Raw genomic sequence first — 91,253 nt, forward strand, 5'->3', positions numbered from 1 at the left:
GGCCAGCGGGGGAACAAAGCGCATGACGGTCCCGGCCAGCCCGCAGTCGATGTCGACCTGTCCCATGTCGGCACCCAGGTCCATGGGGGTGATGCGCAGCTCCAGGGTGCCGTCCGCCGCCTGGCGGGTTTCGATGCCGGTGCCCAGGGCGCGCAGGGCGCCGATCATCAGGTCCGAGTCGCGGGAGGCCAGCGCGTTGGAGATGCGCGAGGGGCCGTCGGCCAGGGCTGCAAGCAGAAGATACCGGTTGGTCAACGACTTGGACGCCGGAACGATGACGGTTCCGTCAACGGGGAGTTCGGGGTGCGGGGCGTCCCACGCGGTGTCCAGGGTGTCTTGGGTGCTCAACGGCTGCCTCCGGGTCTCGGGTGTGCCGCGGGAGTTGGCCCGCGGCGGGGGATGTTGGTCGGGAATGGGGGTCATGGGCGGTGGCGGCGCCGTTGCCGCCGGCGGTGGATTCGCGCCGGCTGCGCAAAACCACCTGCGAAGGGGCAACACCTGGCACCGTTGCCGCTGGGGCCGTGGGCCGGCGATCGGTGTGCCCTCGTGGCCCCAATTCTAGCCGCAGGCGGGGCCCGGGCGTGGAATAGAGTCGCGGGCTTGCGTGTTACCCCCTGTAAGGCGTGAACCGCGCAACGGGCAAGAACCGCTGGCGTGGTCGGTTGCGCCTGCATCGTACAAGAATTCCTAGGCAAGAGGCGGAGGACATATGGGAGTACTGCAGCTCGAAGCTCCGGCCCCGAGTGCATCGCGGCTACGCGTAGACTTGGCCGTGATGACCGAGAATATACAGGGCACCGACACTGTACCGGTAGCCGATGAGACCGAAGCRCAACGCCGCGAGCGCTTCGAGCGCGACGCACTGCAATATGTCGACCAGCTCTATTCCGCGGCCATGCGCATGGCGCGCARCCCCGCGGATGCCGAGGACCTGGTCCAGGAGGCCTACACCAAGGCGTATTCGGCCTTCCACCAGTACAAGCCCGGGACCAACCTGAAGGCCTGGCTGTACCGGATCCTGACCAACACCTACATCAACCTCTACCGCAAGCGCCAGCGCGAGCCGCTGCGCACCGGGACGGACACCGTAGAGGATTGGCAGATGGCCAAGGCCGCCGAGCACACGCCCGCGGGGCTGCGTTCGGCCGAGGTCGAGGCCCTGGACCACCTTCCGGACTCGGACGTGAAAAACGCGCTGCAGTCCATTGCCGAGGAATTTCGGTTGGCGGTGTACTTCGTGGACGTCGAGGGTTTCCCCTACAAGGATGCCGCGGAGATCCTCGGGGTGCCGATCGGCACGGTGATGTCGAGGTTGCACCGGGGACGAAAACAATTGCGAGAATTGCTCGCCGACTATGCGCATGAGCGCGGGATCGGTGCGGCAAAAAGGACTCAAGGGGCACCCACGCCCGGAGCGGAGAAGAAATAATGGGGGACTGCCAGTCATTGGGAGACTGCGACGACAAGCGCATCGTGCGTCTGTACGAGTACCTTGACGGAGCGTTGTCGCTGCAGGACCTCTCGGAGGTCAAGGCCCACCTGGAGCACTGTGCCGAATGCACCGAGGAATACGACCTGGAGTGCATCATCCGCTCCGTCGTGCGACGCAGCTGCCAGGAGATCGCGCCGGACACGCTGAAGTCGAAGATCATCACGCGGATTTCCGAGATCCGGGTCGAATCGGGCCACGCCTAGAAACGCCGGGGCCACGCAGGAACGCCCGCCACCAGGCGCGGGGCACGCAAGAGGGCCGGAGTCCGTTTCACCGTCAACTGACGATCAACGGGCTCCGGCCCTCTGGTCTTTCCGGGTGCGGCGTTCCTGCGGTCTGTGCCCGCTGCAACGCCTCCGCGTCCGGCCTAGGTGTTGGGGCGCTTGCCGTGGTTGGCTCCGCCGCGCTTGCGATCCTTACGCTTACGTGCACGTTTGCTCATGTGAGGACTCCTTTGCAATTCCTGGTCCCAAGTTGGACTTTCCCCAGTCTGTCATAGACACCCGGCCGGACCCAAGAATACAAGTACGCCGCGAGAAAAATGTGTCAGCCGGCCCCTGGCTCGGGCAACCCCAGCCAGGAGTACCAGCCGCGGTGCAGCACCAGCCAGGCCATCAGCCCGTAGCCGGCCTGCCCGGGCAGCCCGCCGTTGACCGAGAGGTCGTTGCGCCACTGCGCGTGGTTCTGCAGCGGGGTGAAGGTGTCCACGTAGTGGTGCTTGCGGCGCGTGGCCACGTCGGCATAGACGTGGGAGAGCTCGGCCAGGCGCGCGTTGCGTTCCGGGTCGAGCCCGGGGGCCGGGCCCACGACCAGGGCCTTGATGCTCATTTGCGAGGCGGAGTCCAGGATGTTGGCCAGGTTCAGCCGGGAACGGGCCGTGGACAGCCCCAGGTCCAGGTCGCGGTCCGAGAGCGCGATGACCAGGCGGTTGTCGACGTTCTCGCCGAAGCGGCGGGAAGCCTCGTCGAACCAGCGGGTGCTCAGGGCCTCGGTGCCCTCCCCGGGCGCGGCCAGCGTGTAGCTCTCGATGCGGACCTCGGTGTTGGAGGTGCGTGCCAGCACCCGTCCATACCAGCCCAGTGCCCGCGGATCCCCGTGACCGGCCAGGAGCTCGTCGCCGATGGCGGTAAGTCGAATAGTGCGGTATTCCACGAAAGACCTTTCTCAGGGCGCGTACGCACCAACATTAGCAGTCGGTTAAGCGACCTCGGGGCGGGACACCGTCGATGTCCCGCCCCGAGGGCAATTTCCGCGGTCACATCACCCTTTTGGATGCGGACCGCCCGGCGCCGACCCTAGCGGGTGAACGCCTCGGTGATCAGGCGCGCCTGCTGGACCTCGTGGCGCTTGTGCGTGCCGGTGGAGGTCGCCGCCGAGGCCTTGCGCGAGACCAGGCGCACGGCCTTGCCCAGCTCGGCCGGCAGGTTCAGGCCGACAAACGGCCACGGACCCTGGTTGGCGGGCTCGTCCTGCGCCCAGACGACCTCGGCGTTCGGGTACTTGGCCACCTCGGCCGCGATCGCCTCGGCGGGCAGCGGGTAGAGCTGCTCGACGCGCACGATTGCGGTCTTGGTGTCGTTGGCCTTGGTGCGGGCCGCATCCAGGTCGTAGTACAGGCGCCCGGAAACCAGGAGCACGCGGTCCACGTCGGCCGGGTTCAGGCTTGCGGTGTCCGGAATCACTTCCTGGAAGGTGCCGGTGGTGAAGTCCTCCACCGCGGAAGCGGCGGCCTTCAGGCGCAGCAGCTGCTTCGGGGTGAAGATGACCAGCGGCTTGCGCGGACGGGCGTAGGCCTGGCGGCGCAACAGGTGGAAGTGGTTGGCACCGGTGGAGGGCTGGGCCACGACCATGTTGTTTTCCGCGCACATCTGCAAGAAGCGCTCGATGCGGGCCGAGGAGTGGTCCGGGCCCTGTCCCTCGTAGCCGTGCGGAAGCATCATGACCAAGCTGGAGCGCTGGCCCCACTTCTGCTCGGCGGAGGAGATGAACTCGTCGATGACGGTCTGGGCGCCGTTGACGAAGTCGCCGAACTGGGCCTCCCAGAGCACCAGGGCGTCCGGGCGCTCGACCGAGTATCCGTATTCGAAGCCCAGGGCCGCGTATTCGGAAAGCAGCGAGTCGTAGATCCACAGCTTTGCCTGGTCTTCGGCCAGGTTCAGCAGCGGGTACCACTCATCGCCATTGAGGCGGTCGTGGAAGACCGCGTGGCGCTGCACGAAGGTGCCGCGTCGCGAGTCCTGGCCCGCCAGGCGGACCGGCACGCCTTCCATGGACAGGGTGCCGAAGGCGGCGATTTCCGCCATGCCCCAGTCGATCCCGCCCTCGCGGCTCATCTTCTCGCGGCGCTCCAGGAGCACCTTGAGCTTCGGGTGGACGGTGAAGTCCTCCGGGATGGCCAGGTGCGCGGCGCCGATGTGCGCCAGGGTCTCGGCGGTGATGGCCGTGTCCTTGGCGTCGATCGAGGCCGCCTCGTCCTCGCGCTGGGCCGTGGGCAGCTCCAGGTCGTGGATGGCCGAGGTGCCCGGGGTGATGACCGGGATCGGGGAGGTCTGCGCCGCGTGGGTCTCGGCGAAGACGCGCTCCAGGCGCTGCTGGTAGTCGCGCAGGGCCTGGTCGGCCTCGTCCTGCGTGATGTCGCCGCGGCCGACGAGGGCCTCGGTGTACAGCTTGCGGGTCGAGCGCTTGGCCTCGATGAGGTTGTACATCATCGGCTGGGTCATCGACGGGTCGTCGCCCTCGTTGTGGCCACGGCGGCGGTAGCACACCATGTCGATGACGACGTCCTTGTTGAAGCGCTGGCGGTAGGCGAAGGCCAGCTGCGCCACGTGGACCACGGACTCCGGCTCGTCGCCGTTGACGTGGAACACCGGTGCCTGGACCTGCTTGGCCACGTCGGTGGCGTACACCGAGGAGCGCGAGTCGGTCGGTGCGGTGGTGAATCCGACCTGGTTGTTCACGATCACGTGGATCGTGCCGCCGGTCTTGTAGCCCTCGAGCTGGGAGAGCGTGAGGGTCTCGCCGACCACGCCCTGGCCCGCGAAGGCCGCGTCGCCGTGCACCAGGATCGGCAGGACGTTGAAGTCCTTGGATCCGGCGCGGTCCTGCTTGGCGCGCACGATGCCCTCGAGCACCGGGTTGACGGCTTCGAGGTGCGAGGGGTTGGCGGCCAGGTAGACCTTGGTCTGGTTGCCCTGGTCCGAGGTGAAGGAACCCTCGGTGCCCAAGTGGTACTTCACGTCGCCCGAGCCCTGGACCGAGCCGGGGGTCGCGGTGCCCTCGAATTCGCGGAAGACCTGTGCGTAGGTCTTGCCGGCGATGTTGGTAAGCACGTTGAGGCGGCCGCGGTGCGCCATGCCGATGGCGACCTCGTCCATGCCGGCGTCCGCGGCGTCGGACAGGATCCCGTCGAGCAGCGGAATCAGGGATTCGCCGCCCTCCAGGGAGAAACGCTTCTGGCCGACGAACTTGGTCTGCAGGAAGGTCTCGAAGGCCTCCGCGGAGTTCAGCTTGGCCAGGATGCGCAGCTGCTCTTCGCGGGTCGGCTTGGTGTACGGGTGCTCCAGCTCGTCCTGGAACCACTTGCGTTCCACCGGATCCTGGATGTGCATGTACTCGATGCCGATGGTGCGGCAGTAGGCGTCGCGCAGCACCCCGAGGATGTCGCGCAGCAGCAGGCGGTCTGCCCCGCCGAAGCCGCCGGTGACCCATTCGCGGTCCAGGTCCCACAGCGTCAGGCCGTAGGTCTGGATGTCCAGGTCCGGGTGGCGGCGCTGCACGTATTCGAGCGGGTTGGTGTCGGCCATCAGGTGGCCGCGCACGCGGTAGGAGTGGATCAGCTGCTGGATGCGGGCGATCTTGTTGACCTGAAGCTCGACGTCGACCTGGTTGTCGACGGCCCAGCGGACCGGCTCGTAGGGGATGCGCAGCGCTTCAAAGATCTCGTCGTAGAAGCCCTGCTCGCCCAGCAGCAGCGACTCGACGAGCTTGAGGAACTCGCCGGAGCCGGCGCCCTGGATGACGCGGTGGTCGTACGTGGAGGTCAGCGTGATGACCTTGCCCACGCCCTGCAAGGCAACGGTGGACTCGGCGGCGCCGCGGAAGGCGGCCGGGTACTCGAGGGCGCCGACGCCCACGATGGTGGCCTGGCCCTTGGAGAGGCGCGGGACCGAGTGCACGGTGCCGATGCCGCCGGGGTTGGTCAGCGAGACGGTGGTGCCGGCGTAGTCGTCGGCGGTGAGCTTGTTGGCGCGTGCGCGCTTGATCAGGCCCTCGTAGGTGTCCCAGAATTCGGAGAAGGACAGGGTTTCGGCGGCCTTGATGTTGGGAACCGCGAGCATGCGCGAGCCATCGGGCTTGGGCATGTCGATGGCGATGCCGAAGTTCACGTGGGCCGGCTGGATCGCCATCGGCTTGCCGTCGATCTCGGCGTAGGTGACGTTCTGCGAGGGGAAGAGCTTCAGGGCACGGATCACGGCGAAGCCGATGATGTGCGTGAAGGAGATCTTGCCGCCACGGGCGCGCTTGAGGTGGTTGTTGATGACCACGCGGTTGTCGATCAGGGCCTTGGCCGGGACTGCACGGACCGTGGTGGCCGTCGGAACGGTCAGCGACTGTTCCATGTTGGTGGCGATGGCCTTGGCCGGGCCGCGCAGCTGGGTGCGCTTCTCTTCGCCCAAAGCCGAGCTTGAGGCGGCCTTGGGCAGCTGCGCCGGGATCGGCTGCGCCTTGGTGGCCGGGGTCGGGTCGGCCGGGACACGCGGGATCGAAGCGGTTGCGGGAGTGGCCGTCGAGGACTCGGACGAGGACGCCGGGGTGTTGCCCGAGACGTCAACGACGCGGGCCTGCGTTGCGGCGCGCGGTGCGGCCGGAGGGGCAGCCGGTGCCGGGGTCGCCGCGACCGGTGCCTCCGCTGCCGGGGGTGCGGCGGCCTGATCCGAATTGAGGGACGCGAAGATGTCCCACCATTTCTTGTCTACCGAGTTCTTGTCCTTGAGGAACTGTTGGTACAGCTCATCGACTAGCCATTCGTTCCCGCCGAACTCTTCGGTGAGTCGGTGGTGCGATTGATCTGGCACGGTATTACGCCTCTTCTCCCTGTATTTCCGTTTGTCCAAGCGCCTTCGAGCGGAAACCCATCCCGAGGGCATAGTTCTAGACCTGCTAAGTAGTCTAGTGACTAATCCGCGCCGGGTGGAAACCAATGAGCCGGTTATCACATGCGTGGCGCGCCGAACGGCGATTCACGCGACCGGGCTCACACCCGACGCCCGCGGTGCCCGATTCGGAGCGCCGGGGGACTGCGCGCGGGGGGTGCCCGACCCGGGGCACCTCGCATGTGCTCAAGTCGCGGTTCGGATACACTGACATTGTTATGGACAGCCACTCTCTGTGCCGGCCAGTCGTGAAATCACGCGGTGCCGGCCACACATGTCATTGCTCGCCCAGTTCGGTCTCCCCATCGGAGCCTTCTTGTTGCCGACGCACACACCCTAGATTTCCGGGCCGCGGCGTTTCCGCCCCCCGATTCCCCTCCGCCCGCGGGGCGGTGAAACACTAGATGGAATGGTTGCTGCTGGCCCTTGGCCTGCTGCTGATCCTGGGCACTGGCTTCTTCGTCGCCGTCGAATTTTCCCTCGTCGCCCTCGACCAGGCCAACGTGCAGGAAGCGGTGGATGCGGGGGACACCAAGGCCATTGCCTTGCTGCACTGCCTCAAGTCGCTCTCCACCCAGCTTTCCTCCTGCCAGCTGGGCATCACCCTGACGACGCTGCTGACCGGCTATGTCATCGAACCCTCGGTGGGCAAGCTGCTCCAGGGCCCGCTGCTGGCCCTCGGGCTCGGGGACTCCGCGGTGCCGGTGTCCCTGGTCGTGGCGATGCTGCTGGCCACGCTGCTGTCGATGGTCATCGGCGAACTGGTCCCGAAGAACCTGGCCATCGCCAAGGCCTTCGACATCGGCCGCGCGCTCGCCCGGCCGCAGTTGATCTTCACCGCCGTCTTCAAGCCGGCCATCGTGCTGCTCAACGGCTTCTCCAACAAGGTCCTGCACCTGTTCGGGCTCGAGGTCAAGGAGGAGATCTCCGGTGCGCGCTCCCCGGCCGAGCTGGTCTCGCTGGTGCGCCGCAGCGCGGAAATGGGCACCCTGGACAAGGATGCGGCGCTCTTCGTTGACCGCACCGTGCGCTTCTCCGAACGCTCGGCCGCCGACGTGATGACCCCGCGCACCCGGATGCAGACCATCGAGCACACCGCCCACGTCCAGGAGGTCATCGAGCTGGCGAAGCAGACCGGGTACTCCCGCTTCCCGGTCACCGACGGCTCCTCGGACGAGATCAAGGGCGTGTGCCACGTCAAGACCATCATTGCCATCCCGCGAGACAAGCGCGCCGGCAAGGAGGTCGGCGAAAACAAGACCCCGGTGATCTTCGTCCCGGAAACCGTGCACCTGGACACGCTGCTGGTGCAGCTGCGCGGCGCAAACCTGCAAATGGCGATCGTGCTTGACGAATATGGCGGAACCGCCGGAATGGTCACCTTGGAAGACCTTATAGAGGAAATCGTCGGCGAAGTCGCCGACGAGCACGACTCCGCGGGCCCCGAACTGCGCCACCTGCCCGACGGCTCCTGGATGATCCCGGGCATGTTCCGCCCGGACCAGCTCAACGAGCTCATCGGCGAGGTCGAGATCCCCGACGACGCCGCCTACGAAACCGTGGGCGGGTTCGTCATGGCCGAACTGGGCCGGATCCCGTTCCTCGGCGACGAGGTCGACACCGAGGGCGGCGCCTTCACCGTCACCGCGCTGGACAAGCGCCGCGTCGCGGAACTGCACTTCGTGCCGCGCCCGCCGCGGCCTTCCAAGGATTCCAGGTCGGCCAGCGCCTCGAGCGCTGCCTCGGCCCCCAGCCCCGACGAAGCAGTGGGGGGACGGGCATGAGCGACTTTTCCGGCTTGCTCTGGCTGGTCCTGCTGTTGCTGGGCAACGCGTTCTTCGTCGCGGCGGAATTCGCCGTGATGTCCGCCCGCCGCTCCCAGATCGAACCGCTGGCCGACGCCGGGGACAAGCGTGCGATCCGTGCCCTGAAGGCCATGGAGCAGGTCTCCATCATGCTCGCGGTGTGCCAGCTGGGCATCACCGTGTGCTCGCTGCTGATCCTGAACGTCGCCGAGCCGGCCATCCACCACCTCTTCGTGGTGCCGCTGCAGTTCCTGGGCCTGACCGAGGCGCTGGCCGGGTCCATCGCCTTCCTGCTGGCCCTGTTGATCGTCACCTTCCTGCACGTGACCTTCGGCGAGATGGTGCCGAAGAACATCTCGGTGTCGATGGCCGACAAGGCGGTGCTGCTGCTGGCCGGGCCGCTGTTGTGGCTTTCGGTGGGCGTGCACCCGATCGTGGTCTCGCTGAACTGGATCGCCAACCGCTTCCTGCACCTGATGGGCATCGAACCCAAGAACGAGGTGAACTCCGCGTTCACCGCCGCCGAGGTGGCCTCGATCATCGCCTCCTCGGCGCGCTACGGCACGCTGGAGGCCGACGACGCGATCATGCTGCGCAAGGCGCTGGAGTTCTCCGACCTCACTGCCGCCGGCACCATGGTCGGCCGCGACCAGGTCGTCGCCCTGGAGCAGGGGACCACGGTGCAGGAGTTCGAGCGCACCGTGGGCCGGACCGGCTTCTCGCGCATCGTCATCTCCCGGGACGGGGAATTCGTGGGCTACTGGCACATGAAGGACGTCATGGCGCTGCCCGACGAGCGGTACCGCGAACCGGTCACCGACATCGAGCTGCGCCCCATGGGCGTGGTGGCCGGCGACGCGGAGATCGAGGATGCGATGGAGCAGATGCGTGCCGACGGCAAGCACCTGGCCCGCGTCGTCGACGGAACCGGCGCCACACTGGGGATCCTGTTCCTCGAGGACGTGCTGGAGCAACTGGTCGGGGAAATCGACGACCAGAACCAGAAGCGCGGCATCCGCCGGGAAAACCGCAGCGCCCAATAATGCGAATGACTCGCAATTGAGATAGTCTGGGGTCTGCTGGTTTTCCCCGAAAGGTCCCGTACCCACCGCATGAACACACCACTTCGCGCCCTTGCCGCCGCCGCCTGCCTCCTGCTGCTTTCCGCCTGCGCCTCCGCGCCGGCGGGCCAAGGCGCGCAACCCGGCGGCGAGTCGGTGCTTGAGGTGGTCGCCTCGACCTCGGTGTATGCCGACGTGGCCCGCGCGGTCGGCGGGTCCGACGTGCATGTGGGCGCCCTGGTGGAGCAGACCTCCCAGGACCCGCACTCCTACGAGGCCACCGCCCGCGACAAGCTCGCGGTGTCCAAGGCAGACATCGTCATCGCCAACGGCGGGGGGTACGACCCGTTCATGGACGCGCTGGCCCAGGGCCTGTCGCTTCCCGGCGGCGCGATGATCCACGCGGTGGACTTCCAGGCCGGGCACGGGGAGGCCGCCGGCGCGGCCGCGCCCGCCGCGCAGGACCATGCCGGGCACGACCACGCGGAGGGCAACGAGCATGTCTGGTACGACGTGCACACCGTCGGCGCGCTGGCCCGCGGCCTGGCCGCCGAGTACTCCAAGCTCCTTCCCGCCAAGTCCGCGGAGTTCACCGCCGCGGCCGACGCCTTCGAGAAGCGCATCGACGCGCTGGCCGGGCGCATCGACGCATTGCGGGCCACCGCCGAGGGGAAGAAGTTCGCCATGACCGAACCGCTGGGCTTCTACCTGCTCAGCGAGGCCGGGATGGTGGACGGAACCCCCGCCGGCGTCAGCGCAGCGATGGAGGCCGGCGAGGACGTGCCCCCGCTGCTGCTCAAGCAGCTGGCCGAGGGGCTCGAATCGAACGAGTTCGCCGTGCTGGCCCTGAACACCCAGACCTCCGGGCCGCAGACTCAGAAGGTGGCCGCGCTGGCCAAGGCCGCCGGGGTCCCGGTGCTGGATTTGACCGAAACCCTGCCCGATGGGCTCAACTACATCACCTGGATGGAATCGAACGTGCAGCAACTCGAGGTGGCCCTTGGCCGCTAGCCCCAGCCCCGCGCCGGGCGCCCCGGCGAAACCCGCACCCGAACCGGTGGTGCGCCTGCGCGGCGCCTCGCTGCGCTTCGGGAACCGCCCGCTCTGGGACGGACTGGACCTGGACATCGCCCCGGGCGAGTTCCTGGCCGTGCTGGGCCCCAACGGGTCGGGCAAGACCACCATGCTGCGCACCCTGATGGGCCTGCAGGAACTGTCTTCCGGCACCGTCGAGGTCGCCGGCAGGCCCGCGACCCGCGGGTCGCGGCAGGTCGGCACCATTCCGCAGCAGCGATCCTTCGACGACAACACCCCGCTGCGCGCCCGCGACCTGGTCGCCCTGGGCATCGACGGGCACAAGTGGGGGATCCGGCTGGGCCGGGCGAAGATGCGCAAGCGCGTGGACGAGCTGCTGGAGCTGGTCGGTGCCACGTCCTACGCCGAGCGCCCCGTCGGAGTGCTCTCCGGGGGCGAGCAGCAGCGGCTGCGCGCCGCCCAGGCACTGGCCGACGACCCACGGCTGCTGCTCTGCGACGAGCCGCTGCTCTCGCTGGACTTGCACCACCAGCAGGCCATCTCCTCACTGATCCATCGGCAGGCGTGCGACCACGGCGCCGCGGTGGTCTTCGTGACCCACGAAATCAACCCGATCCTGCAGTACGTGGACCGGGTGCTGTACCTGGCCGGCGGGCGCTTCCACGTCGGGACCCCCGAGGAGGTCATGCGCTCCGAGGTGCTCTCCGAGCTCTACGGCAGTCCCATCGAGGTCTTCGAGTCCAACGGCCGCATCGTGGTCGTCGGCATGCCCGAGACCGTCACCCACGCCGACCCGCAGCATCGCGCGCACCCGCTTCAAGGAGCCTAGGAACCATGGACCTATCCGAGATCTGGAGCACCGTCTTCAGCTTCGAAGACTACGCCGAGATCCTGCCGCTGGTCTCCAACTCGCTGATCGCCGGGGCCCTGCTGGGCCTGGTGGGCGGGATGATCGGCATCTTCGTGATGCTGCGCGACATGGCGTTCGCGGTGCACGGCATCGCCGAGCTTTCCTTCGCCGGGGCCGCGTTCGCGCTGCTGATCGGTGCCAACGTGGTCGTCGGATCCCTGGTCGGATCGGTGCTGGCCTCGCTGGTGCTGGGCCTGATGGGCGCCGCGGCCAAGGACCGCAACTCCATCATCGGGGTGCTGATGCCCTTCGGGCTCGGCCTGGGAATCCTCTTCCTGGCGCTCTACCAGGGCCGCAGCGCCAACAAGTTCGGGCTGCTCACCGGGCAGATCGTCGCGGTGGACACCGTCCAGCTGGGCGTGCTGGCGGTGTGTTCCCTCATTGTGATGGTGGCTCTGGTGGCCATGTGGCGCCCGCTGACCTTCATTTCCGTGGACCCTGCCGTGGCGGCGGCCCGCGGCGTCCCCGCCGGCCGGCTCTCGGTCGCGTTCATGGTGGTCCTGGGCCTGGCCGTAGCGCTGTCGATCCAGGTGGTCGGCGCGCTGCTGGTCCTGGCCCTGCTGATCACCCCGGCCGCGGCGGCCATCCGGGTGACCTCCAACCCCGTCCTCACCGTCAGCCTCTCGGTGGCCTTCGCCATGACGTCGGTGGTGGGCGGCATCCTGCTGGCATTGGCCGGGTCGCTGCCGATCAGCCCCTACGTCACCACAATCTCGTTCCTGATCTACGTGGTGTGCCGGCTCATCGCCTGGCGCCGGGAGAAGGTGCGGCACTCCGAGAAGATGGCGGCCATGGCCGCCTGAGGCCCGCGCCGGGCCGCGGGCCCGATGAACCTCCAGGCGAAGGCGTGTGCCCGGTTCCCCCGTTGCGGGGATACGGGCACACGCCTTCGCCGTATCCGGCGCCCGGGGCAGCGGGACCGCGGCCAGGGGGCGGCAAAAGGTGTTGACTCCGCGGCCGCGGCACCCCAGTCTTGTCGTGGGATTCGGGCCCCGAATCCGGTGCCACATCAGTGAACTGGGCGAGTCCCGTGGACACGAACAAGGAACTGCAAGCCATCATCCGCCAACCCGGGGAGGGGGAGCGCCGTTGGTTCTCCGGCGGCGGGGTGCACATCTGGAAGGCCACCGAGGCGCAGACCGCGGGCGCCTTCCTGCTCTTTGAGGACCAGTTGGAAAAGGGCAAGGACACGCCCCTGCACACGCATCCGGAGTCGGACGAAACGATGATCGTGCTCAGCGGCGAGATCGTGATGCACCTGGACGGCCGGGAATCGAGGATCGGTGCCGGCGGCTTGGTGATGGCGCCGCGGGGGATGCCGCATGCGTTCAAGGTGACCGAGGAGGGAACGCGGGTGCTGTGCCTGCACACCCCCGGGGTCTGCCAGGCGTTCTACCTGGAGGCCAGCGTGCCGCTGCAAGACGGCGATCCGGGCACCGGCGAGGTCGATTTCGGCAGGGTCATGGAATCCGCGCGGCGCAACGGGGGCATCGAGATCCTCGGTCCCTCGCCGTTCGCCGCCCCGGAGGCCTGAGCGGGATCCGGGTCTCCCGGCTTGCGGGAACCGCCACGGCAACGCGGGACGTCCCCGGCGGCGCCGGACCGGCGGGTTGCGGACCTAGCTGGTACCGGCGGCCTTGCTTGCCGAGCAGGCCGGGCACAGCCCGTAGATCTCCACGGTGTGGGTGGGTTCGGTGAAGCCGTTTTCCTCGGCCACCCGGGCCGCCCACTTCTCCACCGCGGGAGCCTCGACCTCGACGGCCTTGCCGCAGGTCCGGCACACCAGGTGGTGGTGGTGGTGCTCGATGACGCACTGGCGGTACATCGCCTCGCCCTCGTTGTTGCGCAGCACGTCGACCAGGCCGTCCTCCGCCATGGAGAGCAGCAGCCGGTAGACGGTGGCCAGGGAGACCTTGTCGCCCTCGTCGACGAGCCATCGGTGAAGTTCCTGTGCCGTCACGAAGTCATCGACCTGGCCCAGCGCGGCATTCACTGCCAGGCGCTGCTTGGTCACCCGCTGTTCGGTTCCTCGCCGCGTGGTCGCAGGATTCGTCATGTGTTGGAGCACTCCTTGAAAGATGGGCACTGCGTCCGTACGCTGCGCGCCTCAGGCCGGCTGAAGAACAGCACCCGGGGCACGCCCCGATCGGACACCTTGAGTTTACCAGCGGGCCCGCGCGCCGGGTGGTTCCGCGCCCGGCACCGCGGGGCGGTCGGCCATCCACGGGTCCCGCGGCGCGCAGCGCGGGCCCCTATGCATCACCCGCGCCACCTGCCTAGGCTGGGGCCATGGAGATTACCAAGTTCAACCATTCATGCATCCGCGTCAGCTCCGGGGGCAGGTCGCTTCTCATCGACCCGGGAACCTTCTCGCCGCTGGAGCGGGCGCTCGAGGGGGCCGAGGCCATCCTGGCCACCCACGTGCACGCCGACCACCTGGATGTGGAAGCCGTGGTGGCGGCCATGGGGCGCGATGCGAAGCTGTCTTTCCGCGGACCGGCGGCACTGGCCGCCAGCGTGCTGGACGCCGCCACCCAGGCATCGGTTCCCGATGCCGCGGCGCGGATCCACGGGCTCGGGCCGGGCGAGGTCTTCGAGGCCGCGGGGATGGAGATCTCCACGCACGGCGGGATGCACGCGGTGATCCACCATTCGCTGCCGGTCGTGGCCAACATCGGCTACTTCATCGACCGGACGCTCTACCACCCGGGCGACAGCTACCAGGTGCCCGAGGGGATCGCCGTCGAAACGCTGCTGGTCCCGGCCCATGCCCCGTGGGCGAAGATCGGGGAGACCATCGAGTTCCTGGCCATGGTCAACGCGGCGGACAACATCCCGATCCACGACGGCCTGCTCAACGAGCGCGGCCTGTCCCTGGTGGACGGGCACCTGGGCCGGGTCGCCGCGGAGCACGGGTTGGGCTACCGCAGGATCCCCAACGAGACCCCGGTGGTGCTGGGGCAGCGCTGAAGGCGGCGGGCCGGGGCCCCGGGCGGCTACTCCCAGCGCCCGGTTTCCAGCAGGCGTTCGATCCGGCCCGCGTAGGGTTCCGGGTCCAGTCCCGCGGCCTTGAGCCAGCCGGCGTCGTAGTAGGAGGTCGCGTAGCGCTCCCCGTTGTCGCACAGCAGCGAGACGACCGACCCCGTTTCGCCCGCGGCGAGCATGTTCGCCACGACCTGCCAGGCCAGCCAGAGGTTGGTCCCGGTGGAGGGCCCGGCGCACAGGTGCGCGAAGTCCTGCAGGTGGCGCATCGCGGCGACCGAGGCGGCATCGGGCACCGTGGCCATGAAGTCGATGACCCCCGGCACGAAGCTGGGTTCCGGGCGGGCCCGGCCGATGCCCTCGATGCGGCTGGCGGTGCCGGTGGCGGCACCCGCATCGCCGCCGGAAACCGCCGCCTGCCAGGCCGGCAGGAACGCAGAGCCCTCGGGGTCCGCGACCGCCAGCCGGGTGGCGTGGCGGTGGTAGCGGGCGTAGCGGCCGATGGTCGCCGAGGTGCCGCCGGTTCCGGCGCCCACCACGATCCAGGAGGGCACCGGGTGTTCCTCCATGGCCAGCTGCTGAAAAATCGACTCGGCGATGTTGTTGTTCCCGCGCCAGTCCGTGGCCCGCTCGGCGTAGGTGAACTGGTCCATGTAGTGCCCATTGGTGGCCGCGGCCAGCCGCTCGGATTCCGCATACACGGCCGAGGGGTCCTGCACCAGGTGGCAGGTGCCCCCGGTGGCCTCGATCAACGCGATCTTCTCCGGGGAGGTTCCCGCGGCCATCACCGCGATGAACGGCAGGCCCAGGAGCTTGGCGTAGTACGCCTCGGAGACCGCGGTGGACCCGGAAGAGGCCTCCACGATCGTGGTGCCCTCGGTGATCCACCCGTTGACCAGTCCGTAGAGGAACAGGGAGCGGGCCAGCCGGTGCTTGAGGCTGCCGGTGCGGTGCGTCGACTCGTCCTTCAGGTACATCTCGATGCCCCACTCGCGGGGCAGCTCGAGCTTGTGCAGGTGGGTGTCGGCCGAGCGCATCGACTCGGCCTCGATGGTGCGTACCGCCGCATCGACCCAGTCACGGGTTCCGGAGGGGCGGGGCAGCGAAATCAAAGGCGTTGTATCCACCCGAGCAAGCCTACCGAACCGCCGTGTGGCGCGGTGCCCGACGCGCGGCCGGTGGCGGGAGGCGTGGGCAGGCGGGGAACCGGGTGGGAAACTAGGCTGGACCACACGAGGGGCCCGCGGGCCGAAGCCGCAAGCGAAGGGACACCGCCGCACATGGGCGAGGAACGAAAGACATTGATCCAAGCCGGGGAACTGGCCGCACTGCTGGCCTCCGGGGCCGACACCGTGCTGCTGGATGTGCGCTGGGCCCTGGGCGACGCGCATGGCCGGGAACACTACGAGGCCGGGCACATCCCCGGTGCGCTCTTCGTCGACCTGGAAACCGAGCTCTCGGCGCCTCCCGCCCCGGAAGCCGGCCGCCACCCGCTTCCCGAGGTGCACGACTTTGCCGCCACCGCCCGCCGCTGGGGCATCAACGAGGATTCGACCGTGGTGCTCTACGACGGAACCGGCGGATTGGCCGCGGCCCGCGGCTGGTGGCTGCTGCGCCACGCCGGTGCCGCCGACGTCCGGGTGCTGGACGGGGGAGTCCAGGGGTGGGAGGCCGCCGGGCACGGGCTGGAAACCGGAACCAACACCGCGGCCCCGGGCAACGTCCGCCTGGGCTGGGGGCACATGCCGGTGATCGACATCGATGCGGCCGCCGCGTTCCCCGGCCACGGGGTCCTGCTCGATTCCCGCGCCGCGGAGCGCTACCGGGGAGAGCTCGAGCCGATCGACCCGCGCGCCGGGCACATCCCGGGGGCACTCAACCGCCCCACCACCGAGAACCTGGAGGCCGACGGGCACCTGCTGGCACCGGGCCCGCTGGCCGCGGCGCTGGAGGCGCTTGGCGTGCAGCCCGGTGCCGGGGCGCAGGATATTGCGGCATATTGCGGTTCGGGCGTCACCGCCGCGCACCAGGTCCTCGCGTTGGAAACCATCGGCGTGCGCGCGGCGCTCTACCCCGGGTCGTGGTCGCAATACAGTTCCGATGCCGCCCGGCCCGCCGCCACCGGACCCACCCCGTGAGCTGCCGGATCCCGGCGTGAAGCGCGGCCGCTGGCTCCGGGCCCGGGGCAGAGGTAGGTTCGAAGCATGATCGGTCGACCGAAACCCCCGCCCCTTGACACCGCCGCCAGGCTGCACGCGCGTGAACGCACGAAAGTGCCCGCCGCGGCCATGGCCCCGGAGGCGGTGCCGGCGCTGGGCATCGCACAGCCCGGCGGGCCGGTGGTGCCCATGCTGATCCACCGCCGCGAACCCGGTCCGCGCGACGTGGTCATCGAGATCGAATTCTGCGGGCTGTGCCACTCGGACGTGCACACCGGGCGCGGGGAATGGGGCGCCAAGCGCCTGCCGCTGGTCCTCGGGCACGAGATGGTCGGCACCGTCTCGCAGGTCGGCGACGCGGTCGCCGACCTGCCCGTCGGCTCCCGGGTGGGGGTCGGCTGCCTGGTGGACTCCTGCCGCGAATGCGAGGAATGCCGCGCGGGCCTGGAACAGTTCTGCACCAAATCGGTGGCGACCTACGGCGGGCACGACGCCCGCACCGGCGAATACACCCAGGGCGGGTACTCCACGCGCATCGTGGTGGACGCCGGCTACGTGCTGCGGATCCCCGCGGCGCTGGATCCGGCCGCGGCCGCCCCGCTGCTCTGCGCCGGGATCACCACCTACTCGCCGCTGCGCCACCACAACGTGGGGCCCGGCAGCCGCGTGGGGGTCCTGGGCCTGGGCGGGCTGGGGCACATGGCCGTGAAGCTGGCCGTCGCGATGGGCGCCGAGGTCACCGTGCTGACCCGCGGCGACGCCAAGCACGACTCGGCGCTGGCCCTGGGCGCGCACACGGTCATCGACACGCTGGATGCGGCCGCGCTGCGGGGGATCCGCGACACCCTGGACCTGGTCATCGACACGGTCTCTGCCCCGCACGAGGTGGGCCCCTACCTCAAGGCGCTGCGCCGCGACGGCGCGTTGGTCCAGCTGTCGCTGCCCGAGKGCCCGATGCCGGGGTTCGACACCCGGGAGCTGGTCCACAAGCGGCTGAGCTACACCGGGTCGTTGATAGGCTCGATCGCGCAGACCCAGGAAATGCTCGACTTCTGCGCCGAACACCAGGTGGCGTGCGAGATCGAGCTGACCGGGGCGCAGCACATCAACGAGGCGTGGGACCGGATGGTCGCCGCCGACGTGAAATACAGGTTTGTCCTGGACGCCGCCACCTTGCGCGGCAACGACCACATGGAGGGTGCATGAGCACGCTGTTTACCAAGATCATCGACGGCCAGATCCCCGGGCGCTTCATCTGGAAGGACGAGCACTGCGTGGCGTTCCTGACCATCGGGCCGATCACGCACGGGCACACCCTGGTGGTTCCGCGCGAGGAACTCGACAAGTGGACCGAGGCACCGGCCGAACTGATGACGCACCTGGTCGAGGTGGCGGGCAAGATCGGCCGCGCCCAGGTCCGCGCATTCGGGTCCGAGCGCGCAGGGCTGATGATTGCCGGGTTCGAGGTCCCGCACCTGCATGTGCACGTGTGGCCGACCAACTCGCTGGCCGACTTCGACCTGGCACGGGCCGACACCGACCCGGATCCCGCCACGATGGACGCCAACGCCCAGAAGCTGCGGGCGGCGCTGCGCGAAGACGGCCACGGGGACCTGGTTCCCGAGGCCTGAGGCCGCGGCCCGATGTCCGGGGGACCGGCGCCCTGGGCTGGTTCCTGCGGCCGGCACCCGCAACGCAGAAGAGGCTGCCCGGTTCGACCACATGGCCGAACCGGGCAGCCTTTGTCGTGCACCGTTTTGCCTTCCGGCGGCTACTTGGCCGCGGCCAGCCCCTCGCGCATGGCCGTGCGGATCCGCTTGGCGGAGACCGAGTAGGCGGTGCCCAGCTCCTGGGCGAAGAGCGAGACCCGGTACTCCTCGAGCATCCACTTCACCGCGGCCAGTTGCGCCGGGGTGCGGGAACCGGGAACCAGCTGACCCAGGGCCGCATCGTACTCGTCCTCCAGCGACTGGATGTCCAGGGTTGCGGCGTTGTCCCGCGCCAGGTGCCCGGTGCCGAGCTTTTCCAGGCGCTTCTCGATGGCGGAGATGTAGCGCGGCAGCTGGGCCAACTGCGCGTAGCCGGTCTTGGCCACGAACCCCGGGTAGACGAGCTGCTCGAGCTGGGACTTCACGTCGTTCAACGCATTGACCAGCGCCAGCGAGGAGGCGGACTTGATGTCCTTGTTGATCCGCCGGGTCCCGGAAAGCACCTTCTCCACGATCGCGGTCACGGTGAAGACCGTGTCGATCAGCTCCGCGCGCACCTTCTCGTACAGGGCGTCGAACGCCGCCTTGGTGAAGGGCAGGGCGGCCGGGACCAGCTTGTCCACCGCGGCCATGGTGCAGTCGCGGATCAAGGCCTCGACGCTGCCGTGCGGGTTCTGCGTGAAGACCAGCTTTTCGGTGTTGTTCAGGTGGTCAAGGACGTACCGGGAGGGCGAGGGGACCTTGAGCAGCAGCAGCCGGATGACTCCGGTGCGGTGGGCGGCCAGTTGCTCGGCCGGGTTGCGGAAGACCGTCAGGCGCACGTCGGTGCCCGTGTCCAGCAGTGCCGGGTAGGCGGTGACCTGTTGCCCGGCGACCTCGGTGACGACCTTTTCGGTGATGGTCCCGGCCAGGCCGAGCCCGGTGTCCCAGTCGGTCAGCCCGGTGCGTTCCCACACCGTGGTGGCCACGGCCGTGGCTCCGCCGGGACGCGAGGCGGACTTCTGCCCGCGGTTCTTCGCGTTGCCGACCGTGCCCCTTGCCTGGCTTGATGCAGCAGCCGGGGCCCGGCCCGTGGAGTTGCCGGAGGCGGCCGCGGAGGGCAGCGCGGCGCCGGGCTTGATGCCCAGCGAGCGGGCCAGGGCCGAGCGGTTGGCCGCGGCCAGGGTCTGCTGCAGCACCGCCAGCTCCTGGGATTCGTCCAGGATCTTCGCCTCGGCGTCGATGACGGTGAAGGTGAAGCGCAGGTGCGGCGGCAGCGCCTCCCAGTTCCAGGAACCGGGGGGGATCACCACGCCCTTGAGCCGGCGCAGCACCAGCTCCAGGGATTCGGCCAGGTCGTCGGTCTCCGGGTTGAAGTCGGCCTCCAGCGCGGCCACGGCGGTGCGGGCCACGTCGGGGGCCGGGACGAAGTTCTTCCGGATGGCCTTGGGCAGCGACTTGATCAGCGCGGTGACCAGCTCCACGCGCAGCCCCGGGATGAGCCAGCGGAAGCGCACCGGGTCCAGTTGGTTCAGGAAGAGCACCGGTACGCGCACCGAGACGCCGTCGGATTCCCCGGCGCGGGCGGCCGGGTTGTACTCGTAGACCAAATCCAGGTCCAGGGTGCCGTGGCGCCAGGTGCGCGGGTAGGCGGCCTCGTCCAATTCCGTGGCATCGGCGGCCAGCATGTCTTCCGGGTTGAAGTCCAGCAGCGTGGGGTCCTCGTGCCGGGCGGCCTTCCACCAGCGGTCGAAGTGCCGCTCGGAGAGCACCTCGGGACCCAGGCGGGCATCGTAGAACTCGAAGAGGTCCTCGTCGGACACGCGCAGGTCGCGGCGGCGCATCCGGGTCTCGAGTTCCTCGATGTCCTCGAGCACCCGGCGGTTGCGGGCGAAGAACTTGTGGTGGGTCTTCCAGTCGCCCTCCACCAGCGCATGGCGGATGAACAGCTCGCGGCAGAGCTCCGGGTCGACCTTCGAGTACTGGATGCGGCGGCGCGGCACGATGGTCAGCCCGAAGAGCGTGAGCTTCTCGTAGCCCATGACCGCGCCGGAGTTCCGCGACCAGTGCGGCTCGGAMTAGCTGCGCTTGAGCAGTTCCCCGGCGACCTCCTCGACCCACTTGGGGTCCAGGCGCGCCACGGTGCGGGCCCAGAGCCGGGAGGTTTCCACCAGCTCGGCGGCCATGACCCACTCGGTGTTCTTGCGCGACAGCGCCGAGCCCGGGAACACGGAGAACCGGGTGCCGCGGGCGCCTACGTATTCGCGCTTGCGTTCGTCCCAGGAGCCCACGTGGCCCAGCAGCCCGGACAGCAGCGAAATGTGGATGGCGTCCTCGTTGGCGGCGGCGTCCACCGGCTCGGGGGAGATGGTGATGCCCAGCGGCTTGGCGAGCTGGCGCAGCTGGGTGAACAGGTCCTGCCATTCGCGCACGCGCAGGTAGTTGATGAATTCGTTCTTGCACAGCCTGCGGAAGGCCGAGGAGGAGAGCTCCTTCTGCTTCTCCTGCAGGTAGCGCCAGAGGTTCAGCAGCGAGGAGAAGTCGGACTTCGCGTCGGTGAAGCGCTTGTGCATCTCCGCGGCGCGTTCGCGCTTGCCGGTTTCCTCGCTGGGGCGTTCGCGCGGGTCCTGGATGGACAGCGCCGCGGCGAGCACCATGACCTCCTTGGCGCATCCCCGGTTCCCGGCCTCCACGATCATCCGGCCCAGGCGCACATCCACCGGCAGCTGCGCCAGCGACTTGCCGATGGCGGTGATGGTGGCCTCGGTGCCGGTGTCCAGGGCGCCGAGTTCGCGCAGTAATGCCACGCCGTCGTTGATCGACTTGGCATCCGGCGGCTGGACGAAGGGGAAGTCGGCGACGTCGCGCGCGGTGCGGACCACGCCCATCGAGCTCATCTGCAGGATCACCGCGGCCAGGTTGGTGCGCAGGATCTCCGGGTCGGTGAACTCGGGGCGGGTCTCGAAGTCCTCCTGCGAGTACAGGCGGATGGCGATGCCGTCACTCACGCGCCCGCAGCGGCCCGAGCGCTGGTTGGCGCTGGCCTGCGAAACCCGTTCGATGGGCAGGCGCTGGACCTTGGTGCGGTGGGAATAGCGCGAGATGCGGGCGGTGCCGGTGTCGATCACGTACTTGATGCCCGGCACCGTCAGGGAGGTCTCGGCGACGTTGGTGGCCAGCACGATGCGCCGGTTGCGCCCCGGCTTGAACACCTGGTGCTGTTCGGCCAGCGAGAGCCGGGCAAACAGGGGCAGGATCTCGGTGCCGGCCAGCCGCTTGTTGGTTTGCACGCGGGCCCGCAGCACCTCGGCGGCGTCGCGGATCTCGCGCTCGCCGGGGAAGAAGATCAAGATGTCCCCGGGGGCCTCCTTGGCCAGTTCGTCCACGGCCTCGGCGATCGCGTCCAGCGGGTCGCGGTCCTCGACCTGGGAATCCGGGTCCAGCTCGTCCTCGTCCATCCCGTCGGCCGGGTTCAGCGGGCGGTAGCGCAGTTCGACGGGGAAGGTGCGCCCCGAGACCTCGATGATGGGTGCCGGAACGGGCTCTTCGCCCTGGGGCCCAAGTGCGGCGAAGTGCTCGGCGAAGCGCTGCGGATCGATGGTGGCCGAGGTGATGACGATCTTCAAATCCGGGCGTTTCGGCAGGATCCGGCGCAGGTAGCCCAGCAGGAAGTCGATGTTGAGGCTGCGCTCGTGGGCCTCGTCGATGATGATCGCGTTGTACTTCTTAAGCAGCTTGTCGCGCTGGATCTCGGCCAGCAGGATGCCGTCGGTCATGACCTTGACCTTGGTGGAGCGGGAAACCTCGCCGGTGAAGCGGACGTGGAAGCCGACTTCGGCGCCGATGGTGGTGCCCAGTTCCTCGGCGATGCGTTCGGCCACGGTGCGGGCGGCCAGGCGGCGGGGCTGGGTGTGCCCGATCATGCCCTTCTCGCCAAGGCCCAGCTCCAGGAGCATCTTGGGCAGCTGGGTGGTCTTGCCGGAGCCGGTTTCTCCGGCGACGATGACCACCTGGTTGCCCTGGATGGCTTTCATGATGTCGTCGCGGCGGGCGGAAACGGGCAGGGCTTCGGGGTAGGAAATCGTCAGGGCCATGATGACCCAAGTCTATGCCAGCGCCACCGGCGAATCCTCCGGCCGCTGTCCCGGTGTCCGCGGCGCGCAAAGCGGGCCGCAAACCCCGGGTCTACGGGCCGTGGCGGGGTGTGCGCAGTGTCAAAACACGGCTTTGTCCACGGTACCGTCTGATTCTCAAGTCGCATGGATACCAATTGTCTGATTTGCGGGGACTTTCCATGAAAGATGCATGATGGCAAGATGAATGGTCGATGGTTTGTCTTGCATTTCATACCAGATGGAAGAAATGTGAGTAGGTTCACATGTAGTATCAAAGGAATTCATGAGGAGAACTTCCTGCCGATCGGCCGAGGTTGGGCTAATCCTGAAAACCCCCTGGTGCGGCCCTGGTGGCGCACCAGGAATGACACTCGCACGTCGTGAAAGGAACACAATGAAATTCATCAAGTCCGTACAGATCGCAGCCGGGGTGGCTGCCACCGCATTGGTGCTCACCGCATGCGGCGGATCCACCACCCCCGAGGCCACCGGCTCCTCCGAAGCCGCCGGCCCGGTCACGATCGGCATCGCCCAGTACGTGTCCCACCCGTCCCTGGACGCCGTGGTCACGGGCTTCAAGAAGGGGATGGCGGACGCCGGCTACACGGGCGATGACAAGGTCAAGTACGACTTCGCCAACGCCCAGGCCGACCAGGCCACCAACACCTCGATCGTGGGCAAGTTCGCCTCCGACCAGGACATGGACCTGGTCCTGGCCATCGCCACCCCGACGGCCCAGGCCGCCGCCCAGTCGATCACCAAGATCCCGGTGCTCTTCTCCGCGGTCACCGACCCGATGGAAGCCAAGCTGGTTTCCAGCCTCGAGGCACCCGGCGCCAACGTCACCGGCACCTCGGACAAAAACCCGGTCAGGGAACAGCTCGAACTGCTCAAGAAGATCAAGCCCGACGCCAAGACCGTGGGCATCGTCTACTCCTCGGGCGAGGTCAACTCCGGCGTCCAGGTCCAGTGGGCCAAGGATGCCGCAGCCGAATTGGGCCTGACCATCGAGGAGAAGGCCATCTCGGCTTCCTCCGAGGTCCAGCAGGCGGCCTCGGGCCTGAACGTCGACGCGTTCTACGTCCCGACCGACAACGCCGTGGTATCGGCACTCGAAGGCCTGCTGCAGACCGCACAGGACAAGAAGATCCCGGTGATCTCCGCCGACGGCGAGTCCGTCAAGCGCGGCGCAACCGCCACCTACGGCCTGAACTACGAGAAGCTCGGCGAGCAGACCGCGGCCATGGCAGTGAAGCTGCTCAAGGGCGAGGCCAAGCCGGAGACCATGCCGGTCGAGACCATCACCAAGGTCGAGCTCTACCTGAACACCACCGCGGCGGAGAAGATCGGCCTGACCTTCCCGGCAGACATGCTCTCCGAAGCAGCGGAAACCTACAAGTAAACACGACCGCAACACGGTCCAACCACCGGTGGCCGGTCGGTCAACCCCGACCGGCCACCGCCATTAGCCCAACACTCGAAACGCAAGGATCCACCCATGATCACCGCGGTTGAACTAGGCCTGATCTACGCGATCATGGCACTCGGGGTCTACCTGACCTTCCGCATACTTGACTTCCCCGACCTGACCGTCGACGGAAGCTTCACCACCGGCGCGGCAGTCGCGTCCATATCGATCGTCAATGGCATCAACCCGTTCATTGCCACGATCCTCGCCTTCTTCATCGGCGGCCTCGCCGGCGTCATCACCGGTCTGCTGCACACCAAGGGCAAGATCGATGGGCTGTTGGCCGGCATCCTGACCATGATCGCCTTGTATTCGATCAACCTGCGCATCATGGGCAAGGCCAACACCCCGCTGTTGGGCGAGGACACCGTCCTGTCCTTCATGCGCGAAAACCAGCTGCTGGGCACCTGGACCTCCGTCGGTCTGATGTTCGCCGGATGCCTGGTCGCCGTGGCGCTCATCGTCTGGTTCCTGCGCACCGACGTCGGGCTGGCCATGCGCGCCACCGGCGACAACGAGGAAATGATCCGGTCCTTCGGGGTGAGCACCGACAACCAGAAGATCCTGGGCCTGGCGCTTTCCAACGGCCTGGTCGGCTTCTCCGGCGCCATCATCGCCCAGTTCCAGGGCTTCGCCGACATCGGCATGGGCATCGGCGTGATCCTCATTGGGTTGGCCTCGGTCATCGTGGGCCAGGCCATCTTCGGGCAGAAGTTCATCTGGATCGCGGCCCTGGCCGTGGTCTTCGGCTCGGTCGTCTACCGCCTGGTCATCCAGCTGGCACTGAACGCCGGCCTGGAGGTCAACGACATGAAGCTGATCTCCGCGGTGCTGGTGGTCGTCGCGCTGATCCTTCCGCAATGGAAGGGCTTCGGGAAGTTCGCCAACCGCATCCGCATCCGCGGCAAGGCCGTGCAGCCCAACGGCGTGAAGGAAGAGGTGGGAACCAATGCTTGAGATCAGGAACCTGAACAAGACCTTCTTCCCCGGAACCGTCAACGAACGCAAGGCGCTGCGCGACATCAACCTGGAATTGACTTCGGGCGAGTTCGTCACGGTGATCGGTTCCAACGGCGCGGGCAAGTCGACCGTGCTGAACATGGTCGGCGGCAAGCTGCAGCCGGACTCCGGGACCGTGCGCATCGGCGGCAAGGAAGTCACCCGGCTTCCGGACCACGCGCGCGCCAAGTACATCGGGCGGGTCTTCCAGGATCCGATGGCCGGCACCGCGCCGAACATGTCCATCGAGGAGAACATGTCCCTGGCCCTGGGCCGGGGCAAGTTCCGCGGGCTGAACCCCGGGGTGAACAAGCGCAAGCGCGAGCTGTTCGTCGAGGAGCTGCGCTCCCTGGAGCTCGGGCTGGAGAACCGGCTCAAGGCCAAGGTCGGGCTGCTTTCCGGCGGCCAGCGCCAGGCGCTGAGCCTGCTGATGGCCACGTTCTCCGGTCCCCAGATCCTGCTGCTCGACGAGCACACCGCTGCCCTTGACCCGCAGCGTGCCGCCCTGGTGGCCCGGCTGACCGAGGAAATCGTGGAGCGCCACAAGCTGACCACGCTGATGGTCACGCACAACATGGAGCAGGCACTGCGCCTGGGGTCCCGGCTGATCATGATGCACGACGGGCAGGTCATCCTGGACCTGGACTCGGCGCAGAAGGCGAAGATGACCGTTCCGGACCTGCTGCACGAGTTCGAGAAGATCAAGGGCGCCCAGCTCGACGACCGGACCATGCTGCAGTAGCGGCCCGCCGCGCCGGTTTGGCTGGAAGCAAGCGACGAAGGAGCCGCACGCCCCTGAAGGGGGGAGTGCGGCTCCTTCCTCGTCCCGCGCACCCCGGTGGCCGGCCGCGTGGCAGGTTGCGCACCATGCCGCGCTGGCGGCTCCCCGGCAGTTCAGGCAGGGGCAGGGATCCGGGGCTACTGCAAGGCGGAGGTGAGCCGGGCCAGGTTGTCCAGCACCGTGGAGCGCAGCGGCTGGCGCATCCATTCCTCAAGCGTCAGCATCCGGCTGACCTCGCGGTACTCGTCCTCGACGGCGCGCAGCCGCGCCACGAATCCGGCATCGCGCACCAGCATCGAGACCTCCATGTTCAGGCTGAAGGACCGCATGTCCATGTTGCTGGAGCCGATCATCGCCACCTCGTCGTCGATGGTGAAGTGCTTGGCGTGCAGGATGTACGGGGCGGGATAGAGGAAGATGCGCACCCCGGCGCGCAGCAGCTGTTCGTAGTAGGACCGTTGCGCGTGGTGGACCAGCGCCTGGTCGCCGATCTCCGAGACGAACAGGTCCACCGGCACCCCGCGCGCCACCGCGGAGCTGATCGCATACAGCAGCGACTCGTCGGGCACGAAGTACGGGGAGGTGATCACGATGCGCTGCTGGGCCGCGTGGATCAGCCCCAGGAAGAGCCGCAGGTTGTTCTCGCGCTCGAACCCCGGGCCCGAGGGCACCACCTGGATGAGCATGGTCCCGGCATCGGCACGGTGGTCGATCAGTGCGCCGCTCACCCGCGAGAGGTTTTCGCCGCCCGAGACCAGCTCGGCCCGGCGCACGCCCTGGAGGATGACCTCGCCGGTCTCGGAGTACCAGTCGGAGATGAACACCGCGTCCAGGGTCGAGACGCCCGGGCCGCGCAGTTCCACGACCAGTTCCTTCCACTTCAGCCCGCGCTTGATGTTCTTCTTCACGTTGTAGTCCCGGGAGATCATGTTCAGCGAGCCCATGTAGCCCACGGTGCCGTCGATGACCAGGATCTTGCGGTGGTTGCGCAGGTCGGGGCGCTGGAACTTGCCCTGCAGCGGCAGCAGCGGGAGCATCAATGTCCAGTTCGCGCCCATTGCTTCCAGCCGGGCCTTGGTGGCCGCATAGTCCCTCTTGCCGCGCGAGGCCCAGTGGTCGAGCATCACGTTCACCGTCACCCCGCGCTCGATGGCCCGCTCCAGCGCGTCGAAGAAGCCGGCGGTGGTCGCATCGACGCCCAGGATGTAGAACTGCACGTGCACGTAATCGGTGGCGGAGTCCACGGCGTCGGCCATTGCGGCGATGGTCTGCTCGTAGTCGCCCAGCAGCGTCCCGGAATTGCCCGCCAGCAGTGGTAGGCCCCCGTACGTGGCGTTCATCCGGACCAGCGAGTTGAACCACTCCGGGTTGTTTCCATGGGTGTCCTCGAGGCGCTCCTCCGCGCTGACGGCGCGCATGAACGTGTTGATCTCCTCCTGCACCTCGCGGCGCTTGCGCGGCAGCTTGGGGGAGCCGATCAGCAGGAAGGCGATGACCCCGAAGTAGGGGATCAGGAAGATCGCCAGCAGCCACGCCATCCCGGAGGTCGGGCGCCGGTTCCGCGGCACGAAGATGATCGCCAGGACGCGAATGGCCAAATCGACGACCACCAGCGCGGTCGCCCACCACCAGGCACTTGTAAACATGTATGCAACTTTCCCGAAGCCGGACCGATCGTCCGAACCATGCGTTCCACTAGGTACGCTAGCGGATCGGCGGTTCCCGCGGTGTTCACCCGGCCCCGGAGCCGCCGGCGCGTTGCCAGCAGATACCGCGGGGCAGGGCACCGGCGACCCGCATCCGGGGCCTCAGCCGAGGGACTCGGCCTCGTCCTCCCGCGGGGAGAGGACCACCTTGTTGTCCAACCCGTTGAAGGTCTTCACCGGACGACTCATGTCCCAGGCCGGCCACTCCGCGATCCCCATGGTGGCAAAGCACACCCACGCCTCGTGCATGGCGCTGGCCAGCGCCTGCGGTGCCGAATTCCCCACCAGCCCGATGGCATCGGCCGTGGCCAGGTTGTCAAAGACGAAGGGGAGCTCGGTGCCGTGCGCCGCACCCAGTTCCTCCACGGGGCTGTGCCACGCAAACTCGTACACCTGGGTCTGCGCCCCGGCGTAGTGCCGGGCATCGGCCAACTTGTACATCGGCACCCGCAGGAGCTTGTCGGTGGCCAGCGCACCGAGCAGCTCGCCCGGGCCGGCACCTGGGCGGTTGTGCGCGAAGAGCTTTTGCGCAGCGTGCGGGATCCCGGCCTTGCGCCGGGCCAGCGCCAGGTGGACCTTGGTGATCTTTTCCGCCCGGCCGGAGGGCACCAGCCACAGCCGGGCCTCCTCGGCGGTGGTGCCGACCAGCAGCGGGATCTGCTTTCCGGCGCCGGCGACCATTGCCTCCAACGGGTCCTCGGGGACCAGCTGCCCATCGATCGCCAGCGTGTAGGAGGATCCGCCCTCCAGCGGGCCGGCCCCGGTGGACACCCGCTGGAGGGAAGCCAGCAGCTCGGCGGGGGTGCGGGCAGCGAAGTCCTCGCGGGTTGCCCCGATGCCCAGGTCGGTGGCGAGCTTCTGCGTCATCCGCCGGGCCCGGTTTACCGGCTGCGCCGACAACGGGGCACTTTGGATGATGGCCCGGGAGACCAGCAACGCCGCACGCGGATGGGCCAGCAGCGCGGCCACCAGGGAGCCGCCGGCCGAATGCCCCATCACCGTGACCTGTCCCGGGTCCCCGCCAAAGGAGGCGATATTGGCCTTGACCCACTCCAGCGCGGCGATGACGTCGGCCAGCCCCAGGTTCAGCGGGGCATCCTCCAGCACCGAGAACCCCTCGGCGCCCAGCCGGTAGTTGGCCGCGACGAAGACCACCGCGTCGCGTGCGAAGGCCGTACCGTCGTAGCCATCCAGGGAGTTGGAGCCGTGCTGCAGCGCCCCGCCGTGGATCCACACCAGCACCGGGCGCAGTGCCGGGGAATGCCTGTCCGGGGCGTACACGTCCACGTTCAGGCACCCGTCCCCGGGAATGTTCTTCGTGGGCAGCAGCCGTCCCAGCGCCCCGGCATACGGGAGCTGCCCGGCGGTGGGTCCGTGGGCGGTCGCGGGCAGGGGGCCGGTCCACGGTTCCGGCAGCGTGGGAAGGGCGAAGCGGTTCTCCCCGACGGGCGCCGCGGCATAGGGGATGCCCAGGAACCGCTGCACGCCACCGACCAGCATTCCCTCCACCGGGCCGCTGGGCGTGGCACGGATCAGCGAAACGCCGTTCGGATCATTGCCGACACCCATGGATTCCACCTCGTTCTCGCGCCACCACCGCCATGAATCCAGATTAGCGGCGCGACGTCGGCAATGGCAGGGGGGTGTTCAGGTTCCGCGGCACCCGCCGCGGCCATGGGGCACAATGGGTGCCAGGGGCAGGCAGGCCCCGCCCGGGGGTGCCCGGCCGAGGGCCGCCGGGGCCCGTCCGCCGCAAGCAATGCCGCACCCGACGCCGCAAGGAGCACCATGGCCAAGATCAGGGGCACGACGCCCGAGGAGTACTTCGCGAACGTCCCGGCCGAACTCCGCCCCAGGGTCATGGAGCTGCACCGGGCCCTGGCCCAAGCGCTGCCGCGGGCGCAGGTGCAGATCAAGTGGGGGCAGCCGGCCTTCGTCGACGGCACCATCCTGGTCTCCTACGCCGTGTTCGCCAAGCACATCAACTTGTACACCACGCCGAGTTCCCGCGAGGCGCTCGCCGGGGAACTGTCCGGCCACCGGACGGGCAAGGGCTCGATCCAGCTGCCGCACGATGAGCCGCTGCCGATCGGGCTCGTCAAGCGCGTCGCCGCCGCGCGGGCCCAAGAATACCTGGAGCACGGGGTGTTGTGGATGTCCTAGCGCGCCCCCACGTAGGTCCAGTGCCAGGGTTCGCCGGCCACGGTGTTGACGAATTCGTGGCGTGCGGCATGCGACTCCATCCAGCGCAGCGCCTCACCGGAAAGCGTCATGTCCACGCTGATGCCCAGCCCGTGCTCGCTGGTTCCCTCCGCGGCCGCCGTGCCGCCCTCGGAGAGCAGCCCGTAGCGCTTGATGAGGCCTTCCTGTTCGGCCAGGCTGCGGTAGGCCGAATTCACCTGCACCTCGTGCCCGGCCCGGCGCAGCCCCACGGCCAGCTCGGTGAACGCGGCCGCGGCCTCCGGCGCCAGGTAGCGGCCCGGTCCGATGCGCACCAGCTCATCGAGCGGGATCTGGCCGTTGCCGTACGTGGCACCGAGGCTTGTGCCCTCCGCGGATGCGGCAGCCGGCCGCAGCGCGGACCCTGCCGAGAACCCCGCCTCCGGTTCCGGCTCCGCGAAGGGCTTCAGTGCATAGGCGATCCCGAGGACGGAAGCGGTGAGCATGGCCAGCGCGGTGAGCACGGCGGCCAGGCGCATTGCCCGGGCCATCGGCGAGGGCGGGAGTTGGGAGGGAAAACTCATCATGGTTCCAGTCTTCGCGGATCCGGGGCCGTGCGCATCGGGCCGCGGGCCGATTCCCGTCCCGGCGATGCGGTACCTGCGTCTGAGCAGTGCGGTACCTGCGGGTGACCCGCCGCCGCGCGGGGACGTCTAACGTAGTGAGCATGCACAATTGCGTTTCCCGTCGTTCGGCGGCAGCTGCCCCGGCACGAGCCCGCGCCGGGACCGGGCCGGAGGGCGCCCGGTGAGCGCGCCGGTTCACGCACGGGCGCAGGACACCGATCCGGTCCGCTGGCGCGGGCGGTGGGGATGGCGCTCCGATGTCACGGCGGCGTTCATGTTCCTGGCCCTGGTGGTGCTCTGCCACGAATTCCTCTTCATGGCCAGGATCTCGGGCAGCCAGCTGGCGGACATCGCGCTCTTCGTGCTGGCCGCGGCCGTGGCCATCGGCTGCGCGCGGGTGCTGCCCGGGGTGGCGCTGTCCCTCATCTGGGTGGGGACGCTGATGCAGATGCTCGGCGGGTTCGACATCGACCTGGCCCAGCTGGCCGCGCTGTACGTGGTGGGGATGGTGGCCCGATTCGGCACCCGGCTCTGGGTGTTCATGGCCGGGGCATCGATCGCGGTGGGCTCGGTGCTGGGCACCTTGTACATCGCGCGCGTCGGCTCCTGGGTCTCCGGGCCGCTCTTCGCCGCCATGGACTCCAATGCCTGGCCTGAGCGCAACCAGGTGGTCGCGATCTTCGTGGTGGTCGCCTCGGTGATGACCCTGCCGTGGCTGCTGGGGTTGCTGGTGCGGCTGTTCGCCGGCAAGCAATCCGCCGAGCGCGGCTCCGCCCAGGCCCGCGAGGAGGCCGACAGCGCGCTGGAGCTCGCCCGGCTGCGGGCCGAGAACGCGGCGCTGGCCCGCGACGTGCACGACGTGGTGGGCCACTCGCTGGCCGTGATCATCGCGCAGGCCGACTCGATCCGCTTCATCCCGGATGGCGACGTCGCCCGCATCCGCGAGACCACCGGCACCATTGCCGACGCGGCCCGCCGCTCCCTGGGCGAGGTGCGCCAGGTGCTCTCGCAAACCGCCGAAACCAGGCCCGCTGACACCCGGGCGACGCAAACCCCGCCGACCGATTCCGGGGCGGCGGCCGTGCGTCCCGGGCACCCGGTGACGCGCAGCCTGGCGCTGGCGACCGCGCAAATGGGGCTGCTGCCCCCGCGGACCTCGGAGATCTCCGCGATCCTGGCGAACGTGCGCGGCACCGGGTACGAGGTCAGCGAGGAAACCCTCGGGGAGCCGGTGCCGCTGCCGGCGGACATCGTTCCGGCCACCCGGCGGATCATCCAGGAGATGCTCGCCAACGCGCTGCACCACGGCTGCTCCACCACCCCGATCTACGTGCGGCACTACTGGGGTGCCACCAGCTACACGCTGAGCGTGACAAACTACTTTGAGTCCTCCGCCGCCTCGGCGCGGACCGGGACCGGGATCGCGGGCATGCGCCAGCGCCTGGCCAGCCTCTCCGGAACCCTGAGCATCGACTCCGAGGACGGGGTCGCCGGCGCCCCCGACCTGTTCACGATCGCCGCAACCTTCCCGATCAACACCGAATGGATGAGCCGTTGACCCACCCCAAGATCCGCGTGGCCCTGGTCGATGACCAGCAGCTCTTCCGCTCCGGCCTGGCCGTGATCATCGGCGCCCAGCCCGACATGGCCGTGGTGGCGCAGGCCGCCGACGGCACCGAGGCGCTGGGGGAGATCGCCGCCCACGGCCCGGACGTGGTGCTGATGGACGTGCAGATGTCGCCCATGGACGGGGTCGAGGCCACCCGCAGGATCTTCGAGGATGTATCCGGGCGCTTCGCCACGGTCCCGAAGGTCATCATGCTGACCACCTTCGACTGGGACGAGCACGCCGCCACCGCGGTCCGCCACGGCGCCAGCGGGTTCCTGCTCAAGGACAGCACCCCGGAGTTCGTCTGCGAATCGATCCGTGCGGTGCACGGCGGTTCCGCCGTGATCGCCCCGCAGTCCCTGGCCGCGCTGCTGCGCGACGAGCCCGAACCGGTGCCCGAGGTCCCGGTGCCGTACCTGGAACTGACCGAGCGGGAGCGGGAGGTCTTCAACGCCGTCGCGCTGGGGCTGACCAACCAGGAGATCTCCGGGCGGCTGTTCCTGAGCGAATCCACGGTCAAGACCCACATCGGGTCGATCCTGCGCAAGCTCGCGCTGCGCGACCGGGTGCAGATCGTGGTGTACTCCTACGAGAACGGCATCTGCCGCTAGCGCCGCGTGCGTTCCCGACGGGCCTCCGGCCCGCTTTGCGCATGCGTCCGCCGCGGCCTGTGGGGCAAGACACGTGGTGCCAATTGGTGGCCGCGGCACCATTGGCTGTAGTCTCAACCGTAGCCAATGCACCTTTTCTCAAAGGAGCGGCGGTTAGGCCCCCGTGGAGATTCGCCGTCACCACGGGGGCCGCTTAATTTAACTTCCGGTCTGCTTTTCCGGCACCCCTTGCGGGCCGGCGTTCCGGGCATGAAAAAAGCCCCCGTCCGCCAGGCTGGCCTGGCAAACGGGAGCTTTCACGGTGCCCTCGAAAGGATTCGAACCTTCGACCTTCCGCTCCGGAGGCGGACGCTCTATCCCCTGAGCTACGAGGGCGATGCCGGAGTGCGAAACTTGCCCGCAAAACGAATTCCGGCTGGGAACGTAGACGAGCTTAGCAGGTGTGAAGCGGGGAATGACAAATCGGGACCCGCGCCGCACTCCGGCGGTGCCCAAAAGCGCCCCTGATGTGTGCGACGTCGCTCCGTCACATCGGCGGCAGCGGCCCGCGGGCGCGGTTATCCTTGAGTGGTGACTCCTGAAGAACTCTCCACAGCCATTTCCGCTTGCCTCCGCGATGCCGTCGCCGCCGGCCAGATTTCCGTCGACGTACCCGAGAGCGTGCGAGTGGAGCGACCCAAGAGCCGCGACCACGGGGACTGGGCCACCAACATCGCCCTGCAGCTGGGCAAGAAGGCCGGGATGAACCCGCGCGACTTCGCCCAGGTCCTGGCCACCCGCCTGGCCGATGCCGACGGGGTCGCCAAGGTCGAAATCGCCGGACCGGGCTTCCTGAACATCACCCTCGAGGCCGGGGCCGCCGGCGAACTGGCCCGGTCAATCGTCGAGGCCGGTGCCGCCTACGGCACCAACGAAGCCCTGGTCGGCCACGAGATCAACATGGAGTTCGTCTCCGCGAACCCCACCGGCCCGCTGCACATCGGCCACACCCGCTGGGCGGCCCTGGGCGACTCGATCGCCCGCGTGCTCAAGGCCAGCGGCGCGTCCGTCACGTCCGAGTACTACATCAACGACGCCGGCAACCAGATGAACATCTTTGCCCTGTCGGTCTACAACCGCCTGCACGGGCTGCCGGTGCCCGAGGGCGGCTACCCGGGCGGGTACATCAAGGAACTCGCCGACGCGGTGGCCGACGCGCACCCGGACATCCGCACCCTGACGCAGGAAGCGGCGCTGCCGATCGTCCGCCACGCCGCCTACGTGGCGCAGATGGCCGACATCAAGGAAACCCTGAACGACTTCGGCGTCGAGTTCGACGTGTTCTTCTCCGAGCAGGAACTGCACGCCGGCGGAGCGGTCGAGGACGCCGTGGCGCGCCTGCGCGAGCAGGGCCACATCGACGACACCGACGGCGCGGTCTGGCTGCGCACCACCGACTTCGGCGACGACAAGGACCGCGTGCTGATCCGCGCCAACGGCGAGCCGACCTACTTCGCCGCCGACGCCGCCTACTACCTGTCGAAGAAGGACCGCGGCTTCACCGAGAAGATCTACCTGCTCGGCGCCGACCACCACGGCTACGTCAACCGCCTCAAGGCCATCGCTGCCGCGGCCGGGGACGACCCCAAGGTCAACATCGAGGTGCTGATCGGCCAGCTGATCTCCGTGAACGGAGCCCGCCTGTCCAAGCGCGCCGGCAACATCATCGAGCTGCGCGACTTGATCAACTGGCTCGGCGCCGACGCGCTGCGCTACTCGCTGGGCCGCTACCCGGCCGATTCGCCGATGACCATCGACCCCGAGCTGCTCAAGAAGAACACCAACGACAACCCGGTGTTCTACGTCCAGTACGCCCACGCCCGCTCGCGCGCCGCCAGCCGCAACGCCGTGGAGAAGGGCGTGGAGCGCACCGACTTCGACGCCACGCTGCTGGTCCACGACACCGAAAACGACCTGCTCGCGGCCCTGGGGCAGTTCCCCTCGGTCGTCGCCCAGGCAGCCACGCACCGCGAACCGCACCGCGTGGCCCGCCACCTCGAGCTGCTCGCCGGCGCCTACCACTCCTGGTACGCCGCTTGCCGCGTGACCCCTGTGGGCGACGGCACCGTCGAGCCCATCCACCGCACCCGCCTTTGGCTCAACGACGCCACCACCCAGGTCCTGGCCAACGGCCTTGACCTGCTGGGCGTGTCCGCACCGGAAAAGATGTAAGGACCCCACCATGGCCGTTTCACCACTTGCCCCTTCCTGGCTATCCTTCCCCGAAGACGCCAACGCGCTGCGCCCCATAGAGTGGGCCGCCGGCGTGGCCCGGGCCCAGGACGGCGAGCTCGCCGTCCAGGGCATCGGCGTCGCCGAGCTGGCCCGCGAGTTCGGCACCCCGCTGTTCGTGCTCGACGAGGACGACTTCCGCGCCCGCGCGGCCGGCTTCAAGCAGGCCTTCGACGCCGCGTTCAAGGACCTGTGCGGCGGGGTCGATGTCTACTACGCCGGCAAGGCGTTCTTGAGCACCGAGGTCGCCCGCTGGGTCACCGCCGAGGGCCTGCGCCTGGACACCTGCTCCGGCGGGGAAATGGCCGTGGCCCGGGTGGCCGGCGTGCCCGCCGCGAACCTGTCGCTGCACGGGAACAACAAGTCCGTCACCGAGATCCGCACAGCACTCGAGGCGGACCTGGGCCGCATCGTCGTGGACTCGCTCGACGAGCTGCAGCGCGTCGCGGACCTGGCCAGGGACACGGGAAAACGCGCCAACGTGATGCTGCGCCTGACCCCGGGCGTGCATGCCAGCACCCACGAATTCATCGCCACGGCCCACGAGGACCAGAAGTTCGGGCTCTCGATGATTCCGGTGGGCGACGACGTTTCCCCGGCCGCCGCCGCGGTGCGCTTCGCGCTGGAGCACGCGGAGCTGAACCTGCTGGGCCTGCACGCACACATCGGCTCGCAGATCTTCGAATCCGAAGGCTTCGCGCTGGCCGCGCAGAAGATGCTCGGCTTCCTGGCACAGGTCAAGCAGGACCACGGCGTCGAGCTGCCCGAGCTGGATTTGGGCGGCGGCTACGGCATCGCCTACACCGAGGCCGACACCCCCAGCACACCGGCCGTGCTGGCCGCCGCGATGGCCGAGGTCGTGGGCAAAACCGCCGCGGAACTCGGCCTGGCGGTCCCGCGGATCTCCATCGAACCGGGCCGCGCCATCGCCGGTTCCTCCACCTTCACCCTCTACGAGGCCGGGGTGCGCAAGAGTGTCCAGGTGGAAACCGCCGACGGCACCCTGGTGCCGCGCCGCTACATCTCGGTGGACGGCGGGATGAGCGACAACGCCCGCCCGGTGCTCTACGACGCGGACTACACCGCGGTGCTCGCCTCCCGTGTGACGGAAAGCGACCCGATTATTTCCCGCGTGGTTGGCAAACACTGCGAATCCGGTGACATAGTCGTACGGGACGTTTACCTGCCCGAGGATGTTGCCGCAGGCGACCTGCTCGCGGTGCCCGGCACCGGGGCGTATTGCTGGGCATTGGCCAGCAACTACAACTACCKGGGACGCCCGGCCGTGGTGGCGGTGCGCAACGGCGCAGCCCGCGCCATCATCCGCAGGGAAACCGAAGCCGATCTGTTGGCCCGCGACTTGGGAGCATAGTAATAAACGTGAAGACATTGAAGGTGGCCCTGCTGGGCTGCGGCAACGTGGGAGCCCAGGTTGCCCGCATCCTGACGGACGACGCGGCGGTGCTGGCCGACCGCGCCGGCGCGAAACTTGAACTGGCGGGCATTGCGGTGCGCAACACCGCCGCCACGCGAGACGTGGTTCTCCCGGCGGACCTGTTCACCACCGACGCCGAGGCGCTGGTCGACGGCGCAGACATCGTCATCGAGCTGCTCGGCGGCCTCGAGCCGGCCGGTGCGCTGATCCGCCGGGCGCTGTCCCGCGGCGCCTCGGTGGTCACCGGCAACAAGGCACTGCTCGCGGCCCAAGGCGCGGAACTGAACGCCCTGGCCTTCGAATCCGGCGCCCAGCTGCGCTACGAGGCAGCCGTCGCCGGCGCCATCCCGATCCTGCGCCCGATCTCCGACTCCCTCTCCGGGGACCGGATCACCAAGGTGATGGGCATCGTCAACGGCACCACCAACTTCATCCTCGACGCCATGGACACCACCGGTGCCGCGTTCGAGGACGTGCTGGGCCAGGCCCAGGACCTGGGCTACGCCGAGGCCGACCCGACCGCCGATGTCGAGGGGCACGACGCCGCCGCCAAGGCCGCGATCCTCGCCTCACTGGCCTTCCACACCGACTTCGCCTACGCGGATGTCCACTGCGAGGGCATCACCAAGATCACCGCGGCAGACGTCGCGGCGGCCAAGGACGCCGGCATGGTCATCAAGCTGCTGGCCATCGCCGAACGCGGCGCCAAGGGCATCGGGGTGCGCGTGCACCCGACGCTGCTGCGCCGCACCCACCCGCTGGCCGCCGTCCACGGCGCGTTCAACGCGGTCTTCGTCGAGGCCGAGAACGCCGGCGAGCTGATGTTCTACGGCGCCGGCGCCGGGGGAGCCCCCACCGCCTCGGCCGTGCTGGGCGACACCGTCGCGGTGGCCCGACGCGTGGTCTCCGGCGGCCCGCTGCCGGCCATCGCCGCGCAGCAAAAGGTGCAGGTCATGGACCTGGCCGACATCGCCACCAGCTACTGGATCGGGCTGCGCGTCACCGACGAGCCCGGTGTGCTGGCCGCGATCGCCGCGATCTTTGCCCAGCACGGTGTTTCCATCGAGACGCTGCGCCAGACCGTGAAGCCGGAAGGCAACGGCGGGGTCGCGGACCTGCGCATCGTCACCCACCGCTCCACCGAATCGGCGCTTGCCGCCACCGTGGCCGCCGTCTCCGCGCTGGCTGCCGTCCAAGAAGTAACCTCTGTCCTGCGAGTTGAAGGAAACTAAGTGGCCCACCAGTGGCGCGGAGTCATCCGCGAATATGCCGAACGCCTGCCCGTTGACGAAAACACCAGGGTTATCACCCTGGGCGAGGGCGGTACGCCCCTGGTGTTCGCCCCGGCCCTGAGCGAGCTCACCGGCTCCGAGGTGTACCTGAAGGTCGAGGGCATGAACCCGACCGGGTCCTTCAAGGACCGCGGCATGACCATGGCGATGACCGCCGCGGTCGCCGCCGGCGCCAAGGCCGTGGTGTGCGCCTCCACCGGCAACACCTCCGCCTCCGCCGCGGCCTACGCCACCCAGGCCGGGCTCAAGTGCGCGGTGCTGGTCCCGGACGGCAAGATCTCCATGGGCAAGATGTCCCAGGCGATCGCGCACGGCGCGGACATCATCCAGATCGACGGAAACTTCGACAACTGCCTCGAGGTCGCCCGCAAGCTGAGCGAAAACTACCCGGTGTTCCTGGTGAACTCGGTGAACCCCGCCCGCATCGAGGGCCAGAAAACCGGCGCCTTCGAGGTCGTCGACTTCCTGGGCGACGCCCCGGACTACCACGTGCTGCCGGTGGGCAACGCGGGCAACATCACCGCCTACTGGAAGGGCTACAAGGAGTACTCCTCCGAGTACACCAACCAGGCCGGCGAGAAGCTCGCCCCGGTGTCCACCAAGACCCCGATCATGTGGGGCTTCCAGGCCGCGGGCGCCGCACCCATCGTGCTGGGCCACCCGGTGACCGAGCCGGACACCATCGCCACCGCCATCCGCATCGGCAACCCGGCCTCCTGGCAGCAGGCCGAAGAGGCCCGCGACGAATCCGGCGGAATCATCGACTCGGTGACCGACGAGGAAATCCTCGCCGCGCACCGCTGGCTCTCGAGCCGCGAGGGCGTCTTCGTGGAGCCGGGCTCCGCAGCCGGCGTCGCCGGGCTCATCAAGCATCACGCGGCGGGCGACGTCCCGTCGGGCAAGAAGATCGTCATCACGGTGACCGGCCACGGCCTGAAGGACCCGGACTGGGCCCTGAAAACCGCCGACGGATCGCCCGTCACCCCGACCAAGGTCGAGTTCGACGTCGTGGCAGTGGCCTCGGCCCTCGGCCTGGCCTAGGCCGAGCACTCCAGAGTAGGGAAAACAAGCACAAGATGGCGCAGATCCAAGCCGGACAATCAATAGCCGTCCACGTGCCGGCCACGAGCGCGAACCTGGGGCCCGGATTCGACGTGCTGGGCCTGGCGCTGGGCGTGTACGACACCTTGGTGGTGCACACCCTTGCCTCACCCGGGGTCAGCGTGGAAGTCACCGGGGAGGGCGCCGACACGTTGCCCACCGACGAATCCCACCTGATCGCCCGGACCATCCTGGAGCGCTGGGAGGAACTCGGCTTCGAGCCGGCCGGCCTGCGCATCGAGGCCACCAACAACATCCCGCACGGCCGCGGCATGGGATCCAGCGCCGCGGCCATGGTCAGTGCGCTGGCCGCCGCCAACGCGCTGCTTCCCGCCGCGTCACAGGTCGGACTGGATGAGGTCTTCCAGGCCGCCTCGCGCTGGGAGGGGCACCCGGACAACGTGGCCCCTGCGGTCTACGGCGGCCTGACGCTGTCCTGGAGCACCGAGGCCGGTTTCGGCACGGTGCAAGGAAAGCTGCACCAAGACATCGTCCCGGTCATCGCGATTCCCGATGTCGAACTGTCCACCGCCACGGCACGCGGGCTGCTGCCGGCGACCGTGCCGCACGCTGTGGCTGCGGCCAACGGGGGACGGGTGGGCCTGCTCATCCACGCCCTGGCCCACGACCCCTCGGTCCTGCTGGTCGGCACCGAGGACTTCCTGCACCAGGGCTTCCGGGCACCGGCCATGGAGCCCAGCGCCGCGCTGATTGCCCGGCTGCGGGCGGCGGGGCATGCGGCCGTGGTCTCCGGCGCCGGACCCACGGTGCTGGTGCTGTGCGCCGGGCAGGCCCAGGCGCAGGAGGCCGCCGCGGCCGTTTCAGCGTTCGCGGCAAGCCACGGCGAAACAACCTGGCGTGTCCGGATTGAGTCAGTACCGCCAACGGGTGTTAGAGTAGAAGTGCTTTAGCACCCGCCTGAAAAGAAACATCCGGATTCCAGTGGATGGTTCATTGCGTTTCGTGCAGCCATCAATTCCTTCCCTCGCCGCGGCGGGCGGATCTTGGGGAATTCGATCACCACAAACCATTTTCGCCGAGGCGAGCAGGCACACCCACACCATCCGATTGAAACCGTCAACCATGTTGGTGATTCGATCCCTTGGTGTGTCTTACGATCGACCGACGCACATGCCCCGTTTTTGCGAGGCTGTGCACGGCCGAACCTTTTCCCGCATCTGACGCGGGAACAAGGGGTAGTCAATAGTTGCGGATCTCTCTGATGAGATCCGCCCGACGAGGGGGAAGGAACCTTCGTGACCGAAACCACCAGCCTTACTGCAGGCGTGGAAGAAAACAACGCATCCAAGGGCGGCGGACTTGCCGGCCTGAAACTTGCACAATTGCAGGTGCTTGCGTCCCAGCTGGGTATCACCGGCGGTTCGCGGATGCGCAAGAACGATCTTGTCACCGCGATCTCGAACCACCAACGTGGCGGTTCCGTGGCCGACCGTGACGCCAAGGCCAAGGCGGAGCCCAAGGCCGACGCCAAGACCGAGGCACCCGCCAAGGCCGACTCCAAGGCCCCCGCCAAGGCAGAGTCGAAGGCACCCGCCAAGACCGCCGCGAAGGCCCCGGCCAAGGGCGCCGCCAAGACGGCAAGCAAGCCCGCCGAAACCGAGACCGCCGCGGCCCCGGCCGCCGAGGCCAAGGACGAAGCGCCTGCCCGCCGCACCCGCAGCCGTCGCGCCGATTCCTCCGGAACCGCGGCCCCGGCCGTGGAAACCGCACCGGTCGCCGCCGAGCCGAAGGCCACCGAGGCTCCGGCTTCCGAGGCCAAGGCCGTCGAGGCCCCGGCCAGCGAAGAGCGCGCACCGCGCCGCAACACCCGCAACCGCCGTGCCGAGTCGACCGGCGCCGCAGCAGCCGAGGCCCCGGCCGAGGCAACCGCTGCGCCCGAGCAGGCCGCTGCCGAGTCCACCGACTCCTCCGAGTCGAGCCAGGACACCAACGAGTCACGCAACGACCGCGGCGACCGCCACGAGCGCAACCGCAACCGCCGCGACCGCAACCGCAACCGCCGCGAGTCCAACAACAACAACGACTCCTCCGAGCACGGCGAAAACGCCGAGGCCCACGAGGAGAAGCCGGCCGAGGTTCGCTCCAACGACCGTTCCAACGACCGCTCCAATGACCGCTCGAACGACACCAAGTCGTCCGACCGCTCCGAGGACCGGGCCCGCGAAGGCTCCGAGGACCGTGCGGCCAACCGCCGCGAACGCAACCGCGAACGCAACGAGCGCAACCGCGATCGCAACCGCGACCGGAACGACCGTCAGGACCGCGGCAACGACCGGAACGACCGCAACGATCGCAACGACCGCACGGACCGCAACAACCGCCGCGGCCGCAACCGCAACCAGCCCGATGTCGATGACACCGAGTTCAGCGACACGGACGTGCTGCTTCCGGTCGCCGGCATCCTGGACGTGCTGGACAACTACGCGTTCATCCGCACTTCCGGCTACCTCGCCGGCCCGTCGGACGTCTACGTCACCCTGAACCAGGTCAAGAAGTACAACCTGCGCAAGGGCGACGCCGTGGTCGGTGCCATCCGCGCCCCGCGCGAAAACGAGAACGCCAACTCGCGCGCCAAGTTCAACGCCCTGGTCAAGCTCACCGCGATCAACGGCAAGGCCCCGGAGGAGAACACCAACCGCGTCGACTTCTCCAAGCTGACCCCGCTGTACCCGACCGAGCGCCTGCGCCTGGAGACCGACCCGAAGCTGGTCGGCCCGCGCGTCATCGACCTGGTCGCCCCGATCGGCAAGGGCCAGCGCGGCCTGATCGTCTCGCCGCCGAAGGCCGGCAAGACGCTGATCCTGCAGTCCATCGCGAACGCCATCACCATCAACAACCCAGAGGTCCACCTCATGATGGTGCTGGTCGACGAGCGTCCCGAAGAAGTCACCGACATGCAGCGCACGGTCAAGGGCGAGGTCATCGCCTCGACCTTCGACCGCCCGGCGGACGACCACACCACCGTGGCCGAGCTGGCCATCGAGCGCGCCAAGCGCCTGGTGGAAATGGGCATGGACGTCGTGGTCCTGCTGGACTCGATGACCCGCCTGGGCCGTGCCTACAACCTGGCCGCCCCGGCATCCGGGCGCATCCTCTCCGGCGGCGTCGATTCCTCGGCGCTGTACCCGCCCAAGCGCTTCTTCGGTGCTGCCCGCAACATCGAGAACGGCGGCTCGCTGACCATCCTGGCCACCGCGCTGGTGGAGACCGGGTCCAAGATGGACGAGGTCATCTTCGAGGAGTTCAAGGGCACCGGCAACATGGAACTGCGCCTGAGCCGCAAGCTCGCGGACAAGCGCATCTTCCCGGCGGTCGATGTCAACGAGTCGGGCACCCGCCGCGAGGAGAAGCTGCTCTCGCCGGACGAGGTGCGCATCATGTGGCGCCTGCGCCGCGTGCTCTCGGGCCTGGACACCCAGCAGGCGCTGGAGACCCTCACGGGCAAGATCCGCGAGACCTCCTCGAACGCCGAGTTCCTGATGCTCATCAACAAGACCACGCTGGGCTCCAAGAACGACGCCTAGCTGCCCTACACGCCCAGTTTCACCGTGCCCTTCATTTCCGGCGCCGGTGAGGCTGGGCGTTGGTCGTTAACACCGGCATCGGCATCCGCCCCCCAGATCCTCCTTCGTTCCCTACACTGGGAACCAGTCGTAGTGAAAGAAGTTGAAACATGTTTGAGTCCGTACAGGGCCTTCTCGATGAGCACGCAGCCCTCCAGGCGCAGCTCTCGGACCCCGCCGTCTACCAGGACCAGGCGATGGCCCGAAAGCTTGGGCGCCGCTCGGCCGAACTCAACGGCATCGTCGAGGCGCACAAGCGCTGGAAGCAGGCCACCGAGGACCTCGAGGCGGCCCGCGAGATGGCCGACGAGGACCCCGATTTCGCCGCCGAGGTCGCCGAGCTCGAGGAGAAGCTGCCCGCGCTCGAGGAAAGATTGCGCAGGCTGCTGATCCCGCGCGACCCCAACGACGCGCGCGACGTGATCCTCGAGGTCAAGGGCGGTGAAGGCGGGGACGAGGCCGCGCTGTTCGCCGCGGACCTGCTGCGCATGTACACCCGCTACGCGGAGCACATGGGCTGGAAGACCGAGCTGATCTCCTTCAACGAGTCTGACCTCGGCGGCTACAAGGACGCCCAGATGGCCATAAAGGGCAAGTCGAACGACCCGGCCCAGGGCGTCTACGCGCATCTGAAGTTCGAGGGCGGGGTGCACCGCGTCCAGCGCGTGCCGCAGACCGAGTCCCAGGGCCGCATCCACACCTCGGCCGCCGGCGTGCTGATCCTGCCCGAGGTCGACGAGCCCGAAGAAGTCGACATCCACCCGAACGACCTGAAGGTCGATGTCTACCGCTCCTCGGGACCGGGCGGCCAGTCGGTGAACACCACCGACTCCGCGGTGCGCCTGACCCACATCCCCACCGGCATCGTGGTGGCCATGCAGAACGAGAAGTCGCAGATCCAGAACCGCGAAGCCGCGATGCGCGTGCTGCGTTCGCGCCTGCTGGCCCACCAACAGGCCATCATCGACGCGGAGAACTCCGACATCCGCAAGTCCCAGGTGCGCACCATGGACCGCTCCGAGCGCATCCGCACCTACAACTACCCGGAAAACAGGATCGCGGACCACCGCACCGGCTACAAGGCGTACAACCTCGACCACGTGATGAACGGCGAGCTCGAGCCGCTGATCAACTCCTGCATCGAGATGGACGAGCAGCAGCGCCTGGACGCCATCGGCGGGGACAAGGGCTAGGCGCGGCAGGTGAGCGAACCGGTTTTCGGCAGGTCGCTGGCGCAGGTGCTCGGCGCGGCGACCGCCGCCCTTGAGGCGGCGAAAGTCCCCTCCCCGCGGGTGGACGCCGAGCTGCTGGCAGCCCACGTGCTGGGCATCTCCCGCGGACGGCTCGCCTCGATGGTGATGATGGGGGAGTGCTTCAGCGCCGGGGACGCCGAGGCGTACGCGCACCTGGTCTCCAGGCGCGCCACCCGCATCCCGCTGCAGCACCTCACCGGGCTCGCCCACTTCCGCTACCTGGAGCTGGCGGTGGGACCCGGTGTGTTCGTGCCGCGCCCCGAGACCGAGTCGGTGGTCCAGCTGGCTATCGACTTCGCCGCCGGCCTGCAGCACCCGCTGCTGGTGGACCTGGGCACCGGCTCCGGGGCCATCGCCGGGTCCCTGGCCCACGAGCTGCCCGGCGCCCGCGTGCATGCGGTGGAGCTGTCCGAGGACGCGTTCGGCTATGCGGCGCGGAACCTCGAACCGCTGGGCGTGCACCTGGTCAAGGGGGATTTGTCCGACGCGTTTGCCGAGCTCGACGGCACCTGCGACGTGGTCGTGTCCAACCCGCCCTACATCCCGGCCAACGCGGTCCCGCGCGAGCCCGAGGCCCGCGACCACGACCCGGCCATGGCGCTGTACGGCGGCGGGGAGGACGGCATGGTCCTGCCGCGGGCCGCCGAGGCCTCCGCCGCACGGCTGCTGCGTCCCGGGGGCTTCTTCGTCATGGAGCACGCCGAGGTCCAGGCCGAGGCCATGGCGGCCATGTTTGCCGCCTCCGGGAACTGGGAGAAGATCCAGACCCATCTGGATCTGACCGGCAGGGACCGGGCCACCAGCGGCGTCCGCCGCTAACACCACCCGAAACATGGAAGAATGAATCACGTGACTTCACGTTTTGATGCCCGCGACAGCCAGGAACTAGAGACTGGACTCGCGGCCGCACGCGCCGCACTGGCCGAAAACCGGTGCATCGTGATGCCCACCGACACCGTCTACGGCATTGCCGCCGACGCCTTCTCCGCACAGGCGGTCGCCACGCTGCTGGCCGCCAAGGGCCGCGGGCGCAGCATGCCGCCACCGGTGCTGATCCCGCAGGCCGCGACGCTGGACGGACTGGCCGCCGACATCCCGCACTTCGCCCGCGAGCTGGCCGCGCGGTTCTGGCCCGGCGCGCTGACCCTGATCCTGCATGCCCAGCCGTCGCTGACCTGGGACCTGGGGGAGACCCGTGGGACCGTCGCCCTTCGGGTGCCCGACGACGAAATCGCCCGCGACCTGCTCAAGCTCACCGGCCCGCTGGCCGTCTCCTCGGCCAACCGCACCGGCCAGCCCGCCGCTGACACCGCCGAAGCGGCCTTCGACCAGCTCGGCGAAACCGTCGAGGTGTACCTCGAGGCCGGGCCCCGCCCGGTCTCCGGCGAAGCGCTGGGCTCCACCATCATCGATTGCACGCTGACCCCGCCGCGGGTGGTGCGTGCCGGCGCGTTGGCGCTCGAGCTGCTGCGCGAGGTGGTCCCGGAACTGCTGGACGCCGACGGGCAGCCGGATCCGGCGAKCGCCGCCGCGGAGGCGCCCGGGACGGGCCCCGCCGACGAGTCCGAAGCCCCCGAGGCCGAATCCGCCGACGCCGACACCTCTACGGCACCCGAGGACTCCACCCGGGCCGCGGCACCCGAGGGAGCGGCCGACTCCGGTGCACCCCTGGACACAACCGCGAAGCAGGCACCGCCCCGGGGCGAGGACGCGGCAGGGGAGTCCGCCCGCGCGTCATGAGAAGCTATCTCCTGCTGATCGGGATCACCTTCATGACCTCGTATCTGCTTACCCCGGTGCTCCGCGTCGCGGGCGTGCGATTCATGCCCAAGGCCCCGGTGCGCGAACGGGACTTCCACCAGAAGCCCACCCCCAAGCTCGGCGGGGTCGCCATTATCGGCGGCCTTTACCTCGGGATCCTGGTTGCCTCGCAGATTCCGTTCTTCGCCGGGATCTTCCGGTCGACAGAATCGATCCAGGGCGTGCTGATCGCCCTGGGCATCATCCTGGTCATGGGGGTTTTTGACGACCTCTTGGACCTGCGCTGGTGGATCAAGCTCATCGGGCAGGTCGCGGTGGGCCTGGTCATCGTCAAGCACGGGATCCTGCTCAAGGCCCTGCCGGTGGGTTCCCTGCAGATCGAATCGCCGATGGTCCAGGTCGTGGTCACGGTGTTGATCATCGTGGGCACGATGAATGCCATCAACTTCGTCGACGGCCTGGACGGACTGGCCGCCGGCATCTCCGCCATCGGGGCTGCGACCTTCTTTGTATACAGCTACCTGCTCGCCACGCGCGTCAGCGCCGAGGACAACGCGAACTTCTCCGCCCTGCTGTGTGCCGTGCTGCTGGGTGCCACGCTGGGCTTCCTGCCGCACAACTTCCAGCCGGCCTCCATCTTCATGGGGGAGACCGGGGTGCTGGCCATCGGGATGCTTTTTGCGGTGGCCACCCTGGCCGTGACCGGGGACGTGCTGGGGGAGGACGCCTTCCGTTTCCGCAACGTCCCGGCCTTCATGCCGGTGATTCTTCCGGTGGCGGTGATCGTGCTGCCGTACGTCGACCTGCTGCTGTCGGTGATTAGGCGAACCGCCAAGCGCAGGTCCCCCTTCAGCGCCGACCGCGGGCACATCCACCACCGCCTGGTCGATCTCGGGCACAGCGCCCGCGCCGTGGTCATCATCCTTTACCTGTGGGCGTTGCTGGTCGCTTCCGGCGTCGTGGTCATCTCCCTGACCAACAGGAAAATCGCCATTCCCCTTTATGTTGCGGCCTTTGTTTGCGTGACGTTGGTCACCTGGTGGCCACTGCTCAAGCGCGCCCGGGGCAAGGCCCAGACGCCCGGCGCAAACTAGCTGCGCCCGCCGTGCGCCGGTCCGCCAGCAACCGGTTCGGACCCCCGTTCTATGTCATGTAGAATTCAAGGGTCGCCTTCACCGGGGACATCCCCCATTCAAGCCTCGATACCAGGCAGGCGCCCGCAGCAAGCGGGCCCTTCTGTATACAAGGGAACTGGAATTACATGATCAAGCCGGAACGCGGTTCCAAGGCCAGCGGTGCATTGGTTGCATCGTCGGCTCCGCGTTCCCCTTGGCTGGGGATCCTGAAGACCTGTCTCGCCTACACCGTTGGTGTCGGCGCACTTGCGTCCCTCGCCGCGTGGCCGATCCTTGGCGCACGCGAGGCCGGCTCGCTGGCCTTCGGTTGCGCCTTGATCGTTGTGTTCTTCGGCGTCAGCCTGCTGGTGGCCGAATGGGCCGGGCGCTATCGCAGCACCTGGGCACTGCCGGCGTTCTTGTTCATGTACATCGCCAAGATCCTGGCAATGGGCTTCCTGGTGCTTTTCTCCGGGCTGCCCGATTGGGTGCTTGCGCCCTATTTCATGTGGGGAGCGCTGGGTTCCCTGGTGCTGTGGCAGTTTGGCGAGATCCGCGCCTTCTCCCGGGCACGGCTTCCCATTTTCAATTCCGACGATCCATCGCCGACCCCATCCGCTGGAGGGGAAAATGGACAACCCTGAAACCAGTCCCGTCCAAGGGCCGAAACAGCCTCGCGTCCGCGAGTACGTCAACTACATTGTTGGCGGGCTCATCGCGTGGGGTTTGATAGGCTGGGGTTTGGATCTTTTGCTGGACACCCGCTGGATAGTTTTCCTCGGAGCGCTGCTTGGCGCAACCGCAGGAATGTTTCTGGCTCGCCACCATTTGCGGCATCGACGCCGCGGGTTTTCACCAGACGATGAGATCGACCAATAGAACTTCACACGGTGGGCGGCGCCTTGCGCCGAATCACCGATTTTGCCCCACGACCGAAACTGCAGAGAGGACAGCGCGTTGACCGCGTTTGCGCTTCCGACGGCCACTGAACCTTATGTCCCGCCGTCGATTTCCGACACCCACCTTCCCGAGGTGCTGCCATGGTTAGCCGAGTACGGGACCGGTTTCGGCAAGCAGATGGTCATGATCATCCTCTCGATCATCTTGATCGTGTGGTTCTTCAAGTCGGCCATCAAGAACCCGAAGCTCGTTCCAGGCAAGGTACAGTTCCTGGCTGAAAGCGCCTACGGCTTCGTCCGTAACGGCATCGGCCGCGACATCATCGGCGAAAAGAACTTCGCCCAGTGGGTCCCGCTGTTGTTTGCGACCTTCTTCTTCGTCTTGCTGAACAACCTGTTCGGGGCCATCCCGTTCCTTCAGCTCCCGTCCTTCTCCCACGCCGGTGCAGCATACGCCATGGCCATCATCATCTATGGCACCTGGATCGCTGTCGGGGTGAAGAACCACGGTATCCGCTACTTCAAGCTGGCCGTCGTTCCCTCGGGCGTCCCGGGCTGGATCATGCCGCTGATGGTGCCGTTGGAAATCATTTCCAACTTCATCGTCCGCCCGTTGACCCACTCCTTGCGTCTGATGGCCACCATGCTTGCCGGCCACATGATCGTGATGCTGGCAGCCACCGGCGCCCGCCACCTGATCATGGTCCAGGAGTCCCTGGCCATGAACGCCATCGGCGTTGCGGTCATCGCGGGATCCGTTGCGATGTACTTCCTCGAACTCTTGATCATGGTCCTGCAGGCGTTTGTCTTCGCCCTGCTGACCGCCATCTACATCCAGGGTGCCCTGGATGCAGACGCCCACTAATTCGGGCTCGCACCAAAAAACAAAGTTTTCCCCTTCATCAGGGAATGACCTCACAACCTGCCGACAAAGTGTCGGTATCTTGAAAGGAACGAAATGGAACTCCACGGCTCCCTTAACATGATCGGCTACGGCCTGGCTGCAATCGGCTCGGCCATCGGCGTGGGCATGATCTTCGCTGCCTACATCAACGGCGTTGCACGCCAGCCGGAAGCACAGCGCATCCTGCAGCCGATCGCCATGCTGGGCTTCGCCCTTGCAGAAGCACTGGCCATCCTGGGCTTGGTCTTCGCCTTCGTCGTCGGCGCCTAGTTCCCCTCGTAGTGGCCCTGCCACTGTCGCAGGCGCCATTGCAATTGGAACTTAAGAGATAAGGAAGAGTGAGAATGATCAGCAACGAATTGATCCTCGCTGCAGGTGCGGGCGCAAACCCGCTGCTTCCGAACCCGTGGGAAATTCTTGTCACTGCCGCAGGCTTCGCTGTCCTGTTGTTCATCGTGGTCAAGTACATTGCCCCGGCATTCGAGAAGTCCTACCAGGACCGTGTCACGGCCATCGAGGGTGGACTTGAGAAGGCAGAGGCCGCACAGGCCGAAGCCAACGCCACCCTGGAGCAGTACAAGGCACAGCTGCTGGAAGCACGCACCGAAGCCAACCGCATCCGTGAGGAAGCGCGCGAAGAAGGTGCACAGATCCTCGCGGATCTCAAGACCAAGGCCGCCGAAGAGTCCGCTCGAATCACCGAGCAGGCACACCGCCAGATCGAATCCGAGCGCGTCGCAGCAGTTACCTCGCTGCGTGCCGAGGTCGGCACCCTGGCAACCGCTTTGGCCAGCAAGATCGTCGACGACGCTCTTGAGAACGATGACCGCGCTTCCCGCGTGGTCGACAAGTTCCTGGCAGACCTGGAAAACCAGCAGAACGCAGGTGCATCGAACTAATGGCAGGTGTATCGAGCGAGTCACTGTCCGCGGCGCTGGCGTCGTTGGAAACCAAGCTTGCACACGCGTCCTTGGAATTGTCCGCCGAGCTATTTGGAACGGTTGACGTTCTGGATGGCAACGCAGGCCTGCGTCGCGCACTGACTGATCCGGCCCGTGGGGCCTCGGACAAGGCTGGCCTTGTGGCCAAGCTGTTGCACGGGAAGGTGTCGGCGGAAGCCGAAGCCACCGTCGCGTCTCTGGCATCCTCGCGTTGGAGCTCGGCACGAGACATTGGCGATGCATTGGAAACCCTGGCGGCAACTGTCGCCATCGTGGTGACCGAGCGTCAGGGCGGTTCCGCAGGACTGGAGAGGCTCGAAGAAGACCTCTTCGCGTTCATCCGTGTGGTTGGATCCAGTCATGATCTGCAGCGTGCTCTCGATGATTCCAAGGCATCGGACGAAGCCAAGGGCGCCCTGGCGCTCAAGCTGGTTCCGAACGCCTCGGACGCATCGGCACTGCTGATCCGCCAGGCCGTCGCTTCGCCGCGCGGGCTCAAGCCCGTTGCACTTCTGGAGCGCTTCGTGGAATTGGTGGCTAAACGCCAGGACCGCTGGATTGCCCAAGTGAGCGTCACCCGTGATCTCACGAGCGAGCAAACAGCGCGCCTGCAGGCAGGCCTGAACAACCTTTACGGCCGGGACTTGAAGATCAATGTCGAGATCGACCCGGCACTAGTTGGCGGCATCCGCATCAAGGTGGGTGACGAGGTTGTTGACGCAACCATCGCCACCCGCGTCGCGGATCTTCGCCGCCAGTTGGCAAGCTAGGCAGCCCCCCACCACAACGGGGGGCCTGCCTTGCAGGCCAGTCACCATAGACTGAATCAAATTTCGGTTGCCGCAAGGATCCATCGCGGCAATCACAACTTAGGAGAGCAGGGACTGCAGATGGCCGAATTGACCATCAACGCCGACGACGTCCGCAATGCCTTGAATGAGTTCGCAGCGTCCTACGAACCGGGCAAAGCTGAGCGCACCGAGGTCGGCCGCGTAACCACGGCAAGTGACGGCATCGCCAAGGTGGAGGGTCTTCCCTCCGTCATGGCCAATGAGCTGCTTCGCTTCGAAGACGGCACTCTGGGCCTGGCCCAGAACCTTGATACCCGCGATATCGGTGTTGTTGTCCTTGGCGACTTCACCGGCATTGCCGAAGGCCAGCGCGTAGAGCGCACCGGCGAAATCCTTTCGGTTCCGGTGGGCGACGCCTTCCTGGGCCGCGTGGTGGACCCGTTGGGCGAGCCGATCGATGACCTTGGCCCGATCGCTTCCACCGCACGTCGTGCGCTGGAAACGCAGGCTCCTGGCGTGACGCAGCGCAAGTCGGTTCACGAACCGCTGCAGACCGGCATGAAGGCCATCGACGCGATGATCCCGATCGGCCGTGGCCAGCGCCAGCTGATCATTGGTGACCGCCAGACCGGCAAGACGGCCCTGGCCGTTGACGCCATCATCAACCAGAAGGCCAACTGGGCTTCGGGCGATACCAACAAGCAGGTCCGCTGCATCTACGTGGCAATTGGTCAGAAGGCTTCGACCATTGCCGCAGTGCGCCAGACCCTTGCGGACAACGGCGCCCTGGAGTACACCACTATCGTGGCCTCCCCGGCATCCGACCCGGCTGGTTTCAAGTACCTGGCACCGTACGCCGGCTCGGCCATTGGCCAGCACTGGATGTACGACGGCAAGCACGTTCTGATCGTCTTTGATGATCTGTCCAAGCAGGCCGAAGCCTACCGCGCCGTATCGCTGCTGCTGCGCCGTCCGCCAGGACGCGAGGCATACCCGGGTGACGTGTTCTACCTGCACTCCCGTCTGCTCGAGCGTTGTGCCAAGCTCTCCGACGAGCTCGGTGCCGGTTCGATGACCGGTCTGCCGATCATCGAGACCAAGGCAAACGACGTCTCGGCATTCATCCCGACCAACGTCATCTCGATCACCGATGGCCAGATCTTCCTGCAGTCGGACCTCTTCAACGCCAACCAGCGTCCGGCCGTCGACGTGGGCATCTCGGTGTCCCGCGTGGGTGGCTCGGCCCAGGTCAAGGCCATGAAGAAGGTTTCCGGTACGTTGAAGCTGGAATTGGCCCAGTACCGCGACATGCAGGCCTTCGCCATGTTTGCCTCGGACCTGGATGCCGCTTCCAAGCAGCAGCTGACCCGTGGCGCGCGTTTGATGGAACTGCTCAAGCAGGGCCAGTACGCACCGTTCCCCGTCGAGGACCAGGTTGTTTCCATCTGGATGGGCACCAAGGGTTACCTGGACGATGTCCCGGTTGAAGACGTTCGCCGCTTCGAGACCGAGTTCCTCGCTCACCTTCGTCACCGCACCAACGCGTTGACCGTGATTGCCGAAACCGGCAAGCTCGAGGACGAGACCGCGCAAACGCTCGAGACGAACATCGTCGAGTTCAAGGCCGGTTTCTTTGGCCAGGGCGACGACAGGCTTGTCGCCGCAGGCAACGAAGAATTCGATGCCTTGTCCGAGGGTTCCGTCGACCAGGAAAAGATCGTCAAGCAAAAGCGCTGACATCACCTTTGAGTAGGGGTTGCCGCGTCGCCATGTGTGGCGCGGCAACCACTGCGAAGGGATAAGGAAAGGACAAACATGGGAGCCCAGATTCGGGTCTACCGCCAGAAGATTGCATCGACGACGTCGATGGGCAAGATCTTCAAGGCGATGGAACTGATCGCCTCTTCCCGTATTGGCAAGGCACGTGCGCGTGTCTCGGCATCGCTGCCGTACGCCAATGCGATTACCCGTGCTGTTACTGCCGTCGCGTCACAGTCCGAGGTCGAGCACCCACTGACCACCGAGCCGGAGTCAATCCGTCGCGCGGCAGTCTTGGTCATGACTTCGGACCGCGGGCTCGCCGGGTCCTACTCCGCCAGCGTCTTGAAGCAGGCAGAGCACCTCGTTGAACTGCTCCATTCAGAAGGCAAGGACGTCAAGACCTATCTGGTCGGCCGCAAGGCCCAGGCGTACTTCGACTTCCGTGGACGGGACTACGCGAAGGTGTGGACCGGTGGAACCGACGCTCCGGAGTTTGCAACCGCACGCGAACTGCGCGAAGTCCTGCTGAAGGACTTTGCCGACGAGTTTGAAGCTGGTGGCGTGGACGAGATCCACGTTGTTTTCACCCAGTTCAAGTCGATGGTCGTTCAGGAGCCGACGGTCATTCGTTTGCTGCCGCTTGAGGTTGTCGAGGAGGAGTCCGAGACTCCTGCCGACGAGCTGTTGCCGCTCTACGAATACGAGCCGGAACCGGAGCAGGTCTTGGATGCACTGCTCCCGCGCTACATCGAGTCACGTATCTTCAACGCAATGTTGCAGGCGGCGGCTTCCGAGCTCGCAGCCCGCCAGCGTGCCATGAAGTCCGCAGGCGACAACGCCAAGGACCTCATCAAGAAGTACACGCGTCTTCGTAACAACGCCCGCCAGGCCGAGGTTACCCAGGAACTTTCCGAAATTGTTGCCGGCGCTGACGCGCTGAACGGCTAACCGGATTTTCCTACCAACACTTACATCCACGCCATCTACACAAGTGAAGTGAGAGAGATGACTGCCCAACTTAACGAGCAGGGTACCGCTGCCTCGACCGGTGCAACCGGTCGCATCGCACGCGTTATCGGCCCGGTTGTCGACGTTGAATTCCCCGCCGACTCCTTGCCTGCAATTTACAACGCTCTTTCCGCTGAGATTACCCTCAACGGCGAGACCAAGACCATCACCTTCGAAACCAGCCAGCACCTCGGTGACTCAATGGTTCGCGCGATCTCCCTGCAGGCCACCGACGGACTCGTCCGCGGTACCTCGGTGGTCGACTCGGGTGCCCCGATTTCCGTACCCGTTGGCGATGTCGTCAAGGGTCACATCTTCAACGTCCTGGGCGAGCCCCTCGACGTGGAAGCCTCGGAACTCGAGATCACCGAGCGCTGGCCGATCCACCGCAAGGCACCTGCTTTTGCAAGCCTTGAGGGCTCGACCGAAATGCTCGAAACCGGCATCAAGTCGATCGACCTTTTGACCCCTTACATCAAGGGCGGCAAGATTGGACTGTTCGGCGGCGCCGGCGTCGGCAAGACGGTTCTGATCCAGGAAATGATCACCCGTGTGGCCCGCAACTTCGGTGGTACCTCGGTATTCGCCGGTGTTGGCGAGCGCACCCGTGAAGGTAACGACCTCTGGGTCGAAATGGAAGAAGCAAACGTTCTGAAGGACACCGCCTTGGTGTTCGGCCAGATGGATGAGCCGCCAGGCACGCGTCTGCGCGTGGCACTGTCGGCGCTGACCATGGCGGAGTACTTCCGCGATGTGCAGAACCAGGACGTGCTGCTCTTCATCGACAACATCTTCCGCTTCACCCAGGCCGGTTCCGAGGTGTCGACCCTGCTGGGCCGCATGCCTTCGGCCGTGGGTTACCAGCCGAACCTTGCCGACGAGATGGGTCTCCTCCAGGAGCGCATCACCTCGACCAAGGGCCGTTCGATTACCTCGATGCAGGCCGTTTACGTGCCTGCCGATGACTACACCGACCCGGCACCGGCAGCGACCTTCGCCCACTTGGACGCGACCACGGAACTTTCCCGTGAAATCGCTTCCCGTGGCCTGTACCCGGCCATCGATCCGCTGACCTCCACGTCGCGAATCCTTGACCCGCAGTACGTCGGCCAGGCTCACTACGAGACCGCGGTTCGCGTCAAGCAGATCCTTCAGAAGAACAAGGAACTGCAGGACATCATCGCGATCCTCGGCATCGACGAGCTCGGCGAAGAAGACAAGATCGTCGTGGCTCGCGCCCGTCGCATCCAGCAGTTCCTCTCGCAGAACACCTACACCGCAAAGCAGTTCACCGGTGTCGAGGGTTCGACGGTTGCCATCAAGGACACCATCGAGGGCTTCAACGCGATCTGCAACGGCGACGTTGACCACATTGCCGAGCAGGCATTCTTCAACATCGGCGGCATGGACGACGTTGAGCGCCAGTGGGCCGACATCCAGAAGTCGACCCGCTAGTCATGGCCGAACTCCAAGTCGAAATCGTTGCAGCCGACCACTTCGTGTGGTCGGGCGCGGCGAAACTGGTCAAGGGACGCACCAGCAATGGCGAGATCGGGATCCTTCCCGGCCACGTGCCGATGCTGGCCGTCCTGGCTGCCGGGGATCTGGAAATCGTTCCGGTCTCCGGGTCACGGTTCTCGGTCCAGGTTGATGGCGGGTTCTTCTCCGTTGACGCCGACCGCGTGGTGATCGTAGCGGACAACGCCGTCATGGCCGACTCCGTCCCGGCGGGAACTCGATAGTCCTGCCTTGAACGAACTCGGCATTCCTGTACTCATCGTGTTGGCAGCCCTGCTGCTTGTGGTGATGTTCTTGGGTGCCATGGGAGTGCGCCGCATTCAGTTGCGGCGCACTCTTGGCACTTTCGACGCTTCCATCTGCACGTCCTCCGGGAAGTGGATGATGGTGATTGCGCGTTATGCTCCTGGAGAGCTTGACTTCCTCAAGCTCTTTTCGGTCTCCCCGATACCGGTGCATCGATTCCAACGGTCCTCCATCCTGCTCAAGGGCTGGAGAAAGCCCGAGGAAGAGGAAAAGCACCTGGTGCAGCCCGGAAGCGTCATCGTGATGATGAGCTATGAAGGCCGAGACGTCTTGATTGCCATGGATTACCAGACCTACAACGGCCTTTCGGCCTGGTTGGAGGCCGGCCCCGTTGCGGGCGTCGGCACCTGGCGGCAAGACTGATCAAGCAAGACAAAAGCCTGGGGCGGGATGAATAAATCATCCCGCCCCAGGCTTTTGTGTTCTTTTAGCGTTTCCGCCTATCCGACCGGTTGCGCCATGCGAGCCGGGCACGGAAGGGCGGGAAGTTCAAAGAGTCTGTGAAGTCCTTTAGAGACCGACCACACCGGTGGCCTGCGGCCCCTTGGCACCCTGGCCAACTTCGAATTCCACGCGCTGGTTCTCTTCCAGCGTGCGGAAACCGTTGGTCTGGATTTCCGAGTAGTGCACGAAAACGTCAGCCTCGGCGCCATCGGGAGTGATGAAGCCGAATCCCTTTTCGGCGTTAAACCACTTCACGGTTCCCTGAGCCATGTATATCTCCTCATTTAGTGCGAAAATCTGGCCGCTGCACCGTGCAACGGCCATGGGTGGTACTCAAGTGAGAAGATCACTGGCGTGGGTTTAACCCCGCCGCAGTCACTTCACACCCGCAGCACTGCTTTGGCGGGTATGACTAACCAACACAAAGACTGAGTCAAGCATCACACAATGGTGTGACTTGGGTCAATACCTTGGACTCAGATGGCAAGCAAAGACTTCATACGGGCGCGGGCGGACCGGAGCCGTGATAAGGACCGCCGGCGGAGAGCGGTGCCGTCGTTCCGGGGGAGTCGCGGGGTCTTGGGGGGCTGCAAGGCTCGGCCAGAGGTCACGGCTGGTGCGGCAGCGGGCCGAACCCGGCACCCACCGGGCCCGGTGGATGCCGCGTGGGGAAGGGGTGGACCGTCAGAGCAGGTATTTGCCGTTGCGGACGACCTGCTGCAGCATTAGGTCCGCGTCCAGGACCAGCAGGTCCGCCGCAAAACCCTGGTGGAGCCGACCGGCCTCGTCGATCAGGCCCAGCACGCTCGCCGGCACCTTGGTGGCGGAAACGAGGGCGTCGCGCAGATCCACCCCGGCGGCCACCGTGAAGCGCAGGACGTCAAGCATGCTGGCGGTACCCCCGGCCAGCGATCCGTTCGAGGCCAGGCGGGCTTCCCCGTTGGACACCATGACTTCTGCCGGGCCCAGCTTGTAGGTGCCGTCCGCCAGTCCGGTGGCTGCCATCGAGTCGGTGACCAGGGCGATGGACTCGGCCCCCACCAGGTTGAACATGGCACGGACCATGTCCGGGTCGAGGTGCACGCCGTCGGCGATGAGTTCGACGATGATCTTGCCCTGGGCCGCCATTTCCAGGCAGGCAGCGACCGGACCGGGTGCCCGGTGGTGCATCGGCGGCATCCCGTTGAACAGGTGGGTGACGGTGGGGCGCTCGGTGAAGCCGTCGACCCCGGCGCTGGCCAGTTCCTCGCGGGCTAGGGCCAGCGAGGCGGCGGTGGTGGACGCATCGGCATCGGTGTGTCCCAGGGAGGGGACAACGCCCTGGGAGACCAGCTGCTCGAGCAGCGCGTCGGCCCCGGGAAGTTCCGGAGCGTAGGTCATGGTGCGCAGCTGGCCGGCCGAGGCGTCGATCAGCGCGTCGACGAAGTCCGGTTCCGGGTCGGAGAGGAATGCCGGGTCCTGGGCGCCGCAGCGCGCCGTGGACAGGAACGGCCCCTCCGCATGGATCCCGGCGATGTCCCCGCGCTGGGCGAACTCGGACAGCACGGTGGCGGAGGCCAGCATGTCGGCGCGCGAGGCGGTGACCAGCGATGCCAAGAATGAGGTGGTGCCCGAGCGGTGCAGGTGCTCGATGGCGGTGGCGATCTTCTCGCGGTCCCCGGAGGGGAAATCGCCGCCGGCCGCGCCGTGGCAATGCAGGTCGATCAGGCCGGGGATGATGATGGTTCCCTCGGGGCTTTCACGCAGCTCAAAGGCGCCGGCTTCGTCGAAGAAGGAGAACTCGCGCACGTCGCCGGCGAACGCAATCCGGTTGCCCTCCACGGCGATGATGCCCTTGGTGATGTCCCTGCCGGGGGACACCAGTCGTCCGGTCAATGCGTAACGGTCGGGTGAGTCGGTGGAAGTCATGGACCTATTCTAGGTCCGAGCGCCCGCGTACCGGGGTAGCCGCGGCACAAGGTTGCGCCTCCCGCCTGTCCGGCCGGGCCAAGCCGGTCCGGCGCCGCCGAGGGATGTGGTCCCGAAGGCGGGGTCGAGCGCTGCCGCTGGGTCCCTAGAAGAGCCGCGCTGCCACGTCGTCGACGCCGCGCATCGCGTCGTAGTCCAACACCAGGCAATCGATCCCGCGGTCGGTGGCCAGCGTGCGGGCCTGCGGCTTGATCTTCTGGGCGGCGAAGATGCCGCGCACCGGCTTGAGCAGCGGGTCGCGGTTGAGCAGCTCGAGGTAGCGGGTGAGCTGTTCGACGCCGTCGATGTCGCCATTGCGCTTGAGCTCGATGGCCACGGTGGCGCCGCCGGCGTCGCGTGCCAGGATGTCCACGGGGCCGATGGCTGTCATGTACTCGCGGCGGATCAGCGTGTAGCCGACGCCGACGGTCTCGATCTGGTCGGCCAGCAGGCGCTGCAGGTCGGCCTCGGCCCCGTCCTTGATCAGCCCGGGGTCGATCCCGAGGTTGTGCTCGGTGTCGTGGATGATCTCCTTGATGTGGACCACCAGGCGGTCGTCGGACTTCTGGTGGGCGACGTGCCAGAGTTCGATGTCTCCCTCGGCGGCCTGTTCCTCGTCGGGCTCGACGACCCGCATCACGGCCGGGGGGCTCATCCAGTTCAGCGGCTTGTAGCTGCCGCCGTCGGAATGGACCAGCACGGAGCCGTCGGCCTTGACCATCAACAGACGGGTCGCCAGGGGGAGATGGGCCCGAAGGCGGCCCTCGTAATCAACTGAACACTTGGCAATCACTAAACGCACAACAGGCACTCTACCGGGTTTCGCCGCGTCCCCGGGCCCGGCTGCTGCGGGCCGCGGGTGCGCCGCGGGCACGGCCCGCCACGGAACTGGGGCAGAATTGGACCATGGCCCGCTCGAATCGACCTTCTCGTTCCTCCACGCCCGCACCCCGTTCCGGCCGGGTCAACAAGTGGACCCGACCCGAGGCCGCGGGCGACGATGCCTGGCTGGAAAAGGCGCGCTACGGGGTCCAGCGCCTGCAGGACGCGCCGGACGGGCAATGGCACGTGCGGCGGATTTCGGCCGTCGGCGCGTCCAAGACCTACAAGTGCCCGGGCTGCGGGCGCTTCATTTCCCCGGGGACCGAGCACCTGGTGGCGTGGCGGGCGGACCACTGGTCCGGCGACGATGCCTCGGCCGCGGCGCGGCGCCATTGGCACCCCAAGTGCTGGGAATCACGCTCCTACCGGTACTAGGCCGGCGCCGGCGGCCGGCGGGCCCGGAAGACCCTAGCGGTTGTCCTGGCGGGCGATGAAGACCTCGCGCAGGATCAGCATGATCGCCGCGGCCAGGGGAATCGCCATCAGAGCGCCGATGACCCCCAGCAGCGAGCCGCCGGCGATCACCGAGATCACTGCCACCGCCCCGGGGACCGAGACGGCCTTCTGCATCACGCGCGGGGAGATGAAGTACGCCTCGATCTGCAGGTACCCGAAGTAGCAGATCGCGTAGATGGCGGTGGTCTGCCACCCCAGGGTCAGCGAGATCAGGGACACCAGGATTCCTGCGATCACCGCGCCGACCAGCGGGATGAACGCCAGCATGGCAACGAGCAGGGTCAGCAGTGCGGCAAAGGGCACCCCGAGGATGCTCATCAGGATCAGTGCAACGGTGGCATTGAGCAGTGCCACGAACGCCTGGCCCATGACGTAGTTGCCCACCGACCGGGTGATGGTGTCGCCCAGCTCCTCGACCCGTGCCCGGCGCGAGCGCGGGGCCATGCGGTAGAAGAAGGACTTCATCGCCGGCAGCGAGGCCAGGAAGTAGATGGCCAGCACCAGCACGATCAGCACGCCGAACATGCCCTGGGCGATGACGCTGCCCACGCCCAGCACGCCGCCGAAGATCCCGCCCACGGCACCGGTGTCGGAGAAGAACTTCCCGATCTCCTGGCTGATTCGGTCCGAGACGTGGTACTGCGCATCGAGGGTGACAAAAAGCTCGGACTTCAGGAAGTCGTCGACCAGCTTTGGGGCGCGCTCGATGAACTGGGCCGTCTGCGAGGTGAGTGTGGGGATGATGCTGCCGATGAACCCGGCGGCCACGCCCAGCAGGGCCAGCATCGTGACCAGCACCCCGACGGTCCGCGAGGTCCCGTGCGACACCAGGAAGCGCACGACCGGGTCCAGTCCCAGGGCAATGAACAGGGCGATGGCGATCCAGATGACCAGCGAACCCACGTTGGTCAGCAGGAAGAAGCCCAGCAGGGCCAGTCCCACGCCGACCGTGAACAGGAATCCGAAGGCGATCGGGTTGGTGGCCGGGGAAACATCCGCCCCCGGAATGCCCGTGCCTGCCTCGTGCTTCGGCTCGGGGGGGAAGCCGAAGTTCGCCGGCGGCTTGATCCGGGCATCGAGCGTCTGCTGCGCGGTGCCCAGCAGACGGCGCCACCACCGCCGCGGGCTCGCCGGCGGTGCCTGAATCGGGGTGTCGTCCCGGGAAACGTCCCCGGTGCCCGGGGTTCCCGGAGATTGGGGGCCGTCGGCTCCGGGCGCGGTCCCGTGGCCGCCGGTTGCTTCCGGAGGCACTGCGTCGTCCCCGTCTTGAGTAGTCACAACCCCGAGCTTAATACCCGGGGCGGGTTCTTGTCGGCATTGGGCCCCGATGTCGGATGCGGCAAATGGTGGCCGATGCCTCACCGGTGCGCAGCGTGGTGCTACCCACATCAAGGAACCCGGATGCGGAACAACTCGTTAGACTTATGGCGTGCCACCCTTAGTCCACGACGCGGGGCGGCACCCCGAGGCCGAATCTCGACTCCCCATCCGTTAGGTGTAATTGTGCGAAAGATCTTATCAGCGATCGCTATCATTCTTGGGCTTGCAGCCCTGGTGATGGGGATCGGCCAGCGTACCGTCTGGGCCCCGCCCGAGACGCTGACGGCCCACCTTGCCGAAGCCCCCGCGGCTGCGCCGGTGACGTTGCTCGAATCCGGCATCGGAACCGTTGCCGGGCACCCCACGGAGATTACCATCAAGGCCGAGGGCAAGTTCAGCGCCTCCCTGGTGCGCTCCGCCGATGCACAGGCGTGGGTCGGCAAGGCCGCACACACCACCATCTCCGGCATCAACACCGCCGACACCGTTCTTGAATCCACGTCGGAAACCGGCGAGGCCGAGGTCCCGAATCCGGCCGGCGCGGACCTGTTCCAGGCGACCGAGAACGCCGACAAGACCATGACCTACCGCTGGACGGACCCCGACGAGGGCTCCTGGACGCTGCTGCTGGCAGCCGACGGCAAGGCCGCTGCACCCACCGACATCTCGGTGACCTGGCCCGGCGACACCGCCACCCCCTACTCCATGCCGCTGATCATCATCGGTGCCCTGCTGCTGGTCGCCGGGATTGCGCTGGCCGCCGTGCGCGCCACGCCGCGCGGGGGCTCCACCGGCGGAGGACGCCGCGCCGCCGACCGTGCCGGTGCCCCGCAGACCGGTTCGCTCCCGACCACGCCCCCGGGGAAGAGCGGGCCGAACACCGTGGCCAAGGTCGTGGCGACCGCCTCGATCCTGGCCCTGGCGCTGGTTCCCTCCGTGCCGGCGCTGGCCGCAAGCCCGTCGTCCTCCCCGGCCGACGGCACCGCCCAGGACGCCGAGAAGGTCTTCCCGGTGGTGCTGCAGGCCCAGCTCGAGCGCATCCTTTCCGAGGTTTCCAGCTCCGTGGCCAAGGCCGACAAGTCCAAGAACGCCAAGGACCTCGAGGACCGCACCACCGGCGCCCTGAAGACGCTGCGCGGCCAGAACTACAAGCTGCGCAACGACAAGGTCAAGCTCGACGGCCCCTCGGCCATCGACACCACCGTCATCCGCTCGGCCGCCGTGCCGACCGACGACGGTGCCCACTTCCCGCGTTCGCTGATGGTTGTCACCGCGAAGGACTCCGGCGCCTCCACCATCCCCACCGCCATCACGCTGACCCAGGCGGGGCCGCGGGACAACTACAAGGTCGCCTTCGCCACCCCGATGCTGCCCGGTTCGACGTTCCCCGGGATCGCCGTGGGGGACCAGTCCGTGAAGCTGCTCAAGGACAACGCCGAGGGCCTGGAAATGACCCCGAAGTCGGCGCTTGAGCGCCTGGCCGGGCTCATGGACAACGAGAAGTCCAAGGACGCGGACAAGTTCGCCAAGAACGCGTTCCTGACGCTCAACGCCAAGGACCAGAACGCTCTGGTCAAGGCCAACAAGGACGCCAAGATCACCTTCAAGCGCCAGGTGAACGCCAAGGACACCGTCGTGTTGGCGACCCCGGACGGAGGGGCGCTGGTCTCGGGCAACTTCACCGCCACGACCACCGCGAAGCCCAAGGAAACCGGCGGCACCATCGGCCTGGACGACACCACCGCCACGATCGTCGACGCAAAGGAAACCAAGAAGGGCATCGAGATCACCTACGGCGAGCCGATGCTCATCTACATCCCGGCCGCCGACTCCAAGGACAAGGTCTCGGTGGTCGCCGCCGAGGTCATCACCAAGGGGGCGAAACTGCTGAAGTAGCCACAAGCCCCCTTCGGCGGGGGAGCGGGGGGACCTGTGGGTCCCTCCACGCAAGGCGCGGTGCCACCGGCACGGGGTAACGGATCCCGTGCTAGGCGGCACCGCGCCTTTTTGCGTGCCGGCGTCCGTCGCCCCCGGATTGCCGGACCCTTCCGGCCCCGGCCCGGTGAACCAGGACGCGGGAGCCGGCGGGGGCGCCTTAGGAGAATACGGCGATGCCGTAGACGGCAAAGAGCACCAGGTGCGCGGCCCCGTGCATCGCGGTGACCTGCTTGGCCGCAAAGGTCGACACCGACAGCAGCAACGTCACGCCCAGCAGCATGAGGTTGACCGGGGTTTCGGCCAGCACGACCGCCTGGCCGGTGAGCAAGCCGATGACCAGGACCGCGGGAATGGTCAGGCCGACCGTGGAGACCAGGGCCCCGTGGCAGAGGTTGCTGACCCGCTGGATCTCCCCGTTCAGGGCCGCGCGCACCGAGGTGATCGACTCGGGCAGGAAGACGATCATGGCGATGAGGATGCCCGACAGGGCCACCGGCGCACCGACCCGGCCCAGCCCGTCGTCAAGCAGCGTGGCCATGTCGTGCGAAAGCAGCACGATCGGCAGCACCGTGACGACCAGCAGGCCCAGCCGCAGCCCGAGCTCGGTGCGGTGCCCGGCAATGACGGCGGTGATCGATTGGCGCTCCGCCGCGGGGACCGCGGCTGCGGGCGAGTCGGCGGGCGGGGCCGCGCGCGGATCGACTTCCCGGAAGTCATCGGCCTGACGGCCCATCTGCCGGACCAGGAAGAAGCCGTAGAGGCCCAGGGCCAACACGATGATGGGGACTTCCTGCCCCCGGGTGTAGGCGCCGGCCTTCCCGATCAGTGCCGGCAGGACGAAGGCCAGCGAAGCCAGGACGATGAGCATCCCCAGGTAGGCGGAGGTGCCGGTGCGGTTGTGCCCCAGCCCGCCGTGCTTGAGGCCCCCGGCCAGCAGGGAGAGCCCGATCACGGCGTTGAGGATGATCATCGACACCGCCATCACCGAGTCCCGGGCGATGGTGGCGTGCTCGCCGGGCCCGAGCATCACGGCGGAAATCAGCACCACCTCGATCAGCACGATCGAAAGCGTCAGGACCAGGGAACCGTAGGGATCGCCCAGCCGGCGGGCCAGGTGTTCGGCCTCGTGGACCACCCCGAAGGAACACAGCAGGATGACGCCGATGATCAGGACCAGCGCGCCGACCAGCAGCGGCGCGGAAACAGGCGGCTCCAGCAGGGGGCCGGCCAGGAGCAGGCCGAGGACGGCGCCCCAGCCGACGGCGAGGCGCACGATGGCGGGGCGTGTGAGGATGGAGCGTGCAGTGGGGGAAACCACGGGATGGACCCTATTCCACGGGGCCGTCCCCGTGTTCGATCGATCGAACGGGCCGTCCCGTCCGCAACTGGGCTGCCACGCTGCCCTGGGGATATGCCTGGAGGCAGGGATCGGTGCAGCGGGAGATTTCCAATCACTAGGATATGCCACCGGCGCGGCCCGGGTGGATTTGGCGTGGCCCGCCCCCTCCGCGCCCTCCCCGCGGGGCGCCGGAGCCGGTCCCGGCATCGTCCCGCGCCCCCGCCCCCGGTAGCCGCCGCGCCGGTGTGCTTGTCAGCGGGAAGCGGACGGGTTTTCCACCCGGGCGCCAAGCGGCCTAAAGTAGAGGAATGACCACCAGCATGCCTGAACCCACTGCACCCTCCTCGCGCGGCGCCATTGATCTGGCAGCCTTCAAGACGCCCCACCCGGAGCCGGTCACCGGCACGGCGGACGCCGGGGCCCCGACCTGGGTGCGCTCCGTCAACCAGGAGCTCTTCCCGGAAATCGTTGCGCTCTCGCAACAGGTTCCGGTGATCGTCTCGCTGGGCAGCCCGCGTTCCCCGGCCTCGGTCCAGCTCGATGCGACACTCGCCTCGCTCATCGACGCGAAGGGCGGAACGCTCGCGCTGGCCACCGTGGACGCGGAGGCCGAGCCCGCCATCGCCCAGGCCTTCCAGGTCACGCAGGTGCCCGCGGTCATCGCGCTGGTCAACGGCCAGCCGGTGCCGCTGTTCCAGGGCAGCGCCGACGTCCAGCAGATCCAGTCGCTGATCGAGGAATTGCTGGGCCTGGGTGTCCAGCACGGCGTCGCCGGGACCATCGCGCCGCTGGGCACCACCGCTGCCGCAACCGCGCCGGCCCCGCTGCCGCCGCTGCACCAGGCGGCGCTGGACGCCATCGAATCCGGCGACCTGCCGACGGCGGAAAACGCCTACAAGCAGGCGCTGAACGAGAAGCCCAACGACAACGACGCGGCCATCGGCCTGAACCAGGTGCGCCTGCTGATGCGCACCCAGGACAAGGACCTGGCCGCGGTGCGTGCCGCGGGGGCGGCGAACCCCGACGACCTGGCCGCGCAGCTGGACGTTGCCGACATGGACCTGATTGGCGGGCACGTCGAGGACGCCTTCTCCCGGCTGGTGGGCTTCATCGGCCGACACGCGGGCGACGAGAAGGAGGCCGCCCGGGCCCGCCTGGTCGAGCTGTACTCGGTGGTCGGGGTGGCCGACGAGCGCGTGGTTGCCTCGCGCCAGAAGCTGGCCCGCGTCCTGTTCTAGGATCCCTTGCCGAGCCGGTCCCGCGCGCTGCCGCCCGCGGACCCGGCTCGGCGACCAGGGAGTGTCTTTCGCGAACCCGTCCGGGTCCGCGGGTGGCACTCCCTTTTTCGTCCCGCCGGACAGCAGGGCAGCGGGCCCCGGCGGGCGAAATTCCCGGCGCGTCATCCCCGGGGGCGGCACGATCGGCGGGATTAGTCCGCAGGGATGACGGCAAAACCACGTGCCGACTGCTAATTTCGATTCCATGAGCAACTCCACTGCGGAACCCGGCACCCCGGCCCTGTCGATCCGATCGCTGGGCAAGCGCTTCGGCGACAAGGTCGCGGTCAACGGCATCTCCCTCGACGTCCCCGCCGGGTCGTTCTTCGGCCTGGTCGGGCCCAACGGCGCCGGCAAGACCACCACGCTGTCCATGGCCACCGGACTGCTGCGCCCCGACGCCGGACAGGCATGGCTGGCCGGCATCGACGTCTGGGCCGAACCGCTGAAGGCCAAGGCCGCCATGGGCGTGCTGGCCGACGGGGTGCGGCTCTTCGACCGGCTCTCCGGGCGCCAGCTGGTCACCTACTCCGGCCTGCTGCGCGGCATGGACCGCGACACGGTCGCCGAGCGCACCGAGGACCTGCTGCGCGTGCTTGACCTGCAGGACGCCGGGGCCAAGCTGGTCGTGGACTACTCCGCGGGCATGACCAAGAAGATCGCCCTGGCCACGGCGCTGATCCACTCCCCGCGGGTGCTGGTGCTCGACGAGCCCTTCGAGGCCGTGGACCCGGTCTCCGCGGCCAACATCCGCGAGATCCTTGCGGACTACGTCGCCCACGGCGGCACCGTGATCGTCTCCTCGCACGTCATGGACCTGGTCCAGCGCATGTGCAGCCACGTGGCTGTCATAGCCGAGGGCAACCTGCTGGCCGCCGGCACCGTGGATGCGGTGCGCGGCGGCGTCTCCCTGGAGGAACGCTTCGTGCAATTGGTCGGCGGGCGCGGGAACAGCGAGGGCCTGTCATGGTTGCACACCTCCTGAGGTTGAAGCTGGCGCTGCTGCGCAACTCCTTCCGGCGCAGCCCCTGGCAGCTGGTGGGCGTGTGCATCGGCGGCCTCTACGGGCTGGGCATGGTCGTCTTCGCCGTCGCCGGCACGGCCCTGCTGGCCGACGCGGACACCGCGCTGGCCAACACCATCCTCATCTGCGCGGTCTCGCTGATCACCCTGGGCTGGGCGATCGTGCCGCTGGTGGCCTTCGGCGTCGATCTGACCCTGGACCCGGCACGCTTCACCACCTTCACGATCTCCCGGCCCAAGCTGGCCACGGGCCTGCTGCTCTCGGGCTTCATCGGCGTCCCGGGGCTGCTGACGCTGCTGCTGCTCGGCGGGCAGCTCCTGGCCTGGCGCCGCGATCCGTTGGCCCTGCTCGCGGCGCTGGCCGGGGGCGTGGCCGGCGCCTTGATGTGCCTGGCCCTGGCGCGGCTGACCACCACCTCGATGGCCCGGCTGACCGGTTCGCGGCGCTTCCGCGACGTCGCCGGGATCATCGCGATCATCCCGCTGATCCTGCTGGGCCCGATCATCGGCACCGCGGCCGAGGGCATCGAATCGGTGCTGGACTGGCTGCCGCGCCTGGCCGCGGTGCTGGGCTTCACCCCGCTGGGCGTCTTCGCGGCGCTTCCCGGGGACCTGGCCGCCGGGGCCTGGGGGCTGGGCGCGGCGCGCCTGGTCCTGGGACTGGCGTACCTGGGCGCGGTGCTCTGGGCGTGGGAGCGCGGGCTGCACAAGTCCATGGAAAACCCGCTGGCGCCGCACACCGGCTCCAAGCCCGTGGGCATGGGCGCCTTCGGGATCTTCCCGGCCACCCCGCGCGGCGCGGTGGCCGCCCGCGCCCTGACCTACTGGCTCAAGGACCCCCGCTACGCCGCCTCCATCGTGGTCGTCCCGCTGATGCCGGTGCTGATCTGGTTCACCTCCACCAACTCCGGGAACCCGCAGCTGATGCTGGTGCTCGGGCCGCTGCTGGGGATCCTGATGGCGTTCGCGATCTCCGCCGACGTCTCCTACGACTCCACCGCGTTCTCGCTGCACGTGCTCACCGGGGTGCGCGGGGTGGACGACCGGGCCGGGCGCGTGCTGGCCTGCGCCGTGTTCGCGCTGCCGGTGACGCTGCTGGCCGCCATCCTGCCGCCGGTGTTCCTGGGCCGCACGGACCTGCTGCCGGCGATCCTGGGCATCTCGCTGTGCGGGCTGCTGTCCGGGTTCGGCGTGGCCTCGGTGGCCTCGGCACGCTTCACCTACGCGGTCCCGCTGCCGGGGGAGAGCCCGTTCAAGACGCCACCGGGTGCCGGGGCGCGGATGGCCGTGGTGCAATTGGCGACGTTCGCGATCATGTCCGTGCTGCTGCTGCCGGCCCTGGGTCTGCTGGTGGCCCAGGTCCTCACGCACCACGCGCTCTTCGGCTGGCTCGCCCTGGCGGTGGGCGTGGTGGAGGGCGCGGTGCTGCTGGTGGCCGGAATCCGCCTCGGCGGGCGCTGGCTCGACGCCCGGGCCCCGGAGCTGATGCAGGCGGTCGCGGCCAACCGCTGATGTGCCCCACGCGATGCGCCGCGGACACCCGGGTTCGACCGACCCGGAGGATTAGCTTGTTAGACTGGAGGACATGAGCATGCCCCTAGATCCGTTCCGCAATGATCCCCGCACCACCTCCGGTGGCGGTGCCACCACCATCGAGCGCACCGAAGCAGCCCAGGAAGTCGAGGCCGGGGACCACGAACGCTTTGCGCACTATGTGCGCAAGGAAAAGATCATGGAGTCGGCGCTCTCCGGGGACCCCGTGATCGCCCTGTGCGGGAAGGTCTGGATTCCGGGCCGCGACCCGCAGAAGTTCCCCGTGTGCCCCGAGTGCAAGGAAATCTACGAGGGCCTCACCGGCGGCGGCGACAAGGGCAAGAAGTAGCTCCTTCCACGCAACACGTCTTGACCCGAACCCGCCCGGGCGCGCCGGCACGCGCCCTGGCAGGGAAGATTTTTAGCGCCGTGGAGGTGTATGCATGACCGATACCTTGTTCTCACTTGCAGACAAGCTGCCCATGGAGGACCGGCTTCCTCCCGCCTACCCGGAACGGGCCGCCTGGGGCACCGGACCGAAACTGCGTGCGTGGCAGGCCGAGGCGCTGGACAAGTACTTCACCGACAACCCGCGCGACTTCATGGCCGTGGCAACGCCCGGCGCCGGCAAGACCACCTTCGCGCTGCGCCTGGCCAAGGTGCTGGTCGACGCGAAGACCATCAACCGCATCATCGTGGTCGCCCCCACCGACCACCTCAAGAAGCAGTGGGCCGACGCCGCGGGGCGCGTGGGCCTGGCCCTTGACCCGAACTTCAAGAACTCCGACGGACGCCACGGCGCTGACTACATCGGCGTCGTGGTCACCTACGCCCAGGTCGCCTCCAAGCCGATGCTGCACCGGGCCAAGGTCGAGGCGGCCCGCACCCTGGTGATCCTCGACGAGATCCACCACGGCGGCGACGCCCTGTCCTGGGGAGACGGCATCCGCGAGGCCTTCGAGCCCGCGCTGCGCCGCCTGGCGCTGACCGGCACCCCCTTCCGCTCCGACACCGCCGCGATCCCCTTCGTCGAATACGCCGAGGGTCCCGACGGCATCCGCCGCTCGAAGGCCGACTACACCTACGGCTACGGCCAGGCGCTGCGCGACCACGTGGTGCGCCCGGTGCTGTTCATGGCCTACTCCGGGAACATGCGCTGGAAGACCAGCGGCGGCGAGGAGATGGAGGCCCAGCTCGGCGAGGGCTTCACCAAGGACATCACCGCCCACGCCTGGCGCACGGCGCTGGATGCGGCAGGAGACTGGATCCCCTCGGTGCTCCAGGCCGCCGACAAGCGCCTGACCCAGGTCCGCCGCACCGTCCCCGACGCCGGCGCCCTGGTGATCGCCACCGACCACGAGGACGCGCGCGGCTACGCCGAGCAGCTGGAGAAGATCTGCGGCGAGAAGGTCACCGTGATCCTCTCCGACGATGCCGGCGCCTCGAAGAAGATCGACGAGTTCTCCGCCGGGGACTCGCGCTGGATGGTCGCGGTGCGCATGGTGTCCGAGGGCGTGGACGTGCCCCGGCTCTGCGTGGGCGTCTACGCCACCTCGACCTCCACCCCGCTGTTCTTCGCCCAGGCCATCGGCCGCTACGTGCGCAGCCGCAAGCGCGGGGAGGTCGCCTCGATCTTCCTGCCCTCGGTGCCGGTGCTCATGGCCCTGGCCAACGAGATGGAGACCGAGCGGGACCACGCGCTGGACCGCCCCGAGAAGCACTTCCAGGACCCGGACTACAACCCCGAGGACGAGCTGGTCGCCGCGGCCAACCGCGAGGAAAAGGCCAGCGACGAGCTGAACAAGCAGAAGTTCGAGGCGCTGAACTCCAACGCCTCCTTCGACCGGGTGCTCTTCGACGGCGGCGAATTCGGCACCGGCGGCGCCGTGGGCTCCGAGGAGGAACAGGACTTCCTGGGCATCCCGGGGCTGCTGGACGCCGACCAGGTGGGCGTGCTGCTGCGCCAGCGCCAGGCCGAGCAGGTTTCGCGGCGCAAGGTGCGCAAGGCGCACGAGGAGAGCGCCGAGGCCCCGGTGATGGACCACCGGGCGCTGATGGAGATGCGCTCGACGCTCTCGAAGAACGTCTCGGCGTGGAGCGCGCGCACCGGGACCCCGCACGGGGTCATCCACACCAAGCTGCGCGAGGTCTGCGGCGGGCCGGCCGTCGCCCAGGCGAACGCCGAGCAGCTGCAGACGCGGCTGGACAAGCTGCAGGGCTGGTTCATCGGCAAGAAGTAGCCGCCCGCCTCCCCGCCGCCGTCCGGGGGACATGCGGGGCGGGGAACGACAAAGGCGCGGTGCCTGGCCGGGGAGGAGTTCACATCCCCGGCGGGCACCGCGCCTCCTTGGGCAGGGGGCCGGTCAGCCGAGGGCCAGCACGGTCACTCCCGCGGCCCGCAGCTGCTCGAAGACCGCGTCGTTGTTCTGCGGGTGCACCGCGGCGGTGAGCGGGGCGATGACGGTGGTCTCGAAACCCTGGGTGCGGGCGTCCAGCGCCGTGGCCCGGACGCAGTGGTCGGTGGCGATCCCCGCCACGTCCAGGGAGGTGATGCCCCGCTCGCGCAGCCAGTCGCCCAGCAACGGCCCGGACTCATCCTCCACCGCCGCGCCCTCCAGGGCCATCCGGCCCTCGAAGCCGGAATAGGCCGCGGTGAAGCGGCCCTTGCGGAACGCCGCGTCCAAGTGGGCCGTGGCCGGGGCGAGGTTGGGGTGCAACGCCGCGCCGGCGGTTTCCGCCACGCAGTGCACGGGCCAGGAGTCGACGTAGTCGGGGGCCTCGGAAAAGTGGCTTCCCGGGTCGATGTGCCAGTCCTGGGTGGCGACGAGCACCGCGTAGCTCTCGTGCCGCGCGGCCACCAGCTCGGCGATGGCCGTTGCCACCGCGGCCCCGCCGGCCACGGCCAGCGAGCCGCCCTCGCAGAAGTCGTTCTGCACATCGACGATGATCAGGGCACGCGTCGAGGCGTTGTCCGGTGTGCTGCTTGGTTCGCTCATGGTGTGCTTCTCCTCGTGGTCAGTTTTCGTCGATGAAACGTGTGGGGATCACCGGTTCGCCGCGCTGCAGCCGCCGCGAGCTGCCGGGCATCTCCAGGATCGAGTCGCGGTGGCGCTTCGCGGCGCGGCGCACCCCGGCGGCGCCGGTGAAGGCCTCGTCGATCCGGCCCCCGGCCACGAATTGTTCCAGCAGCGGGCGGTCGTTGGCATCGGTTGCGGGCACCTCGCCCACGCCGATGAGTTCCTCGGTGGCCCGGCCGCGCTCGTTGAGCCGGCGCACCGCGTACTTGCGCCCGCCCACCGAGACCTTGTTCTTCGCGGCCTTGGCGACGTCGACGTAGTTTCCGGCGTCGTCGTGGCGCGAGACCAGCTTGTAGACCATCGAGGCGGTCGGATGCCCGGAGCCGGTGACCAGCGAGGTGCCCACGCCGTAGGCGTCCACCGGGGCCGACTGGAGGGCGGCGATGGCGTATTCGTCGAGGTCGGAGGTGACCATGATCCGGGTGTTCTCGTTGCCCAGGTCATCGAGCAGCACGCGGACCCAGCGGGCCTGTTCGACCAGGTCCCCGGAATCCAGGCGCACGGCGCCCAGGCCCGGGCCGGCCACCTCCACGGCGGTGCGCACGCCCTGTTCCACGTCGTAGGTGTCGACCAGCAGGGCCGTGCCCACGCCCATCGAGGCGACCTGCGCCTCGAAGGCGGCGCGCTCTGTGTCGTGCAGCAGCGTGAAGGAGTGGGCGGCGGTGCCCACGGTCTTGATCCCGTAGCGGTGCCCGGCCTCGAGGTTGGAGGTCGAGTCGAACCCGGCGATGATCGCCGCGCGTGCCGCGGCGACGGCGGATTCCTCGTGGGTGCGCCGCGAGCCCATCTCGATGCACGGGCGGGAGCCGGCCGAGGCGATCATGCGCGAGGCGGCGGAGGCAATSGCGGAGTCGTGGTTCAGCGCGGAGAGGATGAAGGTCTCCAGCACGCAGGCCTCGGCGAACGTCGACTCGACGATCATCACCGGCGAGTAGGGGAAGTAGATTTCCCCCTCGGCGTAGCCGTGGATGTTTCCGCTGAACTTGAAGTCCTCCAGGTACTTGATCGTGGCGGCGTCCACGACCTTGGTGTCGGAGAGGAAACGCAGCTGCTCGTCGCCGAAGCGGAACTCCTTGATGCCTTCCAGGATGCGGCCGGTGCCGGCCAGCACGCCGTAGCGCCGGCCCTCGGGCAGGCGGCGGGCGAAGGCCTCGAAGACGCTGGGGCGGTGCGCGGCACCGGAATGCAGGGATGCCTGCAGCATCGTCAATTCGTAGTGGTCGGTAAACAGTGAGGTGGGCTGCTGCCACATGGCCGTTGGGCTCCTCGCGATGGGTATCGGGGGTGATGAAAGCATGTTCGGGCGGTTCGCACCGGCGCCGGGAGCCTGGTCCCGGGGCCCGTCCCGCCGCAGGTGGCGGCGGAATGGGCCGGCAACGGCGGTGCAAACGTTAGTAGATACTCTAGACCCGGCATCGGCCCGTTGCCGCCTTCGGGTCGGCCCGGCGCGCTTCGGGGCGTGGGGCTCGCCGCCCGGGGCATGGGGGGCAGGGCCCGGCACGCGCGGGCAGCGGTCCGGTTCGCTTCGGTGGCGCACCGTCGTAGAATGGGAGGTATGCCAACCATGACTGCGATGCCCGATGTGCTTGAGCACGTGGAGCAGGCACAAGCACACGAACTGGACCAGCCCTACCTCCTGATCATCTGGAACGACCCGGTCAACCTGATGAGCTACGTCAGCTACGTCTTCCGCTCCTACTTCGGGTACCCCGAGGCCAAGGCGGAGAAGCTGATGATGCAGGTCCACCAGGAGGGACGCAGCGTCGTCGCCACCGGGAACCGCGAAAAGATCGAGGCCGACGTGTCCGCGATGCATGGCTTCGGCCTGTGGGCCACCCTGTCGAAGGCGGACGCAGCCTAACCGTGGCACGAGCATTCAAGAGCACCCTGCGCGGTTTTTCCGCCTCCCTGGAAGCCGCCGAGCGCAAGTTGCTCCGCGGCCTTTTCGAGGACGTCATCACCCTGCTCGAGCCGGAGCGCGCCGCGGACGAGGATCCGCTGTGGGCCATGGTCGGGCTGGACCCCCACGCGCACCGCGCGGACTTCGCGCCCCCGTCCGACCCCGCCACCAAGCGGCTGCTGCCGGACGCGGATCCGGACGACGCAGCCGCGTCGCTGGAATTCCGCAGGCTCTCCGAGCGCGGGATCCGCGAACGCAAGATCGGGGCGCTGCGCGAGGCCGCACTGCTGATGGAATCCGGAACCATCCTGCTGTCCGACGAAACCGCACCGCGCTTCGCCGCCGCGGTCAACGACGTGCGCCTGGTGCTGGCGCAGCGGCTGGGCCTGGCGACCGAGGAAGACGCCGAGCGGATCCACGCGCAGGACGACTGGTCGAAGGCCGAAACCGTCGACGAATACCTGGCACTGGTCTACAACTTCGTCACCTGGCTGCAGGAATCCCTGATGCAGGCCATGCTCAAGTCCTTGTGAGCTGGGATACAGTGTGTCGCGCGTGCTGGCCGTTCGCGCGCAAAACCACGTAGGCTTCGTACACCATGACAAGTGCGTCCTCCAGCGATAAGCGACCATCCGAGCGGCCCCGGGCAAACGCCCCGTTGGGGATCTTCGACTCCGGGGTCGGCGGCCTGACCGTTTCACGCGCCATCATTGACCAGCTTCCCGGGGAATCGACGATGTACGTCGGGGACACCGCGAACTCGCCCTACGGCCCGCTTCCCATTGCCGAGGTCCGCGCCAATGCGCTGGGGGTGATGGACGAACTGGTCGACGCCGGGGTCAAGCTGCTGGTCATCGCCTGCAACTCCGCCTCCGCCGCGGTGCTGCGCGACGCCCGCGAACGCTACACCGCCCGCTACGGCATCCCCGTGGTCGAGGTCATCCAGCCCGCGGTCCGCCGCGCCGTCTCCGCCACCCGCAACGGCAGGATCGGGGTCATCGGCACCCTGGCCACGGTCGGCTCGCGCGCCTACGAGGACGCCTTCGCCGCGGCCCCGCACTACTCCATCACCTCGGTGGCCTGCCCGCGCTTCGTCGAGTTCGTCGAAAACGGCATCACCACCGGCAAGGAGCTGATGGACACCGCCGAGGAATACCTGGCCCCGCTCAAGTCCGCCGGCGTGGACACGCTGGTGCTGGGCTGCACGCACTACCCGCTGCTCACCGGGGTGATTTCCTACGTCATGGGCGAGGACGTCACCCTCGTCTCCAGCGCCGAGGAGACCGCGAAGGACGTCTACCGCGCGCTGGTGGGCCACGACCTGGCGCGCACCGCCGACGCGGCCCCCACCCACCAGTTCCTCGCCACCGGCGATGCGGCAAGTTTTGAGATCCTGGCCCGACGCTTCCTGGGCCCCGAGGTCCTCGCGGTCGAGCAGGTCCAGAACGTGGCCGCCCACTACCCGACCGGCTCCATTGCGATGGTTACCCCGCAGATGGTGGCCCTTTCGAAAGCGAGTGCCTCATGAAGCTGACCATCATCGGCTGCACCGGCTCGTTCCCCGGCCCGGGGTCGCCCGCCTCCTGCTACCTGGTCACCGCGTTCGACGGGACCCGCGACTGGAAGATCCTGCTGGACCTTGGCTCCGGCGCGCTGGGCGTGCTGCAGCGCTACGTCGACATCAAGGACCTGGACGGGATCTTCATCTCCCACCTGCATCCGGACCACTGCATGGATCTGTGCGGCATGCACGTGGCGATCCGCTGGGACCCCAACGGCTGGGGCCGCGAGCGGATGCTGGTGCACGGCCCGGCGGCCACCGCCGACCGGATGGCCACCGCCTACGGGCTGCCGCTGGAGGAGGGCATGCACCCGGACTACGACTTCCAGCACTGGAAGTCCCGCCAGCCGGTGAAGATCGGCCCGTTCTCCATCACCCCCTACCCGGTGCTGCACCCCATCGAGGAGTCCTACGCGCTGCGCGTGGAGGCCACCGAGCCGGTCGCCGACGGGTCGCTGCAAACCAGCGTGCTGACCTATTCGGGCGACACCGACTCCTGCCCCGAACTCATCGAGGCGGCGCAGGGAGCTGACATGTTCCTCTGCGAGGCAGCCTTCGAGGAGGGCCGCGACGACGGGATCACCGGCGTGCACCTGACCGGCAAGCGGGCCGGCCAGGCCGCCACCGATGCCGGGGTCGAGCGCCTGCTGCTGACCCACATCCCGGTGTGGACCGACATCAACACCGTGGTCAACGAGGCCAAGGAGACCTACGACGGCGGGATCGCCGTGGCGGTCTCCGGGGTCACCTACGGGGTGTTCTCCGGCTCGCAGCTGGGCACCCCGAAGTCGCTGCCCACCGCGCCGGTGTCCATCGTGCGCTCGGCGCCGAACCGGGAGTGGCCCGGGACCAAGACCAGGAACCCGCGCAGGTAGCCCCGAGGCGGCGGGCGCGCTCAGCTGCCGCGGGAGTGCCCGGCCCCGGCCACGCGCCGACTAGACTTGAAGCCATGACTTCAGCATCCACCACAGCAGCAGTGCGCGCCGACGGGCGCGGCGTCGACCAACTCCGTGAGATCACCATTACCCGTGGCTGGTCCAAGCAGGCCGAGGGCTCGGCCCTGATCGAATTCGGCAACACCAAGGTGCTGTGCACCGCCTCCTTCACCGAGGGCGTGCCGCGCTGGCTCAAGGGCCAGGGCACCGGCTGGGTCACCGCCGAGTACGCGATGCTGCCGAGGGCCACCAACACCCGCAACGGCCGCGAGTCGGTCAAGGGCAAGATCGGCGGGCGCACCCACGAGATCTCCCGGCTGATCGGCCGCTCGCTGCGCGCCGTCATCGACACCAAGGCGCTGGGCGAGAACACCATCGTGCTGGACTGCGACGTGCTCCAGGCCGACGGCGGCACCCGCACCGCGGCGATCACCGGCGCCTACGTCGCGCTGGCCGAGGCCATCGAATGGGCCCGGGCCAACAACCTGGTGAAGAAGAACGCGATCGTGCTCACGGACTCGGTGGCCGCGATCTCCGTGGGCATCATCGACGGTGTCCCGATGCTCGATTTGCCCTACGAGGAGGACGTGCGTGCCGAGACCGACATGAACGTCGTGGTCACCGGCACCGGCGACTTCGTCGAGGTGCAGGGGACCGCCGAGGGCGTGCCGTTCAAGCGCGCCGAACTCGACTCCCTGCTTGACCTCGCCCTGGTGGGCACCGCCGAGCTGACCCGCATCCAGTCCGAAACCCTGGGGCTCTGAGCATGGGTGCCACCCCGCGTTTGGTGCTGGCCACCCACAACCAGGGCAAGCTGCGCGAGTTGCGCGAGCTGCTGCGCGGGCAGGTGCCGGGCCTGGACGTGGACACCCAGGTCGTCGATGCCGGTGCCGTCGGTGCCCCGGATGTCGTTGAGGACCAGGTGACCTTCGAGGGCAACGCCCTGCTCAAGGCCCGCGCGGTGTGCGAGGCCACCGGCCTGGTCGCCATCGCCGACGACTCCGGGCTGGCTGTCGACGTGCTCGGCGGGGCCCCGGGGATCTTCTCGGCACGCTGGTCCGGGAAGCACGGCGACGACGAGGCCAACATCGACCTGCTGCTGGCCCAGCTCGGCGACATCGCCGAGGAGCACCGCGGCGCCTCCTTCGTGTGCGCCGCGGCCCTGGCGACCCCGGGCGGCCATGTCGCCGTGGAGCTGGGGCACCTGGCCGGCACGCTGCTGCACGAACGCCGCGGCAACGGCGGCTTCGGCTACGACCCGATCCTGCGCCCCGAGGGCCGCGAAATCTCCGTGGCGGAGCTGACGGCCGAGGAAAAGAACGCGATCAGCCACCGCGGGCGCGCGTTCCGCGGCCTGCTGCCGCAGATCGTCAAGGCGCTGGCGGACCAGGACACGAAGTAGGGTCCGGGCCCGGCCTGGGCCCGSACCCACCACCGGCCGGCAGCGATGGCGCCCGGGATTGAAGCACAACAAACGTACACAGAGGGAACGGAGCAGGGGTGGACACCTTTATCAAGGGGCCGTCAAAGCGGGATGTTGCGGGCATGAAGGCCGCCTTCGCACTGGTGGAGAGCGAGGAGGTGGTCTCCGTGTTGTTCAAGAACGCGCGTTACGGCAACTTCCTGGTCACCGGGGCGGCACACCTGACAGTGCTCGACGACCTGATGGTCGGCGGGCTGAACGCCGCGGCCGCGGCGAAGGCGGCCAAGTCCGCGGACGGCGAGCCGCTGCGGCAGCGCCAACCGGACGCGGGGGTCAGGGCCTTTCCCGCGGTCTTCGAGGGTGACTTCGAGCCGACCCCGATTGCGGCCGGGAAGATCGCGCACGGCGATCTGGTGGTTGCGGCATTCACCCAGGCGCCCTATGGCGACTTCGTGGTCACGGGCGTGGCCACCGCCGCGGAAGGGGATGCCGCCTACCTCATGGTCGGGCCGTGGATCCTGCATTCGGCCGACGGACCCGCACCGCGGATGAACGAAGTCCAGCTGGTGGCCGCTGCCGGCGACCACATCGCTCCGGTTCCGCCGCGCCGCGGACAGGTGGACTTCGAATAGTCCTATTGGTTCCTTCGACATGGACAGAGAAACGACCCCGCCGGCGGCTCCGCACAGGACCCGCGCACGGGGTCGTTTCCTGATTACAAGGGCGGTGCGGCGGCGCCTAGAGGTTGGTGTCGTCGACCTCGCGGGTGGTCTTGGTGATCCCGTCGGCCCCGCCGCCGTTCACGGTCCGGCGCGTGGCAACCGTACGGCGACGGCGGAAGGCGAAGACAAGCCCCAGCACAAAGACCAGGACTCCGGCTCCCATCAAGAGGTTCCCGACCAGCGGCAGATCCAGCCAGTCCACCTCGACGTTCAGTGCGAAGCGAATCACCGCACCAATGACAAAAAGAAAAATTCCGGCGCCGATACTCATGATGTTTCCGCCTTCCCGGGCGATTCCACAAAGATGTACGTCTTCATCCGTGATTCCAGCTTACCGTTTTCCCCCGGCCACGCCACCGATTGTGCACGCTTAGCGGGCCGGTGGTGGCCGCGGCCCCGCCCTACGGGGTACGCCCGTCGCGCGGGCCGAACACCGCCAGTGCCTCCGCGTCGCTCGCGGCCGAACGGATGAAGAACTCGGCCCATTTCCGGCGGCCCGGGTACGTCGAACCCGCGACCACCTGGGCGATGGTCTCCTCGACGTCGATGATGCTCCGGTGCAGGGACACGGCGCCGTCGCGCAGCAGCGCCCAGTTGCCGCCCGTCCGGCCATAGGGCATGCCCACGCTGCCGGGGTTGATCACCAGGCGGCGGTCGACCAGCCGCACGAAGGACATGTGCGTGTGCCCGCAGACCACCGTCCGGACCTCCTCGGGCAGCTCGGCGAAGGCCTCGGCCCAACGTTCCAGCCGCGTGTCCACCAGCACGACCTCCTCGTCGTCGCGCGGGGTGCCGTGGCAGAACACCACGGGGCCAAAGCCCTCAAGCTCGAGGGTGACCGGATGCGGCAGCTGCTCCAGCATCGTGATGTGCTTCGGGCCCAGCTGGGCGGCCGCCCACGGGACGACGTCGTCCGGAACCTCGATCGAAGCGCCCCGGGCGACGGCCGCCAGCTCGCGGTCGGCATTGCCGCGCACCAGCACTGCCCGCTGCCCCAGGCCTGCCAGCCGGTCCAGGACCTCGACGGGTTGCGGTCCGGCGGCGTGGTCCCCGGTGACGACGATGAGGTCGGCGGCCGCCACCGCGGGCTCGGCCAGGATCGCCTCGAGCACCGGAAGCACCCCGTGGATGTCGGACAGGACCGCAACGGAACGGATCATTCCTCGAGTATGCCCAGGTTCTCAGGTCCTGCGCAACGGGTTCCGGAGCCGGTGTCGGTGCTCCGGGTTGCCGCTTGCGCGCAGGAATGCAGCTTCCGCGGCGTGGTTGGTGAAACGTGGGAAGCAGGGAGGCGATCCCACCAGGATGACCCGGTGGGGTGATTGCCATGTAGTTTTCCGGAGGCGGCGGTCCCGGGTTCGAAGCGTTTTGCCCGGCCAAGGCATCCGCTACGGGAATCCCAACCGGGACAAAGGGAAGGGCTTGTTCTTGGGCACACGGGGGAGTTGCCCGAGGTAGTGGTGATTAGGAGAGGCGCGTGCGCCAACGGGAGAGCTCCGTGGTGAAGACTTCCCATTGGCCCGATTCCGACCACAGTTCACCGAGCTCGTTGTCCACGGGGTCCTTCATGCGGTCCAGCACTGCCGCGGCCTTGACGGCAAGGTGTTCGGGAAGGGGGTCCGTGCTGCGTGGCCAAGGCTGGGGGGCGTAGTTTTCATCCTCAGCCAGCAGCTCCGGTTCATTCCACGCGATGACCAGTGCGGCGGCCGCCAATCCCGTGGCCCCGTCCGAGCCGTCCACCTCGCCGGAGGAGCGAAGGACCGTGTCCAGGGCCTCCTCGATCACCGATGCGACCTCGGTTGCGGTGTTCACCTTATCGAATTCGTACCCAAAGTCGGCGGCGTCGTCATTCCCGAAGACCGATACATCCCATGCGCCCATGTGCAGTGCTCCCTAGTTGATCCCTCCGCCGACGGACAGCCGGCTTAGGTGAGATTCTTGCATACCACCTCCGTCAACACGAGCCGAAAACGCGCGGGCCCTTCGGCTCGTTGGTGGTCATCGGCCGCGCCGCTCCAGGCGCTCAGGCATCCGGGTCGTCGACGCCGTAGGGGTCCGCGAGTGGCCTTGCACAACGGGCAAGGCCACTCACCGTGTTCGGTGTAGCCGTTTCAATCCTCATCGTCCCGGAGTTGGTCCTCCGAGCCCGGAAGCAATCGATGTTCCGGAGCGTGGAAGAAGCCCGCCCAATCCTCTGGCTTGTCATCCCATGCTTCGACGAGTCATTTGGTTGGACTGGAACTAAAACCGATCCACTCCTCAACCCGCTGGGCTTCTTGGCCGGAAACGCTGAACAAGACCCCGCGCAGCGGTTGGCCAAATCCTGACACAGGATCAATGGAGAATCAGGTCTACTGCCACTTCGACGTTGTGAGCTTGCGTGCGCCAAACAAGGAATACTTCGGCTTGGACTCAAAGTTGCCCGACCGGGGCTACTGGTGCTTCGTCAGGAACAGCTGTAACTAGGAGTGCAAATGTCAAAAAGTATCAAGAAGATTCTGGCAGTCTTCAGCGGCTTGACCCTTCGGGGGCTAAATGTTGCGGTCGTGACATTTTTCGTTCTCTGGCAAATCGCGGACAGCTCAGCGATCGATCGAATGGAGACATCCGCCGATATCGATCCCGCCCAGATGCTTCCCGATGCGAATTCGATGTGGATGGCAGCTCAAGCCTCATTCCTCATGCTGATGATTGCTGATGTGCTGGCTATCCTGTTCGTCGTGATGCTGGTGAAATCACGCAAGTCCTCCGACTCGACGCTTGGCCTACCTTCCCGAGAGTCCGTATTGAAGCGCTGATTCAGGTAAGCAGACAGCGAGGAACTCCGTGGAATTCGCATCCGTGGAGTTCCTCGCCATCTGTGTATTGGCCTTCAGCGCTGCTGCACCGGAATTTTTCAAGTCACGCGGTACCAGGATGAGTTAGGCAGCAGTTAAGCGGCTTCCCTTCGGGTCGACGCAGAAAACGGAAAATATCGTAGGCCAGGGGTGAGATGAGCCAGGTGGCCACTGGACTGCAGCTGGCGAGTGGAAGCCACCCAGAGCCCGTCCGTAGGGGAACCCTCACCAGACAGGTTGGGTCAATGACCAAGACATTCGCCTCGTGCTGGTGTGGCCAGAAAATCAGGCTTCTCCCATGCCCTGCGCAGCGGGGCAGTTACAGGTAAGGGGTCAGCCAGTCCTGCACCACGGGGATGTCCACCCGCTGATACCCACCGAGGTAACGGCAGTTCGAGGTATAGGTGTAACTGGTCACTGCCACGAGATAGCCGTTGAGGAAGACAGGACCACCGGAGTCTCCGAAGCAGGTCCCGCCACCGCCGCGGTTATCGTTGGGGTTGCCTTGAAGCTGGAGGATCTGCGGAGTGAGCTTCTGTCCAGGAGATGTGGTGTAGCGGCGGATCAACGGGTAGGACATCGGCTGCGGCTTCTGCGGACCGGTCTCCGGCTTGCGCACCTCGGTGCCGTAGCCGACGAGCTCGAAGATCGTCCGGTTCAAAACGGGCTGCCCGAACCGGTCCAGGTAATTCACCGGAGTGAGCGCTGCCGGGGCGATGTTGGTGACCGGCTCATCGAGCACGATGATTCCAACGTCGTTCCAGTTGGCCATATCCGTGAAATCCGAATATTCGGGATGCGCTATCGGTGTTCCCCACAGATAACCGGCCGCTTCGAGGTCTGCAGGGGTGTAGCCGATTCCCGGATCCGCTGCCGCGGGTAACGGACTCGGCGGTTCCTCCGCGATCACTGATTCGAAGGTCACCAGCGTCACCCCGGCGGTTCCCTCGGTGCAGTGCGCCGCTGTGATCAGCACCGTCGGTGAAATCAGGGTCGCCGAGCAGCGATACCGCAGGCCGTCCGCCATGTCGTAGAAAACGATCAGGCCGACGTTGGGGTGACTGCTGCCGTCCGGCTGGCCGCCCGTGACGGCCGGTGCCGGCAACGCACCGCCCATGACGAGTGTGAGCGTCGCCGCTACGACAAGCGCCAACCTTCTGAGGGGATGTTTCATCATCTTGGCCTTTCCATCGAGTAACTGGACGTTTCAATTGACGGGCTGGCCTTAAGAAGAGCACAGATCATCGCGTTTGGCGAGACTTTGACAGCCCGCTGCAATCGGGAAACCAGGAAGCGCGCATCTTCGTAGCCGAATCCGTTTCTTCGTCCCGCAATCGGTTTTCTGGCTCGGAATTTCGGAGCGTTCCGCTATGGGTCGCCAAACGGGCAAGTCAATCGTTGACCCGTGGAATCTTCCGAAGGCGACTGCGCTGAGTCCGAAGTCCGCTGCACAGATCTGGTGCGCCCGTAAGCCGAGCCTCCTGCTGGAGGAGCGGGGCGTTCGAAACGAAACCTGTTTGACTAGATCTGAAGGCATCCCTGCAGCGACGTGAGACTGGTCGTTTGTGGGCAATCCTGGTGCATCCACATCTTCGACCCATATCTGTCGAACTCACCAGCGGTGAATACTTCCACCCCTGGAACGCCTGTCGAGGTGCGATAGAAATCCACAATCGGATCCCCTTCGATGGTGAGAGAGACGACGGCGAGCTCCGCATCCAGACGGGGATTCGGCACTCGTCGAGTAGACGATCGATTCTGTTTTCGAGCCTGAATATATGGAAGCTCAGGCGACGTAACTGCTATTTCAGGGATGGTGGCCAATTCGCAGTTGGGAATTGCGGTTTCGGTGACCCGTAGGCCGAACCCTCTGCGACACCGAAACGGGGGCAGCGACTCTGGCGCCGGGGTGTACCCAACCCAACAAGACCAAACATCATGCGCATGGTCATAGACTGCTTGGATGGTGAAGACGTATGTAAAGACGCAGTTGGTGGCAGCCATCTTCGTCACTGCCGTGTCAACCTTCGGAGCGTGGCATTATTCTCAACCGGCCCTCGCTTCCGTCCCAGCGTTGGGTATGCCCGGTGCGATTTTCGTGGGCGTGAAGCAGGGGTCAGCGCCGGCGCCTGTCCGAGTCGATGTTGACTTGCGTTTCTACCCTTCTCCAAGCCTGACCTCATTCGACATGGTTCTGAGAGGAGATGGCGCCGCTGCCGTGCCGCCTGACCAAGCAGGAGAACTGATGGTTGGGTTCTGTGGAGCGATGAGGGACGTTCATCTGCGCAAGACGAGCAATGGCGAAGAACTCAGATTTGAGCCCCCGATACCGCCGACAGATTCGAATCCGAAGGCAGGTTCGATCGGACTCGAATTTTCCCTTGATGACGATTGCGTTATGACCAATATCAGCCCAACGGATTTCCGGGATACGACCATCGGAGAAGCGGGTATTGGCTGGGCCGTGTCCCTCCAAGGCAATACGGCCGCGCCGACTGAAGCCTTTGCGGGATCCCATCACCGCTATGCCTTCCCTCGTATCGCTACGCTGACATTGTCCGCTGTCATCGGCCCACCGGGCATTCAGGCGGTAGCTGCTGAATCAGTGGTCAGCATCCAACCCAGAAATCTCCCCGCCGAGTACGTGCCAACGATCTCAAGCCCACAGGTGGAAGATCCGACAGCACCCACATGGAGTCTTCCCCTTCGAAGTGCTGACACGACCGCAGGATTTCGGCTGACTGGCGTCGACCAGCAAGACGAGACGGAGGTCCAGCGCAATCTTTTCCTCGCTTCCGCGGCGGCAGGTACCGCCGGGGGTGGCTTAATCTGGCTGGTTGGAGCCACAGGCCCTGTACTCAATGACGTTGTCCAGAAGCGCCGGAATCGCAGAGCGCCTGTAGCAGAAGAAGCAGGCGAGCTGCCGCCATCTCTAGGCAACAGGACCGATGTCCCGGATTCTCTTGCCTACCTCCGCTTAATCGCAGCACCCGCGCTTCTAGCCCTTGCTGGATCTACGTTGGCCTGGGTGATCAGTAAACGCAGACGTTAGCTCCAATGCCGTTACTGACACTCAAAAGAGGTTGTGCACGTCCGCTGGCGCTGGGTGGTGAGCTGCGATGGAATGCTAACGATCGCTGTTGTCGCGTCGTTGCCTTGTGTACGGAAAAAGCCCGAATACAGCTCTGCCACTCAAATCAGCTGCTCCATTCGGCAGGTGCGGGTTCTTCTACCGAACCTTGCCAGGGCATCCAGTCGATGGGGAGGGAACGCCTACAGGACAGGTACGCGCATTAGCCGATCCTTTGCCCGAAGAATAGGGCGAGCGACATGGGACTTGCTTTTGGCGACCTTGAACGAAATGGGCATCACCCAATGGTGCTGAGCAGAGGCTTCAGAACGGTCAGCGTGTAACTTTAGAGCTGCGCGGTCAGGCAAACCATCGTCAGTGCAAGTTCTTGGCGTTCGTGATCAGTTCCATAAGCTGCGCATCCGTAGCACCCTTTCGTCGCCACAAGCGCAGATTACTAGCGAAGTCACGAGCCCAAGTGTTCAATGGGGCCCCTGCCGAAACGATCTTCTCAACGTCGGCACCGCTGCTGGGCATTTTCGGGGCCAGATCCAGATTCCGCATGGACTCTTTACTCTGAGCAAGGCCGGCGACGCGCTCGGCCTCAAACCATTCGGCGAGCAGGTCATTGTCATGTTGCGGACTCGCTGCATCCAACAGGGTCAGACCGACGCGAAGATCCCTGAGCGGTTCAGCTACTGACTCGGCTCGCAGGTTGATGGTATTCAGCGTGGCGAGGGCGGTGAGCGCTTGAACAAAGGCTCCATCACTGCGCTCCTCAGCTCGGGCAGCCGCGGCGGCGACTCTCTCGGACTTCGCGAGGCCGACTGCGACCCATGTAGAGATGATGATCGCGGCGGCAGGGAGAGCAATCCCAGCAATGATCTCCAGAGTTGTGTTGTCCATACACCCACACTAGGGCTTCCCCGGGTCCGTTGCGCTCATCCGTATTTCTAGCGCCGGGTGGCTGCAGTGTCCCATAAGTCGGTCCCCAAACGGGAAAATCGAACGTTGACCTGCATTGTTGGAGTCACTGAATTTCTGGTGTCCCGTACACCCGGCCCGCAAAAAGCCCGGTGAACGGGGGGGGCTAAGCGATGCACCCAAAACCATGACCGGACGTCCGATCGGATACCCGCTCGTTTCCCACCAATGACCAAGACCGCTCAGCCTGAAAAATACATTGGTTGCCATGGACGCGACACCGGGGGTCTCCCCAAGCCACCTTTATAAGTGGGGGGGGGGGCGATCTTTTTGCCAGGGTCCCGGGCGCCGACTGCTCGATGGCTTGGGAAACCGTGCGTTGCACCGGGATGGATTCCGGGCAGTCGTCGTTGCGCTGTGGCAGGACGTCCTTCCATTTGTCGAACCCGTCTGCCGTGGCCCGTGCGCGGGCCTCCCGGCTCGCGGAGCAGCCCGCGTGCAGCGAAGCCGGCATGCGGCGGACGGGGGAGTTGGCGGGTTCTTAAAGCTGGCCGGATGGTGCCAGGGGCTCGGGCGGGCATCCTTCGCGATGAAGGAAGCCCGCCCGAAGATGCCGCTCAGGCGTCGAGCAGCTGGCGCAACACGTATTGCAGGATGCCGCCGTGGCGGTAGTACGCCTCCTCGGCCGGGGTGTCGATGCGCACGGCCATGGTGATCTCACGGGTGGCGTCGCCGTCCTGGACGGTCACGGTGACCTCGTCGGGCAGCTTCTCGGTGCCCGCCAGCCCGGCGATCGAGTAGACCTCCTCGCCGGTCAGGCCCAGGGAGTCGGCGGTTTCCCCGTCGCGGAACTGCAGCGGAAGCACGCCCATGCCGATCAGGTTGGAGCGGTGGATCCGCTCGTAGGAGGTGGCCAGCACGGCCTTGACCCCCAACAGCAGCGTGCCCTTGGCCGCCCAGTCGCGCGAGGAACCGGAGCCGTAGTCGGACCCGGCCAGCACCACCAACGGGGTGCCCTCGGCCAGGTAGGCGCTCGAGGCATCGAAGATGGTCGTGGTCTCGGTGCCCGGCAGGTGCCGGGTGAAGCCGCCCTCGACGCCCGGGACCAACTTGTTGCGCAGGCGCACGTTGGCGAAGGTGCCGCGGATCATCACGTGGTGGTTGCCGCGCCGCGAGCCGTAGGAGTTGAAGTCCGCCGGGGCCACGCCCTTTTCCTGCAGGTACTTCCCGGCCGGGGAGTCTTTGCGGATCGCGCCGGCCGGGGAGATGTGGTCGGTGGTGACCGAATCGCCCAGGTTCACCAGCACCCGGGCGCCGGAGATGTCCTTGATGGGCTCGGGCTCTGGGCCCACCCCGTCGAAGTACGGCGGGGACTGCACATAGGTGGAGGACTCGTCCCAGGCGAATTGGTCACCCTCCGGGATGTGCATGGAGCGCCAGTTCTCGTCCCCGTGGTAGACGTCCGCGTACCCCTTGGTGAACATGGAGGCCTCGAGGTTCGCGTCGACGACCTCCTTGATTTCCGCGCTCGTGGGCCAGATGTCCCGCAGGTACACCGGGTTGCCCTCGGTGTCCTCGCCGAGGGAGTCGTTGAGCAGATCCACGTGCATCGAGCCGGCCAGCGCGTAGGCGATGACCAGCGGCGGGGAGGCCAGGAAGTTCATCTTCACCTCCCCGTGGATCCGGCCCTCGAAGTTCCTGTTGCCCGAGAGCACCGAGGCGACCGAGAGGTCGTGGGAGTTCACCGCCTCGCTGATTTCCGGGATCAGCGGGCCGGAGTTGCCGATGCAGGTGGTGCAGCCGTAGCCGACCAGGTTGAAGCCCAGGGTTTCCAGGTAGGGGGTCAGCCCGGAGCGGTTGTAGTAGTCGGTGACCACGCGGGAGCCCGGGGCCAGGGTGGTCTTGACCCACGGCCTGGAGCGCAGCCCCTTCTCGACCGCCTTCTTCGCCAGCAGCGCCGCCCCGAGCATCACCGTGGGGTTGGAGGTGTTGGTGCAGGAGGTGATGGCCGCGATGACGACCGAGCCGTGGTCAAGGGTCTCGGAGTTGCCCCCGAGGTGGATCTTGGTGGGCTTGGACGGCCAGGTGATGGCCGGTTCCTCGTCGGCGTAGTTGTGCGGCGGCTCGTCGCGTTCGATCCGGGTGCTGATCGCCACCGGGTCGCTGGCGGGGAAGGATTCGGCCGAGGCGTCGTCCAGCCCTCCGGCGATGGCCTCCTCATGGGTGTCCCCGGCCAGCAGCCGGCGCACCGCGCCCTGGGCCGCGGCCAGCGGGATGCGGTCCTGCGGACGCTTGGGCCCGGCCAGCGAGGGCACCACGGTGCCCAGGTCCAGCTCGACGACCTGGCTGAAGTCCGGCACGTGCTCCGGATCGTGCCACAGGCCCTGTTCCTTGGCGTAGGCCTCGACCAGCTTGACCTGGTGCTCCGCACGCCCGGTGAGCCGCAGGTAGTCAAGGGTCTCGGCGTCGATGGGGAACAGCGCACCGGTGGAGCCGTATTCGGGGGACATGTTCCCCAGCGTGGCGCGGGTGGCCAGCGGGACGTTGGCGACCCCGGGGCCGAAGAAGTCCACGAACTTGCCCACCACGCGGATCTTGCGCAGCAGCTCCGCGACGGTGAGCACCAGGTCGGTGGCGGTGGTGCCCTCGGCCAGTTCGCCGGTGAGCTTGAGCCCGACGACCTGCGGGATCAGCAGGCTCATGGGCTGGCCGAGCATCGCGGCCTCGGCCTCGATGCCGCCCACGCCCCAGCCCAGCACGCCCAGGCCGTTGACCATCGGGGTGTGCGAGTCCGTGCCGACCAGGGTGTCGGGGTAGGCGGCGGTGCCGTCGGGTCCCTCGCGGGTGAACACCACGCGGGAGAGGTATTCGAGGTTGACCTGGTGGCAGATCCCGGTGTCCGGCGGGACCACCAGGAAGTCGKCGAAGGAGTGCTGGGCCCAGCGCAGCAGCTGGTAGCGCTCCTGGTTGCGGGCGAACTCGTAGTCGGCGTTGACGGAGAAGGCGTCGGAGCGGGCGAAGACGTCGGCGATCACCGAGTGGTCGATGACCAGCTCGGCCGGGATCAGCGGGTTGACCTTTTTCGCGTCCCCGCCCAGGGCGGTCATCGCGTCGCGCATGGCGACCAGGTCCACCACGCAGGGCACCCCGGTGAAGTCCTGCATCAGCACCCGGGCCGGGGTGTACTGGATTTCGCTTGCCGCCTCGGCGGCCGGGTCCCAGGACGCCAGCGCGTTGATCTGGTCCTTGGTGACGAGCCGTCCGTCCTCGTTGCGCAGCAGGTTTTCGAGCAGCACCTTGAGGCTGTAGGGCAGGCGTGCGGAGTTTTCGACGGCGTCGATGCGGTGGATCTGGTAGCTTTGCCCGTCGACGTCAAGGGTTGAGCGGGAATTGAAGGAGTTGCTGGACATGGAAGCGCGGTCCTCTCGGGAATGCCGCCGGCCGCCGTGCCGGAGGCCGGGTGCTGTGTGCTCGGTGGATGATGCCGGGTGCGTGCCTTGTTCCCTCGCCACCTCCAATCCCTGCATCGTGCCCGGAACATGCACCGGTGTCGGTCCGGGCCCGGACGCCGGGTTGCGCGGCACGAGGGCCCGGGGGCACCGTGGGCCGACCCGTTCGCCGTGCCGTTGTTTGTGGTTCACCGTGCCGCTGGAAATACGCGGCGGTTGCTTTCAACCTACCTCCGAAGCGGGGAATTGGCCATGGATCGCCGGGCCGGGCCGGGCCAGGCGCGCAGCGCGTTCCGGAAACGTTTCCTTGACCGGCCCGGGTCGCCCGGGCCATCCTTGGGCAGGAGAGATTGCCGGGGGAAAGAAGGAACATGAAAAAGTTTTCGTTGACGGCCATCGCGCGCACCCAGATGCAGACCGCAGCCACGGTCTCGAGCGGGCGGGCGGCCAGCACCGTGTTCGGCGGGCACGAACACACGCTGCGCCAGACGGTCATCGGCCTGGCCGCCGGCACCGAGCTGAAGGAGCACATCAATCCGGGGGAGGCGACGGTGATGGTGCTCAGCGGCCGGATCCGCCTGAACTCGGGAGGCGAGTCCTGGGAGGCGCGAACCGGCGACCTGCTGGCGATGCCCCCGGGCTATTCGCAGATCACCGCGCTGGAGGAATCGGGGCTGTTGCTCAGCGTCGCCAAGACCGACCGATAGGCCGGCGCGGGCGGCGCGCCCACCGGGGCGCCCCGGGACCGGCTAGCCCTGGTTGCTGAAGGCCGCGTCGAAGGAGGCCTCGGGCAGCTTCCACAGCAGCGAACGGACGAATTCCACGGCCTGGCCGGCCCCGTGCAGCCGGTCCATGCCGGCGTCCTCCCATTCGATGGAGATCGGCCCGGTGTAGCCGATCGACTTCAGCGCCCGGAACGCGTCCTCCCACGGCACGTCCCCGTGCCCGGTGGAGACGAAGTCCCAGCCGCGGCGCGGGTCTCCCCACGGCAGGTGCGAGCCCAGCACCCCGGCCCGCCCGTTGGGGGTGCGCATCCGGGTGTCCTTGCAGTCCACGTGGTAGATCCGTTCCTTGAAGTCCCAGATGAACCCGACCGGGTCGATATTCTGCCACATSATGTGGCTGGGGTCCCAGTTGAAGCCGAAGGCCTCCCGGTGCCCGATGGCCTCCAAGGCGCGGACGGAGGAGTGGTAGTCGTAGGCGATCTCCGAGGGGTGTACCTCGTGGGCGAAGCGCACACCCTGCTCGTCGAACACGTCCAGGATCGGGTTCCAGCGGTCGGCGAAGTCCTGGTAGCCGGCGTCGATGACCGAGGCGGGGACCGGCGGGAACTGCGCCACGTACGGCCAGATCTTTGACCCGGTGAATCCCACGACGGTGTCGACCCCGAGCTTGCGGGCGACCCGGGCGGCACGTTTCATGTCCTCGGCGGCGCGTTGGCGCACCCCCTCCGGATCCCCGTCGCCCCACGTGTAGTCGCGCACCAGCGCCTGGTGGCGGAAGTCGATGGGGTCGTCGCACACCGCCTGGCCGGTGAGGTGGTTGGAGATCGCGTAGACCGCCAGCCCGTGGCGCTGCAGGATCTCCAGCCGCGACCGGGCGTAGGCGTCATCCTCGTCGGCCCGCTTCAGGTCCAGGTGGTCGCCGGAGGCCGCGATCTCCAGGCCGTCGTAGCCCCAGGCGGCGGCATGCTCCGCCACCTGTTCGAAGGGCAGGTCGGCCCATTGGCCGGTGAACAGGGTGACGGGGTGGGTTGAACCGGTGGCGGTCATGTCGGTGATCTCCTGTGGCCTGGCCGTTTCCGGCCCCTGGGTGGTGGGTATGGTTCGGTGCGGCGGGTGGTTTCGGGTGGTTCCGGTGCCCGGTGCCCGGGGCGCTGCGGCTACCGCGCCGCGGCGGTGGGCTGCGGGGCCCCGTGCTGCTGGACCAGTTCGTCGACGGCGGCGGCCGAGAGCACGTGCTGGACCACCAGCATGCTCGCCCCGCGCACCCCGGCCATTTCCCGTGCGGCCGATCCGACGATGACCAGGTGCTGGGTGGCCAGCGGGGTGGAGCGGAAGTAGACCAGCTCGCGGACCCCGGCGATCACGTGTTCGCCGGCGTTGGCCAGCCGCCCGCCCAGCACGATCACCGAGGGGTTGAGCAGGTTCACGCACATCGCCAGGACGGAGCCGATGTCGCGCCCGGCCTGGCGCAGCACCGCGATGGCCGCGGTGTTGTTCGCCTCGGCCAGCTTCCCGACCTCGGAGGCGGTGGCCACCTCGATGCCGTAGTCGGCCAGGTTCCGGGCCACGGCCGGGCCCCCGGCCAGTGCCTCGAGGCAGCCGGTGTTGCCGCAGCGGCACGGGGTGTTCGCGCCTCCCGGGACCTGGACGTGCCCGAGGTCGCCGGCGGAGCCCTGGGCGCCGCGCTGCAGCTCGCCGCCGCTGATGATCCCGACGCCGATGCCGGTGGCGGCCTTGACGAAGATCAGGTTTTCGGTGTCCGGCCAGCTGAAGGACTGCTCGCCCAGGGCCATGATGTTCACGTCGTTGTCCACCAGCACCGGCACGTCGAAGGTGCGCTGGATGGTGCCGGGGATGTCGTAGTCGTTCCAGCCGGGCATGATCGGGGGCTTGGTGGGCCGGCCGGTGGAATGCTCGACGGGGCCCGGGACGCCGATGGCGATGCCCGAGAGCGTCGCGGCGTCGCGTCCGTTGCGCTGCAGCAAGTCGCTGAAGCAGCGCACCACCCAGTCGAGCACCGGCACCGGGCCGGCGGTGATGTCGACGTCGGCGCGCAGGTGGTCGATGACGTTTCCGGCCAGGTCCGTCAACGCGACGATGCCGTGGGCCGCACCAAGGTCGGCGGCCAGCACGGAGCGCGAGTCCGGGGCGAAGGCGAAGGTGGAGGGCGGGCGCCCGCCGGAGGAAACGGCGGGGCCGACGGCGCCGATGAGCCCGATGTCCAGCAGTGCGTCGACGCGTGCGGCGATCGTGGAACGGGACAGGCCGGTGAGGCCGGCCAGCTCCGAACGGGTGCGGGGGCGCCCGTCGCGCAGATACTGGAACAGCTCTCCGGCACCCGTGCCGGGGATGGGTGGCTTGGGGGGAATCATCGACAATGCCATGGGACAAGTGAAGCATATCGGGCAGAAGATGTAGTCGCGGAACCGACTAATGACGAATGCCTGGCAACTTTTGCTCGACAATAATCATAAGTCCGTGTAACGTCCATCACTATGAGCGACGACGAAGCCACAGGCACCGCCCCGCAGGGTGCGCACCTGCTCGAAATGCGGGGGATCGAAAAGCGGTTCCCGGGCATCATCGCCCTGCAGGACGTCTCCTTCGAGGTGTCCGCCGGCGAGGTCCACTGCCTGCTGGGACAAAACGGAGCAGGCAAGTCCACGCTGATCAAGGTGCTCGCCGGCGCCCACCAGCCCAACGAGGGCCAGATCCTGCTCGACGGCATGGAGGTGGGCTTCTCCAGCCCGGACGATGCGATCAAGGCCGGCATCGGCACCATGTACCAGGAACTCGACCTGGTCGAATCCCTCACCGTGGCCGAGAACATCTTCCTGGGCCACGAGAAATCCCGCGGCGGCTTCAGCTCGCGCCGGGCCGAGCAGCTCGAGGCTGCGCACCTGCTGGCCAGCCTCGGGCACCCGGAGATCTCACCCCTTCTCGAGGTCGGCGCACTATCCGCGGCCGGCCAGCAGATCGTCTCCATGGCCCGGGCCCTGTCCAGGGAGGTGCGGCTGATCATCATGGACGAGCCCTCGGCGGTCCTGGACTCCGAGGAGGTGCGCAACCTCTTCGACACCGTCCGCAGGCTCACCGCCAGCGGCGTCGCGGTCATCTACATCTCGCACCGGCTCGAGGAGATCCGCGTGATCGGGGACCGCATCACCGTCCTGAAGGACGGCCGGGCCGTGGCCTCGAACCTCCCGGTGTCCGAAACCCCGAACGTCGAGCTCATCAAGCTCATGACCGGCCGCTCGATAACCAGCGTCTTCCCGCCGGTGGCGGCACCCGCGCCGGATGCCGCCGAAATCCTCGCCGTCACCGACCTGGTCGTGGCCCCGGGACACGACCCGATCTCCTTCTCCGTGCGCGCCGGGGAGGTGCTGGGGCTCGCCGGGCTGGTCGGCTCGGGCCGCTCGGAGATCCTGGGCGCCATCTACGGCACCACCAAGCCGGCCTCCGGGACCGTCGCCATCGACGGCAGGAGGCTGCGCCCCGGCTCGACGGTCTCGGCGGTGAACGCCGGCATGGGACTGTGCCCCGAGGAGCGCAAGAGCCAGGCGCTGCTGCTCGATGACACGCTGGTCGCCAACTTCACCCTGGCCAGCATCGGGCGCTACGCCACCGCCGGGTTCACCAGCCAGCGGCGCGAATACCGGGCCAGCATGGAGCAGGTGCGGAACCTGGAACTGCGCCCGGCCGACCCCGCCCGCGAGGCCCGCACGCTTTCGGGCGGCAACCAGCAAAAGGTCGTGCTCGGGCGCTGGCTCTCCCACGGCTGCCGCGTGCTGCTGCTGGACGAACCCTCCCGCGGCGTCGACGTCGGGGCGCGCAGCGAAATCTACAACCTCATCGCCGGGCTTTCCCGCGCCGGCATCGCCATCGTCGTGGTCTCCAGCGAACTCGAGGAAGTCCTCGGGCTGTCCCACGAGGTGCTGGTCGTGTCCGAGAACCGGATCGTGCACCGGGCACCGGCCAGTGAATTGAGCGAACACCAGATTCTTGACCTCGTGATGGAAGGGACCACACTATGAGCACCTCGGCCCGAACCGAGCTGAAACCGGCGCCAAGCCTGCCTCCGCGGCGCAGCGCGATGAAATGGCTGCTGGATGCGGGCCTGCGCCGGAACATGGGGCTGATCCTGGCCCTGGTCCTGCTCGCGGTGCTGGGC

83 protein-coding genes and 1 tRNA gene (1 of these 84 only partly in view) are annotated in these 91,253 nt (G+C 67.5%); 58 read left to right on the plus strand and 26 right to left on the minus strand.

Going from position 1 to position 91,253, the window contains the following annotated elements; translation table 11 throughout:
* A protein-coding gene (aroA, locus tag BLJ79_RS02800) for a 3-phosphoshikimate 1-carboxyvinyltransferase (protein WP_071213120.1) crosses the window boundary here: on the minus strand, positions 1-348 show its 5' portion. 978 nt of this gene lie to the left of the window's left edge; 348 of the gene's 1,326 nt are visible here — the first part of the coding sequence; it begins with the start codon at positions 346-348; its stop codon lies off the left edge, out of view.
* A 427-nt stretch (positions 349-775) separates the two neighbouring features.
* Between aroA and BLJ79_RS02805 the strand changes: the two genes are divergently transcribed.
* Together BLJ79_RS02805 and rsrA are read left to right on the plus strand one after the other, a co-directional pair.
* A complete protein-coding gene (locus tag BLJ79_RS02805; RefSeq protein ID WP_175475367.1) occupies positions 776-1,429 on the plus strand; it encodes a sigma-70 family RNA polymerase sigma factor in 654 nt (217 codons plus the stop codon).
* A complete protein-coding gene (gene rsrA / locus BLJ79_RS02810) occupies positions 1,429-1,695 on the plus strand; it encodes a mycothiol system anti-sigma-R factor (RefSeq protein ID WP_071213122.1) in 267 nt (88 codons plus the stop codon). Before BLJ79_RS02805 ends, rsrA begins: the two co-directional genes overlap by 1 nt.
* A gap of 164 nt (positions 1,696-1,859) precedes the next feature.
* Here rsrA and BLJ79_RS24015 read toward each other — a convergent pair whose 3' ends face one another.
* The 3 genes from BLJ79_RS24015 to BLJ79_RS02820 form a co-directional block, all read right to left on the minus strand.
* On the minus strand, positions 1,860-1,934 hold the full coding sequence (locus BLJ79_RS24015) for a 50S ribosomal protein bL37 (RefSeq protein ID WP_370664980.1): 75 nt from the start codon (positions 1,932-1,934) through the stop codon (positions 1,860-1,862).
* A 104-nt stretch (positions 1,935-2,038) separates the two neighbouring features.
* Positions 2,039-2,644: a GDSL-type esterase/lipase family protein gene (locus tag BLJ79_RS02815; RefSeq protein ID WP_071213123.1), complete on the minus strand. Its 606-nt coding sequence runs from the start codon at positions 2,642-2,644 to the stop codon at positions 2,039-2,041.
* 143 nt (positions 2,645-2,787) lie between these two features.
* On the minus strand, positions 2,788-6,567 hold the full coding sequence (locus BLJ79_RS02820; RefSeq protein ID WP_071213124.1) for a multifunctional oxoglutarate decarboxylase/oxoglutarate dehydrogenase thiamine pyrophosphate-binding subunit/dihydrolipoyllysine-residue succinyltransferase subunit: 3,780 nt from the start codon (positions 6,565-6,567) through the stop codon (positions 2,788-2,790).
* 482 nt (positions 6,568-7,049) lie between these two features.
* Here BLJ79_RS02820 and BLJ79_RS02825 point away from each other — a divergent pair, with 482 nt between their 5' ends.
* The 6 genes from BLJ79_RS02825 (at position 7,050) to BLJ79_RS02850 (ending at position 12,990) form a co-directional block, all read left to right on the plus strand.
* Positions 7,050-8,429: a hemolysin family protein gene (locus BLJ79_RS02825; RefSeq protein ID WP_071213125.1), complete on the plus strand. Its 1,380-nt coding sequence runs from the start codon at positions 7,050-7,052 to the stop codon at positions 8,427-8,429.
* Complete coding sequence (locus BLJ79_RS02830) at positions 8,426-9,493, plus strand: hemolysin family protein (protein ID WP_071213126.1); 1,068 nt, start codon at positions 8,426-8,428, stop codon at positions 9,491-9,493. Before BLJ79_RS02825 ends, BLJ79_RS02830 begins: the two co-directional genes overlap by 4 nt.
* A gap of 69 nt (positions 9,494-9,562) precedes the next feature.
* On the plus strand, positions 9,563-10,522 hold the full coding sequence (locus BLJ79_RS02835) for a metal ABC transporter solute-binding protein, Zn/Mn family (protein WP_071213127.1): 960 nt from the start codon (positions 9,563-9,565) through the stop codon (positions 10,520-10,522).
* On the plus strand, positions 10,512-11,375 hold the full coding sequence (locus BLJ79_RS02840; protein WP_071213128.1) for a metal ABC transporter ATP-binding protein: 864 nt from the start codon (positions 10,512-10,514) through the stop codon (positions 11,373-11,375). The genes BLJ79_RS02835 and BLJ79_RS02840 overlap by 11 nt, the downstream gene beginning before the upstream one ends.
* 5 nt (positions 11,376-11,380) lie before the next feature.
* On the plus strand, positions 11,381-12,259 hold the full coding sequence (locus BLJ79_RS02845; protein ID WP_071213129.1) for a metal ABC transporter permease: 879 nt from the start codon (positions 11,381-11,383) through the stop codon (positions 12,257-12,259).
* Between the two features lie 227 nt (positions 12,260-12,486).
* A complete protein-coding gene (locus BLJ79_RS02850; protein ID WP_071213130.1) occupies positions 12,487-12,990 on the plus strand; it encodes a cupin domain-containing protein in 504 nt (167 codons plus the stop codon).
* 84 nt (positions 12,991-13,074) lie between these two features.
* Here BLJ79_RS02850 and BLJ79_RS02855 read toward each other — a convergent pair whose 3' ends face one another.
* The gene (locus tag BLJ79_RS02855) at positions 13,075-13,512 is read right to left on the minus strand and encodes a Fur family transcriptional regulator (protein WP_071213131.1); all 438 of its coding nucleotides are present in this window, start codon (positions 13,510-13,512) and stop codon (positions 13,075-13,077) included.
* Positions 13,513-13,745: 233 nt separating this feature from the next.
* Between BLJ79_RS02855 and BLJ79_RS02860 the strand changes: the two genes are divergently transcribed.
* A complete protein-coding gene (locus BLJ79_RS02860; RefSeq protein ID WP_071213132.1) occupies positions 13,746-14,426 on the plus strand; it encodes an MBL fold metallo-hydrolase in 681 nt (226 codons plus the stop codon).
* A 26-nt stretch (positions 14,427-14,452) separates the two neighbouring features.
* On the opposite strand, the gene BLJ79_RS02865 is transcribed toward BLJ79_RS02860, so the two are convergent.
* A complete protein-coding gene (locus tag BLJ79_RS02865; RefSeq protein ID WP_286135250.1) occupies positions 14,453-15,475 on the minus strand; it encodes a PLP-dependent cysteine synthase family protein in 1,023 nt (340 codons plus the stop codon).
* 243 nt (positions 15,476-15,718) lie between these two features.
* On the opposite strand from BLJ79_RS02865, the gene BLJ79_RS02870 reads away from it, so the two are divergent.
* From BLJ79_RS02870 to BLJ79_RS02880, 3 genes are all read left to right on the plus strand, one after another.
* Complete coding sequence (locus BLJ79_RS02870) at positions 15,719-16,576, plus strand: sulfurtransferase (protein WP_083410955.1); 858 nt, start codon at positions 15,719-15,721, stop codon at positions 16,574-16,576.
* A gap of 66 nt (positions 16,577-16,642) precedes the next feature.
* Positions 16,643-17,803: an NAD(P)-dependent alcohol dehydrogenase gene (locus BLJ79_RS02875; protein ID WP_071213133.1), complete on the plus strand. Its 1,161-nt coding sequence runs from the start codon at positions 16,643-16,645 to the stop codon at positions 17,801-17,803.
* Positions 17,800-18,228 carry an HIT family protein gene (locus tag BLJ79_RS02880; RefSeq protein WP_071213134.1) on the plus strand — a complete coding sequence of 143 codons (429 nt, stop codon included), beginning with the start codon at positions 17,800-17,802 and terminating at the stop codon, positions 18,226-18,228. The genes BLJ79_RS02875 and BLJ79_RS02880 overlap by 4 nt, the downstream gene beginning before the upstream one ends.
* Before the next feature lie 140 nt (positions 18,229-18,368).
* Here the strand turns inward: BLJ79_RS02880 and hrpA are convergent, their stop codons facing one another.
* A complete protein-coding gene (hrpA, locus tag BLJ79_RS02885; protein ID WP_071213135.1) occupies positions 18,369-22,379 on the minus strand; it encodes an ATP-dependent RNA helicase HrpA in 4,011 nt (1,336 codons plus the stop codon).
* 415 nt (positions 22,380-22,794) lie between these two features.
* On the opposite strand from hrpA, the gene BLJ79_RS02890 reads away from it, so the two are divergent.
* The 3 genes from BLJ79_RS02890 (at position 22,795) to BLJ79_RS02900 (ending at position 25,609) form a co-directional block, all read left to right on the plus strand.
* Positions 22,795-23,802 (plus strand): ABC transporter substrate-binding protein, encoded by a 1,008-nt coding sequence (locus BLJ79_RS02890; protein ID WP_071213136.1) that lies wholly within the window; start codon positions 22,795-22,797, stop codon positions 23,800-23,802.
* Between the two features lie 96 nt (positions 23,803-23,898).
* Positions 23,899-24,825 carry an ABC transporter permease gene (locus tag BLJ79_RS02895; RefSeq protein WP_071213137.1) on the plus strand — a complete coding sequence of 309 codons (927 nt, stop codon included), beginning with the start codon at positions 23,899-23,901 and terminating at the stop codon, positions 24,823-24,825.
* Positions 24,818-25,609 carry an ABC transporter ATP-binding protein gene (locus tag BLJ79_RS02900; protein ID WP_071213138.1) on the plus strand — a complete coding sequence of 264 codons (792 nt, stop codon included), beginning with the start codon at positions 24,818-24,820 and terminating at the stop codon, positions 25,607-25,609. The genes BLJ79_RS02895 and BLJ79_RS02900 overlap by 8 nt, the downstream gene beginning before the upstream one ends.
* Before the next feature lie 176 nt (positions 25,610-25,785).
* On the opposite strand, the gene cls is transcribed toward BLJ79_RS02900, so the two are convergent.
* Together cls and BLJ79_RS02910 are read right to left on the minus strand one after the other, a co-directional pair.
* Complete coding sequence (gene cls / locus BLJ79_RS02905; RefSeq protein ID WP_071213139.1) at positions 25,786-27,294, minus strand: cardiolipin synthase; 1,509 nt, start codon at positions 27,292-27,294, stop codon at positions 25,786-25,788.
* Between the two features lie 162 nt (positions 27,295-27,456).
* A complete protein-coding gene (locus BLJ79_RS02910; protein ID WP_071213140.1) occupies positions 27,457-28,923 on the minus strand; it encodes a carboxylesterase/lipase family protein in 1,467 nt (488 codons plus the stop codon).
* Positions 28,924-29,142: 219 nt separating this feature from the next.
* On the opposite strand from BLJ79_RS02910, the gene BLJ79_RS02915 reads away from it, so the two are divergent.
* Positions 29,143-29,517: an iron chaperone gene (locus BLJ79_RS02915; RefSeq protein ID WP_071213141.1), complete on the plus strand. Its 375-nt coding sequence runs from the start codon at positions 29,143-29,145 to the stop codon at positions 29,515-29,517.
* Here the strand turns inward: BLJ79_RS02915 and BLJ79_RS02920 are convergent.
* Positions 29,514-30,101, minus strand: coding sequence for a M15 family metallopeptidase (locus BLJ79_RS02920; RefSeq protein WP_083410957.1), 588 nt, complete (start codon positions 30,099-30,101; stop codon positions 29,514-29,516). The genes BLJ79_RS02915 and BLJ79_RS02920 overlap by 4 nt on opposite strands.
* Before the next feature lie 220 nt (positions 30,102-30,321).
* Here BLJ79_RS02920 and BLJ79_RS02925 point away from each other — a divergent pair, with 220 nt between their 5' ends.
* Together BLJ79_RS02925 and BLJ79_RS02930 are read left to right on the plus strand one after the other, a co-directional pair.
* Positions 30,322-31,698 (plus strand): sensor histidine kinase, encoded by a 1,377-nt coding sequence (locus BLJ79_RS02925; protein WP_071213143.1) that lies wholly within the window; start codon positions 30,322-30,324, stop codon positions 31,696-31,698.
* Positions 31,695-32,360: a response regulator gene (locus tag BLJ79_RS02930; protein WP_353615465.1), complete on the plus strand. Its 666-nt coding sequence runs from the start codon at positions 31,695-31,697 to the stop codon at positions 32,358-32,360. Before BLJ79_RS02925 ends, BLJ79_RS02930 begins: the two co-directional genes overlap by 4 nt.
* Positions 32,361-32,662: 302 nt before the next feature.
* Here BLJ79_RS02930 and BLJ79_RS02935 read toward each other — a convergent pair.
* Positions 32,663-32,735: transfer RNA gene (locus BLJ79_RS02935), tRNA-Arg, on the minus strand.
* A 195-nt stretch (positions 32,736-32,930) separates the two neighbouring features.
* Here BLJ79_RS02935 and argS point away from each other — a divergent pair.
* From argS to BLJ79_RS03040, 21 genes are all read left to right on the plus strand, one after another.
* On the plus strand, positions 32,931-34,571 hold the full coding sequence (gene argS, locus BLJ79_RS02940) for an arginine--tRNA ligase (RefSeq protein WP_071213145.1): 1,641 nt from the start codon (positions 32,931-32,933) through the stop codon (positions 34,569-34,571).
* Positions 34,572-34,581: 10 nt separating this feature from the next.
* Positions 34,582-36,003, plus strand: coding sequence for a diaminopimelate decarboxylase (gene lysA / locus BLJ79_RS02945; protein ID WP_071213146.1), 1,422 nt, complete (start codon positions 34,582-34,584; stop codon positions 36,001-36,003).
* 8 nt (positions 36,004-36,011) lie between these two features.
* Positions 36,012-37,298: a homoserine dehydrogenase gene (locus BLJ79_RS02950; protein WP_071213147.1), complete on the plus strand. Its 1,287-nt coding sequence runs from the start codon at positions 36,012-36,014 to the stop codon at positions 37,296-37,298.
* Entirely contained in the window at positions 37,299-38,399 is a 1,101-nt protein-coding gene (thrC, locus tag BLJ79_RS02955; RefSeq protein ID WP_071213148.1) for a threonine synthase, read from the plus strand.
* 35 nt (positions 38,400-38,434) lie between these two features.
* Positions 38,435-39,370 (plus strand): homoserine kinase, encoded by a 936-nt coding sequence (gene thrB, locus BLJ79_RS02960; protein ID WP_071213149.1) that lies wholly within the window; start codon positions 38,435-38,437, stop codon positions 39,368-39,370.
* A gap of 345 nt (positions 39,371-39,715) precedes the next feature.
* Positions 39,716-42,004, plus strand: a complete 2,289-nt coding sequence (gene rho, locus BLJ79_RS02965) for a transcription termination factor Rho (protein ID WP_071213150.1) — start codon at positions 39,716-39,718, stop codon at positions 42,002-42,004.
* Between the two features lie 149 nt (positions 42,005-42,153).
* Positions 42,154-43,236 carry a peptide chain release factor 1 gene (gene prfA, locus BLJ79_RS02970; protein WP_071213151.1) on the plus strand — a complete coding sequence of 361 codons (1,083 nt, stop codon included), beginning with the start codon at positions 42,154-42,156 and terminating at the stop codon, positions 43,234-43,236.
* Positions 43,237-43,245: 9 nt separating this feature from the next.
* Positions 43,246-44,115, plus strand: a complete 870-nt coding sequence (gene prmC, locus BLJ79_RS02975) for a peptide chain release factor N(5)-glutamine methyltransferase (protein ID WP_071213152.1) — start codon at positions 43,246-43,248, stop codon at positions 44,113-44,115.
* A 21-nt stretch (positions 44,116-44,136) separates the two neighbouring features.
* Complete coding sequence (locus tag BLJ79_RS02980) at positions 44,137-45,036, plus strand: L-threonylcarbamoyladenylate synthase (RefSeq protein ID WP_083410958.1); 900 nt, start codon at positions 44,137-44,139, stop codon at positions 45,034-45,036.
* Positions 45,033-46,151: an MraY family glycosyltransferase gene (locus BLJ79_RS02985; protein WP_071213153.1), complete on the plus strand. Its 1,119-nt coding sequence runs from the start codon at positions 45,033-45,035 to the stop codon at positions 46,149-46,151. Before BLJ79_RS02980 ends, BLJ79_RS02985 begins: the two co-directional genes overlap by 4 nt.
* A 167-nt stretch (positions 46,152-46,318) precedes the next feature.
* Positions 46,319-46,816, plus strand: coding sequence for a hypothetical protein (locus BLJ79_RS02990; protein WP_071213154.1), 498 nt, complete (start codon positions 46,319-46,321; stop codon positions 46,814-46,816).
* Positions 46,803-47,051: a hypothetical protein gene (locus BLJ79_RS02995; RefSeq protein WP_071213155.1), complete on the plus strand. Its 249-nt coding sequence runs from the start codon at positions 46,803-46,805 to the stop codon at positions 47,049-47,051. Before BLJ79_RS02990 ends, BLJ79_RS02995 begins: the two co-directional genes overlap by 14 nt.
* Before the next feature lie 78 nt (positions 47,052-47,129).
* Positions 47,130-47,936 carry a F0F1 ATP synthase subunit A gene (atpB, locus tag BLJ79_RS03000; RefSeq protein ID WP_071213156.1) on the plus strand — a complete coding sequence of 269 codons (807 nt, stop codon included), beginning with the start codon at positions 47,130-47,132 and terminating at the stop codon, positions 47,934-47,936.
* A 93-nt stretch (positions 47,937-48,029) separates the two neighbouring features.
* Positions 48,030-48,245: an ATP synthase subunit C-like protein gene (locus BLJ79_RS03005; RefSeq protein ID WP_071213157.1), complete on the plus strand. Its 216-nt coding sequence runs from the start codon at positions 48,030-48,032 to the stop codon at positions 48,243-48,245.
* A gap of 74 nt (positions 48,246-48,319) precedes the next feature.
* Complete coding sequence (locus BLJ79_RS03010; protein WP_071213158.1) at positions 48,320-48,874, plus strand: F0F1 ATP synthase subunit B; 555 nt, start codon at positions 48,320-48,322, stop codon at positions 48,872-48,874.
* A complete protein-coding gene (locus BLJ79_RS03015) occupies positions 48,874-49,686 on the plus strand; it encodes a F0F1 ATP synthase subunit delta (protein WP_071213159.1) in 813 nt (270 codons plus the stop codon). The genes BLJ79_RS03010 and BLJ79_RS03015 overlap by 1 nt, the downstream gene beginning before the upstream one ends.
* 120 nt (positions 49,687-49,806) lie before the next feature.
* Complete coding sequence (atpA, locus tag BLJ79_RS03020) at positions 49,807-51,444, plus strand: F0F1 ATP synthase subunit alpha (protein ID WP_071213160.1); 1,638 nt, start codon at positions 49,807-49,809, stop codon at positions 51,442-51,444.
* 78 nt (positions 51,445-51,522) lie between these two features.
* The gene (locus tag BLJ79_RS03025; RefSeq protein WP_071213161.1) at positions 51,523-52,416 is read left to right on the plus strand and encodes a F0F1 ATP synthase subunit gamma; all 894 of its coding nucleotides are present in this window, start codon (positions 51,523-51,525) and stop codon (positions 52,414-52,416) included.
* Positions 52,417-52,473: 57 nt separating this feature from the next.
* Positions 52,474-53,931 carry a F0F1 ATP synthase subunit beta gene (atpD, locus tag BLJ79_RS03030; protein ID WP_071213162.1) on the plus strand — a complete coding sequence of 486 codons (1,458 nt, stop codon included), beginning with the start codon at positions 52,474-52,476 and terminating at the stop codon, positions 53,929-53,931.
* 2 nt (positions 53,932-53,933) lie between these two features.
* Entirely contained in the window at positions 53,934-54,218 is a 285-nt protein-coding gene (locus tag BLJ79_RS03035) for a F0F1 ATP synthase subunit epsilon (protein ID WP_071213163.1), read from the plus strand.
* Positions 54,219-54,225: 7 nt separating this feature from the next.
* Complete coding sequence (locus tag BLJ79_RS03040; RefSeq protein ID WP_071213164.1) at positions 54,226-54,663, plus strand: DUF2550 domain-containing protein; 438 nt, start codon at positions 54,226-54,228, stop codon at positions 54,661-54,663.
* A gap of 147 nt (positions 54,664-54,810) precedes the next feature.
* Here BLJ79_RS03040 and BLJ79_RS03045 read toward each other — a convergent pair whose 3' ends face one another.
* From BLJ79_RS03045 to nucS, 3 genes are all read right to left on the minus strand, one after another.
* The gene (locus BLJ79_RS03045; protein WP_068735141.1) at positions 54,811-55,014 is read right to left on the minus strand and encodes a cold-shock protein; all 204 of its coding nucleotides are present in this window, start codon (positions 55,012-55,014) and stop codon (positions 54,811-54,813) included.
* 414 nt (positions 55,015-55,428) lie between these two features.
* On the minus strand, positions 55,429-56,652 hold the full coding sequence (locus BLJ79_RS03050) for an N-acetylglucosamine-6-phosphate deacetylase (protein ID WP_071213165.1): 1,224 nt from the start codon (positions 56,650-56,652) through the stop codon (positions 55,429-55,431).
* 145 nt (positions 56,653-56,797) lie between these two features.
* Positions 56,798-57,493 carry an endonuclease NucS gene (nucS, locus tag BLJ79_RS03055; RefSeq protein ID WP_071213166.1) on the minus strand — a complete coding sequence of 232 codons (696 nt, stop codon included), beginning with the start codon at positions 57,491-57,493 and terminating at the stop codon, positions 56,798-56,800.
* Positions 57,494-57,597: 104 nt separating this feature from the next.
* On the opposite strand from nucS, the gene BLJ79_RS03060 reads away from it, so the two are divergent.
* Positions 57,598-57,948, plus strand: coding sequence for an Rv1322 family protein (locus tag BLJ79_RS03060; protein ID WP_071213167.1), 351 nt, complete (start codon positions 57,598-57,600; stop codon positions 57,946-57,948).
* Between the two features lie 33 nt (positions 57,949-57,981).
* Here BLJ79_RS03060 and BLJ79_RS03065 read toward each other — a convergent pair whose 3' ends face one another.
* Positions 57,982-59,307: an AI-2E family transporter gene (locus tag BLJ79_RS03065; protein WP_286135240.1), complete on the minus strand. Its 1,326-nt coding sequence runs from the start codon at positions 59,305-59,307 to the stop codon at positions 57,982-57,984.
* A 225-nt stretch (positions 59,308-59,532) separates the two neighbouring features.
* Between BLJ79_RS03065 and BLJ79_RS03070 the strand changes: the two genes are divergently transcribed.
* Positions 59,533-61,245: a DUF8094 domain-containing protein gene (locus tag BLJ79_RS03070; RefSeq protein ID WP_139194677.1), complete on the plus strand. Its 1,713-nt coding sequence runs from the start codon at positions 59,533-59,535 to the stop codon at positions 61,243-61,245.
* A 199-nt stretch (positions 61,246-61,444) separates the two neighbouring features.
* On the opposite strand, the gene BLJ79_RS03075 is transcribed toward BLJ79_RS03070, so the two are convergent.
* A complete protein-coding gene (locus BLJ79_RS03075) occupies positions 61,445-62,605 on the minus strand; it encodes a calcium:cation antiporter (RefSeq protein WP_071213169.1) in 1,161 nt (386 codons plus the stop codon).
* 341 nt (positions 62,606-62,946) lie between these two features.
* Here BLJ79_RS03075 and BLJ79_RS03080 point away from each other — a divergent pair, with 341 nt between their 5' ends.
* The 5 genes from BLJ79_RS03080 to BLJ79_RS03100 all read left to right on the plus strand — a co-directional run bounded on the left by BLJ79_RS03080 (position 62,947) and on the right by BLJ79_RS03100 (position 68,699).
* Positions 62,947-63,864, plus strand: coding sequence for a tetratricopeptide repeat protein (locus tag BLJ79_RS03080; protein WP_071213170.1), 918 nt, complete (start codon positions 62,947-62,949; stop codon positions 63,862-63,864).
* A gap of 244 nt (positions 63,865-64,108) precedes the next feature.
* Entirely contained in the window at positions 64,109-64,888 is a 780-nt protein-coding gene (locus tag BLJ79_RS03085) for an ABC transporter ATP-binding protein (RefSeq protein ID WP_071213171.1), read from the plus strand.
* Entirely contained in the window at positions 64,870-66,438 is a 1,569-nt protein-coding gene (locus BLJ79_RS03090) for a transporter (protein WP_071213172.1), read from the plus strand. Before BLJ79_RS03085 ends, BLJ79_RS03090 begins: the two co-directional genes overlap by 19 nt.
* Positions 66,439-66,511: 73 nt before the next feature.
* Complete coding sequence (locus BLJ79_RS03095) at positions 66,512-66,808, plus strand: DUF3039 domain-containing protein (RefSeq protein ID WP_071213173.1); 297 nt, start codon at positions 66,512-66,514, stop codon at positions 66,806-66,808.
* 94 nt (positions 66,809-66,902) lie between these two features.
* Positions 66,903-68,699: a DEAD/DEAH box helicase gene (locus BLJ79_RS03100; RefSeq protein WP_071213174.1), complete on the plus strand. Its 1,797-nt coding sequence runs from the start codon at positions 66,903-66,905 to the stop codon at positions 68,697-68,699.
* Positions 68,700-68,822: 123 nt separating this feature from the next.
* On the opposite strand, the gene BLJ79_RS03105 is transcribed toward BLJ79_RS03100, so the two are convergent.
* Positions 68,823-69,455, minus strand: coding sequence for an isochorismatase family protein (locus BLJ79_RS03105; protein WP_071213175.1), 633 nt, complete (start codon positions 69,453-69,455; stop codon positions 68,823-68,825).
* 19 nt (positions 69,456-69,474) lie between these two features.
* Positions 69,475-70,788: a nicotinate phosphoribosyltransferase gene (locus BLJ79_RS03110; RefSeq protein ID WP_139194678.1), complete on the minus strand. Its 1,314-nt coding sequence runs from the start codon at positions 70,786-70,788 to the stop codon at positions 69,475-69,477.
* Positions 70,789-71,100: 312 nt separating this feature from the next.
* Between BLJ79_RS03110 and clpS the strand changes: the two genes are divergently transcribed.
* The 7 genes from clpS to BLJ79_RS03145 all read left to right on the plus strand — a co-directional run bounded on the left by clpS (position 71,101) and on the right by BLJ79_RS03145 (position 75,987).
* A complete protein-coding gene (clpS, locus tag BLJ79_RS03115; RefSeq protein WP_071213262.1) occupies positions 71,101-71,397 on the plus strand; it encodes an ATP-dependent Clp protease adapter ClpS in 297 nt (98 codons plus the stop codon).
* A gap of 2 nt (positions 71,398-71,399) precedes the next feature.
* Positions 71,400-71,969, plus strand: a complete 570-nt coding sequence (locus BLJ79_RS03120; RefSeq protein WP_071213177.1) for a DUF2017 domain-containing protein — start codon at positions 71,400-71,402, stop codon at positions 71,967-71,969.
* A 65-nt stretch (positions 71,970-72,034) separates the two neighbouring features.
* Positions 72,035-72,964 carry a glutamate racemase gene (gene murI, locus BLJ79_RS03125; RefSeq protein WP_071213178.1) on the plus strand — a complete coding sequence of 310 codons (930 nt, stop codon included), beginning with the start codon at positions 72,035-72,037 and terminating at the stop codon, positions 72,962-72,964.
* Complete coding sequence (locus BLJ79_RS03130; RefSeq protein WP_071213179.1) at positions 72,961-73,872, plus strand: MBL fold metallo-hydrolase; 912 nt, start codon at positions 72,961-72,963, stop codon at positions 73,870-73,872. Before murI ends, BLJ79_RS03130 begins: the two co-directional genes overlap by 4 nt.
* A 74-nt stretch (positions 73,873-73,946) precedes the next feature.
* Positions 73,947-74,696, plus strand: a complete 750-nt coding sequence (gene rph, locus BLJ79_RS03135) for a ribonuclease PH (protein WP_071213180.1) — start codon at positions 73,947-73,949, stop codon at positions 74,694-74,696.
* Positions 74,697-74,698: 2 nt separating this feature from the next.
* Positions 74,699-75,334 (plus strand): RdgB/HAM1 family non-canonical purine NTP pyrophosphatase, encoded by a 636-nt coding sequence (rdgB, locus tag BLJ79_RS03140; RefSeq protein ID WP_071213181.1) that lies wholly within the window; start codon positions 74,699-74,701, stop codon positions 75,332-75,334.
* Positions 75,335-75,477: 143 nt separating this feature from the next.
* Positions 75,478-75,987: a hypothetical protein gene (locus BLJ79_RS03145; protein WP_139194679.1), complete on the plus strand. Its 510-nt coding sequence runs from the start codon at positions 75,478-75,480 to the stop codon at positions 75,985-75,987.
* Between the two features lie 106 nt (positions 75,988-76,093).
* Here the strand turns inward: BLJ79_RS03145 and BLJ79_RS03150 are convergent, their stop codons facing one another.
* The 3 genes from BLJ79_RS03150 to BLJ79_RS03160 all read right to left on the minus strand — a co-directional run bounded on the left by BLJ79_RS03150 (position 76,094) and on the right by BLJ79_RS03160 (position 77,958).
* The gene (locus BLJ79_RS03150; protein ID WP_071213183.1) at positions 76,094-76,348 is read right to left on the minus strand and encodes a DUF6458 family protein; all 255 of its coding nucleotides are present in this window, start codon (positions 76,346-76,348) and stop codon (positions 76,094-76,096) included.
* 130 nt (positions 76,349-76,478) lie between these two features.
* Positions 76,479-77,237, minus strand: coding sequence for a metallophosphoesterase family protein (locus BLJ79_RS03155; protein ID WP_071213184.1), 759 nt, complete (start codon positions 77,235-77,237; stop codon positions 76,479-76,481).
* 304 nt (positions 77,238-77,541) lie between these two features.
* Positions 77,542-77,958 carry a DUF4259 domain-containing protein gene (locus BLJ79_RS03160; protein ID WP_071213185.1) on the minus strand — a complete coding sequence of 139 codons (417 nt, stop codon included), beginning with the start codon at positions 77,956-77,958 and terminating at the stop codon, positions 77,542-77,544.
* Positions 77,959-78,303: 345 nt separating this feature from the next.
* On the opposite strand from BLJ79_RS03160, the gene BLJ79_RS23890 reads away from it, so the two are divergent.
* Together BLJ79_RS23890 and BLJ79_RS03165 are read left to right on the plus strand one after the other, a co-directional pair.
* Positions 78,304-78,543, plus strand: a complete 240-nt coding sequence (locus BLJ79_RS23890; RefSeq protein WP_175475368.1) for a DUF2599 domain-containing protein — start codon at positions 78,304-78,306, stop codon at positions 78,541-78,543.
* A gap of 8 nt (positions 78,544-78,551) precedes the next feature.
* On the plus strand, positions 78,552-78,875 hold the full coding sequence (locus BLJ79_RS03165; protein ID WP_139194680.1) for a hypothetical protein: 324 nt from the start codon (positions 78,552-78,554) through the stop codon (positions 78,873-78,875).
* Between the two features lie 358 nt (positions 78,876-79,233).
* On the opposite strand, the gene BLJ79_RS03170 is transcribed toward BLJ79_RS03165, so the two are convergent.
* Positions 79,234-80,091 (minus strand): S1 family peptidase, encoded by an 858-nt coding sequence (locus BLJ79_RS03170; RefSeq protein WP_286135241.1) that lies wholly within the window; start codon positions 80,089-80,091, stop codon positions 79,234-79,236.
* Positions 80,092-80,907: 816 nt separating this feature from the next.
* Here BLJ79_RS03170 and BLJ79_RS22745 point away from each other — a divergent pair.
* Entirely contained in the window at positions 80,908-81,966 is a 1,059-nt protein-coding gene (locus BLJ79_RS22745; RefSeq protein ID WP_175475369.1) for a hypothetical protein, read from the plus strand.
* Between the two features lie 393 nt (positions 81,967-82,359).
* Here the strand turns inward: BLJ79_RS22745 and BLJ79_RS03175 are convergent, their stop codons facing one another.
* Both BLJ79_RS03175 and BLJ79_RS03180 read right to left on the minus strand, forming a co-directional pair.
* Entirely contained in the window at positions 82,360-82,890 is a 531-nt protein-coding gene (locus tag BLJ79_RS03175) for a hypothetical protein (protein WP_071213187.1), read from the minus strand.
* A 635-nt stretch (positions 82,891-83,525) separates the two neighbouring features.
* Positions 83,526-86,318, minus strand: coding sequence for an aconitate hydratase (locus BLJ79_RS03180; protein ID WP_071213188.1), 2,793 nt, complete (start codon positions 86,316-86,318; stop codon positions 83,526-83,528).
* 410 nt (positions 86,319-86,728) lie between these two features.
* Between BLJ79_RS03180 and BLJ79_RS03185 the strand changes: the two genes are divergently transcribed.
* Positions 86,729-87,064 (plus strand): cupin domain-containing protein, encoded by a 336-nt coding sequence (locus tag BLJ79_RS03185; protein WP_071213189.1) that lies wholly within the window; start codon positions 86,729-86,731, stop codon positions 87,062-87,064.
* Between the two features lie 42 nt (positions 87,065-87,106).
* Here the strand turns inward: BLJ79_RS03185 and BLJ79_RS03190 are convergent, their stop codons facing one another.
* Positions 87,107-88,129: a sugar phosphate isomerase/epimerase family protein gene (locus BLJ79_RS03190; protein ID WP_071213190.1), complete on the minus strand. Its 1,023-nt coding sequence runs from the start codon at positions 88,127-88,129 to the stop codon at positions 87,107-87,109.
* A gap of 110 nt (positions 88,130-88,239) precedes the next feature.
* Positions 88,240-89,454, minus strand: a complete 1,215-nt coding sequence (locus BLJ79_RS03195; RefSeq protein WP_286135242.1) for an ROK family transcriptional regulator — start codon at positions 89,452-89,454, stop codon at positions 88,240-88,242.
* A gap of 123 nt (positions 89,455-89,577) precedes the next feature.
* On the opposite strand from BLJ79_RS03195, the gene BLJ79_RS03200 reads away from it, so the two are divergent.
* On the plus strand, positions 89,578-91,116 hold the full coding sequence (locus tag BLJ79_RS03200; protein WP_071213192.1) for a sugar ABC transporter ATP-binding protein: 1,539 nt from the start codon (positions 89,578-89,580) through the stop codon (positions 91,114-91,116).
* The last annotated feature ends 137 nt before the right edge of the window (positions 91,117-91,253 follow it).

The sequence above is a fragment of the Arthrobacter sp. UCD-GKA genome (assembly GCF_001863355.1).
Taxonomy (GTDB): domain Bacteria; phylum Actinomycetota; class Actinomycetes; order Actinomycetales; family Micrococcaceae; genus Paeniglutamicibacter.

What these genes read in the sequence shown, in the direction of transcription:
- rsrA (WP_071213122.1), top strand. Translation starts at nt 1,429, where the DNA reads ATGGGGGACTGCCAGTCATTGGGAGACTGCGACGACAAGCGCATCGTG.
- BLJ79_RS02825 (WP_071213125.1), top strand. Translation starts at nt 7,050, where the DNA reads ATGGAATGGTTGCTGCTGGCCCTTGGCCTGCTGCTGATCCTGGGCACT.
- BLJ79_RS02830 (WP_071213126.1), top strand. Translation starts at nt 8,426, where the DNA reads ATGAGCGACTTTTCCGGCTTGCTCTGGCTGGTCCTGCTGTTGCTGGGC.
- BLJ79_RS02835 (WP_071213127.1), top strand. Translation starts at nt 9,563, where the DNA reads ATGAACACACCACTTCGCGCCCTTGCCGCCGCCGCCTGCCTCCTGCTG.
- BLJ79_RS02845 (WP_071213129.1), top strand. Translation starts at nt 11,381, where the DNA reads ATGGACCTATCCGAGATCTGGAGCACCGTCTTCAGCTTCGAAGACTAC.
- BLJ79_RS02855 (WP_071213131.1), bottom strand. Translation starts at nt 13,512, where the DNA reads ATGACGAATCCTGCGACCACGCGGCGAGGAACCGAACAGCGGGTGACC.
- BLJ79_RS02860 (WP_071213132.1), top strand. Translation starts at nt 13,746, where the DNA reads ATGGAGATTACCAAGTTCAACCATTCATGCATCCGCGTCAGCTCCGGG.
- BLJ79_RS02865 (WP_286135250.1), bottom strand. Translation starts at nt 15,475, where the DNA reads ATGCGCTCGGCCGACACCCACCTGCACAAGCTCGAGCTGCCCCGCGAG.
- BLJ79_RS02870 (WP_083410955.1), top strand. Translation starts at nt 15,719, where the DNA reads ATGGGCGAGGAACGAAAGACATTGATCCAAGCCGGGGAACTGGCCGCA.
- BLJ79_RS02880 (WP_071213134.1), top strand. Translation starts at nt 17,800, where the DNA reads ATGAGCACGCTGTTTACCAAGATCATCGACGGCCAGATCCCCGGGCGC.
- BLJ79_RS02890 (WP_071213136.1), top strand. Translation starts at nt 22,795, where the DNA reads ATGAAATTCATCAAGTCCGTACAGATCGCAGCCGGGGTGGCTGCCACC.
- BLJ79_RS02895 (WP_071213137.1), top strand. Translation starts at nt 23,899, where the DNA reads ATGATCACCGCGGTTGAACTAGGCCTGATCTACGCGATCATGGCACTC.
- BLJ79_RS02900 (WP_071213138.1), top strand. Translation starts at nt 24,818, where the DNA reads ATGCTTGAGATCAGGAACCTGAACAAGACCTTCTTCCCCGGAACCGTC.
- cls (WP_071213139.1), bottom strand. Translation starts at nt 27,294, where the DNA reads ATGTTTACAAGTGCCTGGTGGTGGGCGACCGCGCTGGTGGTCGTCGAT.
- BLJ79_RS02910 (WP_071213140.1), bottom strand. Translation starts at nt 28,923, where the DNA reads ATGGGTGTCGGCAATGATCCGAACGGCGTTTCGCTGATCCGTGCCACG.
- BLJ79_RS02915 (WP_071213141.1), top strand. Translation starts at nt 29,143, where the DNA reads ATGGCCAAGATCAGGGGCACGACGCCCGAGGAGTACTTCGCGAACGTC.
- BLJ79_RS02920 (WP_083410957.1), bottom strand. Translation starts at nt 30,101, where the DNA reads ATGATGAGTTTTCCCTCCCAACTCCCGCCCTCGCCGATGGCCCGGGCA.
- thrB (WP_071213149.1), top strand. Translation starts at nt 38,435, where the DNA reads ATGGCGCAGATCCAAGCCGGACAATCAATAGCCGTCCACGTGCCGGCC.
- prfA (WP_071213151.1), top strand. Translation starts at nt 42,154, where the DNA reads ATGTTTGAGTCCGTACAGGGCCTTCTCGATGAGCACGCAGCCCTCCAG.
- BLJ79_RS02985 (WP_071213153.1), top strand. Translation starts at nt 45,033, where the DNA reads ATGAGAAGCTATCTCCTGCTGATCGGGATCACCTTCATGACCTCGTAT.
- BLJ79_RS02990 (WP_071213154.1), top strand. Translation starts at nt 46,319, where the DNA reads ATGATCAAGCCGGAACGCGGTTCCAAGGCCAGCGGTGCATTGGTTGCA.
- BLJ79_RS02995 (WP_071213155.1), top strand. Translation starts at nt 46,803, where the DNA reads ATGGACAACCCTGAAACCAGTCCCGTCCAAGGGCCGAAACAGCCTCGC.
- BLJ79_RS03005 (WP_071213157.1), top strand. Translation starts at nt 48,030, where the DNA reads ATGGAACTCCACGGCTCCCTTAACATGATCGGCTACGGCCTGGCTGCA.
- BLJ79_RS03010 (WP_071213158.1), top strand. Translation starts at nt 48,320, where the DNA reads ATGATCAGCAACGAATTGATCCTCGCTGCAGGTGCGGGCGCAAACCCG.
- BLJ79_RS03015 (WP_071213159.1), top strand. Translation starts at nt 48,874, where the DNA reads ATGGCAGGTGTATCGAGCGAGTCACTGTCCGCGGCGCTGGCGTCGTTG.
- atpA (WP_071213160.1), top strand. Translation starts at nt 49,807, where the DNA reads ATGGCCGAATTGACCATCAACGCCGACGACGTCCGCAATGCCTTGAAT.
- BLJ79_RS03025 (WP_071213161.1), top strand. Translation starts at nt 51,523, where the DNA reads ATGGGAGCCCAGATTCGGGTCTACCGCCAGAAGATTGCATCGACGACG.
- atpD (WP_071213162.1), top strand. Translation starts at nt 52,474, where the DNA reads ATGACTGCCCAACTTAACGAGCAGGGTACCGCTGCCTCGACCGGTGCA.
- BLJ79_RS03035 (WP_071213163.1), top strand. Translation starts at nt 53,934, where the DNA reads ATGGCCGAACTCCAAGTCGAAATCGTTGCAGCCGACCACTTCGTGTGG.
- BLJ79_RS03045 (WP_068735141.1), bottom strand. Translation starts at nt 55,014, where the DNA reads ATGGCTCAGGGAACCGTGAAGTGGTTTAACGCCGAAAAGGGATTCGGC.
- BLJ79_RS03050 (WP_071213165.1), bottom strand. Translation starts at nt 56,652, where the DNA reads ATGACTTCCACCGACTCACCCGACCGTTACGCATTGACCGGACGACTG.
- BLJ79_RS03060 (WP_071213167.1), top strand. Translation starts at nt 57,598, where the DNA reads ATGGCCCGCTCGAATCGACCTTCTCGTTCCTCCACGCCCGCACCCCGT.
- BLJ79_RS03080 (WP_071213170.1), top strand. Translation starts at nt 62,947, where the DNA reads ATGCCTGAACCCACTGCACCCTCCTCGCGCGGCGCCATTGATCTGGCA.
- BLJ79_RS03085 (WP_071213171.1), top strand. Translation starts at nt 64,109, where the DNA reads ATGAGCAACTCCACTGCGGAACCCGGCACCCCGGCCCTGTCGATCCGA.
- BLJ79_RS03090 (WP_071213172.1), top strand. Translation starts at nt 64,870, where the DNA reads ATGGTTGCACACCTCCTGAGGTTGAAGCTGGCGCTGCTGCGCAACTCC.
- BLJ79_RS03095 (WP_071213173.1), top strand. Translation starts at nt 66,512, where the DNA reads ATGAGCATGCCCCTAGATCCGTTCCGCAATGATCCCCGCACCACCTCC.
- BLJ79_RS03100 (WP_071213174.1), top strand. Translation starts at nt 66,903, where the DNA reads ATGACCGATACCTTGTTCTCACTTGCAGACAAGCTGCCCATGGAGGAC.
- BLJ79_RS03105 (WP_071213175.1), bottom strand. Translation starts at nt 69,455, where the DNA reads ATGAGCGAACCAAGCAGCACACCGGACAACGCCTCGACGCGTGCCCTG.
- clpS (WP_071213262.1), top strand. Translation starts at nt 71,101, where the DNA reads ATGACTGCGATGCCCGATGTGCTTGAGCACGTGGAGCAGGCACAAGCA.
- murI (WP_071213178.1), top strand. Translation starts at nt 72,035, where the DNA reads ATGACAAGTGCGTCCTCCAGCGATAAGCGACCATCCGAGCGGCCCCGG.
- BLJ79_RS03130 (WP_071213179.1), top strand. Translation starts at nt 72,961, where the DNA reads ATGAAGCTGACCATCATCGGCTGCACCGGCTCGTTCCCCGGCCCGGGG.
- rph (WP_071213180.1), top strand. Translation starts at nt 73,947, where the DNA reads ATGACTTCAGCATCCACCACAGCAGCAGTGCGCGCCGACGGGCGCGGC.
- rdgB (WP_071213181.1), top strand. Translation starts at nt 74,699, where the DNA reads ATGGGTGCCACCCCGCGTTTGGTGCTGGCCACCCACAACCAGGGCAAG.
- BLJ79_RS03145 (WP_139194679.1), top strand. Translation starts at nt 75,478, where the DNA reads ATGAAGGCCGCCTTCGCACTGGTGGAGAGCGAGGAGGTGGTCTCCGTG.
- BLJ79_RS03150 (WP_071213183.1), bottom strand. Translation starts at nt 76,348, where the DNA reads ATGAGTATCGGCGCCGGAATTTTTCTTTTTGTCATTGGTGCGGTGATT.
- BLJ79_RS03155 (WP_071213184.1), bottom strand. Translation starts at nt 77,237, where the DNA reads ATGATCCGTTCCGTTGCGGTCCTGTCCGACATCCACGGGGTGCTTCCG.
- BLJ79_RS03160 (WP_071213185.1), bottom strand. Translation starts at nt 77,958, where the DNA reads ATGGGCGCATGGGATGTATCGGTCTTCGGGAATGACGACGCCGCCGAC.
- BLJ79_RS03165 (WP_139194680.1), top strand. Translation starts at nt 78,552, where the DNA reads ATGTCAAAAAGTATCAAGAAGATTCTGGCAGTCTTCAGCGGCTTGACC.
- BLJ79_RS03170 (WP_286135241.1), bottom strand. Translation starts at nt 80,091, where the DNA reads ATGATGAAACATCCCCTCAGAAGGTTGGCGCTTGTCGTAGCGGCGACG.
- BLJ79_RS03175 (WP_071213187.1), bottom strand. Translation starts at nt 82,890, where the DNA reads ATGGACAACACAACTCTGGAGATCATTGCTGGGATTGCTCTCCCTGCC.
- BLJ79_RS03185 (WP_071213189.1), top strand. Translation starts at nt 86,729, where the DNA reads ATGAAAAAGTTTTCGTTGACGGCCATCGCGCGCACCCAGATGCAGACC.
- BLJ79_RS03195 (WP_286135242.1), bottom strand. Translation starts at nt 89,454, where the DNA reads ATGATTCCCCCCAAGCCACCCATCCCCGGCACGGGTGCCGGAGAGCTG.
- BLJ79_RS03200 (WP_071213192.1), top strand. Translation starts at nt 89,578, where the DNA reads ATGAGCGACGACGAAGCCACAGGCACCGCCCCGCAGGGTGCGCACCTG.